The 114,644-nt window shown below is 73.3% G+C and carries 100 protein-coding genes and 1 tRNA gene (1 of these 101 running past the window's edge); 56 read left to right on the plus strand and 45 right to left on the minus strand.

Features of this window, described 5'->3' with window-relative positions; genetic code table 11:
* From K1J57_RS08940 to K1J57_RS08955, 4 genes are all read right to left on the minus strand, one after another.
* Positions 1–404 carry the 5' portion of a single-stranded DNA-binding protein gene (locus tag K1J57_RS08940; RefSeq protein ID WP_220563977.1) on the minus strand. It extends 190 nt beyond the left edge of the window, so the window shows 404 of its 594 coding nt (coding positions 1–404); the start codon lies at positions 402–404; its stop codon lies beyond the left edge, outside the window.
* Between the two features lie 126 nt (positions 405–530).
* Positions 531–821, minus strand: a complete 291-nt coding sequence (gene rpsF / locus K1J57_RS08945) for a 30S ribosomal protein S6 (RefSeq protein WP_220563978.1) — start codon at positions 819–821, stop codon at positions 531–533.
* A 241-nt stretch (positions 822–1,062) separates the two neighbouring features.
* The gene (locus K1J57_RS08950; protein WP_255646922.1) at positions 1,063–3,324 is read right to left on the minus strand and encodes a transglycosylase domain-containing protein; all 2,262 of its coding nucleotides are present in this window, start codon (positions 3,322–3,324) and stop codon (positions 1,063–1,065) included.
* Positions 3,306–3,788, minus strand: a complete 483-nt coding sequence (locus K1J57_RS08955) for a hypothetical protein (protein ID WP_220563979.1) — start codon at positions 3,786–3,788, stop codon at positions 3,306–3,308. The genes K1J57_RS08950 and K1J57_RS08955 overlap by 19 nt, the downstream gene beginning before the upstream one ends.
* A gap of 1,043 nt (positions 3,789–4,831) precedes the next feature.
* On the opposite strand from K1J57_RS08955, the gene K1J57_RS08960 reads away from it, so the two are divergent.
* Both K1J57_RS08960 and K1J57_RS08965 read left to right on the plus strand, forming a co-directional pair.
* Entirely contained in the window at positions 4,832–5,902 is a 1,071-nt protein-coding gene (locus K1J57_RS08960) for an inositol-3-phosphate synthase (protein ID WP_220563980.1), read from the plus strand.
* Positions 5,903–5,960: 58 nt separating this feature from the next.
* Entirely contained in the window at positions 5,961–7,247 is a 1,287-nt protein-coding gene (locus K1J57_RS08965; protein WP_220563981.1) for an MFS transporter, read from the plus strand.
* Here K1J57_RS08965 and K1J57_RS08970 read toward each other — a convergent pair.
* Together K1J57_RS08970 and K1J57_RS08975 are read right to left on the minus strand one after the other, a co-directional pair.
* Positions 7,244–7,798 carry a GNAT family N-acetyltransferase gene (locus K1J57_RS08970; RefSeq protein WP_220563982.1) on the minus strand — a complete coding sequence of 185 codons (555 nt, stop codon included), beginning with the start codon at positions 7,796–7,798 and terminating at the stop codon, positions 7,244–7,246. The two genes, K1J57_RS08965 and K1J57_RS08970, sit on opposite strands and share 4 nt — an antisense overlap.
* A gap of 10 nt (positions 7,799–7,808) precedes the next feature.
* A complete protein-coding gene (locus K1J57_RS08975; RefSeq protein WP_220563983.1) occupies positions 7,809–8,300 on the minus strand; it encodes an Lrp/AsnC family transcriptional regulator in 492 nt (163 codons plus the stop codon).
* 93 nt (positions 8,301–8,393) lie between these two features.
* On the opposite strand from K1J57_RS08975, the gene K1J57_RS08980 reads away from it, so the two are divergent.
* Positions 8,394–8,843: a rhodanese-like domain-containing protein gene (locus K1J57_RS08980; RefSeq protein WP_220563984.1), complete on the plus strand. Its 450-nt coding sequence runs from the start codon at positions 8,394–8,396 to the stop codon at positions 8,841–8,843.
* A gap of 159 nt (positions 8,844–9,002) precedes the next feature.
* Positions 9,003–9,728 carry a bifunctional 2-polyprenyl-6-hydroxyphenol methylase/3-demethylubiquinol 3-O-methyltransferase UbiG gene (locus K1J57_RS08985; RefSeq protein ID WP_220563985.1) on the plus strand — a complete coding sequence of 242 codons (726 nt, stop codon included), beginning with the start codon at positions 9,003–9,005 and terminating at the stop codon, positions 9,726–9,728.
* A gap of 18 nt (positions 9,729–9,746) precedes the next feature.
* Here K1J57_RS08985 and K1J57_RS08990 read toward each other — a convergent pair whose 3' ends face one another.
* On the minus strand, positions 9,747–11,231 hold the full coding sequence (locus K1J57_RS08990; RefSeq protein WP_370634633.1) for a CCA tRNA nucleotidyltransferase: 1,485 nt from the start codon (positions 11,229–11,231) through the stop codon (positions 9,747–9,749).
* A gap of 367 nt (positions 11,232–11,598) precedes the next feature.
* Between K1J57_RS08990 and K1J57_RS08995 the strand changes: the two genes are divergently transcribed.
* From K1J57_RS08995 to trxA, 8 genes are all read left to right on the plus strand, one after another.
* Complete coding sequence (locus K1J57_RS08995) at positions 11,599–14,130, plus strand: DUF6049 family protein (protein WP_220565422.1); 2,532 nt, start codon at positions 11,599–11,601, stop codon at positions 14,128–14,130.
* A gap of 168 nt (positions 14,131–14,298) precedes the next feature.
* Positions 14,299–16,137 carry a murein biosynthesis integral membrane protein MurJ gene (murJ, locus tag K1J57_RS09000; RefSeq protein ID WP_220563986.1) on the plus strand — a complete coding sequence of 613 codons (1,839 nt, stop codon included), beginning with the start codon at positions 14,299–14,301 and terminating at the stop codon, positions 16,135–16,137.
* 156 nt (positions 16,138–16,293) lie between these two features.
* Positions 16,294–18,084, plus strand: a complete 1,791-nt coding sequence (murJ, locus tag K1J57_RS09005; RefSeq protein WP_220565423.1) for a murein biosynthesis integral membrane protein MurJ — start codon at positions 16,294–16,296, stop codon at positions 18,082–18,084.
* A 275-nt stretch (positions 18,085–18,359) separates the two neighbouring features.
* The gene (locus tag K1J57_RS09010) at positions 18,360–19,952 is read left to right on the plus strand and encodes a protein kinase family protein (RefSeq protein ID WP_220563987.1); all 1,593 of its coding nucleotides are present in this window, start codon (positions 18,360–18,362) and stop codon (positions 19,950–19,952) included.
* A gap of 25 nt (positions 19,953–19,977) precedes the next feature.
* The gene (sigM, locus tag K1J57_RS09015; RefSeq protein ID WP_220563988.1) at positions 19,978–20,604 is read left to right on the plus strand and encodes an RNA polymerase sigma factor SigM; all 627 of its coding nucleotides are present in this window, start codon (positions 19,978–19,980) and stop codon (positions 20,602–20,604) included.
* Positions 20,601–21,452 (plus strand): anti-sigma factor, encoded by an 852-nt coding sequence (locus tag K1J57_RS09020; protein ID WP_255646923.1) that lies wholly within the window; start codon positions 20,601–20,603, stop codon positions 21,450–21,452. Before sigM ends, K1J57_RS09020 begins: the two co-directional genes overlap by 4 nt.
* 187 nt (positions 21,453–21,639) lie before the next feature.
* On the plus strand, positions 21,640–22,572 hold the full coding sequence (gene trxB / locus K1J57_RS09025; protein WP_220563989.1) for a thioredoxin-disulfide reductase: 933 nt from the start codon (positions 21,640–21,642) through the stop codon (positions 22,570–22,572).
* Between the two features lie 74 nt (positions 22,573–22,646).
* Positions 22,647–22,970: a thioredoxin gene (gene trxA, locus K1J57_RS09030; protein ID WP_220563990.1), complete on the plus strand. Its 324-nt coding sequence runs from the start codon at positions 22,647–22,649 to the stop codon at positions 22,968–22,970.
* 280 nt (positions 22,971–23,250) lie between these two features.
* On the opposite strand, the gene K1J57_RS09035 is transcribed toward trxA, so the two are convergent.
* From K1J57_RS09035 to rpmH, 8 genes are all read right to left on the minus strand, one after another.
* Entirely contained in the window at positions 23,251–24,216 is a 966-nt protein-coding gene (locus K1J57_RS09035) for a ParB/RepB/Spo0J family partition protein (protein WP_220563991.1), read from the minus strand.
* Positions 24,217–24,276: 60 nt separating this feature from the next.
* Positions 24,277–25,092, minus strand: a complete 816-nt coding sequence (locus K1J57_RS09040; protein ID WP_220563992.1) for a ParA family protein — start codon at positions 25,090–25,092, stop codon at positions 24,277–24,279.
* 128 nt (positions 25,093–25,220) lie between these two features.
* Positions 25,221–25,937, minus strand: coding sequence for a 16S rRNA (guanine(527)-N(7))-methyltransferase RsmG (rsmG, locus tag K1J57_RS09045; RefSeq protein ID WP_220563993.1), 717 nt, complete (start codon positions 25,935–25,937; stop codon positions 25,221–25,223).
* Positions 25,938–27,047: 1,110 nt separating this feature from the next.
* Positions 27,048–27,527: a R3H domain-containing nucleic acid-binding protein gene (locus K1J57_RS09050; protein ID WP_220563994.1), complete on the minus strand. Its 480-nt coding sequence runs from the start codon at positions 27,525–27,527 to the stop codon at positions 27,048–27,050.
* Between the two features lie 77 nt (positions 27,528–27,604).
* Positions 27,605–28,546: a membrane protein insertase YidC gene (gene yidC / locus K1J57_RS09055; protein WP_220563995.1), complete on the minus strand. Its 942-nt coding sequence runs from the start codon at positions 28,544–28,546 to the stop codon at positions 27,605–27,607.
* 28 nt (positions 28,547–28,574) lie between these two features.
* Positions 28,575–28,886 carry a membrane protein insertion efficiency factor YidD gene (gene yidD, locus K1J57_RS09060; protein WP_220563996.1) on the minus strand — a complete coding sequence of 104 codons (312 nt, stop codon included), beginning with the start codon at positions 28,884–28,886 and terminating at the stop codon, positions 28,575–28,577.
* Positions 28,883–29,383, minus strand: coding sequence for a ribonuclease P protein component (gene rnpA / locus K1J57_RS09065; RefSeq protein ID WP_220563997.1), 501 nt, complete (start codon positions 29,381–29,383; stop codon positions 28,883–28,885). Before rnpA ends, yidD begins: the two co-directional genes overlap by 4 nt.
* Before the next feature lie 74 nt (positions 29,384–29,457).
* Positions 29,458–29,601 (minus strand): 50S ribosomal protein L34, encoded by a 144-nt coding sequence (gene rpmH / locus K1J57_RS09070; protein WP_014909187.1) that lies wholly within the window; start codon positions 29,599–29,601, stop codon positions 29,458–29,460.
* 728 nt (positions 29,602–30,329) lie between these two features.
* On the opposite strand from rpmH, the gene dnaA reads away from it, so the two are divergent.
* The 9 genes from dnaA (at position 30,330) to K1J57_RS09115 (ending at position 43,756) form a co-directional block, all read left to right on the plus strand.
* Positions 30,330–32,366 (plus strand): chromosomal replication initiator protein DnaA, encoded by a 2,037-nt coding sequence (gene dnaA, locus K1J57_RS09075; RefSeq protein ID WP_220563998.1) that lies wholly within the window; start codon positions 30,330–30,332, stop codon positions 32,364–32,366.
* Between the two features lie 1,389 nt (positions 32,367–33,755).
* Positions 33,756–34,895 (plus strand): DNA polymerase III subunit beta, encoded by a 1,140-nt coding sequence (gene dnaN, locus K1J57_RS09080; RefSeq protein WP_220563999.1) that lies wholly within the window; start codon positions 33,756–33,758, stop codon positions 34,893–34,895.
* Positions 34,896–35,013: 118 nt separating this feature from the next.
* Entirely contained in the window at positions 35,014–35,913 is a 900-nt protein-coding gene (gnd, locus tag K1J57_RS09085; protein ID WP_220564000.1) for a phosphogluconate dehydrogenase (NAD(+)-dependent, decarboxylating), read from the plus strand.
* Positions 35,914–36,036: 123 nt separating this feature from the next.
* Positions 36,037–37,185, plus strand: a complete 1,149-nt coding sequence (gene recF / locus K1J57_RS09090; RefSeq protein WP_220564001.1) for a DNA replication/repair protein RecF — start codon at positions 36,037–36,039, stop codon at positions 37,183–37,185.
* Positions 37,186–37,264: 79 nt separating this feature from the next.
* Entirely contained in the window at positions 37,265–37,756 is a 492-nt protein-coding gene (locus tag K1J57_RS09095) for a DUF721 domain-containing protein (protein ID WP_370634675.1), read from the plus strand.
* A gap of 507 nt (positions 37,757–38,263) precedes the next feature.
* Entirely contained in the window at positions 38,264–40,171 is a 1,908-nt protein-coding gene (gene gyrB, locus K1J57_RS09100; RefSeq protein WP_370634676.1) for a DNA topoisomerase (ATP-hydrolyzing) subunit B, read from the plus strand.
* A gap of 71 nt (positions 40,172–40,242) precedes the next feature.
* The gene (gene gyrA / locus K1J57_RS09105; protein ID WP_220564003.1) at positions 40,243–42,837 is read left to right on the plus strand and encodes a DNA gyrase subunit A; all 2,595 of its coding nucleotides are present in this window, start codon (positions 40,243–40,245) and stop codon (positions 42,835–42,837) included.
* A 105-nt stretch (positions 42,838–42,942) separates the two neighbouring features.
* Positions 42,943–43,488, plus strand: coding sequence for a DUF3566 domain-containing protein (locus K1J57_RS09110; RefSeq protein ID WP_220564004.1), 546 nt, complete (start codon positions 42,943–42,945; stop codon positions 43,486–43,488).
* A gap of 194 nt (positions 43,489–43,682) precedes the next feature.
* Positions 43,683–43,756, plus strand: a tRNA-Ile gene (locus K1J57_RS09115).
* 207 nt (positions 43,757–43,963) lie between these two features.
* Here the strand turns inward: K1J57_RS09115 and K1J57_RS09120 are convergent.
* The 4 genes from K1J57_RS09120 to K1J57_RS09135 form a co-directional block, all read right to left on the minus strand.
* On the minus strand, positions 43,964–44,296 hold the full coding sequence (locus K1J57_RS09120; RefSeq protein WP_220564005.1) for a hypothetical protein: 333 nt from the start codon (positions 44,294–44,296) through the stop codon (positions 43,964–43,966).
* A gap of 126 nt (positions 44,297–44,422) precedes the next feature.
* On the minus strand, positions 44,423–44,890 hold the full coding sequence (locus tag K1J57_RS09125; RefSeq protein ID WP_220564006.1) for a S26 family signal peptidase: 468 nt from the start codon (positions 44,888–44,890) through the stop codon (positions 44,423–44,425).
* Between the two features lie 72 nt (positions 44,891–44,962).
* Complete coding sequence (locus K1J57_RS09130; RefSeq protein WP_220564007.1) at positions 44,963–45,139, minus strand: hypothetical protein; 177 nt, start codon at positions 45,137–45,139, stop codon at positions 44,963–44,965.
* 31 nt (positions 45,140–45,170) lie between these two features.
* Complete coding sequence (locus tag K1J57_RS09135) at positions 45,171–45,353, minus strand: hypothetical protein (RefSeq protein WP_220564008.1); 183 nt, start codon at positions 45,351–45,353, stop codon at positions 45,171–45,173.
* Between the two features lie 172 nt (positions 45,354–45,525).
* Here K1J57_RS09135 and K1J57_RS09140 point away from each other — a divergent pair, with 172 nt between their 5' ends.
* A complete protein-coding gene (locus K1J57_RS09140; RefSeq protein ID WP_220564009.1) occupies positions 45,526–47,253 on the plus strand; it encodes a tetratricopeptide repeat protein in 1,728 nt (575 codons plus the stop codon).
* A 258-nt stretch (positions 47,254–47,511) separates the two neighbouring features.
* Positions 47,512–48,090, plus strand: a complete 579-nt coding sequence (locus K1J57_RS09145; protein WP_220564010.1) for a hypothetical protein — start codon at positions 47,512–47,514, stop codon at positions 48,088–48,090.
* Positions 48,091–48,192: 102 nt separating this feature from the next.
* On the opposite strand, the gene K1J57_RS09150 is transcribed toward K1J57_RS09145, so the two are convergent.
* Positions 48,193–48,849: an HD domain-containing protein gene (locus K1J57_RS09150; RefSeq protein ID WP_220564011.1), complete on the minus strand. Its 657-nt coding sequence runs from the start codon at positions 48,847–48,849 to the stop codon at positions 48,193–48,195.
* Positions 48,850–49,013: 164 nt separating this feature from the next.
* Here K1J57_RS09150 and K1J57_RS09155 point away from each other — a divergent pair, with 164 nt between their 5' ends.
* Positions 49,014–50,987, plus strand: a complete 1,974-nt coding sequence (locus K1J57_RS09155) for a M3 family metallopeptidase (protein WP_220564012.1) — start codon at positions 49,014–49,016, stop codon at positions 50,985–50,987.
* A gap of 156 nt (positions 50,988–51,143) precedes the next feature.
* Here K1J57_RS09155 and K1J57_RS09160 read toward each other — a convergent pair whose 3' ends face one another.
* Positions 51,144–53,330 (minus strand): ATP-binding protein, encoded by a 2,187-nt coding sequence (locus K1J57_RS09160; RefSeq protein WP_370634636.1) that lies wholly within the window; start codon positions 53,328–53,330, stop codon positions 51,144–51,146.
* On the minus strand, positions 53,320–54,018 hold the full coding sequence (locus K1J57_RS09165; RefSeq protein WP_220564013.1) for a response regulator transcription factor: 699 nt from the start codon (positions 54,016–54,018) through the stop codon (positions 53,320–53,322). The genes K1J57_RS09160 and K1J57_RS09165 overlap by 11 nt, the downstream gene beginning before the upstream one ends.
* A 205-nt stretch (positions 54,019–54,223) precedes the next feature.
* Here K1J57_RS09165 and K1J57_RS09170 point away from each other — a divergent pair, with 205 nt between their 5' ends.
* The 6 genes from K1J57_RS09170 to K1J57_RS09195 all read left to right on the plus strand — a co-directional run bounded on the left by K1J57_RS09170 (position 54,224) and on the right by K1J57_RS09195 (position 62,052).
* Positions 54,224–54,988: a L,D-transpeptidase family protein gene (locus K1J57_RS09170; RefSeq protein WP_220565427.1), complete on the plus strand. Its 765-nt coding sequence runs from the start codon at positions 54,224–54,226 to the stop codon at positions 54,986–54,988.
* A 56-nt stretch (positions 54,989–55,044) separates the two neighbouring features.
* Positions 55,045–55,356, plus strand: coding sequence for a hypothetical protein (locus K1J57_RS09175; protein ID WP_220564014.1), 312 nt, complete (start codon positions 55,045–55,047; stop codon positions 55,354–55,356).
* Between the two features lie 69 nt (positions 55,357–55,425).
* Entirely contained in the window at positions 55,426–57,759 is a 2,334-nt protein-coding gene (locus K1J57_RS09180) for an excinuclease ABC subunit UvrA (protein WP_220564015.1), read from the plus strand.
* A 237-nt stretch (positions 57,760–57,996) separates the two neighbouring features.
* The gene (locus K1J57_RS09185; protein WP_255646925.1) at positions 57,997–59,994 is read left to right on the plus strand and encodes a serine hydrolase; all 1,998 of its coding nucleotides are present in this window, start codon (positions 57,997–57,999) and stop codon (positions 59,992–59,994) included.
* Between the two features lie 52 nt (positions 59,995–60,046).
* On the plus strand, positions 60,047–61,387 hold the full coding sequence (locus K1J57_RS09190) for a sensor histidine kinase (RefSeq protein WP_220564016.1): 1,341 nt from the start codon (positions 60,047–60,049) through the stop codon (positions 61,385–61,387).
* Positions 61,384–62,052, plus strand: coding sequence for a response regulator transcription factor (locus tag K1J57_RS09195; RefSeq protein ID WP_220564017.1), 669 nt, complete (start codon positions 61,384–61,386; stop codon positions 62,050–62,052). Before K1J57_RS09190 ends, K1J57_RS09195 begins: the two co-directional genes overlap by 4 nt.
* Positions 62,053–62,093: 41 nt before the next feature.
* On the opposite strand, the gene K1J57_RS09200 is transcribed toward K1J57_RS09195, so the two are convergent.
* Complete coding sequence (locus K1J57_RS09200) at positions 62,094–62,696, minus strand: NADPH-dependent FMN reductase (protein ID WP_220564018.1); 603 nt, start codon at positions 62,694–62,696, stop codon at positions 62,094–62,096.
* Positions 62,697–62,809: 113 nt separating this feature from the next.
* On the opposite strand from K1J57_RS09200, the gene K1J57_RS09205 reads away from it, so the two are divergent.
* On the plus strand, positions 62,810–63,661 hold the full coding sequence (locus K1J57_RS09205) for a helix-turn-helix transcriptional regulator (RefSeq protein WP_220564019.1): 852 nt from the start codon (positions 62,810–62,812) through the stop codon (positions 63,659–63,661).
* 16 nt (positions 63,662–63,677) lie between these two features.
* Here the strand turns inward: K1J57_RS09205 and K1J57_RS09210 are convergent, their stop codons facing one another.
* Complete coding sequence (locus K1J57_RS09210) at positions 63,678–64,433, minus strand: hypothetical protein (protein WP_220564020.1); 756 nt, start codon at positions 64,431–64,433, stop codon at positions 63,678–63,680.
* A gap of 62 nt (positions 64,434–64,495) precedes the next feature.
* Positions 64,496–65,434, minus strand: coding sequence for an ABC transporter ATP-binding protein (locus tag K1J57_RS09215; protein ID WP_220564021.1), 939 nt, complete (start codon positions 65,432–65,434; stop codon positions 64,496–64,498).
* 154 nt (positions 65,435–65,588) lie between these two features.
* Here K1J57_RS09215 and K1J57_RS33955 point away from each other — a divergent pair, with 154 nt between their 5' ends.
* Both K1J57_RS33955 and K1J57_RS09225 read left to right on the plus strand, forming a co-directional pair.
* The gene (locus tag K1J57_RS33955; protein ID WP_220564022.1) at positions 65,589–66,827 is read left to right on the plus strand and encodes a sensor histidine kinase; all 1,239 of its coding nucleotides are present in this window, start codon (positions 65,589–65,591) and stop codon (positions 66,825–66,827) included.
* Positions 66,824–67,477, plus strand: coding sequence for a response regulator transcription factor (locus K1J57_RS09225; protein ID WP_220564023.1), 654 nt, complete (start codon positions 66,824–66,826; stop codon positions 67,475–67,477). The genes K1J57_RS33955 and K1J57_RS09225 overlap by 4 nt, the downstream gene beginning before the upstream one ends.
* Positions 67,478–67,481: 4 nt before the next feature.
* On the opposite strand, the gene K1J57_RS09230 is transcribed toward K1J57_RS09225, so the two are convergent.
* Together K1J57_RS09230 and K1J57_RS09235 are read right to left on the minus strand one after the other, a co-directional pair.
* Entirely contained in the window at positions 67,482–68,333 is an 852-nt protein-coding gene (locus K1J57_RS09230) for a MerR family transcriptional regulator (protein ID WP_220564024.1), read from the minus strand.
* 69 nt (positions 68,334–68,402) lie between these two features.
* A complete protein-coding gene (locus K1J57_RS09235; RefSeq protein WP_220564025.1) occupies positions 68,403–69,152 on the minus strand; it encodes a helix-turn-helix domain-containing protein in 750 nt (249 codons plus the stop codon).
* Positions 69,153–69,375: 223 nt separating this feature from the next.
* Between K1J57_RS09235 and K1J57_RS09240 the strand changes: the two genes are divergently transcribed.
* Together K1J57_RS09240 and K1J57_RS09245 are read left to right on the plus strand one after the other, a co-directional pair.
* Positions 69,376–70,041, plus strand: a complete 666-nt coding sequence (locus K1J57_RS09240) for a DUF4097 family beta strand repeat-containing protein (RefSeq protein WP_220564026.1) — start codon at positions 69,376–69,378, stop codon at positions 70,039–70,041.
* A gap of 92 nt (positions 70,042–70,133) precedes the next feature.
* Complete coding sequence (locus tag K1J57_RS09245; protein ID WP_220564027.1) at positions 70,134–70,952, plus strand: alpha/beta fold hydrolase; 819 nt, start codon at positions 70,134–70,136, stop codon at positions 70,950–70,952.
* A 74-nt stretch (positions 70,953–71,026) separates the two neighbouring features.
* On the opposite strand, the gene K1J57_RS09250 is transcribed toward K1J57_RS09245, so the two are convergent.
* Genes K1J57_RS09250 through K1J57_RS09260 form a run of 3 tightly spaced genes read right to left on the minus strand, consistent with a single transcriptional unit; the run spans position 71,027 to position 75,589 of the window.
* Entirely contained in the window at positions 71,027–72,847 is a 1,821-nt protein-coding gene (locus tag K1J57_RS09250; protein WP_220564028.1) for an alkyl/aryl-sulfatase, read from the minus strand.
* Positions 72,844–74,034, minus strand: coding sequence for an acyl-CoA dehydrogenase family protein (locus K1J57_RS09255; protein WP_220564029.1), 1,191 nt, complete (start codon positions 74,032–74,034; stop codon positions 72,844–72,846). The genes K1J57_RS09250 and K1J57_RS09255 overlap by 4 nt, the downstream gene beginning before the upstream one ends.
* Positions 74,035–74,041: 7 nt before the next feature.
* Positions 74,042–75,589 carry an AMP-binding protein gene (locus K1J57_RS09260; protein WP_220564030.1) on the minus strand — a complete coding sequence of 516 codons (1,548 nt, stop codon included), beginning with the start codon at positions 75,587–75,589 and terminating at the stop codon, positions 74,042–74,044.
* A 91-nt stretch (positions 75,590–75,680) separates the two neighbouring features.
* Between K1J57_RS09260 and K1J57_RS09265 the strand changes: the two genes are divergently transcribed.
* Both K1J57_RS09265 and K1J57_RS09270 read left to right on the plus strand, forming a co-directional pair.
* A complete protein-coding gene (locus tag K1J57_RS09265; protein ID WP_220564031.1) occupies positions 75,681–76,280 on the plus strand; it encodes a TetR/AcrR family transcriptional regulator in 600 nt (199 codons plus the stop codon).
* Between the two features lie 103 nt (positions 76,281–76,383).
* Positions 76,384–77,718, plus strand: a complete 1,335-nt coding sequence (locus K1J57_RS09270; RefSeq protein WP_220564032.1) for an MFS transporter — start codon at positions 76,384–76,386, stop codon at positions 77,716–77,718.
* Between the two features lie 99 nt (positions 77,719–77,817).
* Here K1J57_RS09270 and K1J57_RS09275 read toward each other — a convergent pair whose 3' ends face one another.
* From K1J57_RS09275 to K1J57_RS09285, 3 genes are all read right to left on the minus strand, one after another.
* The gene (locus K1J57_RS09275) at positions 77,818–78,312 is read right to left on the minus strand and encodes an FBP domain-containing protein (protein WP_220564033.1); all 495 of its coding nucleotides are present in this window, start codon (positions 78,310–78,312) and stop codon (positions 77,818–77,820) included.
* Positions 78,313–78,552: 240 nt separating this feature from the next.
* Positions 78,553–79,020, minus strand: a complete 468-nt coding sequence (locus K1J57_RS09280; protein ID WP_220564034.1) for a hypothetical protein — start codon at positions 79,018–79,020, stop codon at positions 78,553–78,555.
* 80 nt (positions 79,021–79,100) lie between these two features.
* Positions 79,101–79,547 carry a MarR family winged helix-turn-helix transcriptional regulator gene (locus K1J57_RS09285; protein ID WP_220564035.1) on the minus strand — a complete coding sequence of 149 codons (447 nt, stop codon included), beginning with the start codon at positions 79,545–79,547 and terminating at the stop codon, positions 79,101–79,103.
* A gap of 194 nt (positions 79,548–79,741) precedes the next feature.
* On the opposite strand from K1J57_RS09285, the gene K1J57_RS09290 reads away from it, so the two are divergent.
* The 4 genes from K1J57_RS09290 to K1J57_RS09305 all read left to right on the plus strand — a co-directional run bounded on the left by K1J57_RS09290 (position 79,742) and on the right by K1J57_RS09305 (position 84,160).
* Positions 79,742–79,882: a hypothetical protein gene (locus K1J57_RS09290; protein ID WP_220564036.1), complete on the plus strand. Its 141-nt coding sequence runs from the start codon at positions 79,742–79,744 to the stop codon at positions 79,880–79,882.
* Positions 79,883–80,141: 259 nt separating this feature from the next.
* Entirely contained in the window at positions 80,142–81,500 is a 1,359-nt protein-coding gene (locus K1J57_RS09295) for an MFS transporter (RefSeq protein ID WP_220564037.1), read from the plus strand.
* Between the two features lie 143 nt (positions 81,501–81,643).
* Positions 81,644–82,222 (plus strand): DUF1349 domain-containing protein, encoded by a 579-nt coding sequence (locus K1J57_RS09300; RefSeq protein ID WP_220564038.1) that lies wholly within the window; start codon positions 81,644–81,646, stop codon positions 82,220–82,222.
* 228 nt (positions 82,223–82,450) lie between these two features.
* Complete coding sequence (locus tag K1J57_RS09305) at positions 82,451–84,160, plus strand: hypothetical protein (protein ID WP_220564039.1); 1,710 nt, start codon at positions 82,451–82,453, stop codon at positions 84,158–84,160.
* 155 nt (positions 84,161–84,315) lie between these two features.
* Here K1J57_RS09305 and K1J57_RS09310 read toward each other — a convergent pair whose 3' ends face one another.
* Positions 84,316–84,813: a phosphoribosyltransferase gene (locus tag K1J57_RS09310; RefSeq protein ID WP_220564040.1), complete on the minus strand. Its 498-nt coding sequence runs from the start codon at positions 84,811–84,813 to the stop codon at positions 84,316–84,318.
* A gap of 310 nt (positions 84,814–85,123) precedes the next feature.
* On the opposite strand from K1J57_RS09310, the gene pdhA reads away from it, so the two are divergent.
* The 3 genes from pdhA to K1J57_RS09325 are packed head-to-tail and all read left to right on the plus strand — an operon-like array spanning position 85,124 to position 88,614.
* The gene (pdhA, locus tag K1J57_RS09315) at positions 85,124–86,209 is read left to right on the plus strand and encodes a pyruvate dehydrogenase (acetyl-transferring) E1 component subunit alpha (RefSeq protein WP_220564041.1); all 1,086 of its coding nucleotides are present in this window, start codon (positions 85,124–85,126) and stop codon (positions 86,207–86,209) included.
* 3 nt (positions 86,210–86,212) lie between these two features.
* Positions 86,213–87,211: an alpha-ketoacid dehydrogenase subunit beta gene (locus tag K1J57_RS09320; protein WP_220564042.1), complete on the plus strand. Its 999-nt coding sequence runs from the start codon at positions 86,213–86,215 to the stop codon at positions 87,209–87,211.
* On the plus strand, positions 87,208–88,614 hold the full coding sequence (locus tag K1J57_RS09325) for a dihydrolipoamide acetyltransferase family protein (protein WP_220564043.1): 1,407 nt from the start codon (positions 87,208–87,210) through the stop codon (positions 88,612–88,614). Before K1J57_RS09320 ends, K1J57_RS09325 begins: the two co-directional genes overlap by 4 nt.
* A 223-nt stretch (positions 88,615–88,837) precedes the next feature.
* On the opposite strand, the gene paaZ is transcribed toward K1J57_RS09325, so the two are convergent.
* Positions 88,838–90,877: a phenylacetic acid degradation bifunctional protein PaaZ gene (paaZ, locus tag K1J57_RS09330; RefSeq protein WP_220564044.1), complete on the minus strand. Its 2,040-nt coding sequence runs from the start codon at positions 90,875–90,877 to the stop codon at positions 88,838–88,840.
* Positions 90,878–91,092: 215 nt separating this feature from the next.
* Between paaZ and K1J57_RS09335 the strand changes: the two genes are divergently transcribed.
* The gene (locus K1J57_RS09335) at positions 91,093–91,677 is read left to right on the plus strand and encodes an RNA polymerase sigma factor (protein WP_220564045.1); all 585 of its coding nucleotides are present in this window, start codon (positions 91,093–91,095) and stop codon (positions 91,675–91,677) included.
* Positions 91,674–92,750, plus strand: a complete 1,077-nt coding sequence (locus K1J57_RS09340; protein WP_220564046.1) for a CU044_5270 family protein — start codon at positions 91,674–91,676, stop codon at positions 92,748–92,750. Before K1J57_RS09335 ends, K1J57_RS09340 begins: the two co-directional genes overlap by 4 nt.
* Positions 92,751–93,220: 470 nt before the next feature.
* On the opposite strand, the gene K1J57_RS09345 is transcribed toward K1J57_RS09340, so the two are convergent.
* Together K1J57_RS09345 and K1J57_RS09350 are read right to left on the minus strand one after the other, a co-directional pair.
* Positions 93,221–93,742, minus strand: a complete 522-nt coding sequence (locus K1J57_RS09345; protein ID WP_220564047.1) for a YbaK/EbsC family protein — start codon at positions 93,740–93,742, stop codon at positions 93,221–93,223.
* Positions 93,743–93,788: 46 nt separating this feature from the next.
* Positions 93,789–94,760, minus strand: a complete 972-nt coding sequence (locus K1J57_RS09350; protein ID WP_255646928.1) for an ADP-ribosylglycohydrolase family protein — start codon at positions 94,758–94,760, stop codon at positions 93,789–93,791.
* Between the two features lie 142 nt (positions 94,761–94,902).
* On the opposite strand from K1J57_RS09350, the gene K1J57_RS09355 reads away from it, so the two are divergent.
* The gene (locus K1J57_RS09355) at positions 94,903–96,732 is read left to right on the plus strand and encodes a PASTA domain-containing protein (RefSeq protein ID WP_220564049.1); all 1,830 of its coding nucleotides are present in this window, start codon (positions 94,903–94,905) and stop codon (positions 96,730–96,732) included.
* A 72-nt stretch (positions 96,733–96,804) separates the two neighbouring features.
* On the opposite strand, the gene K1J57_RS09360 is transcribed toward K1J57_RS09355, so the two are convergent.
* Positions 96,805–97,641 (minus strand): SDR family oxidoreductase, encoded by an 837-nt coding sequence (locus K1J57_RS09360; RefSeq protein WP_220564050.1) that lies wholly within the window; start codon positions 97,639–97,641, stop codon positions 96,805–96,807.
* 248 nt (positions 97,642–97,889) lie between these two features.
* Between K1J57_RS09360 and K1J57_RS09365 the strand changes: the two genes are divergently transcribed.
* The 6 genes from K1J57_RS09365 to K1J57_RS09390 are packed head-to-tail and all read left to right on the plus strand — an operon-like array spanning position 97,890 to position 103,559.
* A complete protein-coding gene (locus K1J57_RS09365) occupies positions 97,890–99,068 on the plus strand; it encodes a substrate-binding domain-containing protein (protein WP_220564051.1) in 1,179 nt (392 codons plus the stop codon).
* The gene (locus K1J57_RS09370) at positions 99,068–99,865 is read left to right on the plus strand and encodes an ABC transporter ATP-binding protein (protein ID WP_220564052.1); all 798 of its coding nucleotides are present in this window, start codon (positions 99,068–99,070) and stop codon (positions 99,863–99,865) included. Before K1J57_RS09365 ends, K1J57_RS09370 begins: the two co-directional genes overlap by 1 nt.
* Positions 99,862–100,638: an ABC transporter ATP-binding protein gene (locus K1J57_RS09375; protein ID WP_220564053.1), complete on the plus strand. Its 777-nt coding sequence runs from the start codon at positions 99,862–99,864 to the stop codon at positions 100,636–100,638. The genes K1J57_RS09370 and K1J57_RS09375 overlap by 4 nt, the downstream gene beginning before the upstream one ends.
* Entirely contained in the window at positions 100,635–101,534 is a 900-nt protein-coding gene (locus K1J57_RS09380; protein WP_220564054.1) for a branched-chain amino acid ABC transporter permease, read from the plus strand. The genes K1J57_RS09375 and K1J57_RS09380 overlap by 4 nt, the downstream gene beginning before the upstream one ends.
* Entirely contained in the window at positions 101,531–102,643 is a 1,113-nt protein-coding gene (locus K1J57_RS09385; RefSeq protein WP_220564055.1) for a branched-chain amino acid ABC transporter permease, read from the plus strand. The genes K1J57_RS09380 and K1J57_RS09385 overlap by 4 nt, the downstream gene beginning before the upstream one ends.
* Positions 102,644–102,656: 13 nt before the next feature.
* Positions 102,657–103,559 (plus strand): alpha/beta hydrolase, encoded by a 903-nt coding sequence (locus K1J57_RS09390; RefSeq protein WP_220564056.1) that lies wholly within the window; start codon positions 102,657–102,659, stop codon positions 103,557–103,559.
* Here K1J57_RS09390 and K1J57_RS09395 read toward each other — a convergent pair.
* Together K1J57_RS09395 and K1J57_RS09400 are read right to left on the minus strand one after the other, a co-directional pair.
* The gene (locus K1J57_RS09395) at positions 103,485–105,470 is read right to left on the minus strand and encodes a helix-turn-helix domain-containing protein (protein ID WP_220564057.1); all 1,986 of its coding nucleotides are present in this window, start codon (positions 105,468–105,470) and stop codon (positions 103,485–103,487) included. The genes K1J57_RS09390 and K1J57_RS09395 overlap by 75 nt on opposite strands.
* Positions 105,455–106,282, minus strand: a complete 828-nt coding sequence (locus tag K1J57_RS09400; protein WP_220564058.1) for a 3-hydroxybutyrate dehydrogenase — start codon at positions 106,280–106,282, stop codon at positions 105,455–105,457. Before K1J57_RS09400 ends, K1J57_RS09395 begins: the two co-directional genes overlap by 16 nt.
* 234 nt (positions 106,283–106,516) lie before the next feature.
* Between K1J57_RS09400 and K1J57_RS09405 the strand changes: the two genes are divergently transcribed.
* Positions 106,517–107,743 (plus strand): PHB depolymerase family esterase, encoded by a 1,227-nt coding sequence (locus K1J57_RS09405; RefSeq protein WP_220564059.1) that lies wholly within the window; start codon positions 106,517–106,519, stop codon positions 107,741–107,743.
* Between the two features lie 154 nt (positions 107,744–107,897).
* Here K1J57_RS09405 and K1J57_RS09410 read toward each other — a convergent pair whose 3' ends face one another.
* The 4 genes from K1J57_RS09410 to sigK form a co-directional block, all read right to left on the minus strand.
* Positions 107,898–108,446, minus strand: coding sequence for a MarR family winged helix-turn-helix transcriptional regulator (locus K1J57_RS09410; RefSeq protein ID WP_370634637.1), 549 nt, complete (start codon positions 108,444–108,446; stop codon positions 107,898–107,900).
* Between the two features lie 168 nt (positions 108,447–108,614).
* Positions 108,615–110,234, minus strand: a complete 1,620-nt coding sequence (locus K1J57_RS09415) for an AMP-binding protein (protein WP_220564061.1) — start codon at positions 110,232–110,234, stop codon at positions 108,615–108,617.
* 221 nt (positions 110,235–110,455) lie between these two features.
* A complete protein-coding gene (locus K1J57_RS09420; RefSeq protein ID WP_220564062.1) occupies positions 110,456–111,178 on the minus strand; it encodes an anti-sigma factor domain-containing protein in 723 nt (240 codons plus the stop codon).
* Positions 111,175–111,774 carry an ECF RNA polymerase sigma factor SigK gene (sigK, locus tag K1J57_RS09425; protein WP_220564063.1) on the minus strand — a complete coding sequence of 200 codons (600 nt, stop codon included), beginning with the start codon at positions 111,772–111,774 and terminating at the stop codon, positions 111,175–111,177. The genes K1J57_RS09420 and sigK overlap by 4 nt, the downstream gene beginning before the upstream one ends.
* A 137-nt stretch (positions 111,775–111,911) precedes the next feature.
* On the opposite strand from sigK, the gene K1J57_RS09430 reads away from it, so the two are divergent.
* Both K1J57_RS09430 and K1J57_RS09435 read left to right on the plus strand, forming a co-directional pair.
* On the plus strand, positions 111,912–113,465 hold the full coding sequence (locus tag K1J57_RS09430; RefSeq protein WP_220564064.1) for a molybdopterin-dependent oxidoreductase: 1,554 nt from the start codon (positions 111,912–111,914) through the stop codon (positions 113,463–113,465).
* A 75-nt stretch (positions 113,466–113,540) separates the two neighbouring features.
* The gene (locus K1J57_RS09435) at positions 113,541–113,828 is read left to right on the plus strand and encodes a hypothetical protein (RefSeq protein WP_220564065.1); all 288 of its coding nucleotides are present in this window, start codon (positions 113,541–113,543) and stop codon (positions 113,826–113,828) included.
* A gap of 68 nt (positions 113,829–113,896) precedes the next feature.
* On the opposite strand, the gene K1J57_RS09440 is transcribed toward K1J57_RS09435, so the two are convergent.
* Positions 113,897–114,565, minus strand: a complete 669-nt coding sequence (locus K1J57_RS09440; protein WP_220564066.1) for a hypothetical protein — start codon at positions 114,563–114,565, stop codon at positions 113,897–113,899.
* Positions 114,566–114,644: the final 79 nt, after the last annotated feature.

A 114,644-nucleotide genomic window follows, 5' to 3' on the forward strand; every position in this document is an offset into this window, starting at 1 on the left:
CCGCCGCCCCCACCGAAGCCGCCGCCCCCGCCGCCCTGGCGCTGCGTCTTGGTCACCTTGGCGGTGGCGCTGCGCAGGGCCGGGCCGACCTCGTCGACGTCGACCTCGAAGACGGTGCGCTTCTCACCCTGCTGGGTGTCGTAGGAGCGCTGCTTGAGGCGCCCCTGGACGATCACGCGCATACCGCGCTGGAGGCTCTCCGCGACGTTCTCCGCGTACTGCCGCCACACGGTGCAGGTGAGGAACATGGACTCGCCGTCCTTCCACTCCCCCGACGCGCGGTCGAAGGTGCGCGGCGTCGAGGCCACGCGGAAGTTGGCGACAGCGGCTCCACTCGCCGTGAAGCGCATCTCAGGATCGTCGACCAGGTTGCCGACGAGCGTGATCTGGGTTTCGCCTGCCATGAGGGCTCCGGTTCGGGGTAGATCGGGTCAGGCGGTTTCGCCTGCTCCCCTGATCATCCGTCCTTCCACCGACAGAAATCAGCGGAATCGGGCGATCCGGGGAAGGGGGCCGCGGCCGGGAGGCCGCTAGTGGACCTCGGGCCGGATGACCTTGGTGCGGAGCACGGCCTCGGCGATGCCGAGCTGGCGGTCGAGCTCCTTGACCGTGGCGGGCGTGGCCGTCAGGTCGATCACGGCGTAGATGCCCTCGGGGTTCTTCTCGATGTCGTAGGCGAGCCGACGCTTGCCCCAGATGTCGACCTTCTCGACCGAGCCGCCGTCGTTGCGCACGACGGACAGGAAGTTCTCCAGCGACGGGGCGACGGTGCGCTCGTCGAGGTTGGGGTCGAGGATGACCATGATTTCGTAACGACGCATCGGCGTACGTTCCTCCTCTGGACTGTCGCGGCCATGGAATCTCCATGGCAGGAGGGCAGGAGCCCGCGGTGTCCCGCTCGTGGTGGCGGGGGCGCGGGCTCAGAGCCATACGGGAACCAAGGCTACCAGCAGCACGGGACCGGAATCGGCGGCCGAACCCCCGGCCGCGGACCCCGCCGGACGCGCGGAGGGGCCGGTGCGCGACGCGCACCGGCCCCTCACCTCCGGGTCTCCGGAAGGGTCAGTCGTCGCGGGTGCCCAGGATGGTCACCCGGCCGTTGTTGCCCTGGCCCTGTCCGGGACGCCAGCCGCCGTCGTCCTCTTCCCCATCCGTGTGGCAGGGGTCGGTGATCGGACGGCTCGCGCAGTCGTCCGGCGGAGTCGGTTCGCCCGTCTCGTCGTCACAGTCCCAGGGGAAGGTGCAGTCGGGGGGCGGCTCGATGCCCTCGCAGTTGGGGTTGTTCTGATCGATGTTGTTCGGGTCGCACGGGACGTCGCTGGGCTCCTCGCTCGGTTCCTCGCTGGGCTCCTCGCTGGGCTCCTCCGAGGGCGAGGGGTCCGGGCTGGGCGTGGGCGCGAAGTTCTGGTCCGTGCCCACGTTCGCGGCCGGCGGGAAGTTCTGCGGCTCCAGCTCCATGATGTCCACTGCCTGGACCATGAACTCGCGCCACACGGTGGCCGAGGTGCTGCCACCGAAGACCTCGTTGTTGGAGATGCCCTCGAACTCCAGTCCCGTGTTGGCGTCGGCCCGGCTGAGGCCGACCGCCACCGACAGCTGGGGCACGTAGCCGACGAACCAGGCCGAGATGGCCCCCGAGGAGGTACCGGTCTTGCCCGCGACCGGGCGGCCGTCGGGCAGCGCGGCGTTGGTGCCACCGCCGTTGGTGACGACCTCGGTCAGGGCGAAGGTGACGTCGGCCGCGACCTGGTCGCTCATCGCGCGGGTCCCGGTCTCGAGCAGGTCCGCGTCGTTGGGCTGGAGCTCGGTGCCGTCGCTGGTGGTCACCTTGGTGACCATGTGCGCCGGGCGGTGCACGCCGCCGGCGGCGAAGGTCGCGTAACCGCTGGCCTGGTCCATGGCGCTGACCTGGTGGGTGCCCAGGGCGATCAGCGGCCCCTGGGTAGAGGTCGTGGTCTGCTCCTCGTCCACACCGGCGGCGACGGCCATCTGGTCCACGGCGGCCGGGCCCACCTCGACGGCGAGCTGCACGTACGGGGTGTTGTAGGAGTGCGCGGTGGACTCGACGAGGTCGACCGCGCCGTGATCCTGCAGGTCGGCGTTCTGGACCGGGCTGGCCAGCCCTTCGAACTCCTGCGGCGAGTCGCCGTTCATCAGCGTGCGGAGGCTGATGTTCTGGCTGAGCGCGGTGGCGAGCACGTAGGGCTTGTACGACGAACCCGCCTGGGTGCGCTCCACCAGGGACTGGTTGAGCTGGACGCCCACGTCCTCACCGCCGCGGAAGGCGACGATCTCGCCGGTGGCGGGGTCGATCGCGGTCAGGCCCTTGCGGGTGTCCTCCGGGTGCCCGGGCAGGGCGTCGAACGCGTTGTAGGCCGCGTCCATGAGCTCGGGGTTGAGGGAGGTCTCGACCTTGTAGCCCTGGGTGGCGATGTTCTCGGCGGTGAGGTCGTAGCGCTCGACGAGCTCGGTGACGACGGCGTCGCGGACGTAGCCGGGCTTGGGGTCGAACTCCTCCTCGGCCTCTTCCTCCTCGGCCTCGGCCTCTTCCTCCTCGCCTTCGCTGGGCCCCCACTGGGTCGTCTCGGGGATCTCCAGGGCGTCGGCCTCGCTCTTGGGCAGGCCGCGTTCGGGGTTCTCCTCGTGCATGGCCGCCAGCTGGGTCTGGACGTAGGGCCAGCGCTCCTCGTGGAGGTACGTGTGGGTCCAGGGCCCCAGCTCGGAGTTCTCGAAGTTGGACGGCATCTGGATGATGATCCCCAGGTAGGCGCCCTCGGCCGAGTCGAGCTCCGTCACGCTCTTGTCGAAGTACTGGCGGGCCGCCATCTCGATCCCCATGGCCTGGCGGCCGAAGTAGATCGTGTTGACGTAGCGCTCGAGGATCTCCTCCTTCTCCATCTGCTGGCCGAGCTTGATGGAGATGAAGATCTCGCGGATCTTGCGCTCGATGGTGCCGTAGCCCTCGAGGTTGCTGTAGTAGTTGCGGGCCATCTGCTGGGTGATGGTGGAACCGCCGCCGGCCTCGCCGCGGGAGAGCAGGGCGCGGCCGATACCCGTGATGCTGATGCCCGGGTCCTCGAAGAACGTGTGCTGCTCGGCGGCGAGGATGCCGTCGATGACCTCCGGCGGGATGTCCTCGTACGCGACCTCGATGCGGCGGACCTCGCCCGTGGTGACCGCGACGTCGCCGGTCTCCCAGAAGATCTGGGTGGCCGACATCTCCGCGTCGGACTTGGCCTCGAGGTCGTCCTTGTTGGGCGCCTGCGCGTACAGGAACGCGAACACCGCCACACCGCCGATGACCATCAGGCCGAACGCGGCCAACGCGGGCTTCCACGCCTTGGCGAGGAACCGCTTCCACCAGGGGCGGTCGTCCGGCTCGTCCTCGCCGCTGCGGCGCCGGCGTCCTCCGCCGGATCCGCCGCGGCCGCCACCGCCGGCATGGCCGCACGCCGGCGGCCGCCCTCGGAGCGGGCGCCGTGCTCGCGCTCGCGCGGGTCGCGCGGGCCGTCGGGACGGCGCCGGCCGCCGGGGCGGGACGCGTCCTCGGGCGGACGGCGCCGCCGCTGGCCCTCGGCCCGGGCGCCGTGCTCGGCGTCCTCGGGACGGCGGCGGGGGCGCTCGCCGTCGGCGGGCGGGCGGCGCCGCTGCCCCTCCGGAGCGCCGCGCCGGCCGCCCTCGCGGCCGCGCGGGTCGTCCTCCGGGGGCCTGCGGCGCTGGCCGCCCTCGGGGCGCCGGGGGCGCTCGCCCTCGGCCCTCCGGCGGCCGCCGCGGCCTTCGGATCCCATGTCATCGGCCGGGGGGCGGCGCCTGGGGCGCTCCTCCTCCCCCCAGAAACCGTTGTCCGCTTCCGGGGATCGGCGCCCTCCGGCACGTTGTTCCCTGGGCGGCGGGCCGTCGGCCCTCCGCCTCCCGCCGTTGCCCCCGGCGCCGCTCGCCGGGCCCTCGGCCCGGCGACGGCCGCCGCCGGCATCCCGTCGTCGTTCGGTACTCACGTGGTCCTCGATTGCCTTTCACGGCCGGTCGGCCTGACGATTCCTTGCTGGAACGGGGGGCGGTCCCCCTGGGGGATCGGTGGTCCGCGACCTGTTCCGCGGTGACCGGCGCGGGGTCGGGCCGGTGGCCCGGCCCCGCCACTGTCGCCTGTGCTTCAAGGCTTGATAAAGGGACGCCCCGCCGGGGGCGAAGGTTTTCAACAGGTCGCGAAGACGTTGGCCGCTGCATCCTCCTGGTCGTTGGCCCGTAGGGACTCCGGTCCCTTCGGAGGCGACCGGCGTGGACGCCCGTCCCTGGCCGGGTCGGGGGCTCTACCGGCTTTCACGCGCAAATCACAGGTCACGTTAAAGCGATGGGACGGTATAGCACAACCCACGCGCGAGGGTACCCCGTGCGACAGAACACTCCGTCACCGGCGGCGGATCGCCCTCCGTCGTGACTGCTCAACGCGCGGAAACCGAACACCGGTGGCCGTTCTGCGCGCAGGGGCGGGGTGTGACGGCGCAGGCAGGGCGGATGTGTGACATTTCGCGCGCGGTGCGCAGGTGGGGCCGACGGCACGGAGGGTCACGGGCGAATCCGGAACGACCGTGTCACCTTGGGTGACATGCGGTTCTCCAGATGACCGAAGATAGAGTCATACACGAACAAAACAGTCGGAGCCACACGTTCCATCGCCCGTCCGGCGTCCGGGCGGGAACAGAAACACCGTGCGAGCCGCTGAGCACTTACGGAGAACGAACGCGGAACGCCGCCACCCCCGCCGGCCACGGAACCGGGGGTGCCGTCGTGCGCCGTGGCATCCATGTTCGCGAGCAAGAAGGAGCAAGGACCAATGGGTTCGGTACGTGTAGCCGTCGTGGGCGTCGGCAATTGCGCGGCGTCGCTCGTCCAGGGCGTGCACTACTACAAGGACGCCGACCCCGGCTCTCGGGTACCTGGCCTGATGCACGTCCAGTTCGGCCCGTACCACGTGCGCGACATCGAGTTCGTCGCCGCCTTCGACGTGGACGCCAAGAAGGTCGGCCACGACCTGGCCGACGCCATCGTCGCCAGCGAGAACAACACGGTCAAGATCTGCGACGTGCCGCCCACCGGCGTCACCGTCATGCGCGGCCCCACCTACGACGGGCTGGGCAAGTACTACCGCGAGATGATCCAGGAGTCCCCTGAGGACGCCGTCGACGTCGTCGCCGCCCTCAAGCACAGCAAGGCCGACGTCCTCGTCTCCTACCTCCCCGTGGGGTCGGAGGAGGCCGACAAGTTCTACGCCCAGTGCGCGATCGACGCCGGCGTGGCCTTCGTCAACGCCCTGCCCGTGTTCATCGCCTCCGACCCCGAGTGGGCGGCCAAGTTCGCCGAGGCCGGGGTGCCGATCATCGGCGACGACATCAAGTCGCAGGTGGGCGCCACCATCACCCACCGGGTGCTGTCCAAGCTGTTCGAGGACCGCGGCGTCATCGTCGACCGCACCTACCAGCTGAACTTCGGCGGCAACATGGACTTCAAGAACATGCTCGAGCGCGAGCGCCTGGAGTCCAAGAAGATCTCCAAGACCCAGTCGGTCACCTCCCAGATCCCGCACGAGCTCAACGCGGGCGCCGTGCACATCGGCCCCTCGGACCACGTGCCGTGGCTGGACGACCGCAAGTGGGCGTACGTGCGCCTGGAGGGCCGCGCCTTCGGCGACGTGCCGCTGAACCTGGAGTACAAGCTGGAGGTCTGGGACTCCCCCAACTCCGCCGGGATCATCATCGACGCGGTGCGCGCGGCCAAGATCGCCAAGGACCGCGGCATCGGCGGCCCGATCGACGCCCCCTCCTCCTACTTCATGAAGTCGCCGCCCGTGCAGTACAGCGACTCCGAGGCGCACGACGCGGTCGAGCGCTTCATCGCGGGCGAGTAGCCCCGGCCGGGGTCCGCCCGGGGCCGGCCCGGCCCCGGGCACGCCCTACCCTGGTGGCGTGTCCTTCTTCGGCGATCTGCGCACCGTGCTGCGGGGCTCCCGGTTCCGACGGCTCTTCGGCACGCGACTGGTCTCGCAGTTCTCCGACGGGGTCTACCAGGCGGGCCTGGCCGGCTTCGTCTTCTTCAACCCCGAGCAGCACACGGGGGCGGCCGCCGTGGCGGCGGCCTTCGCGGTGCTGCTCCTGCCGTTCTCGGTGGTGGCGCCGTTCGCCGGGGTGCTCATCGACCGGTGGCCCAGGCGCCAGGTCCTGCTGCTGTCCGCCCTGGCCAAGGCCGCGCTGGCGGTGGTCAGCGCGGTGGTCGTGGCCGGGGGCGAGAGCCCGGCCTTCTTCGTCGCGGCGCTGCTGGTGCTGAGCGTCAACCGCTTCTTCCTGTCCGGGCTGTCCGCGGGCCTGCCGTACGTGGTGCCGCGCGAGCAGCTCATGATGGCCAACGCCGTCACCCCCACCTGCGGGACCGTGGCCAGTTCGCTGGGCACCGGGGTCGGGCTGGGCCTGGGGGTGCTGGGCGGCACCGGCTCGGCGGGGGCCGCCGCGATCCTGGTGGCGGCCGCGGCGGGGTTCGCCGCCGCCGGGCTGGTCTCCCTGTCCCTGGGCCGCCGGGAGCTGGGCCCGCACCTGGAGCGCGAGCCCGAGGAGGTGCGCGCCGCGGTGGGGAGCGTGGTGTGCGGGATGGTCGCCGGGGTGCGGCACATCTGGTCGCGGCCGCCCGCCCGGGACGCGCTGGGCACCATCGGTCTGCACCGGGTGCTGTTCGGGATCTCCTCGCTGATGACGCTGCTGCTGTACAACAACACGTTCACCGGCGGCGGGGTGGCGGGCCTGGCCGGGTTCTCGGTGTCCGCCGGGGTGCTGGCGGTCGGGTTCTTCCTGGGCGCGGTGGCCACGCCGTGGGCGGCGGAGCGGATGTCGCCGGGGGCGTGGATCGGGCTCCAGCTGCTGGTGGCGGCGGTGGTGCTGGCGGTGTTCGCGCTGCCGTTCTCGTCCGCGCTGTTCCCGGTGGCGGCGTTCGTGCTGGGATTCGTGTCCCAGGGCGTGAAGGTCACCGTCGACACGCAGGTACAGCGATATGTCGACGACGCCTTCCGCGGGCGCGTGTTCTCCGTGTACGACGTGCTGTTCAACGCGACGTTCGTCCTGGGCGCGGGGCTGGCCGCCGCCCTGGTGCCGCCCTCGGGCCTGGGGACCGCGGTGGTGGTCGGCATGGTCGCCGTCTACCTGGCCGCCGGGCTGGCCTGGGTGCTCCGGGAGCGCCGGGCCGCCGCCCCCGAGCCCGCCTCCTAGGGGACCGCGGGGCGGCGTCCCTTGGTCGACGTGTCGACCTGTTCCCGTGTCGTCCTGTAGACGGACAGCCCGCGGGAGCGGTAGTTGGCGAGCGCGTGCTCGCCGTCCAGAGAGCAGGTGTGCAGCCACACCCGGCGGGTGGGCTCGCGGCCGGGCAGCCGGTCGGCCAGGTCCCAGGCGCGGCGCAGGGCGAGCGTGAGCATGTGGCCGCCCAGGCCGCGGCCGAGGAACCCGGGCAGCAGGCCGAAGTACACGACCTCGACCGCGCCGTCGGGCTGGGCCTCCAGCTCCGTGTACCCGGCGGGGGCGCCGTCGAGGTAGAGCACCCAGGTCTCCAGGCCGGGGCGGTCCACCCAGAGTCGCCACTGCCGGTCGGTCCAGGGCAGGCGGTCGGTCCACTGCCAGTCGCCGCCGACCCGCTCGTACAGGAAGCGGTTGAACGCGGGGCTGGGGATCCCGACCCGGTCGAACCGAACGTCGCCGCCGGGGTCGCGCGCGGGGCGCAGCCCGCCGGGGTCGGTCGTCTCCAGGTACCAGGTGGTCAGGCTCATCGGGCCAGTGTCAGGCCCGGTCCTGCGCCCCCGCAATGACGGGCGTCACCCCCAGGGCGTCCGTGGCCGGCCGGCCCCTGAGCGGGCTGGAGTAGACGACGTTGGTGGTGACCGACCCCATCACCGCGACGCGGGCGACGACCTCCTCCAGGTGGCGCATCGACCGGGCCACGGTCTTGAGCAGGAAGCAGTCCTCCCCGGTGATGTGGTGGGCCTCCAGGATCTCGGGGGTGGTGGCCAGCAGGTCGTGGAAGGGCCGGTAGTTGCCGTTGGGGTAGGCCAGCCGGATGAAGGCGGTCACCGCGAACCCCAGCCGTTCGGGGTCGACGACCGCGGAGTAGCCGGAGACCACCCCGGCGGCCTCCAGTCGGCGCACCCGCTCGGCGACGGCGCTGGCGGACATGGACACCGCCCGGGCCAGCTCGGCGTACCCGGCCCGGCCGTCGGCCTGGAGGGCGGCGAGCAGGCGCAGGTCGGTCTCGTCCAGTGATACGTCGGTCATGGGAGGGATATACCGCGCGATCCATGGTGAGAACAAGATGGGGCCGTGGATCGCGCCTGTCCGGGCGGGGCGCCCGGATCTAGCCTTGTCGACATGACGACTTCACGCTTCGCCGACCCCGAACTGGCCGTGGCCCACTTCTCCGCCCGCCTGGGCCTGTACACCGACGTGTCCGACGTACGGGCGGCGCTGGCCTCGGGCGAGCCCGGCTTCACCCTCGTCGACACCCGCGCCCGCGTCGCCTGGGACCAGGGGCACGTCCCGGGCGCGGTGCACCTGCCCCGCACGGAGATCGCCGCGCGGGCAGCGGCGCTGGTCGACCCGGACCTGCCGGTGGTCGTGTACTGCTGGGGGCCGGGCTGCGACGGCGCCGCCAAGGGCGCGCTGGAGTTCGCCCGCCTGGGCCGCCGGGTCAAGGAGATGGTGGGCGGCATCGAGTACTGGATCCGCGAGGGGTTCGAGGTCGAGACCGCGTCCGGTGTCGAGCGCTCCCCGGTCGACCCGCTCACCGCCCCGGTCCACTCCCCCGTCTGCGCCTGCTGACCCGCGACCCGCCGCGGGGCCGCGGGGCCGCGGCACAGCGGGGCTCCGAGCGGGAGGCTTGTCGACATGTCCCCACAGAGGCTGATCGAGCAGTGACCATCTCACTACTTGCTGTAGTGTCCGGGCCAAGGATGTCTAGTCACGGAGAGATGGTGTGCCATGAACGGTGCTCTGGGGATCGGAGCCCCCTCCAGCGCCTTCGGCCGGCGCGGAGTGGCCAAGCGGATCGGGGCCGTCTCGCGGCACCTGCCCGTCCGCGGGGACCGGCTGCTCGACGTGGGCTGCGGTGACGGGACCTACACCGTCGAACTGGCCGAGGGGTACGTGCGGGTCGACGCGATCGACCTGGAGCCGCAGCGGCTGGACATGTTCGCCGAGCGGATCGCCGGGAGCCCGCTGGAGGACCGGATCGGCGTCCACAAGATGTCGGCGGACTCGCTGGCGTTCGACCCCAACACCTTCGACCGCGTCACCGCGTTCGAGGTGGTCGAGCACATCGAGGACCTGGAGGGGGCGCTGACGGAGATCCACCGGGTCCTCAAGCCGGGCGGGGCGTTCTCGCTCACCACCCCCAACCGGTGGTTCCCCTTCGAGACCCACGGGGTGCTGTGGGGCGGGCACCGCCGGTCGGCGCTGACCGCGCCGTTCCTGCCCTGGGTGCGCCCGCTGCACGAGCGGATGTCCGACGCGCGCGCGTTCACCACCCAGGAGATGGGGCGGCTGCTGCGCGGCGCCGGCCTGCGGGTGCGGGCGATCGACTACCTGATGCCGCCCTTCGACCGCCGCCCGCGCCCCCTCCAGTCCGTCTCGGACGGGCTGGAGGGAACGCCGCTGCGCGTGTTCGGGATGGCCATGGCCGTCACCGCGGTCAAACCCGGCCGCTGACCCCGGCGCCGGTCCCCCTCAGGACGACAGGTGCTCGGCGGCCCAGGCGCGCAGCGCCTCGGTCGCGGCCTCCTTCTCCATCGGGCCGTTCTCCAGGCGCAGTTCCAGGAGGTAGCGGTAGGCCTTGCCGATCTCCGGCCCCGGCTTGAGGCCGAGGATCTCCTGGATCTCGTTGCCGTCCAGGTCGGGCCGGATGCGGTCCAGTTCCTCCTGTTCGGCGAGGGCGGCGATGCGCCGCTCGATGTCGTCGTAGGAGCGGGCCAGCGCCGCCGCCTTGCGCCGGTTGCGGGTGGTGCAGTCGGCCCGGGTGAGGATGTGCAGCCGCTCCAGCAGCGGCCCGGCGTCGCGGGCGTAGCGGCGCACCGCGGAGTCGGTCCACTCGCCCTTGCCGTACCCGTGGAAGCGCAGGTGCAGGGCGACCAGGGACGACACGTCGGACACGACGTCCTTGGGGAAGCGCAGCGCGGTGAGGCGCTTGCGGCTCATGGACGCCCCCACCACCTCGTGGTGGTGGAAGGTCACCCGGCCGGCCCCCTCGAAGGCCCGCGTCTTGGGCTTGCCGATGTCGTGCAGCAGCGCCGCAAGGCGCAGCACCAGGTCGGGCTCGTGCCCGCGGGCGTGCTCCAGCTCGATGGCCTGGTCCAGCACGGTGAGCGAGTGCTCGTAGACGTCCTTGTGCCGGTGGTGCTCGTCGATCTCCAGCCGCAGCTTGGGCAGCTCGGGCAGTACGTAGGGCGCGATGCCCAGGTCGACCATCAGCCCCAGGCCCCGGCGCGGGTCCGGGCTGAGCATCAGCTTGGTCAGCTCGTCGCGGACGCGCTCGGCGGAGACGATGGTCAGCCGCTCGGCCATGTCCCGGGCCGCGTCGGCGACCTCCGGGGCGAGGTCGAAGCCGAGCTGGGCGGCGAACCGCACCGCGCGCATGATGCGCAGCGGGTCGTCGCTGAAGGAGTCCTCCGGCTTGCCCGGGGTGCGCAGCACCCCGGCCCGCAGGTCGGCGAGGCCGCCGAAGGGGTCGACGAACTCCCCGGCGGGCAGGCGCACCGCCATGGCGTTGACCGTGAAGTCGCGGCGCAGCAGGTCGCCCTCGATGTCCGTGCCGTAGGCCACGTCGGGCTTGCGGGACTTGGGGGAGTACGACTCGCTGCGGTAGGTGGTGATCTCCAGCTGGAGGTTCTTCTTGCGCACGCCGACGGTGCCGAAGTCGATGCCGACGGTCCACACGGAGTCGGCCCAGCCGTCGACCAGCTCCAGCACCCGCTGGGGCACCGCGTCGGTGGTGAGGTCGATGTCATGGGAGGGTCTGCCGAGGAGCGCGTCCCGGACCGGGCCGCCGACCAGGGCCAGCTCCCGCCCGTGCTCGGCGAACCGCCCGCCGAGTTCGTCGGAGACGGGCCGGGCCGACTCGACCAGCGCGGCTATGGCGGACAGCTGCGCAGGGGTCGGCGCACCCGCCGCGGTCGGCATGGCGTCGTTCTCACTCGAAGACTCTGTGTTCGGCACACAACGCAGGTTAGGCGGCCCCGCGGGCAAACCGCGAATCGTTTGCGGGCGTGCCGGGAGAGGCCGCGCGGGGTGCGGAACGGCCGCCGAACGCGGTGTACGCGCCCGTTCGGCGGGCTCCGTCCCCGCCGCGACACGTCGCGCGGAGGTCCTCGCCAGAGCCGGGGTGTGAGGGAGACGGTATCTTCAGGTGCAGTGGTGGGACGCCCTTGCCTTCTCCGCGTCCGCCCGACCCGCGAACGCCGTGCGCGCCGTGCGGGCACCCCGACCGTTCCCGCCCCTTGTCGATCCCCGGCGGAACGGCCACCTGGACCCGAATCAGGAAACCGGTCAAGCGTTGCGTCGAATCACCTCCGTGCCGGTGGTCATGGCCCTGGCCACCGCGCTGCTTCCGTTCCCGGCCATGTCCGCGCAGGCCTCGGCCCCGGCCGAACCGGCCGACGACACCGAGCCGCTCGTCGTCGAGCGGATCACGCCGGACGCCCTCGACGAGGACGCCACCCTCCGCGTCTCGGGCGAGGTGGTCAACACCACGTCGGACAGCCTGCACGACGTCACCGTCCGCATGCGCTACTCGAGCCACCCGTTCGCGGACCGCGAGGCCATGGACGCGTTCGGCCCCGACGGCGACTGGCGGCCCGACGCGCCCGGTCCCGACGACGAGATCACCGCGGAGCTGCCGCCCGGCACCAGCCAGACCTACACGCTGAGCGTGCCGGCGGAGGACCTGAACCTGGGCTCGTACGGTGTCTACCCGCTGGTGATCGAGGCGGTCGACGGCGACGGCACCGTGATCGGCACCCAGTACACCTTCCTCCCCTACGTCGGCGACGGGGAGGACGTCCCCTCCGTCGACATCGCCTGGGTGTGGCCGCTGATGGCCCCGCCCCAGCGGGCGGACGACGACACCTTCCTCGGCGACGGGCTGGCGGCGACCGTCACCGAGAACGGCCGGCTGGGCCGGCTGCTGGCGGCCGGCGCCCAGGCCCCCCTGTCCTTCGAGCCGGGCGACGAGGACCTCGTCGAGCTGCTCGGCCTGGACCCCGACACCCCGACCCCGGAGACCCCGCCGGAGGCGACCGCCGAGGAGACCGCCGAGACCGTGCCCGAGGCCTCCGCCTCGGAGGAGGACGAGGCCGGAACGGGCGAGAACGAGGAGGAGCCGGAGGAGGCCGAGGCCGAGGAGCCGGCCCCGACCCGCACCGAGGGGGTCCCCGTCACCTGGGCCGTCGACCCCGGCACCCTCGACGACATCCTGCGCCTGGCCGCCGAGGAGCACGAGGTCGTCACCGACCCGCTGGCGGTGCCCGCCGAGTCCGGGCCCGCGCGGGAGACCGCCCAGGCGAACGTGGCCGCGCAGGTGTGGCTGCGCGAGGCCCGCGCGGCGCTGGCCCTGGACACCGTGGTGGCCACCCCCTACGCCTCCCCCGACCTGGCCGCCCTGCTCCGCAACGAGATGGACGGCGACGCCGAGGCGTCGGTCGGGATCGGCCGCGAGGCGGTGGAGACGGCGCTGGGGCTGTCCGCGGACGAGCGCTTCGCCCTGCCCGCCGGAGGCCTGATGGACGGCGCCGTGCGCGAGCTGCTCGCCGGGCAGGGCGCCACCCGCTTCCTCCTGTCGGAGGACGCGATGCCCCCGCAGAGCTGGCTCCAGACGACCCCCACCGCCCAGGCGCCGCTGTCCGGGGGCGGGGACTCCGACGAGGAGCCGTTCGCCCTGGTGGCCGACGAGGGCATCACCGACGTGCTGTCCATGCCCACCGACACCCCGGGCGGCACCGCCCTGGCGCTCCAGCGGTTCGCCGCCGAGACCGCGATGATCGCGGGCGAGAACGCCGGGGGCGACCGCGTCGTGGTCGCCTCCCCCGAGCCCGGCTGGGACCCGTCCCGCGAGTTCGCCGACGGCGTGCTGGCCGCCAGCGACGACCTGCCCTGGCTGTCCCCGGAGCGTCTGGAGGACGTCGAGCTGCCCGCCTCCGGCGAGCGGGAGGACACCCGCGCCCCGCTCGACTACCCGGACTCCGCCGCCGAGGCCGAGCTCGGCTCCACCTACCTCGGCCTGGTCGAGGACGTCAGCCGGGACGTGCGGATGTTCAACAGCGTCCTGGTGGAGGACTCCGATCCGTTCCGCCCGGCCCTGATCCGCCTGGAGTCCGTGTACTGGCGCGAGGAGGAGGCCCTGGCGGGCGCCACACGCGGGCTGGTCATGGACGAGGTCGACGACGGCCTATCCGCGGTGCGCATCATCCCCGGCGAGGACGTCACGCTGGCCAGCCGGACCGGGATCACCGGCATCCTCGTCGCCAACGACCTGGAGGACGAGGCCGTCTACGTGCACCTCTCGGTGTACTCCGAGAACGCCGAGCGGTTGAGCATCGGCGAGTACAACACCCACTTCGAGATCGACCCCGGCGCCAAGACGACGGTGTACGTACCGCTGTCGGCCCGGATCAACGGGCGCACGGTGGTGCACGCGAGCCTGCACAACTCCGCCGGCGAGCCGATCAACAGCCAGGACGTCCAGCTGCCGGTGAACGCCACCGGCCTGGGGACCCAGGCGCTGCTGATCAGCGGTGTGGGCGCCCTGATCCTCGTCGCCGCGCTGGCCCCGCGCGCCCTGCGCAAGTGGGTGGCCCGCCGGAGCCGGGCCGCCGCGGAGGAGGAGGACGCGGGCGGCCCCGCGGACGCCGAGGACACGGAGGACACCGGGCGGTCCGAGGGGACCGGCGGGTCCGAAGGGCCCGAGGGCCCCGAGGCACCCCAGGGATCCGAGGCACCCGCCGGGCCGGGGGACGCCGGAACCGACGGTCCCGGGGCGCCCTCTCAGAACGACGGGGAGCCCGACGACACCACGACGGCCGCCGGGGACGCACCGTCCCCGCGCGGCGAAGGGGCGTGAGCCCCGCTCCCCCGTCGACACGGCGCCCTGCCGACAAGGCGCCGTGTCGACACATCCGCACATCGCCGTGTCGGCGCGCCCCCGGCGCACGGACACGGCCCGACCCGGCCGCGGGCTCCCACCCGCGCCGGGTCCCTCCCGGTCGGACGAAAGGAAGCCTGATCCACGGTGGTCACCGACTCCCCGAACGAAGGCGGAAAGCACCGCCGTCGTTCCTCTCAGCCCGAAGGCCCCCTCCCGGGTGAGAGCCCGCTGCGCCCCTCCGGCGGCCCCGTCCCCTCCTTCGAGGAGGGCGAACTGCCCGAGCCCGCCGTTCCCGGGACCCACCGGGCGGCCGAAGGGGCCGAGGAGCCCGCGGCTCCCGGCGGTTCCGGCGACGCCCCGGCGGGCGGCGGCATGATGCGCTCCAGCGCCATCATGGCGGTCGGCACCATGGCCTCCCGGATCACCGGCTTCGTCCGCACCATCGTGCTGGGCGCCGCCATCGGCACCCACCTGCTCGGTGACGCCTACCACACGGCCCACACGATCCCGTTCATCCTCAACGACCTGCTCATCGGCGGCCTGATGGCCAGTGTCGTCGTGCCGTTCCTGGTCAAGCGGCGCAAGCGCGACGCCGACGGCGGCAAGGCCACCGAGGACCGCCTGTTCACCACGACGTTCGTGGCGCTGTTCCTGCTCACCGCCGTGGCGATCGCGGCCGCCGAGTTCCTGATCTGGCTGTACGGGTCCCGGTTCACCGACGCGCAGTTCGATGCCTCGGTGCACCTGGCCCGCTACCTGCTGTCCCAGATCTTCTTCGTGGGGCTGAGCGGCCTGCTCACCGCCATGCTCAACACCCGCGGGTACTTCGGCGCCGGCGTGTGGGCGCCGGTGCTCAACAACCTGGTGATCATGACCGTGGCGGGCATGTTCCTGTGGGTCGCGGGCCCCGGGCGGACGCCGGACACCGTCACCGAGGGGCAGCTGACCCTGCTGGGCGCGGGCACCGCCGCCGGCATGGCGCTACAGGCCCTGGTGCTGTTCGTCGCGCTGGCCCGGACCGGCTACCGCTGGCGCCCGCGCCTGGACCTGCGCGGTTCCGGGCTGGGCGAGGCCGTCAAGACGGCCGGCTGGATGATGATGTACACCCTGCTCACCCAGGCGGGCCTGTGGATCACCACCAACATCGCCAACGCCGCCAACGTCGCCGCCATCGAGGAGGGCCGCTCCGTCGGCGCGGGCATCACCGCCTACAACCTCGCCTACCAGCTGTTCCAGCTGCCGTACGCGATCATCGCGGTCTCCCTCATCACGGTGCTGCTGCCCCGGATGAGCGCGCACGCCGACGACCACGACTGGGACGCGGTCCGGTCGGACTTCTCCCGCACCCTGCGGATCTCCGCGTTCGTGCTCGTCCCCATGGCGTTCGCGATCGCCCTGTTCGCCGAGCCGCTGTCGATCCTGGCGTTCGCCCGCGGGTCGATCTCCCCGGCCGACGCGGCCAACATCGGCCAGATCCTGGCCGTGATGTCGCTCGGGCTGGTGCCGTTCACCGTGTTCCAGCTCATGCTGCGCGTGTTCTTCGCCATGGGCGACACCCGCACCCCGGCGCTGATCGCCATCGCCAACCTGGCTGTTCACAGCGCTCTGGCGCTGGTGTCCTACCTGCTCCTGCCGCCGGAGACGGTCGTCGTGGGCGTGGCCGCGGGCTTCATGTTCTCGTTCCTCAGCGGACTCGTCATCGCAGGTCTGGTGCTCAGCCGGCGGATCGGGGGGCTTGACGGAAAGCACATCATTGGCACATTGTTGCGCCTGCACCTGGCCGTCGTCCCGAGCGTCGCGGCCGGTTTCGGTGTGCTCTGGGCCTTCGAGACCTTCGTCGGCCCGGGTCTGCTCACCTACATCGGCGCACCCGTGGCCGGGTGCCTTCTCGGCGCGTTGTTCTTCCTCGCGGCCGCACGGCTGCTGCGGGTCCCCGAATTGAGCGCCGCGGTGGAACTGATCCGCGGCCGCCTGCGTCGTTGATGCCGCACCGACGCTTCCGGCCCTGGCCCCGGCCGGAGGAACGACCGCTCGACGAGTACAAGGACTGAGGACACGGTGTCCAGCGAAGACCCCCGCGAGCAGGATTCCGGAGCAGGAGCGCACGGGCCCGCCACGGCAGGCCGGCAGCGCCGCCCCATGGTGATGCCCGAGGACGTCCTGGACGCCTACGAGCGCGAGGAGCCGGCGACCGAGCCCGAGACCGGGCTCACCACCCGCCGCGATCCGAGCGACATCGGCGACCTGGGCACCGCCGACCGCGCCGGCATGGAGGACGGCGACGAGATCGGCGGCTCCTCCCACACCGCCCCGGGCAACCTCGCCAAGTCCAGCGCGATCATGGCGCTGGGCACCGTGTTCTCCCGCGTCACCGGCTTCGTCCGCACGATCGTGCTGGCGGCGGCGATCGGCACCCAGATGCTGGGCGACGCCTACCAGGTGGCGGGCATGGTCCCGTACATGGTCTACGACCTGCTCATCGGCGGTCTGCTGGCCAGTGTGTTCGTGCCGTTCCTGGTCAAGCGGCGCAGGCTGGACTCCGACGGCGGCGACAGGACCGAGCAGCGGCTCGTCACGCTGATGCTGTCGGCGCTGCTGGTGATCACCGCGCTCTCGATGCTGCTGTCGGAGTGGTTCATCCGCATCTACGCGGGCGAGTTCACCGGCGCGCAGTTCGAGGTGTCGGTGGTCCTGGCGCGCTACCTGACCACCCAGATCTTCTTCATCGGGGCCAGCGGCCTGGCCAGCGCGATGCTGAACGCGCGCGGGAGGTTCGGGGCGCCGATGTGGGCGCCGGTGCTGAACAACCTGGTGATCATCGGCATCGGCCTGTGGTTCCTGAACATCGCCGGGACCGGGCGCACCCCCGACACGGTGACCTCCGGCGAGCTGATGCTGCTGGGCCTGGGCACCGCCGCCGGGCAGATCGTCCAGGCCTTGGTGCTGGTGTGGGCGCTGGCCGCGGCGGGCTTCCGCTGGCGGCCCCGGCTGGACCTGCGGGGCGCGGGGCTGGGAGAGGCTGCCCAGGCGGCCTCGTGGATGATGCTCTACATCGTGGTGGCCCAGCTGGGCGCCCTCGTCTCCACCAACGTCGCCTCCCGCGCCGGCACGCGCGCGGCCGAGCTGGGCTTCGAGTCGGGCTCGGGCATCGCGGCCTACAAGTTCGCGTCGATGCTCTTCCAGCTGCCGTACGCGATCATCGCGGTCTCGGTGATCACCGCGCTGCTGCCGCGCATGAGCGAGCACGTGGCGGCCGGGCGCAAGGACCAGGTGCGCAGCGACTTCTCGCGGGGCTTCCGGCTCTCGTCGGTGCTGATCGTGCCGATCTCGGTGGCGATGATCGTGTTCGCGGTCCCGTTCTGCGTGATGATCTACGCGCAGGGCAGCACGAGCCCCGAGGACGCCGCCGCCATCGGCCGCATCCTCATGGTGTTCTGCGTGATGCTGATCCCGTTCACGCTGTTCCAGCTCCAGATGCGCGTGTTCTACGCGCTCGGCGACACCCGCACCCCGGCGCTGGTCGCCATCCCGTCGGAGGCCGCGCACGCCGTCACGGCGATCGCGCTGCTGTTCGTGGTGCCGCCCCAGCACGTCGTGGTGTGGCTCCCGGTCCCCTACGGGCTGTACTACGTCGTGGGTTCGGTCATCATGTGGTACATGCTGCACAGGCGGCTGAACGGCCTGGACGGGCGGCACACCGCGGCCACCCTGTTCAAGCTGCACCTGGCGACGCTGCCGGCGGCCGTGTTCGGCCTCGCGATGATCCACGTGTTCCGCGGACTGCCGGGTGAGTTCTGGCCCGGATTCGCGGCGATGGTCGTCGGAGGGGTCGTGGGTGGCGTACTGTTCGTGATCAGCGCCAAGTTCCTCAATGTGACTGAAGTCACATCCTTCCTCGAATTGCTCAGAACCCGACTGCGACGTCGCTGATCACCATGAATGGACGAGTTGGGCGGTCCCGAACCGCTACGTCCCGGAAGGTGAACGGATACCCGATGTCCTCCGAAGATGCTGTTCAGGCGTCCTAGCATGGACAGGCACCGCTTGACCGCCACCACATTGTTCATCCGAGCTGCCCGAAGGGAGGCTGGGGACAGCAGCAGAGCCCGAACCCCCTGCGCACACCCCGCGACGCACCGGTCCGCCCAGGACCGCGCCGCCGCGGCCCGTGCGGGGCGACGGCACTGGCACCCGTCACTCCCATCATGAGCACCTTCCTGATCGAGCCCGGGGCGAAGCTGGCCAACCGGTACCGCCTTGACCAGGTGGTGAGCGAGACCGGCGGGGCGACCCGCTGGAAGGCCACCGACGAGACCCTCGCACGGCCCGTCGCCGTGTGGACCTTCGCCGAGGGCTTCCCCCGCACATCCGATGTGGTCCGCGCGGCCCGCGCCACCAGCCGTATCCCCGACGCGCGCGTCACCCAGGTCTTCGACGCCGACGACACCACCCCCGTGCCCTACGTGGTCGAGGAGTGGGTGGTCGGCCACTCGCTGGCCGACCTGCTGGCCCAGGGCCCCCTGGAGCCCGAGCGCGCCGCGGGCCTGGTCGCCGAGGCGGCCGAGGCCATCGCGGCCGCGCACAACGGCGGCCTGTACCACCTGTGCCTCACCCCGAGCAAGCTCATGTGGAGCAGCGGCGGAGCGGTCAAGGTCACCGGTATCGGTGTGGACGCCGCCCTGCTGGGCGTCAACGTCGCCGACCCGGGCGCCGCCGACGCCCAGGGCCTGGGCAACCTGCTGTACGCGGCCCTCACCGGCACCTGGCCGAGCGGCCCGCAGAGCGGCCTGCCCCCGGCCCCGCAGGGCCCCGCCGGGCCCTACCCCGCCGACCAGATCCGCCAGGGCGTCGGCGAGCCCCTGGCCTCCATCACCACCCGCGCCGCCCTGCCCCACCTGGTGGGCCAGGTCGTGCCCGGCCCGGTGATCGGCTCGCCGGGCGAGTTCTGCGCCGCCATGGCCGACGTGCCGCGGCTCATCCCGCTGCCCGTCGCCCCGGCCGAGACCACCCCGCCGCCCGAGCCCGGGACCTCCCGGCGCACCGGCGAGTTCGGGTCCACCGGCCCGCGCCGCTCCCCCCGCAGCACGAACGGCGGCGGAACCGGCCCGCGCACCTCCGCCCGCGGCGAGCGCCCGCCCTCGCGGATGGACCGCCGGGCCGCCGAACGCAGGACCTCCCCGCAGCGCATCCTCGTCGGCGTGCTGGCCGTGGTGCTCTTCGCCGCGGTGGTCACCGGCGCCTGGATCTTCGGTGCGTCGATGCGCGCCGACGAGGCGGACCCCGGCACCGCCGGCGGCGGGGAGCCGGACGGCGGCGCGGAGGTCGTCGAGACCGAGGTCCTGCCGATCCAGTCCGCCCAGGGGTACGACCCCCTGCCCGACGGCGACGGCGACGAGCACTCCGACCACGCGTCGCGGGCCCACGACGGCGACACCGGCGGGGACCCGTGGAACACCGAGGGCTACAACGACCCCATGGGCACGACCAAGGAGGGCGTGGGGCTCCTGGTCGACCTGGGCTCCGCCCGCGAGGTCCACTCCCTGGAGCTGTACGTGCCCGAGGCCCAGTACGGCATCGAGGTGCGGATCGGCGACAGCCCGGCGTCGCACCCCAGCGAGATGTCCGCCGTGGACGCCGCCCTGCCCGTCGCCTGGCAGGGCTCCGCGAGCGGCCACCAGACCATCGAGCTGGACGAGCCCACCACCGGCAGGTACGTCCTCGTCTGGTTCACCGATCTGCCCACCGACGGCGGCAAGTACCGTGGGAGCATCTACGAGGTAGAGGTACACGGTGTCTAGCTGCGGGGATATGTGATCGGCACTGATGGACGCGGTCCAAGAGCTTCCTGACCGGGAACTGCTCACCAGGCACACCCAGGGGGACGATCAGGCGTTCGCGGTGCTCGTGCGCCGCCACCGCGATCGCCTCTGGGCCGTCGCCGTGCGCATGATGGGCGACCCCGAGGAGGCCTCCGACGCCCTCCAGGACGCGTTCCTGTCCGCGTTCCGCTCCGCCGACCGCTTCCGCGGCGAGTCCCAGGTCACCACCTGGCTGCACCGCATCGTCGTCAACGCCTGCCACGACCGGCTGCGCCGGCGCAAGGTCCGCCCGGCCACCCCCACCGAGGTCGACACCCTCGACGTGCTCTCCAACGAGCGGCTGGGCCGCACCGGCGGCGCCCCCGACCACGCCTCCCAGACCGAGTCGCGGCTGGACGTCCACGCGGCCCTGGACACCCTCCCCCTGGACCAGCGCATGGCCCTCACCCTGGTCGACATGCTCGGCTACCGGGTTGAGGAGGCCGCGCAGATCCTCGACGTCGCCACCGGGACGGTCAAGAGCCGGTGTGCGCGAGGTCGCGCCAAACTTCTTCCGTCTCTCGCCCACCTGAGGAACCCTCGTCCCCCCCGAGACGTCACAACTGGGAGAGGAGGTGCCGACCCATCGTGACGTCCCACCCTGACGTGGAGGCACTCGCCTTCTTCGCCGAGGAGCTGTTGGAGCCCGACGAGGAGCGCACCGTTGCCCACCACCTAGAGACCTGCGCGACCTGCGCGGCGACCCTGGACGAGCTCACCGCCGTCGGCGGCGCGCTCGCCGGCGTGCCGCCGGTCCCGCCCATGCCGCAGGACGTCGCCGCCCTCCTCGACCGGCGCATCGACGAGGCGGTGCGCGAGCGCGCCGCCCGGCCCGCGGCGCTCTCCGACACCTCCGGCGACGCCGGCACCGGCACCGCGGACGCGGCGGCCCCCGTGGTCCCGATCACGCGTGCGCGCGGCGGCTCCCGGCGCGGGTTCAACGGCATGAACCTGCCCCGGCTCATGATGGTGGCCGCCGCGGGCGCCGTCGTCCTGGGCGGCGGCGGGGCCGTGCTCAACACGGTGCTCTCCCCGCAGCAGGACGCGAGCGGCGGCGCCGCCGCCCAGCAGCCGATGATGCAGGACGAGGGCACCGAGTTCGAGCCGGAGGCCGTGCAGCCGTACAAGCCCGGGATCGTGGCCTCCGGGACCGAGTACACCGCCGACGGGCTGGCCGGGCAGGCCGCCGAGGTGCTCTCCGGGTCCCAGGCCCCGCCGGCCGCCGCCGAGGAGGGCTCCACGGTCGCCGCGGAGGAGTGCGCGACGGTGTTCTCCGAGCGGACCGGCCTCCGGATCACCCTGGTGGACGAGGCCGTGTTCGACGGCGACCCCGCCATGGTGCTGTTCGCCCCCTCCGAGGACGACACCACCGAGGTGTACGTGGTCGACCCGGCGGACTGCGGCGGGGTCCTCGCCCAGGAGACCGTCGACACCCCCTGAGGATGTCGCCGAAGCGCCGTGCCGACATGTCGGCGAAGACCCTTTCGCGGCATACCCCACCCCGGTAACCGGGGCGGATGTCCCCTTGGGAATCAGGTGCGCCTACCATCGGTTGTGCTATACCGACTCTCCCCCGAGGTCACCATCCCGTGGCGGGGGCATCTGATCGTGTGAAGGGCCTACGAGCGTGAGTGACGTCCGCAATGTCATCATCATCGGTTCCGGACCGGCGGGGTACACCGCCGCCGTCTACGCGGCCCGCGCCGAGCTGAAGCCCCTGGTGTTCGAGGGCTCCATCACCGCCGGCGGCGCCCTCATGAACACCACCGACGTCGAGAACTTCCCCGGCTTCCCCGACGGCATCATGGGCCCGGACCTGATGGACAACCTGCGCAAGCAGGCCGAGCGGTTCGGCGCCGAGCTGGTGCCCGAGGACGTCACCTCCGTGGACCTGGCCAAGCCCGTCAAGGAGGTCACCGCCGGCGGCGAGACCTTCCTGGCGCACACGGTCATCCTCGCCACCGGCTCCGGCTACCGCGAGCTCGGCGTCCCGGGCGAGAAGGAGCTGTCCGGCCGCGGCACCTCCTGGTGCGCCACCTGCGACGGCTTCTTCTTCCGCGACCAGGACATCGCGGTCATCGGCGGCGGCGACACCGCCATGGAGGAGGCCCTCTTCCTCACCCGCTTCGCCAAGTCCGTCACCGTGGTCCACCGCAGGGACGAGCTGCGCGCCAGCCGCATCATGGCCGAGCGCGCCTTCGCCAACGAGAAGATCTCGTTCGTGTGGGACACCGAGGTGGTCGAGGTCCTGGGCGAGGACCGGGTGAGCGGCCTCAAGGTCCGCAACAACAAGACCGGCGAGGAGAGCACCCTCGACGTCACCGGCGTGTTCGTCGCCATCGGCCACGACCCGCGGGTCGACCTGTTCCGCGGCCAGGTCGACCTCGACGAGGAGGGCTACGTCCAGGTGGACTCCCCCTCGACCCGGACCAACCTGGAGGGCGTGTTCGCCGCGGGCGACGTCGTCGACCACAGCTACCGCCAGGCCATCACCGCAGCCGGAACCGGCTGCTCCGCCGCCCTGGACGCCGAGCGCTTCCTCGCCGAGCGCGGCAACTAGCCGCGGCCGGCGGCCAACCGGGGCCGACCGCCCGAGACGGTCGGCCCGCAGTACCCGTCCGAACAAGGAGAACCATGTCCGCCGTCAAGAACGTCACCGACGACACCTTCGAGGCCGAGGTCCTCAAGAGCGAGCAGCCCGTCCTGGTGGACTTCTGGGCCGACTGGTGCGGCCCCTGCAAGCAGATGGCCCCGGTCCTGGACAAGTTCGCCGCGGAGCACGGCGAGAAGATCACGGTCGCCAAGATCAACACCGACCAGAACCCCGAGACCCCGCGGGCCTACGACGTGCTGGCCCTGCCGACCTTCAAGGTGTTCAAGGGCGGCGAGGTCGTCAAGGAGATCCGCGGCGCGCTCCCCAAGCGCAAGCTGGAGGAGCAGCTGGCCGAGTTCCTGTAACCCGGACTCACGGCCGCCGACGGCAGCGAGCACGGAAGGCCCCCAGATCACCTCTGGGGGCCTTCCGCCGCCTCAGGGGAGTCCGCTGTGGCCCCTCCCCCGCCGGGCCGCCCAGGAGCACCTGGGCGACCCGCGATGTTCCACGTGAAACATCCGGTCCGCGGGAGCGCCGGAGCACGGCGTCCCGCACGGAGAAACCGGGGCGCGTCCGGTGGTCGCCTTCGTGCGGCCCGGCGCTCGCGCCGGGTGCCGCGACCCGGGACGGCCCGCCGGACACGCCCTAGGCGCGGGACCCGCCCATCTGCGCGATGATGCGCTCCAGGTCCTCGACCGATGCGAACTCCACCACGATCTTGCCCTTGCGCTTGCCCACGTCCACCTTGACCGTGGTGTCCAGCCGGTCGGCCAGCGCGGTCGCCCACTCCTCGACGTGCGGCGGGGTGACCGCCTTGAGCGAGGCGCGGCGGGCCTTCGCCGCCTTCTCGACGTCGTGGCCGTTCTTCCGCAGCGCGACGATCTCCTCCAGGGAGCGGACCGAAAGGCCCTCCTGGACGACGCGCTCGGCGAAGCGCTCCATCTCCTCCGGCCCCTCCAGGCCCAGCAGCGCGCGGGCGTGCCCGGCGCTGATCACCCCGGAGGCCACCTTGGCGTGGAGCGTCGCGGGAAGTTGGAGCAGCCGCAGCGTGTTGGTGACGTGCGCCCGCGACTTGCCCACCCGCTGGGCCAGCTCCTCCTGGGTGGTGTCGAAGTCCTCCAGCATCTGCCGGTAGGCCGCCGCCTCCTCCAGGGGGTTCAGCTGCTGCCGCTGGAGGTTCTCCAGCAGCGCCTCGCGCAGCAGCTCCTCGTCCTTGGTCTTGCGGACCAGGGCCGGGATGACCTTCCGCTCCGCCAGCCCGCTGGCCCGGAAGCGGCGCTCCCCCATGATCAGCTCGTAGGGGTGGGACTCCCCCGGCGGCAGCTCGCGCACCACCACCGGCTGCAGCACGCCCACCTCGACGATGGAGTCGCGCAGCTCCTCCAGCGCCTCGTCGTCGAAGTGCTTGCGCGGCTGCTTGGGGTTGGGCCGGATGTCGGTGAGCGCGATCTCCTTCAGGTACGTGCCGTCCGGAATGGCCACCGGCACCACGGGGGCGGACCCGCCGTTCACCGATTCGGGAACGCTCTCGGACACCGTGGGAGCCGCCGGCGGCCCCGACGGGATGAGCGCCCCCAATCCCTTGCCCAGTCCGCGCGGTCGCTGACTCACCGGTACTTCCCTCCACACTTCTCGGTTCACGCCCGGCGGGGGCCGGGTCCACGTTCGCGGCTAGCGCTTCGCCCGGTGGGCGATCTCCCGGGCCGCGTCCAGGTAGGCGACGGCACCGCTCGAGGACGGGTCGTACGTCATCACCGACTGGCCATAGCTCGGCGCCTCGGAGACGCGGACGCTCCGCGGGATGACGGTGTCCAGGACGGTGTCCTGGAAGTGCGAGCGCACCTCGTCGGCCACCTGCTGGGAGAGGCGGGTACGGCCGTCGTACATCGTCAGCAGGATGGTGCTGACCGCCAGGCCGGGGTTGAGGTGCGACTTCACCAGGTCCACGTTCCGGAGCAGCTGGCCCAGGCCCTCCAGGGCGTAGTACTCGCACTGGATGGGGATCATGACCTCGTCGCAGGCCACCATCGCGTTGACCGTGAGCAGGCCGAGCGAGGGCGGGCAGTCGATGAGGATGTAGTCGAGGTCCGAGGTGTCGTACGCCGCGAACGCGCGCTTGAGGCGCGCCTCGCGGGCCACCAGGGAGACGAGCTCGATCTCCGCGCCCGCGAGGTCGATGGTGGCCGGGGCGCACAGCAGGCCGGGGATGTCCGGGACCGGCTGGGCCAGCTTGCGGATCTCCTCGTCCTCGACCAGGCAGTGGTAGATCGAGCGGGTCTGGTTGTCGCGCTCCATGCTCAGGGCGGTGGAGGCGTTGCCCTGCGGGTCGAGGTCGACGACCAGGACGCGCTGCCCGTGCATCGCCAGGGCCGCGGCGATGTTGACCGTCGTGGTGGTCTTGCCGACGCCGCCCTTCTGGTTGGCGACGCTGATCACCCGACAGGACGCCGGGCGGGGCCAGATCTCCTCCTGGCCCCGCGTGGCCATGGCGGCCTGGGCGGCACGGGCGAGAGGGGTCGTGTGGGTGTCCGACGTTTCACGTGAAACATCGAGCAGGTCGCCGTAGAGGGATGTTTCACGTGAAACATCGGGGTCATTGTGGGGCACGAATGAGTTCACCTCTTCCGTCCGCGCTTCTTCTTGCCGCCCCGCGTCTTCGACGGGGGCGAACCACCGTCGGATGTCACCGTGACGCGAACGACCGTGGTAGCGGGATCGACTTTACCCCGGCCCACCCGGATCACATCGCTAACACTGGGCCGCAGTTTTGAAACGTCTTGTTCGGCGGCGGCCAGCTCGGCCTCCGCCTGCTCGCCCTTGAGCGCCAGCAGGCTGCCGCCCTTGCGCAGCAGCGGCAGCGACCAGTCGGCCAGCCGCGGCAGCGGGGCGACCGCCCGCGCGGTGACGAAGTCGGTGAGGAGTTCGCCGTGCGCCTCCTCCGCCCTCCCCCGCCGCACCTCGACGTTGGGCAGGTCCAGGATCTCCACGGCCTCGTTCAGGAAGACCGTCCGGCGCAGCAGCGGCTCCAGCAGGGTCATGCGGATGTCCGGACGGACCAGGGCCAGCACCAGTCCGGGCAGGCCCGCGCCGGAACCGATGTCCACGACCTCCGCCCCCTCGGGGAGGAGCTCCTCGACCACCGCGCAGTTGATGACGTGCCGCTCCCACAGGCGGGGCACCTCGCGCGGGCCGATCAGTCCGCGCCGCACACCGTCGTCGGCGAGCAGCTCGGCATAACGGCGGGCCTTCGGCAGGGCGTCGCCGAAGATCTCCGCCGCCCCGGCCGGGGGTTCCGGCAACACGGCACCGGACTCCTCAGCGCCCGCGGTCATCGGTCACCACCGCCCATCTTTCATCGTCCATCGTCATCGCCACTTCCAAGAGACCGCAAGAGACCGCAAGAGGTCGTAGCCGCACCCGACGGATGCAGACAGCGGAGGGAAAGACCCCCACCGATCCTACGCGTCCACCGCCCCGGAGTTTCACGTGAAACATCGCGGCGGCGCCGTTTCACGTGAAACATGACGCCTCTCCGGGGGCGTGGGCGGCGGGCGCCTCCGCCGGGGGATTCGGTGTTTCACGTGAAACACCGAATCCCCAAGGGGACTTGTCGACACCTCGACCCGCAGGTGGCCCCGCCGCCGGAAGGCGGCCCTTTCTTCCTCTGGAGCACCCGCCCCTGGGATCCGGGACGCGGGGTCGCCCTCCTTCTCTCCTGAGGCCGGAGGGCACGGTTCTCCGACCATCGGCGACGGGACCCCGTGCACGCACACCCCGCCGCCCACCGCGTTGGAGTCGGGGGGACATGCGCGCGCCCTCACGGGAGCGCCCCTCCCCTCGCCCCGGATCGCGGACGCCCTGCGGCGGGCAGCCGCGGCCGGGTGGGAACCGCGGGGTGCCCCACGGCGGGCTCCCCGGCGCGGGCGTGCGCGCGCCCTCACGGGAGGCCCCTCCCCCGGATCGCGGACGCCCCGTGGCGGGCATCCTCGGACGGACAGGAGCCCCGGGCCGGTGGTCTACGGGCCACAGGCACCGGGCCCGGGGGGCGCCTCCGCGGGCGTGCGCGGCCGGAACTGCGGACCCGGGGGCGACGAGCACCGGGTGCCCGCGGCCACCCCTCGCCCCGGGCGGGCGGGAACAGGATCCGCGGCCCACGGGCCACTGCCGCCCGGGGCCTCGGGAAGCATCTCTCCCCGGCTCCGCCGGCGCCCTGCGGCAGGAACTCAGGGGTGTCTCACGGCGGGCTTCCCTGGGCGGGGGTGTACAGCCGGAAGTACGGTCCCAGGGGCTAGGCGAGCGCCGGCACCGCAGGGGGCCCAAGCTGAGGGGGCGGGGACTTGTCGACATGCGGGTTAGGGGATTCGTGGTTTCACGTGAAACGCGGGCATGCGAAAGGGGCGGTGTTTCACGTGAAACACCGCCCCTGCTTCGGCTTGCGCGGTCTACGGGACCGGGTGGACCACCACGTAGCGGTTGGGCTCCTCGCCCTCGGACTCGCTGCGCAGGCCCGCGGCCGCGACCGCGTCGTGGACGACCTTGCGCTCGAACGGGGTCATCGGCTCCAGCTCGTACGCGTCGCCGGTCTCCTTGACCTTCTGCGCGGCGTCGGCGCCGACCTGGAAGAGCTCCTTGCGGCGCCCCTCCCGGTACCCGCCGATGTCCAGCATCAGACGGCTGCGCTCACCGGTCGCCCGGTGCACCGCCAGCCGGGTCAGCTCCTGGAGGGCCTCCAGGACCTCGCCGTCCTCGCCGATCAGCTCGTCGAGGGTGGCCCCGACCACGGAGACCATCGCACGGTCGCCCTCGACGTCCATGTCGATGTCGCCGTCGAAGTCCGCGATGTCGAGAAGTCCCTCGATGTAGTCCGCGGCGATGTCGCCCTCGTTCTCCAGGGCCTCGATGTCGATAGGCGCCTCAGCCACCGCTACTCCACCGCTTCCTTCCTGGCTCGCTGTCACGGCGTTCCCGTCTCCTGTTCCCGCGTTCGGTACGCAGCTCGCTAGCGGGGCCCGCCACCGGTGCGCTTGGAGCGAGACTGCTTCTTGGGCTGCTTGCGTTCGATCTTAGGCTGTTCCACGGGCTGCGGCGCGGATTCGGGCTGCTTCTTCTTGCGCCCCAGCATCCCCTTGGCCGAGCCGTTCGTGTTGGCGGCCTTGGCGTCCACGGCCTCGCCCGGCGCGGGCTGGTTGCGGTACAGGAAGTGCTGCTGCACCATCGTCCACACGTTGGAGGTGACCCAGTAGATCAGCACGCCCACGGGCATCATGAGGCCGAAGAGCCCGAAGAGGGGCGCCATGTACATCATGATCTTCTGGGTCTGCATCATCGGGTTGTCGGGCATCTGCGCGACGCTGCGCTTCATGCTCTGGCGCATGGTGAGGAACGTCGTGGTGCCCATGACGACACAGGAGATCGCGATGACGACCTTCGCCATGATGGCGTTGGTGGCCCCCAGGGCCAGCAGCTCCTCCGAGGAGCTGTTGAAGTGGGCGGCGATGGGGGTCCCGAAGACCAGGGCCTGGCGGGCGCTCTCCACCAGCTCTTCGGTGAAGTTGTAGCGGACGTTGCCCTCGGCCACGCTGCGGAGCACGTTGAACAGGGCGAAGAAGACCGGCATCTGCAGCAGCAGGGGCAGACAGCCCATGAGCGGGTTGGTGCCGCTCTCCCGGTACAGCTCCATCGACTCCCGCTGGAGCCGCTCCTTGTCGTGCTTGTAGCGCTCCTGGAGCTTGCGCAGCTTGGGCTGGATCTCCTGCATCTTGCGCTGCGTGTTCATCTGCTTGACGAACAGCGGCACCATGAGCAGGCGCATCAGCATGGTGAGCAGCACGATGGACAGGCCCCACGCCCACCCGCTGTCGGGGTTCAGGCCGATCAGGCCCAGACCCGCGTGGATCTGGACCAGAATCCAGCCGACGATGTTGTAAAGCCAGTCCAGCACCGGCCAACTCCTATGTGCTTCGGTTCAGCTACTGGTCCCCGGGAGCGTGGCCGGTGGACCCGGCGCCGCCCGCAGACTCCTCGGACTCCTGGACCCGTCCCCGCGGTGGGGGGACCGGGTCGTAGCCACCCCTGGTGAAGGGGTGGCAGCGGGCGATGCGCCGGATGCCCAGCCACAGCCCGTACAAGGCACCGTGCGTGCGCAGGGCCTCGACGGCGTACGCGCTGCACGAAGGGTAGAAGCGGCAGACGGGCGGCAGGAGCGGGCTGATGAAGCGCTGGTATCCCCGGATGGGGAGGATCAGCGCACGCGCGAACACCGTCGGTTCGTGCTGGGTCATCGGTCCGTCCACCGTTCTCCGCCCTCTGTGGCCGGGCGGCCGCCTTCCGTGTCGCTCTTCGCCGGTTCCGGCGCCGAGGGGCCACCGCGTCCTCGTCGACGGCGCGCCGGCCCCTTGGGCCGGGGCCGCATCGCCGAGGCGATGGCGCCGTCCAGCTGCGCGCCCAGGTCCTCGTACCGCGCGGTGGCAGCGGAGGGTTTGGCACGCACTACCAGCAGGCTACCGTTTGGCAGTTCGGACAGCCGTGGCCGCATCAGGTGCCGCAGCCGTCGCTGGACGCGCTTGCGCACCACGGCCCCGCCGACCGCCTTGCTCACGATGAATCCGACGCGCGGGGGTTCCCCTACCGGCAACGCCTCCGGTCCGGCGGTGGTTCCCCCGGCCCTCGGCGGTGGGAGGTAGACCACGGCGAGGTCGTCGCGGGACGAACGGCGTCCGGAGCGCATGGCGGAGCCGAACTCGGTGCTGTGGCGCATCCGGTTCTCCGGCGACAACATCGGTGCCTCCCATGACAAAGGGACCGGCCGGCGCAAGGCCGGACGGTCCCGAAGAACGTGGGGCTGTGCGTGGCCTAGTGGCTCACGGTCAGCGCGGCGCGTCCCTTGCGGCGACGCGAGGCGATGATGGCGCGACCGGCGCGCGTACGCATGCGCAGCCGGAAGCCGTGGACCTTCGCGCGACGCCGGTTGTTCGGCTGAAACGTACGCTTGCTCACTACTGGCTCCAGGGGCGTGTCAGGAAAGTACTACGACAGGACCCCCAGGATATGCGGGGCCGCAGAGTGCCATGGCCGCGTGCACGCCGTCACCGGGACAGGCGTGGGCAGAATCGTCGGCATAAGCATAAAGAAGATACGACCCGGTCCGGGCGCGGTCAAATCAGGCGGGGTCGCGGGGGGTGTGTCCTCGCTCTCGCCCTCTTCACGGAGGGCCCGGGGGGCGGGGGACAAGTCGACAGGGAGACCTGTGGACAGATCGTCGTCCACAGGCGTGTGAGACTTCCACAACCCCCCACCCCTGTGGATAACCTCAGCCTGTGGATAACTCTCCCCACGACCGGCGCCACCACCCCGGCGCCCTGCACGGCATCGCCTTGCACACAGCCTGACCTGCATATTGTGGATAACTCTGCGAGGAGCCCACAGATCTGCCATCCTGTGGATAACCCTGTGGACAACCTGTGGACAACCGGCGCGGGCTGTGGATACCGGGAGGCGGCCGACACCCCGCCGACCGGCGGGCCCCGAAGTTTTCCACAGGCCCGTGCCGACCTTCACACCGGACATTCCGCCCACCCTGCCCCGGCAGTACCACGGGGGGAGGACAATGGAGAGCCGCCCTGCGCCGCCCCCGAGCCGACGGGGGCATCCGCGTACGCCCCCGTCCCCTCCTCCACCCGCACGAACAGACCCGTACCGAAGGGACAGCAACATGGCAGGTCGCCTTGGCTGACGCACAGGTCAACCTCGCAGCTGTCTGGTCCAGCGTGCTGGACGGGATCGACAACGACTCCCTGCCCGCGCACCAGCGCGCCTGGCTGCCCCAGACCCGGCCCCTGGGTCTGATCGAGGACACGGCGCTGATCGCGGCGCCCAACGAGTTCACCAAGAAGGTGCTGGAGAGCCGCCTCTACCCGGCCATCAGCAAGGCGCTCTCCGCCCACCTGGGACGGGACATCCGGGTCGCGGTGACGGTCGACCCCACCGCGGTGCCCACCCCGCCGCCCCCGCCCGCGGCGGCGCACCCCTACCCCCCTTCCCCGCGCGACACCGACGGGGCGGCCGGCACCCGCCCCGAGCCCCCGGCACAGCACGGCGGCGCCCCCGCGCTGTTCGACCAGGGCTCCGTGCCCGAACCCCCGCGGGAGCCGCGGGGCGGACACCACCGCCCCACCGCGCCCGAGCGCGCCTACGGCCGGCACGCCGCCCTGCCCCCCGAGGCCGACCTGCTCGGCTCGGGCCCCGACGCCTACTCGCACCCGGGCGCGCCCGGGCACCCCGCCGACACCGCTCCCCCGCGGAGCGACTCCTTCACCCAGGAGGAGCTCCAGTACGGCGATCCGGCCCCCTGGGCCGCCGCGGCCGCTCCGCCCCGGCGGCAGCCGCAGCAGCCCCGGCAGACCACCACTCCCCCGCTGTGGGAGCAGCCCGTCCACTCCGCCCCCGTCCCGGAGGACTCCTCCTGGGGGCGCTCGGCCTGGCCCGCCGAGGACCCGGGCTGGGAGCGCCCCAACCGCTGGGAGACGCCCGAGCCGCAGGCGCCCGCAGCCCCGGCCGCGGAGGAGCCGGAGCCCGCCCCTGCCCCCGACCTGCCGCCGCCCCCCGAGGCCGACGCCGCCGGCGCGCCCGAGCCGCAGGACATCCCGGCACCGGCTCCGAAACCGGAGGCCGCGAAACCCGCCCCGGCCGCCCCGCCCGGGCGCTCCCCCGAGGTGCCGCCGGGCGAGCACGCGCGCCTCAACCCCAAATACACCTTCGACACCTTCGTCATCGGCTCCAGCAACCGGTTCGCCCACGCGGCGTCGGTGGCCGCCGCCGAGGCTCCGGCCAAGGCGTACAACCCGCTGTTCATCCACGGCGGCTCCGGCCTGGGCAAGACCCACCTGCTGCACGCCATCGGGCACTACACGCACCGGCTCTACGAGGGCTCCCGGGTGCGGTACGTCAGCTCGGAGGAGTTCACCAACGAGTTCATCAACTCGATCCGCGACGGCAAGGCCGACGGCTTCCGGCGCCGGTACCGGGACATCGACGTGCTCCTGGTGGACGACATCCAGTTCCTGGAGAACAAGGAGCAGACGCAGGAGGAGTTCTTCCACACCTTCAACACGCTCCACAACTCCGACAAGCAGATCGTCATCTCCAGCGACCGGCCGCCCAAGCAGCTGACCACGCTGGAGGACCGGATGCGCAGCCGGTTCGAGTGGGGCCTGCTCACCGACGTCCAGCCGCCCGAGCTGGAGACCCGCATCGCGATCCTGCGCAAGAAGGCGGTGCAGGAGGGCCTGGCCGCCCCGCCGGAGGTGCTGGAGTTCATAGCCAGCAAGATCTCCACCAACATCCGGGAGCTGGAGGGCGCGCTGATCCGGGTGACCGCGTTCGCCAGCCTGAACCGGCAGTCGGTGGACCTGGACCTCACCAGCCAGGTGCTGCGCGACCTGGTGCCCGGCGCCGACGTCCCCGAGGTGACGGCGGGCGCCATCATGTCCCAGACGGCGGCGTACTTCGGGCTGACGGTGGAGGACCTGTGCGGGACCTCCCGCTCCCGGGTGCTGGTGACGGCCCGGCAGATCGCCATGTACCTGTGCCGGGAGCTGACGGACCTGTCGCTGCCCAAGATCGGCCAGCAGTTCGGCCGCGACCACACCACGGTCATGCACGCCGACCGCAAGGTCCGGGCGCTGATGGCCGAGCGCCGCTCCATCTACAACCAGGTGCACGAGCTGACGAGCCGGATCAAGGACCAGTCCTCGCTGAACTGATCCCGGCCGCGCGCCCCGGGGCGGCATGTCGACACGTCCACAGGGACACGTCGACATGTCGCCCCTCCGTCGTTCTCCCCTTCGCCGCTCCCCGCCCCGGGTCTCCGATCCCAGGGCCGTGGAGGGGGGAGGAAGGCGGGGCGGGCGGGGGCGCGGGGGCCGCGGACCCCGGGTGGGCCCCGCCCGGTCGACGTGTCGACGTGTCGCTCCGTCCACCCGTCCCCTTCTCGCCCCGTTCCGCCCCCGGCGCGCCCGCCCGCCGGCCACTCGCCCGGGGGCCGCTCCTCCCCGCGCCCCTCGGAGGCCGGGGCGCACCCCTTCCTCCACAGACCCGCCCCGCCTGTGCACAACCCGCCCGGATCAGGGCCGGGAACGTTGTCCACAGGAAGTTATCCACAGGCCGCGGCTCTCCACAGGCGGTTATCCACAGGCTTATGCCCATCCTCGCCCGGGTTCGGGAGCCTGGCGAGGTGTGCGGCCGAACGTCCCCGTCCCTGCCCGGAGCTGCGTTGTCGTCCCGGTTTCCCGGCCCGGAGGAGGGCTGTTGCCCTGCCCACACCTGCGGGGACGGCCGATCTCGCCAACGAACGATGGCCTCTTTCCTGTGGACAACCCTGTGCACAGCCTTTTTGCCGGGCTTCGCCGGGAATGCGCAGGGGGTCGAAAAAAATTTTTCGCCGAGTCGGGCCGAGTTATCCACAGGAGGGGGCTCAAATCTGTGGACAACCCTGTGGATAACCTGTGGACAACTACGCCGGGGCTGTGGGTAACCCGGGGTCGCCCTGTGGACAGGGATGGGGGTCATCGGGTCACCGGACCACCGGCTGCTGTGGACAACCTGAGGAAAACCTGTGGACGGGCCTGTGGACGGACTGTGGAAAACTTGGGGACGACCCGATTCATCCACAGGACCCCGAAGTTGTGCACAGGGTTCTCCACAAGCCCTGTGGATAAAAATTCCGGTGCTGACCTGGTAAAACGAGGGTTATCCACAGTATCCACAGGCCCTACTACTACTGCGCACCTTCATTAGCCCAAGGGTGGCTTCGAAACGGCAACGCGGAAAATCTGTGGACAACTCGCCGTGACCGCCGAGACGGCCGAGGCGTCAGCGGCAGCGGGTGAATCCGGGTAACGTGGGATCTCGCCCCTGTCCTCCGCCGCCCGGCTCCGAGCGGTGACCCCTAGCAGGAGACCGCGGCCCGGCCAGCCTCGACGGATCCGGCGACGCAGCAGGTCGGAGCGCCCACCCGGCGCCCGCCCCGCACCCGTCGTCCACAGCCTGTCGATGAGTGTTGAGCCGGCCCGATCCCCACAGACATCCGTCAGCTGCAACGTTGAGGCCTTCGGCCGGGTGCGACCCGTCCGGGGCGGAAAGTGAGTCGGCAAGTGAAGTTCCGGGTCGAACGCGACGTACTGGCCGAAGCGGTCGCCTGGACCGCGCGCACACTCCCGACGCGCCCCTCGGTCCCCGTCCTCGTCGGCGTCCTGCTGGAGGCCGGCGAGTTCGACGGCCGTCAGCAGCTGCGCCTGTCCGGCTTCGACTACGAGGTCTCCACGCAGGCCGTCGTCGACGTCGACGTCGAGGAGCCGGGCACGGTCCTGGTCACCGGCAAGCTCCTGGCCGAGATCACCCGCAACCTCCCCGCACAGCCTGTGGAGATCTCCACCGACGGCTCGAAGGTCGTGGTGACCGGCGGCAGCGCCAAGTTCACGCTCACCACCATGCCGGTGGAGGACTACCCCACGCTCCCGGAGATGCCCGGTGTGAGCGGGACCGTCGGCAGCGACGCCTTCGCCGCCGCGGTCAGCCAGGTGGCGGTCGCCGCCGGGCGCGACGACACCCTGCCGATGCTCACCGGCGTGCGCGTCGAGATCGAGGGCGAGACCATCACCCTGGCCTCCACCGACCGCTACCGCCTCGCGGTGCGCGAGCTCACCTGGAAGCCGGAGGACCCGGGCCTGTCCGCGGTCGCCCTGGTCCCGGCCAAGACCCTGCACGACACCGCCAAGTCGCTCACCTCCGGCGCCGAGGTCTCCATCGCGCTCTCGGGCAGCGACGCCGGCGAGGGCATGATCGGTTTCGAGGGCGGCGGCCGCCGTACCACCACCCGTCTGCTCGACGGCGAGTTCCCCAAGTACCGCGCCCTGCTGCCGGACACCTTCAACTCCGTCGCCGAGGTCTCCCGCTCCGAGTTCGTCGAGGCCGTCAAGCGCGTCTCCCTGGTCGCCGAGCGCAACACGCCGCTGCGCCTGTCCTTCACCCCGGGCCGGCTGGTCCTGGAGGCCGGGACCGGCGAGGAGGCCCAGGCGGTCGAGGTCCTGGAGGCCGAGCTCGAGGGCGACGACATCCAGATCGCCTTCAACTCCGGCTACCTGCTCGACGGCCTCGGCGCCATCGGCACCGACGTGGCCCGCCTGAACTTCACGACCTCCACCCGGCCGTCGATCCTCACCGGGAAGCCGGCCGCCGAGGGGGCCGAGCCCGAGTACCGCTACCTGATCATGCCGGTACGACAGCCGAACTGATCCGGGCGTTGCGGCCCGGTCGGCGGCGTCCCCGACACGCCCGGCCGGGCCGTCCCGCGGTCACCATCCACGGTCACAAGAACCCGCCCGCAGACGGCGTACAAGGGGGAGCGAGAGCATGCAGCTCGGAATGGTCGGCCTGGGGAAGATGGGCGGCAACATGGCCGCCCGGCTCCGCGAGAAGGGGCACGAGGTGGTCGGCTTCGACGTCGCCTCCCCCGAGCGCGACGTCGACGACCTGAAGACCCTGGTGGCCCGGCTGGCCGCTCCCCGGGTCGTCTGGGTGATGGTCCCGGCCGGAGAGCCCACCGAGTCCACCGTCTCCGCGCTGGCCGACCTCCTGGAGGAGGGCGACCTCGTCATCGAGGGCGGCAACACCCACTACGTGGACGACCGCCCCCGCGCCGACCGCCTCGCCGCGAAGGGCATCGGCTACATCGACGCCGGGGTCAGCGGCGGAGTCTGGGGCCGCCAGAACGGCTACGGGATCATGGTCGGCGGCGAGGCCGCCGACGTCGAGCGGGCCCGGCCGGTCTTCGACTCCCTCACCCCCGACGAGGGCGGCGGCTTCGTGCACGCCGGCGCGGTCGGGGCGGGCCACTTCGTCAAGATGGTCCACAACGGCATCGAGTACGGCATGATGCAGGCCTTCGGCGAGGGCTTCGAGCTCATGGCCGCCTCCGGCATCGTGGACGACGTCCCGGGCACCTTCGAGAGCTGGCGCGAGGGCACCGTGGTGCGCTCCTGGCTGCTCGACCTGCTGTCGCGGGCGCTGGAGGAGGACCCGGACCTGTCGGGCCTGCGCGGCTACGCCCAGGACTCCGGCGAGGGCCGCTGGACGGTCCAGGCCGCCGTGGACCTGGCGGTCCCGGCCCCGGCCATCACCGCCTCGCTCTTCGCCCGCTTCGCCTCCCGCCAGGACGACAGCCCGGCGATGAAGGTCGTCGCCGCGCTGCGCAACCAGTTCGGCGGCCACGCGGTCACCAAGGCCGACGGCACCACCGCGGCCCGGGACTGACCCCGGCCCGTCCGTCCCGGACCCGCCGGGGTCCGGGACGCCCCCGGCGTCGCGCCGTGCTCCCCCGCCGCGCCCTCCCTTTCCCTTCCCACCGTCCGTTCCCCTGACCAGGAGGAAGGCCGGATGTACGTTTCCCATCTGCAACTGGCCGACTTCCGTTCCTACCCGGAGGCCCTCGTCGAGCTGGGCCCGGGCGTGAGCGTGTTCGTCGGGTCCAACGGCCAGGGCAAGACCAACCTGGTCGAGGCGATCGGCTACGTCGCCACCCTCGGCAGCCACCGCGTCTCCTCCGACACCCCGCTGGTCCGCCAGGGGGCGGCCCGCGCCATCGTGCGCGCCCGGGTGGTGCGCGACGAACGGGACATGCTGGTCGACCTGGAGATCAACCCGGGCCGCGCCAACCGCGCCCGGATCAACCGCGCCGCCGCCGGGCGTCCGCGCGACGTGCTGGGGATCCTGCGCACGGTGCTCTTCGCCCCCGAGGACCTGGCCCTGGTCAAGGGCGACCCCGGGGAGCGCCGCCGCTTCCTCGACGACCTGCTGGTGGCCCGCTCCCCGCGGATGGCGGGGGTGCGCTCGGACTACGACCGGGTCCTCAAGCAGCGCAACGCCCTGCTCAAGACGGCGTCGGGGAGGATGTTCCGGCAGCGCTCGGCCCCCGACCTGAGCACGCTGGAGGTCTGGGACGCCCACCTGGCGGAGGCCGGCGCTGAGCTGCTGGCCGCCCGGCTGGACCTGGTGGAGGCGCTGCGCCCGCTGGTCGGCGACTCCTACGCGGGGCTCACCGACTCCGGCGGCCCGGCGGTGCCCGCGTACCGCAGCTCCCTGGCCGAGGACGGCGGGGAGCCGCCGCGCGGGCGCGCGGACCTGGCCCGGGCCCTGCGCGAGGCGATGGCCGGGCAGCGCGACCGCGAGCTGCAGCGCGGGGTGAGCCTGGTGGGCCCGCACCGCGACGACCTGTTCCTGGAGCTGGGCGGGATGCCCGCCAAGGGTTACGCCAGCCAGGGGGAGTCGTGGTCGTACGCGCTCTCCCTGAAGCTGGCCGCGTTCGACCTGCTGCGGGCCGACGGCGACGACCCGGTGCTCATCCTCGACGACGTCTTCGCGGAGCTGGACACCGAGCGGCGGCGCCGGCTGGCCGAGCGGGTCCGCGACGCCGAGCAGGTGCTGGTGACGGCGGCCGTCCCGGACGACATCCCGGCGGAGCTGGACGGCGCCCGGTTCGGGGTGCGCGAGGGAGAGGTCCACGGCGAGGAGGTCGCCGGTGGCTGAGCACTATCCACAGCCTGTGGATCCTCGCCGCGGTCCGGCCCCGGCGGACCCGGGCGCCGCGGCCCGCCGTCCACAGCCTGTGGACGGCCGCGCCGACCTCCCCGCCGGACCCCGCTCCCCCGCCGCCCCGGAGGGGCGGCCCGCCCCGGCCGCTTCCGGGGCCGACCTCGCCCGCCAGGCGCTGGCGCGCGCCCGGGCCGAGGCCCGCGACCGCGGCGCCATCCCCCGCGGCACCGGGTCGCGCCGCCGTGGCCGGTTGCGGTCACGCAACGAGCCGCAGATGTTCGGCGACGCGGTGAGGACCTGGCTGATCGAGCACGGCTGGCAGGAACAGGTCGCCATCGGCGGCGTCTTCGGCCGCTGGTCGGAGATCGTCGGCGAGTTCAACGCCCGCAGGCTGCGGCCGGAGAGCTATTCCGAGGGCGAACTCGTCCTGGTCGCCGACTCCCCGACGATGGCGGCGCACGCGCGTTCGATGGTCCGGGACCTGATGCGCCGGCTCAACGAGGAACTGGGCGACGGCACCGTCGTCTCCATCAAGATCAAGGGCCCCGGTTCCCGTCGGCGTTGAGTCCCCCGGTGGTCCGCGCGGCGGGCCCGGCCGTCCACAGGCTGTGGATATCCGCAGGTGGAGATGGTTGTGCGGGGGCGCACGGGGTAGGTGCCCGGTGGTGTCCACCGGTGTGACGGGGCGGGCGCGGGGGAATCGGAACCGAACCCTCCCCCAAGGCATCTGAAGCGCCCCCGGAACTCCGAAGAGCCCCTCCCGTGTGTGGGGAGTCGTCTCCCTCCCCGAACGTTCGTTGTGATGCGGCACAGGGCCGCCAATGCCACTTTGTCGTACCGCGCGGGGTATCATGGAGACGGTTCTTCAGACGCCTGTAGCCGGTATCACGCCCCCAAGAGAGGGTGGGCGGACGGACCGTGCGGCGAACGGTGATCCCCCAGGTGTCGCGGTATCCCCGACCCTGCGGTCCCCGTGCCGTCGGCCCGTCGTCATCCGCTCGGCCGCGGTCGGCAGGCGTCCCCAGCAGGAGGGTGTACCCACTTGGCCTACGACGCTCGATCAATCACGGTTCTGGAGGGGCTTGAAGCGGTTCGCAAGCGCCCCGGGATGTACATCGGTTCCACCGGGGAGCGCGGCCTTCACCACCTCGTCTACGAGGTGGTCGACAACTCCGTCGACGAGGCGATGGCGGGCCACGCCGACGCGATCGAGGTGACCCTGCTGGCCGACGGCGGCGTGCGGGTGGCCGACAACGGCCGCGGCATCCCCGTCGACCTCCACCCGGTGGAGAAGCGCCCGGCGGTCGAGGTCGTCCTCACCACGCTGCACGCGGGCGGCAAGTTCGACGGCAAGTCCTACGCGGTCTCCGGCGGCCTGCACGGCGTCGGCGTGTCCGTCGTCAACGCGCTGTCCACCGCCCTGGACGTCGAGATCCGCCGCGAGGGCCACGTCTGGCGCCAGCACTACGAGATGACCGCCCCGACGGGCGAGCTCGTCAAGGGCGAGGCCACCGACGAGACCGGCACCCAGATCACCTTCTGGCCCGACGGCTCGATCTTCGAGACCACCACGTTCTCGTACGAGACCCTGTCCCGTCGCCTGCAGGAGACGGCGTTCCTCAACAAGGGGCTCGCCATCACCATCCGCGACGAGCGGCCCGACCACACCGACGGCGGGCCGACGGTCAACACGTTCCACTACGAGAACGGCCTCTCCGACTTCGTCAGCTACATCAACGCCAAGAAGGAGCCGGCGCACGCGTCGATCATCTCCTTCGAGGAAGAGGGCGAGGGGATGTCGGCGGAGATCGCCATGCAGTGGAACCACTCCTACACCTCGTCGGTGCACACCTTCGCGAACGTGATCAACACGACCGAGGGCGGCACCCACGAGGAGGGCTTCCGCTCGGCGCTCACCACCATCGTCAACCGGTACGCCCGCGACCAGAAGCTGCTGCGGGAGAAGGACGACAACCTCACCGGCGACGACATCCGCGAGGGCCTCACCGCCATCATCTCGGTCAAGCTCGCCGAACCGCAGTTCGAGGGCCAGACCAAGACCAAGCTCGGCAACACCGAGGCCAAGTCCTTCGTCCAGAAGGTCACCAACGAGCACCTGCGCGACTGGTTCGAGCGCAACCCCGGCGAGGCCAAGGACATCGTGTCCAAGGCCAGCCAGGCGGCCCGCGCCCGCATCGCCGCCCGCCAGGCCCGCGACCTCACCCGCCGCAAGACCCTCCTGGAGTCCACCTCCCTCCCCGGCAAGCTGTCCGACTGCCAGTCGACCAACCCGGAGGAGTGCGAGGTCTACATCGTGGAGGGCGACTCCGCGGGCGGTTCCGCCAAGGGCGGCCGCAACCCGAACAACCAGGCCATCCTGCCCATCCGCGGCAAGATCCTGAACGTCGAGAAGTCCCGCATCGACCGCATCCTCAAGAACAACGAGGTCCAGGCGATCATCACCGCCCTGGGCACCGGCATCCACGAGGAGTTCGATGTCGAGAAGCTGCGGTACCACAAGATCATCCTGATGGCCGACGCCGACGTCGACGGCCAGCACATCCGGACCCTGCTGCTCACCCTGCTGTTCCGCTTCATGAAGCCGCTGGTGGAGCTGGGCCACGTCTACCTGGCCCAGCCCCCGCTGTACAAGATCAAGTGGGACCAGCGCGGCACCGACGCGAGCTACGCCTTCTCCGACGCCGAGCGCGACCGGGTGATCGAGGCGGGCATCGCGGCGGGCAAGAGGGACCCGCGCCCGCGCGACATGGTGCAGCGCTTCAAGGGCCTGGGCGAGATGAACGCCAGCGAGCTGTGGGACACCACCATGGACCCCGACCGCCGCGTCCTGCTCCAGGTCAGCCTGGAGGACGCGGCCCAGGCCGACGAGATGTTCAGCGTGCTCATGGGGGAGGACGTCGAGTCCCGGCGCGCCTTCATCCAGCGCAACGCCAAGGACGTCCGCTTCCTGGACATCTAGGGACCGGGCCCGGGCCGTGTCCCGGGCAGTGAACCGAGCTCAACGAAGCTTCGTAGAAGGGATCGACATCCGTGACGGATGCGAACAACCCGGACGCCCCTGAGGGAGCGGAATCCTCCGTGGAGGAGCTGGAACGCGTCACCGACCGCATCGAGCCGGTCGACATCCAGGTCGAGATGCAGCGCAGCTACCTCGACTACGCGATGTCGGTCATCGTCGGCCGCGCCCTGCCCGACGTCCGCGACGGGCTCAAGCCCGTCCACCAGCGCGTGCTGTACGCGATGTACGACGGCGGCTACCGCCCCGACCGCGGGTTCTTCAAGTGCGCCCGCGTCGTCGGCGACGTGATGGGCAACTACCACCCGCACGGCGACAGCGCCATCTACGACACCCTGGTCCGGCTGGCCCAGTGGTGGTCCATGCGCATGCCGCTGGTCGACCCCAACGGCAACTTCGGCTCCCCGGGCAACGACCCGGCGGCCGCCATGCGGTACACCGAGTGCAAGCTCGCCCCGCTGGCCATGGAGATGCTGCGGGACATCGACAAGGAGACCGTCGACTTCCGGCCCAACTACGACGGCCGCTCCTCCGAGCCCGTCGTGCTGCCGGCCCGCTTCCCGAACCTGCTGGTCAACGGCTCCTCGGGCATCGCGGTCGGCATGGCCACCAACATCCCGCCCCACAACCTGCGCGAGGTCGCCGAGGGCGTCGACTGGTACCTCGACAACCCCGAGGCCTCGGACGAGGACCTGCTCGACGCGCTCATCGCGCGGATCAAGGGCCCCGACTTCCCGACCCGCGGCCTCATCGTGGGCAAGCGCGGCATCGAGGAGGCGTACCGGACCGGGCGCGGCTCCATCACCATGCGCGCCGTGGTCGAGGTCGAGGAGGACAAGCGGGGCCGCCAGACCCTGGTCGTCACCGAGCTGCCCTACCAGGTCAACCCGGACAACCTCGCGCTGAAGATCGCCGACCTGGTCAAGGACGGCAAGGTCAACGGCATCGCCGACGTGCGCGACGAGAGCAGCGGCCGCACCGGCCAGCGCCTGGTCATCGTGCTCAAGCGCGACGCCGTCGCCAAGGTCGTGCTCAACAACCTGTACAAGCACACCCAGCTCCAGGAGACCTTCGGCGCCAACATGCTGGCGCTGGTCGACGGGGTGCCGCGCACCCTGCGCCTGGACCAGATGATCCGGCACTGGGTCAAGCACCAGATCGAGGTCATCGTCCGGCGCACCCGGTACCTGCTCCGCAAGGCCGAGGAGCGCGCCCACATCCTGCGCGCGCTGCTCAAGGCCATGGACCGGATCGACGAGGTCATCGCCCTCATCCGCTCCAGCGCCTCCGCCGACGACGCCCGCACCGGCCTCATGGGCCTGCTGGACATCGACGACGTCCAGGCCCGCGCCATCCTCGACATGCAGCTGCGCAAGCTGGCCGCCCTGGAGCGCAACCAGCTCACCGCCGAGTACGACGAGCTCATGGCGCAGATCGCCGACTACACCGACATCCTGGAGTCGGACACCCGCCAGCGGACCATCATCCGCGAGGAGCTGGGCGAGATCGTCGACAAGTACGGCGACGAGCGGCGCACGCACATCATCCCGTTCGAGGGCGACATGCGGATGGAGGACTTCATCGCGGAGGAGGACGTGGTCGTCACGATCACCCGCGGTGGGTACGCCAAGCGCACGCGCATCGACAACTACCGGGCGCAGAAGCGCGGCGGCAAGGGCGTGCGCGGGGCGCAGCTCAAGCAGGACGACATCGTCCAGCACTTCTTCGTCACCACCACCCACCACTGGATCCTGTGCTTCACGAACCAGGGCCGGGTGTACCGGACGAAGGCGTACGAGCTGCCCGAGGCCGCCCGCGACGCGCGCGGCCAGCACGTCGCCAACCTGCTGCCGTTCCAGCCGGGCGAGGAGATCGCCCAGATCATGGCGCTGCGCGACTACGAGGCCGCGCCGTACATGGTCCTGGCCACCCGCGAGGGCCTGGTCAAGAAGTCCCGGCTGGAGGACTTCGACTCGGCGCGTTCGGCGGGCATCATCGCGATCAACCTGCGCGAGGGCGACGAGCTGATCGCCGCCCGCCTGGTCTTCGGCGACGACGACCTGCTGCTGATCTCCAGCGACGCCCAGGCGATCCGCTTCCCCGCCTCCGACGAGTCGCTGCGCCCGATGGGCCGGGCGACCAGCGGTGTGATCGGCATGCGGTTCCTGGAGGGCGACTACCTGCTGAGCATGGACGTCATCCGGCCCGGGGACGGGTCCACCGACGTCCTGGTCGCCACCGAGAACGGCTACGCCAAGCGGACCCCCTCCGACCAGTACCCGGTGCAGAACCGGGGCGGCAAGGGCGTGCTGACCGCCAAGGTGGTCGAGGCCCGCGGCAAGCTGGTGGGCGCGCTCATGGTGGACCCGGAGATCGACGAGGTCTTCGCGATCACCTCCGCCGGCGGTGTCATCCGCACCGGCGCCGCCGAGGTCAAGCAGTCCGGCCGCACCACCATGGGCGTCCGGCTGATGAACCTCGACAAGGGCAACAAGATCGTCGCCATCGCCCGCAACGCCGAGGCCGGTGACGCCGAGGAGGAGCTGGAGGCCGCCGAGGGCGACACGGTCGAGGAGACGGTCGCGGCCGAAGGCGAACCCGAGGCCTAGACTGCGCGTTAAGTCCCGATAGGACCCGTGGGGGTACGGACCATCCCCGCGGGTCCAGGTCGCTTCAACCACCCGCTCTCAAGGAAAGTCCAGCGGAACGTTTCTATGTCTGACAACCAGCGGAACACCACCACGAACGACACCGCTCCCGCAGGGGACGTGGAGACGACCGACACGGCCCTGGAGGGCGGCGGAGAGGCGGCCACCATGACGGAGACCCCGGGCGGTTCCGAGCCCCAGGAGGCTGCGGCGGGCAAGGCGACGCTCAGCAGCCGCAAGGCGCACCTGACCGTGTCCCGCGTGGAGCCGTGGTCGGTGATGAAGTTCAGCTTCGTCGTGTCGTTGGTGTGCTTCATCATCCTGTTCGTCGCGATCGCCGTGATCTACGTGACCCTGTCCATGCTGGGCGTGTTCGACGAGCTGACGAACATGATCACCGCCCTGCTGGAGGGCGACGGCGGCGGCGAGGACGAGCTGGGCCTCAACCCCGCCGCGTGGTTCTCCCCCGGCCGGGTGCTCGGCTACACGGGTGTGGTCGGGGCGCTGAACATCGTGCTCATCACCGCCCTGTCGACGGTGGGCGCCATGGTCTACAACCTGGTCGCGGACCTGGTGGGCGGGCTGGACATCACCCTCTCCGAGGCCGAGTAGCGATCCTGCCCCGGTGGGCCCGGACCCTTCGGGGGCCGGGCCCGCCGGCGTTCCGGCGGGTGTTCGGAGCACTCACCGCAGCCGGTAAAATCGAAGGTGAAGAGGGCCGCGCGTGCCGCGTCCCGGCTTCACCCCGCCCCCGGATACCGGTTCGCCCCGGTCCCCCGGATGCGGTAGAGTTCCACACGGAACAAGGGCGTATAGCTCAGTCGGTTAGAGCGCATCCCTGATAAGGATGAGGCCCCAGGTTCAAGTCCTGGTACGCCCACACTGTCTGCACAGTCGAGAGCCTTGCTCCTCCACCCGGAGGGCAGGGCTCTTTCCCTTTTCCGCGCCGCCCGGGCGCGGGGACCTTCGCGGCGCCCCGGCCTGAACCCCTGCTCCCGGCGGGTGCGGCGCCGGGTCGACAACGCGTCGAATCGCCATGTCGACCCGGATCCGGCGGTCCGCCCCGGTCCGGGCGGCCGGTGTCCGGTCACTCCCCGCCGGAGCGCAGGTCCACCACGACCCAGTCGCCGCCGTTGTTGACGACGAGGCACGTGTAGTCGGTGGGCACCTCCGAGTCGTAGAAGTCGCCCGATTCGACGCTGCCGGCGACCTCGTACTGCCACAGGTCCTCGTCGTCATCGTCGACCGCGGTGACCTCGGAGGACGCGCCGAACTCGACGGAGCCCGGCGGCTCCGCGTCCCGGCTGATGTGGTTCTCGCACTCGGCCCGGGCGTTCTCGGCGGTCGGCTCGGAGCCGCCGCAGCCGGTGAGGGCCAGGACCGCGAGGAGGGCTGCGTGGGCGAAGCGGGTGGGGCGCATGGTGTTCCGATCGGGCGAAGTGCGTTCTGGGAGGGGAGACGCCCGCTGTCACGCGGTGGTTCACCTGTTCGAAGGCGCGGTCCCCGGTCGGAGGGGGTCGTGCCGCCGCGTCCGCCGCCGCTCCGCCTATGCCGCCGGGGTGCGCGGAGAGGTCATCCGCCGCAGGACGACCCCGAGGACCCGGTCGTCCGGGACGGGTCCCCACACCCGCGAGTCCGTGCTGTGGCCGGTGTTGTCGCCCAGGACCACCAGGTGCCCCGGGGGCACCGTGCCGCCCCTGGCGGGAACGGAGGCGGGGACGGGGTCGCCGGGCAGCGCCGCGACCCGCTTGACCACCCAGGGCGGTACGGAGCCCATGATCAGGGCGAGGTCCCGGAGGTCGCCCGTGTCGGGCCGGCCCAGGACGGCCACGTCACCCACGCGCAGCCGCTTCGCGGGGACCCTGCGCACGAGCACCCGGTCGCCGTGGTGGAAGGCGGGCTCCATGCTGTGCCCGACCACGTCCACGGCGACCAGCGTGCGGTTGGCCCACAGGAGCAGGGCGAGCGGGGCCGCCGCCGCGATCCCGGCGGCGGCGAGGAGCACCGCCGTCACGGCCGTGCCGCCTTCCGGAGCGGTTCGGGCGCGGTCACGGTCATGGGCGGTGCTCCTCGGCGGCCGAGCGGGTCAGCAGGGCCTGTAGTAGGTGCAGGTGACGGGGGTGCTGCCGGGCGGGTCGCAGCAGTAGCGGCGGATGCAGGGGGAGGTCACCGGCGCGTACTGGTACCAGCAGTAGGGATTGGCCGCCGCCTTGGTCTTGGGGACGATGCGGGCGAGCAGCCGGTCGCCCAGGGAACCGATCATGGGGTCCTCTCCGGTCGTTGCGGTCGGGGGGTCAGCAGGGGCGGTAGGAGGTGCACTGGACCCCGACGTGCCCGCCGATGTTGCAGCAGGTGCGCCGGATACAGGGGGAGCTGATGGGGGCGTACTCGTACCAGCAGGAGGCGGCGCCGGCCGCGGTCCTGGGGACGACGCGGGCGAGCAGCCGGTCGCCCAGCCTTCCGATCTTCCCGAACATGACACTCCGTTTCCGGGCCACGGCTCCGCGGCCCCGTACCGGGCCTCCGGTGTGCCCCGGAGGCCGACGACCACGGTAGGGAGGCCGGATACATCCGGGATACACGTGAGATACACGCGGGGGCGGGCACCGGCCCGCCCGGCCGTCCCACCGGGCTGCGAGCATCCCGTGTATGCGACACGACGACACCCCCGCGGGCGGCGGGGGCGCGGCCGCCCTCCCGGCCGCCCCGGAAGAACTGCTGGAACTGCTCGCGGAGCGGTTCGAGGCGCTCGGCGACGAGCGCGGCGCGGAACTGGCCGAGGACCTGTACGAGCGCTCCCCCGCGGTGATGCGGGAGCTGGCCGGGCACGTCTCCGGCGCGGGCGACCCGGAGGCCGCGTCCCTGGTCGAGGCCCTGTGGACCGCCCTGGCCGACGACGGGGTCCTGGAGGCGGCCCGCTACGAGGACGGGGGGATCGCCGGGGCGGAGGCCTGGCTGCGCCGGGCCGCCGAGGCGGGGCACCCGCCCGCCATGTCCGCCCTGGCCGGCCTGCTCTTCGACCTGGGGTGGCACCCCGGAGCCGAACTCTGGTGGCGCAGGGCCGCCGCGCACGGGGACACGGGGGCCGCGGGCGGCCTGGGCTCCCTCCTGCAACGGGAGCGGCCCGCGGAGGCCGAGGAGTGGTACCGGGTCGCGGCCGACGCCGGGTCCGGGTTCCACATGTTCGTCCTGGGGAACCTCTGCCGCGGCCGGGGCCGCCTCGACGAGGCCGAGGACTGGTACGCCCGGGCCGCGGCCGCGGGCCCGCCGCGCGCCGAGGACGCCGCCTACAGCCTGGGGGTGCTGCTGGCAGTGCGCGGCCGCGCGGACGAGGCGCGGGAGTGGCTGTGCCGGGCCGTGCGGGGCGGCGTCCCCGACGCCCGGATCCACCTGGCACTGCTGGAATGCGGGAGGGGGCGGGCGGAGGAGGCCGCGGAATGGCTGCGGCGCGAGGCGGAGGAGGGCTCCTCGCGCTCGGCCGCGGCGCACCTGCTGGCCGAGTGGTCCGCCGGCGCGGGCGACACCGGCCGGGCCGACGCCTGGCGGCGGCGCGCCGACCGGGGAGGCCCCGGGGAGATGGTCCGGCTGGGGGTGCTGCTGGACGAGCACGGCCTCGCGGACGAGGCCCGGGAGTGGTGGCGGCGCGCGGGCGGGCAGGGGGACGCCCGGGTCCGGATGGACCTCGGCTCGCTCTTCCACGGCAGGGGGCTGCCGGACGAGGCGGAGCACTGGTACCGCGCCGCGGCCGAGGTGGACGACTGCGGGGCGGCGGCGATGTACCTGGGCGAGCTGCTCTGGGAGAGGGGCCGGACCGGGGAGGCGGCCGACTGGGCGCGGCGCAGCGCGGAGGAGGGGCAGCCCGGAGGGGTCCTGCTGCTCGGCCGCCTGCTGGCGGAGCTGGACCGCGCGGACGAGGCCGCGGAGTGGCTGCTCCCCGCCGCGGAGGAGGGGGTTCCGGCCGCCGGCCACCTGCTCGCCGGGCTCCTGGCCGCGCGGGGGGCGGACGCCGGGGCCGAGGAGTGGTTCCGCCGCGCGGCCGAGACGGGGACGCCGGAGTACCTGGGCGACCTCGGCGTGTTCCTGCTGGAACGGGGGCGCGCGGAGGAGGCCGAGCCATGGCTGCTCCGCGCGGTCGACGCGGCGCAGGACCCGGACCGCCTCGGTATCGGGGAACCGGGGGACCTCACCGCCCTGTACGGGCTCGGCCTGCTGTGCGCGGGGCAGGGGCGCGCCGACGAGGCGTTCACCTGGTTCGAGAGGGCCGCCGAGGCGGGCGTACCGGGGGCGGCGGACCGGTTCGCCGCCCTGCTCGACGACCGCGGGCGCACCGCGGAGGCCGCCGGGTGGCGCGACCGGGACACGGCGGCGGGGGTCTGAGGGGAGGGCCGACCGGTTCCGCCCGCCGTGTCGACAAAGCGCCGTGTCACCGTGTCGGCCTGTCCCCGTGTCGGCCCGGCGACCTGCCGATCCGGCGGCGGCCGTGCCCGCGGCCGAGAGAGAACCGCGGGGGGAGAGCACACGTCGAAAGGGCGTCGGCCTCCCGCCCCGAGCCCCTGAACCGAAAGCGAGACCCCCTTGACGCACCCGCACCCCCGACAGCGCGCGGCCGCGCCCCGTTACCGTTCACGGGTCACGGTGGCCCCGCTCGTGCGCGCCCTCGGCTTCCTCATCCCCCTCCCCCTCATGGCGGTCGCGTCGCTCGGCTACATCAATTTCGAGTTCTGGCAGGCGACCTTCTACGTGTTCCTGGCACTGGGGATCGGGCTGCTGCTCAGCGCCCTGGTCTCGCGGGTGGCCTCGGTCCGCGTGGAGGTGCGCGACGGTGTCCTGACCCTGTCCAAGGTGCCGCTCGCGGAGGTGCTGCTGCTGGGGATGGGCGAGATCCCCGAGAGCGAGCGCCTGCGGCTGCCCGTCGCGGAGATCTCCTACGCGGGTTCGGCCCGCTTCCGGCTGCGCGACATCACGCTGCGCACGGACGGGAACTTCACCAAGCGCCGCGCCGGCGGGGGCATGGAGTTCGTGACCCGGGACGGCCGGTACCTGGTCGCCCGGGTCAAGGACGCGGACGGCCTCAAGCACGCCCTGCTGGCGCACGGCATGCACCCCGCCGCCCTCCAGGCGCCCTTCCCAGCGGGGATCGGGAGCCCGGAGACGGTCCGCGAGCAGCGCGCGTACCACCCCGGCCCCCCGGTCCCGCCGCCGTACGGCCGCTGAACCCGTCCGGAGCCGGGGGCCGGCACCCGCCGGGACCGCATGTCGACAGGGGGACATGCGGTCCCGGCGACTCATCGACGGGGCCGCCCCGAAGGGCCGCTCTCAGATCCCCGCGTAGTCGCCCCAGCCCGCCTCGCCGGACATCAGCTCCCGCCAGGTGGGCCACCGCTCCCCCGTGTGCTGCCGCAGGAGCTCCCCCGGGGTGCTGAACGGCGGCGCCTTGCCCGGGTCGGCGAGGGCCTGGTCGACGATCGCGTCGTGGAGCGCGGCGGCCGCGCGCAGGCGGGGCAGCACCGCGTGGACCCGGTCGGCGTACCCCTCGGGCAGGGCGGGGCCCTCCGGTCCCAGGTCGTAACCGGCGCCCGCGGTCACCAGGGCGATCTCGGGCCGCTTGCGGATCGCCACGTCGAAGCACAGGTGCAGGGCGACGGCGTCCCAGACCACCTCGACCCGGTCGGCGGCCACGCCCCGGTCGTGGAGGAAGGCGGCGGCCGTGTCGGCGCCGTCGATGTCGAACCGCCCGCCCCGGTCCCCGTGCGGGGTGAGGCCGATGTCGTGCAGCACGCAGCCGAGGAACAGCAGCTCGTCGTCGTAGTCGTGGCCGGGGCGCAGCCCCTGCCGCTCCCCCAGGAACCGGCCGTAGAGATAGCTGCGCATGCTGTGGTTGAAGATCGCCGGGGACTCCGTGTCGCGGGCCAGGCGCAGGGCGTCGAGCGCGAGCCCGGTACGGGGGAACGGCAGGTCGCCGTAGGTGTCCATCAGGCCTCCATCCTTCAGGTTGCCTGAAGCATACGTGAACCTTCAGCTTGACTGAAGGAGGAGTGGGGTCGGGGATCAGCCCTGAACGAAAGTGGGGTGACGGGACGACTCGGGCGCGGTAGAACGGCACGGAGACCGACGCACGACCCCGAGGAGTCCTGACCTTGACCGAGACCGAGAACCCGTTCTTCGAACCCAGCGGTCTGCCCTACGGGCTCCCCGACTTCGCGAACATCCGCGAGGAGCACTTCGTCCCCGCCTTCGAGCGCGGCATGGCCGAGCAGCTCGCCGAGATCGAGGTGATCAAGAACGACCCGGCCCCCGCCACCTTCGAGAACACCCTGGTCGCCCTGGAGCGCTCCGGCGCGATCCTGCGCCGTGTCTCGAACGTCTTCTTCACCTTCACCTCCTCCGACGCCTCCGACCGCGTCCAGGAGATCGAGACGGAGATGATGCCCCGGCTGAGCGCGCACGCCGACGCCATCACCCTCGACCGCGCCCTGTGGGAGCGGATCGAGCAGGTGACCGCCGAAGGCCCCGAGGACGAGGCGCTCCTGGAGCGCTACCGCACCGACTTCGTCAAGGCCGGCGCCCGGCTCGACGGCGACGCCCAGGAGCGGCTGCGGGAGATCAACGGCGAGCTGGCCCGGCTGTCCACCGAGTTCGGCCAGAACGGCGTGACCGCCGCCACCGAGTCCGCGCTGGTCGTGACCGACGCCGCCGAGCTGGACGGCCTGGACGGCGACCGCGTCGCCGCGGCCGCCCGCGAGGACGGCACCTACGCGCTGCCGCTGCACAACACCACCCTGCACCCCCTGATGGCCCGCCTCACCGACCGGTCCGTGCGCGAGCGCCTCTTCCGGCTCAGCGTCGACCGGGCCCCGGAGAACACGGAGATCGCCGCCCGCATGGCGGTGCTGCGCGCCGAGCGCGCCGCCCTGCTCGGCTACGCCGACCACGCCTCGCACAAGGTCGCCGACCAGACCTCCAAGACCCCCGAGGCGGTCGAGGAGCGGCTGGGCGCCATGGTCGAGCCCGCTGTGCGCAACGTCCTGCGCCAGACCGAGGAGCTGGCGGAGCTGGCCGGGCACCCGATCGAGCCGTGGGACTGGCCGTTCTACGCCGAGCAGGTGCGCCGCGACCGCTACGAGGTGGACGAGGCGGCGCTGCGCCCGTACTTCGAGCTGGACCGGGTCTACACCGACGGCGTCTTCCACGCCGCCACCGCCCTGTACGGCATCACCTTCGCCGAGCGCGCCGACCTGTCCGGCTACCACCCGGACGTGCGCGTGTGGGAGGTGTTCGACACCGACGGCTCGGGGATGGGCCTGTTCCTGCTCGACCCCTACGCCCGCCCCACCAAGCAGGGCGGCGCGTGGATGCACAACCTGGTGGAGCAGTCCGAGCTGCTGGGGCAGAAGCCGGTGGTGGTCAACAACCTCAACATCACCAAGCCGGGTTCGGGGCCGACCCTGCTCACCCCGGACGAGGTCAACACCGCCTTCCACGAGTTCGGGCACGCCCTGCACGGGCTGCTGTCGGCGGTGCGGTACCCGCGCCTGGAGGGCACCGAGGTGCCGCGCGACTTCGTCGAGTTCCCCTCCCAGGTGAACGAGATGTGGGCCAACCACCCGCAGATCCTGGCGAACTACGCCCGCCACCACGAGACCGGGGAGCCGGTGCCCGCCGAGCTCATCGAGAAGCTGGCCGCGGCCGAGCGCTACGACCAGGGCTTCGCGACGGTCGAGTACCTGGCGGCGGCGCTGCTGGACTGGTCCTGGCACCGGATCGCCCCCGGGCAGGAGGTGGACCCGGGGACCTTCGAGGCGCAGGCGCTGGAGAGGTGGGGCCTGGCCCTGGACCTGGTCCGCCCCCGCTACCGGACCGCGTACCTCCAGCACTGCTTCGCGGGCGACTACCACGCGGGCTACTACTCCTACGTGTGGAGCGAGGTCCTGGACGCCGACAGCGTGGAGTGGTTCAACGAGAACGGCGGCCTCACCCGGGAGAACGGCGACCGCTTCCGCCGGTACGTGCTCTCGGTGGGCGGCAGCGTCGACCCGATGCGCGCCACCGCCGAGTTCCTGGGCCGCGAACCGCGCCTGGAGCCGCTGCTCCGCCGCCGCGGCCTGGCCTAGGCCGTGCTCCTCTGAACCTCCGCTGCGCTGCGGCCCGACCGTCGAGCGGCGGGAGGTCCTCAACGGAGGGCCTGTGGCCGCAGACCCTCCTCGAGGACGTCTCCGCCGGGCCTCCGGAACCCCCGGCGGCGCGGGAGAGCGTTCGGAGAACAGGCACTAGGGGCTTCCGCGGGCCGGTCCCCTCCCGGGGGGACCGGCCAGGGGCAGCCGGAGGGTGAAGGCCGTGCCCTCCCCGACCGTGCTGCTCACCGCCACCGTCCCGCCGTGCAGCTCCACCAGCCCGCGCACGATGGCCAGCCCCAGGCCGCTGCCGCCGGTGCGCCGGTTGCGGGACTTGTCCGCCCGCCAGAACCGGTCGAAGACGTGCGGTAGGTCCTCCCGGGCGATGCCGACCCCGGTGTCGCTCACCCGGAGCACCGCCTCGGAGCCCGCCCGGTGCGCCTGCACGGTCACGGTCCCGCCCTCGGGGGTGTGCCGCAGCGCGTTGCCGACCAGGTTCCCCAGCACCTGGAGCAGCCGGGTGCGGTCGGCCACCAGGGTCACGTCGCGGACCTCGGAGACCAGACGCACCCCGGCCTCCTCCGCGCGCAGCCCGTGGCCCGCGACCACCTGCTCGACCAGCGGGCCGGCCTCCACGGGCTCCGGGTCCAGGCGCAGCCGCCCGGCGTCGGCCAGGGCGAGGTCCTGGAGGTCGTCGATGACCGCCTGGAGCAGCAGGGTCTCCCCCAGCAGCATCCCCATGCGGTCCGGCTCGGGGTCGACCACCCCGTCCTGGACGGCCTCCAGCCAGCCGCGCAGGTTGCTCAGCGGGGTGCGCAGCTCGTGCGACACGTCGCTCACCATGGCCTTGCGCTGTTCCTCGGCCCGCTCCAGGTGCTCGGACATCTCGTTGAACGCCTCCGCCAGGCGGCCGATCTCGCCGGAGTCGCGGACCTCCACCCGGGCCGGGCCGCCGCCCTCGCGCATCCGGTTGACGGCGTCGGTGAGCGCGTGGACGGGACGGAGCAGCCGCGTCGCCAGGGTCGTGCTCACCACCACGGTCAGCACCAGCACCAGCACCACCACCCCGCCCACGCGCAGCACGCCCTCGCGGGACAGGGAGGGCCCCGCCGCGGCGTCCTCCGCGGGGTCGTCGATGAAGAGCAGCGCGGCCGGGGCCACGTAGGGGTCGAGCTGGGCGCGGCGGGCGGCGTCCAGGCAGGGCGCCGCCTCCGGCGGCACCTCGACCCGGGACCCGGTCAGGCTCCCGGCGCCGGAGGGGTCGGGGGCGCGGGACGGTGCGGGCTCCCAGGGGTCCTGCGGGTCCTGGGGGACCTCCCACGGGACCTCCTCACCCGGTGCCGGGGCCTCCGGGGCGATGGAGGGCTCCCCGCCGGGGAGCGGCTCCTCCGCCCCGGAGTCTCCCCCCGCCCCCTCCTCGGGCGGGGCGGCGCCCGGGTCCTCCGACGGCGACACGTTGGCGGGGTCCTCCGGAGCGGCCGGGGCCCGGGCATCGTCCGCCGCCTCAGGAGGGTCGGCCGACGGGGGTCCCGTGATCACGAGGCCCCCGGTGCGGCCGTCCATGGCGTACACGAGGTCCGTCCCGGAGTCGGGCGCGCAGTCGGCGGCCAGGGCGTTCAGGTCGGCCAGGGCCTCCTCCTCGCCCCCCACCGGCCGGTCCAGGGCGTCGAGGCCGCAGTCGTCCCACATGTACGCGTCGGCCTGCTCCGTCTCGACCACGGGGCGCCCCGTCGGCCCGGTCACCGCCTCCGCCGCCACTCCGTACAGCGTCCGCAGGCAGTCCGCGCCCTGCTCCGCGTCGGCGCGCAGCAGGGCGCGCTCGTGGTCGGTCAGGGCGAAGGGGCCCACCGCCCGCGGGTCGATGCGGTCTCCGCTCCCGGCGGCCAGGGTCACGTCCACCGCCAGCGCGTCCACCACCGACGACGTCCGGGGCGGCAGCGGCGGGGCGTCCCCGGCGGCCCCCTGCGGGGGTTCCGCGGCGGGGAGGGCGGAGTCGGCGATCACGGCCCGGCCCTCGGTGGTCAGGACGATCCGGCGGCCGGTCTCCCCGGCCAGGGCCCGGACGGTCTCCTCGACCCCCTCCCACCCCCGGTGGGTCGCCGCGTAGCCGACGAGGGTGTCGTGGATGTGGGTGTCCACCGCCAGGGTCTCCCCCTGCTGGACGTTGATGGACTCCGAGGTCCGCTGCACCGACAGCCAGGCCGTCGCGGTGATCGAGCAGACCGCCACCAGGACCGAGCCCGTCAACAGGCGGAACAGCAGGCCGTGCCGGAGCGAGACCCGCCGTCCGGACCGGCTCCGCCCCGAGCGGCCCCGCCGGGCCCGCCGGCGCTCAGCGGCCACGTTCGGGCCCCACCAGCTTGTAGCCGACCCCGTAGACGGTGACCAGCCGGACCGGTCGCCGCGGGTTCGGCTCGATCTTGCGGCGCAGGTTCTTCACATGGACGTCGATGGTGCGCTCGGTGATGTACCCGCTGATCCCGTGGATCAGCTCCAGCAGCTGGGCCCGGCTCAGCACCCGGCCCGGCCGGGCGGCCAGGGCCCGCAGCAGCTGGAACTCCACCGGGGTGCACTCCACCGGCTCCCCGTCCACCAGCACCGCGTGCCGGGCCGGGTCCACGGTGATCGGCCCCGCGTTCAGCACCCGCTCCTCGTCCCGGACCGGGGTGCGCGAACGCCGCAGCAGCGTGCGCACCCGCGCCATCAGCTCGCGCGGGCTGTAGGGCTTGGTGACGTAGTCGTCGGCGCCCAGGTCGAGCCCGGCCAGCAGGTCCTCCTCCGTGGAGCGCGCGGTGAGCAGCAGCACCGCCACGTCGGACTCCGCGCGCAGCACCCGGCACGCCTCCAGGCCGCTCATCACCGGCATCATCACGTCCATCACGATCAGGTCGGGGCGGTCGCGGTGGTGCTCCTCCAGCACGGCGCGACCGTTGTGGACCACGCGGACCGCGTGGCCCTCGTGCTCCAGATAGCGCCGGATCAGCTCGGCCTGGTTCACGTCGTCCTCGGCCACCAGGACATGCGCGCACACGTGGAGGACCTCCGTTCACCGATGGGGGGAGAGGGCCCCCGACACGGACGATCGTACGGGCGCCGCCCGCCGGCGCGGCGGGGCCGGAAGAGGTCTCCCCAGGTCGGAACACAGGACGCACACGGCGGCCACACGGGTTCTTCACATTCCTCGTCCACTCTTCATGGCGTCCGGCACGGAGAGCCCGGCCGGACCACCCGACCGGATGGACCCCATGCGCCGATCCCTGATGCCCCGCGGAGCCTCCGTGGCCCTGCCCGCCCTGGCCGCCGCCGCGGCCCTGGCCGCGGCCACCGCCTGCTCGTCCGCTCCGGACTCCCCGGAGGAACCCTCCGGCACGTCCGGGCGGGCGGAGGAGCCCGCGGCACCCGAGGGCTCCTACATCGCCACGGCCGTCGGCGACGAGGTCGAGGTCCGCTCCGAGCCGGACGGCGGCGAGGTGGTGCACACCCTCGCCAGCCCGAACGACTTCGGCGCGGACCGCACCTTCCTCGTCCGGCAGGTCCGGGGCGACTGGCTGGAGGTGCTGCTGCCGGTGCGGCCCAACGGCTCCACCGGCTGGATCGAGGCCGACGACGTCGAACTCACCGCCACCGAGTTCCGCGTGGAGATCGACATGTCGGAGTTCTCCTTCACCGTCGTCGAGGGCGGGGAGGAGCTCCGGACCGGACCGATCGGCATCGGGACGAGCGAGACCCCGACACCGCCCGGTGAGTACTACTTCACCGAGCTGCTCCAACCCTCGGACCCCGGGGGCGCCTACGGCGCCTATGCCTTCGGGCTCAGCGGGCACTCCGACACCCTGGAGACCTTCGCGGGCGGGCCCGGACAGCTCGCGGTGCACGGCACCGACGACGAGTCGGGCCTGGGCGGCGAGGTCAGCCACGGCTGCATCCGCGTGTCCAACGACGACATCACCTGGATGGCCGAGCGCCTGCCGCTGGGAACCCCGGTCGAGATCACCGAATGACCGCTCACCGAGCGGACCCCCGAACACCCGACAGCGAGAACGACAAGAGGTCGACCATGCGAGTGAAGTCCCGGATGCTCATCGTCGCCGCCATGGCGGCGGCCTTCTTCGGCGCCGCCCCGGCGCTCGCGTCGGACGACGCCCCGGCCGAGCCGGCCGCCGTCGCCACCCCGGCCCCGACCCCCGGCGAGGGAGGCCACCCCGGCGTTCCGACCGACCCGCCCACGGAGGAGGGGAACGCGCCCGCCGACCCGAGCGACCCGGCCCCCGCGCCCCCCGAGGCGCCGCAGGAGGACCCGTGGGACCCCGACACCCCCAGCGCCGCCCCGGCCCCGCCCATCGCGGATGACCCCAACTACACCGGCTGACCCCCGGGTCCGCGGCCCCCGGGCGGGCCGCGGACCGGGAACGGTGCCGCGTCGGGTAATCCTCTGAGCATGGAGAACACCGACGCCCACATCCGGGTCCGCGGCGCGCGGGTGCACAACCTGCGCGCCGTGGACGTTTCCCTGCCCCGCGACGCGCTCGTCGCGTTCACCGGGGTGTCCGGGTCCGGCAAGTCCTCGATCGCGTTCGGCACCCTGTACGCCGAGGCCCAGCACCGCTACCTGGAGTCGGTCGCGCCGTACGCGCGCCGCCTCCTCCAGCAGCTGCCCGCGCCGGACGTCGACGGCATCACCGGGCTGCCGCCCGCGGTGGCCCTGGCCCAGGCCCGTTCGGTCCCCTCGGGGCGGTCCACGGTGGGCACCCTGACCGCGGTCTCCAATTCACTGCGCATGCTCTTCTCCCGGGCGGGGACCTACCCGCCCGGGGCCGAACATCTGGATTCCGACTCCTTCTCCCCCAACACCGCGGTCGGCGCCTGCCCCGTCTGCCACGGGGAGGGCGTGGAGTACGAGGTCACCGAGGGGTCGCTGGTCCCCGACCCGTCCCTGAGCATCGCCGACGGCGCCATCGCGTCCTGGCCCGGCGCCTGGCAGGGCAAGAACCTGCGCGACATCCTCGACACCCTCGGGTACGACGTCCACCGCCCCTGGCGCGAGCTCCCGCGCGAGGAGCGCGAATGGATCCTGTTCACCGACGAACAGCCGGTGGTCACCGTGCACCCCGTCCGGGAGGCGGGCCGGGTGCAGCGCCCCTACCAGGGCACCTACAGCAGCGCCCGGCGGCTGGTCCTCAAGGCGTACGCGTCCTCGGCCAGCGAGGCCCGCAGGGAGCGCGCCCGGTCCTTCATGGACGAGCGGGCCTGCCGCGGGTGCGACGGGCGGCGGCTCAACGCCGCCGCGCTGCGCGTGACCTTCGCGGGCCGGAGCATCGACGAGCTGGCCCGGATGCCGCTCTCCGCGCTGGCCGACCTGCTCGCCCCCTGGCACGACGACCCCGGCCCCGCGGGCGCCCTCGTCCAGGACATCACCGCCCGCGTCGGGGTCCTGGTGGAGCTGGGCCTGGGCTACCTGGGCACCGCCCGCCCCGCCCCCACCCTCTCCACCGGGGAACTCCAGCGCATCCGGCTGGCCACGCAGGTGCGCACCGCCCTGTTCGGGGTGGTGTACGTGCTGGACGAGCCGTCGGCCGGGCTGCACCCGGCGGACTGCGAGGCCCTGTCGGGCATCCTGCGGCGGCTGCGCGACGGCGGCAACACCGTGTGCTTCGTGGAGCACGACATGGACATCGTGCGGGGAGCCGACTGGGTCGTGGACGTGGGGCCCGGGGCGGGGGCCGACGGCGGCCGGGTGCTCTACAGCGGCCCGGTGCCCGGACTGGCGGAGGTCGGGGAGTCGGTGACCCGCCGCTACCTCTTCGATCCCCCCGTCCCCGAACGGATCGGCCGCACCCCCTCCGGGACCCTGGAGCTGCGCGGGATCGACCGCAACAACCTGCGCGGGCTCGACGTCGACGTGCCGCTGGGAGTGTTCACCGCCGTCACCGGTGTGTCCGGCTCGGGCAAGTCCACCCTGCTCGGCGCGATCGGGGAGCACGCCGCCGCACGCGGACGGGCGGTGTGGGTGGACCAGAAGCCCATCGGCCGCACCCCGCGCTCCAACCCGGCCACCTACACGGGGCTGTTCGACACGGTGCGCAGGCTGTTCGCCGGTACCGACGAGGCGAAGGCGCTCGGGTACGGGCCCGGGCGGTTCTCCTTCAACGTGCCCGAGGGGCGGTGCCCCACCTGCGAGGGCGAGGGGTTCGTGTCCGTGGAGCTGCTGTTCCTGCCCAGCACCTACGCCCCCTGCCCCGACTGCGGGGGCGCCCGCTACAACCCCGACACCCTGCGGGTGGCCTACCGGGGGCTCACCGTCGCCCAGGTCCTGGACCTGTCGGTGGACGAGGCGCTGGAGTTCTTCGCCCGGGTGCCCTCCGTGGCGCGCTCGCTGGACACCCTGAGCGCGGTCGGCCTGGGCTACCTGCGGCTGGGCCAGCCCGCCACCGAGCTGTCCGGCGGGGAGGCGCAGCGGATCAAGCTCGCCGCCGAACTCCAGCGCCGCACCGTCGCCGACACCGTCTACCTGCTGGACGAGCCCACCACCGGACTGCACCCCCACGACGCCGACGTGCTCATGGAGCGGCTGCGCGACCTCATCGACGCGGGCGCGACCGTGGTGGCCGCCGAGCACGAGATGCGGATCGTCGCCACCGCCGACCACGTCGTCGACCTGGGGCCCGGCGGCGGTGACGAGGGCGGCCGGGTGGTCGCCGCGGGCACCCCCGCCGAGGTGGCCGCCGTGCCCGGGAGCCGTACCGCCGCCTACCTCAAGGACCTCGTCCGGTGAGGTGAGGCCGCTCCGCCGGCGGGGCGGCGGATCGCCGTGTCGCCGGGTCGAGGAGGCGACACGGCGACGAGTCGACAAGGGGACGCGTCGACAGAGCGGTGGGTGGACAGAGCGGCGGATCGACCCGAGGAGGCGGCGCCTCCGACGAAGGTCGCAACCACGGTGACGATCCGCGCCCGATGTGCCCGGGGCACCGGTTTCGCGACGCTGGGACCACACCACCGGAAGGAGGGGTCCGTGATCCCCGCGAAGACCACAGCACCGCCGCGCGCACGCCGCGCCCCGGTCCCCCTGGCGGCCGCGGCCGCCGCCCTCGCCGTGCTCGCCTCGGCCTGCGCCGCGCCCGCGGACGGGGACGGCGCCCCGAACGACGGCGCCCCCGCGCCCGCGGCGGCGCCGCCCACCGCCGAGCTCACCGAGCAGGACGTCAACGCCTGGCTCGACGGGGTCGTCCCCGGGGCCCTCGACGTCTCGGGCATCCCCGGCGCCGTCGTCTCCGTCGTCCACGACGGGGAGATCCTCACCGTCCGCGGCTACGGGTACGCCGACACCGGCGCGGACGGGGGCGGACCCGTCCCGGTCGACCCGGAGGAGACCCTGTTCCGGGTCGCCTCGGTGTCCAAGCTCGTCACCGCGACCGCGGTGATGGGGCTGGTCCAGGAGGGCGCCCTCGACCTCGACACCGACGTGAACGAGTACCTCGACTTCACCCTCCCCACCCGGTTCGACGAGCCGGTCACCCTGCGGCACCTGCTGACGCACACCCCGGGGTTCGAGGAGCGGATCAAGGGCATGTTCCTCAGCGGCCAGGACTCCCCCGACCTGCGCTCCTACCTGGTCGAGGACCCGCCCGAGCAGGTGTACCCGCCGGGCACCGTGCCCGCCTACTCCAACTACGGCAACGCGCTGGCCGGGTACATCGTCGAGCGCACGGCCGGCGAGCCGTTCGAGGAGTACGTCGCGGAGACCGTGTTCGAGCCGCTCGGCATGGACTCCTCCACCTTCGCCCAGCCGCTCCCCGAGGGGTTCCGGGACCGGCTGGCCTCCGGGTACACCGACGACACCGGGCCCGCAGGGGAGTTCGAGACCGTCCCCGACGCCCCCGCGGGGGCGCTGACCACCTCCGCCCCCGACATGGCCCGGTTCATGCTCGCCCACCTGGGCGACCTCGAGGGGCTGGGGCTGGACGGGGACACCCTCGACCTCATGCACTCCCCGGCCCTGGGCGAGGACTCCCTGGGCACGCTCGCCGCGGGGCCGCGCATGGCCCTGGGGTTCTACCGGGAGGACCGCAACGGGCGGCCCGCGCTGGGGCACGGAGGGGACAGCATGTACTTCCACTCCCACCTGCAGATCCACCCCGAAGACGGCACCGGCGTCTTCGTGTCCTTCAACGGCGGCGGGTACCCGGACGGGCAGGGGTACTACCTGCGGGAGGAGATCACCGGCGGTTTCATGGACCGCTACCTGCCCCGGGAGGAGGGGCCCGCGGCCGGGACCGACACCGCCGCCGAACACGCCGCGATGGCGGACGGGAGCTACATCGGCACCCGCGCCGTCCAGAGCAACTTCCTGTCGGTGCTCGACCTCGTCGGCGGGCTGGAGGTCCGGGACCGCGGGGACGGCACCATCCTGGTCACCCCCGGCACCGCGAGCGGCCACCCCCAGGTGTACGAGGAGGTCGAGCCGTGGCTGTGGAGGGAGGTCGGCGGGCACCGGACGCTGTCCATGCGCGCCGAGGACGGCCGGGTGGAGGCGCTCGGGACCGACCCGGCGTCCGCGTTCCTGCGCGCCGGCCCCGGACACGTCGCGGCACCGGCGGTCCTGGCCTTCTCGCTGGCGGTCCTGCTCGTGGCCGTGCTCTCCTGGCCGGTCGGCGCGGTGGTGCGCCGGAGCCTGTCCCTGCCCGCGCGCGACCGGGCGGGGCGCACCGCCCGGGTCCTCACCCGGGCCGGCACGGCCTCGGCCCTGGCCGCCGCGGTCGGGTGGGTGCTGGTCCTGTCGTTCCTGATGGGGATGAACGAGGTGCCCGCGGCCGTGCTGCTGGGCCTCCACGGCCTGCAACTGCTCGGCGCGCTGGGGGTCGTCCCCGCCGCGTGGTCGCTGGCCGGTGACGTCCGGCGCCGCGCCGGGTGGAAGCGGTACGCGGCCGGGGCGCTGGTACTGGCGGCACTGGCGGGCACGGCGTGGTTCGCGCTGTCCTTCGGGCTGCTCTCCTTCGACCCGACGTACTGAGGTCCCGGGGGCGGGCGGGGATCATGTCCACGGACGAGTGAAGGGGGACCCGATGGGCGAGCAGGACCACGGCCCCGCCGCGCGAACGGCGGTGCCGGTTCCGGCACCGCCGTTCTCCGGGGCGGGCGAACTGGCGGACGCGCTGCTGGACCGGGTGGGGCTGCGCGGGCGGGCCCGCAGGGACGCGGCCCTGGCGGCGGCCGTCGCGGCGGCCTCGGTCGGGATGCTCTGGCTGCTGCTGTTCTCGTTGGTCCACGTGGACGCGGTGGCGCTCTCCGCGGCCGCGGGGGCCGTCCTCACCGCCGCCATGGCCGCGCAGTCGCTGCTGCTGGCCGTGCGCCGCCGGTACCCGGTCGTGTGCCTGGTCGGCGGGACGGCGCTCCAACTGCCGGTCATGGCGCTGCTGCCGCCGGAGGTCGGGGTCCAGGGGCTCGCGCTGTTCATCGCCGCGTACACCTGCGGGACCCTGCTGCCCGTGCCCCGGCTCCTCGGGGCGGTCGCGGGCGCCGTCGTCCTCTACTGGCTGGTCGGCGGACCGGTGCAAGGGCTGCTGGCGCCGCCCGCGGACCTGCCGCCGGTCCCCGAGGGGTCGGCGGTGCCGTGGCTGGGGCTGCTGGCCTCGGGTGTCCCCACGTTCGTGCTCCCCGCCCTGGTCGGCGCCTACGTGGGCACCCGGCGCCGCTACCTCGGCCTGCTGCGGACGCGCGCCGCGGAGGAGGCCCGCGCCCAGCGGGAACGCGCCGAGTCGGCCATCCGGGCCGAGCGCGCCCGGATGGCCCGCGAACTGCACGACATCGCCGCCCACCACCTGTCCGGCATGGTCGTGCAGGCCGGGGCTGCGGAGCGGCTGATCGGCCGGGACGACGAGGCCGCCCGGGAGGCGATGGCCTGGGTGCGGTCCCAGGGCAGGGAGACCCTGGCCGGCCTGCGCTCGGTGGTCGGCGCGCTGCGCGACCCCGCCGAGGACGGCGGCGCCGGGGCCGAACAGGGCGCGCCCGTGCCCGGGCTGGCCGACCTGGACCGGCTGGTCGGCGCCGAGCGCGAACTCGGAACGGAGATCGAGGTGGTGCGCGAGGGCGAGCCGTACGGGCTGGCGCCGATCGCCGACGTCACCGCCTACCGGGTGGTGCAGGAGTCGCTGACCAACGCCCGCGACCATGCCGCCGGGGCACGGGTGCGGGTGCTGCTCCGGTACGGGGCGGAGGGGTTCGTCCTGGAGGTGGGGAACGGGCCGGGCGGAGCCCGCGCGACCGGGCGGGAGCACCGCGGGCTGGGCGTGCTGGGCATGCGAGAACGCGCCCAGGTGGTGGGTGCGGCGCTGGAGGCCGGGCCCACCGGTGACGGAGGATGGCGGGTGCGGTGGGAGATGCCGGTGAACGGGGGCGAGCGGTGATCAGGGTTCTGCTGGTGGACGACCAGGCCATCGTCCGGGCCGGGTTCCGGGTGATCCTCGACATGGCCGACGGCATCGAGGTGGTCGGCGAGGCGGGGGACGGCCCGTCGGCGGTGGAGCTGGCGTCCCGGCTCAGGCCCGACGTGGTCTGCATGGACGTGCGCATGCCGGGTGGCGACGGGCTGGCGGCGACCCGGGAGATCCTGGAGCGGTCGGCCCGGCGGCCCGGCGAGCGGCCGCCGGAGATCCTCGTGATCACCACCTTCGACCTCGACGAGTACGTGTTCGGGGCGCTGGAGGCGGGGGCCGCCGGGTTCGTCCTCAAGGACACCGACCCCGACGACCTGGTGGACGCGGTCCGGCGGCTCGCGAGCGGGCAGGGGCTGGTGGACCGGGCGGTGACCCGCCGGGTCATGGCCGAGTTCGCCCGGCGCAGGCCCCCGGGCGGAGCGGACCCGGACGCGCGGGGCCTGCTCACCGCCCGGGAGGCGGACATCGTGCGGCTGCTGGCACAGGGGATGTCGAACGCGGAGATCGCCGGGGCGCTGTTCATCGAGACCAGCACGGTGAAGTCGCACCTGACCCGGGCGATGGCCAAGATCGGCACCCGGGACCGGCTGCAGACGGTGGTCTGGGCCTACCGGACGGGGATCGCCCGGCCCTGACCCGGGAAGGGGGGCGGGGCCGCGGCCCCGCCCGGCGCCCCTCACCCCGGGTAGGGGGCCGCCGCACGGGCGGCCCGCAGCGCACCGGCCCACCAGGCCAGCTGCTCCAGCATCGCCTTGGCGTACCCCTCGGCCTCGGGGTCCCGCGGGAGGCCGTCCTCCCAGGTGAAGAAGTAGTTGGGGAAGCTCAGGCCGTCGCGGACGGTCACCGCGTGCAGCTCCGTCAGCACGTTCTCCAGGTGCAGCACCGCGTGGCGGCCGCCCGCCGCTCCCCCGTAGCTGACGAAGCCGACCGGCTTGGCCGCCCACTGGGTGAAGTGCCAGTCGATGGCGGCCTTCAGCGAGGCCGGGTAGCTGTGGTTGTACTCGGGGGTGACCAGGATGAACGCGTCCGCCCCCGACAGCGCCTCCGTCAACGGGGCCAGGGAGTCCGGGAAGGGGTAGGCGTCGCCCGCCATCTTCGGCGGAACGGCGGGCAGGGCCAGGGGGAGGTCGAAGTCCGCGAGGTCGACGACCTCCACCTCGAAGGCCCCGTGGGCGTCCGCCCTGTCGGCGACCCAGGAGGCGACCGTGGGGCCGAACCGGCCCTCCCGGACGCTGCCGACGACGATCACGAGCTTGAAAGCGTGTGCTGTGTTGTCCATGCCGACCACGATCCGCCCCGGCGGCGGACGTGAACAGGCCGTGGTCAGGCTGGCCCCCACAGGGCCACGCTGAGGCCGTGACCCGCCGGGCGGGCCCGCCCTAGGATCGCGGCATGGGTACTCCTCTGGGCGATTTCATCCGGGCCAGGCGCGACGCCATCCAGCCGGAGGCGCTGGGCCTGCCGGCCCGCCACCGCCGCCGCTCCCCCGGGCTGCGCCGGGTGGACCTCGCCTCGCTGGCGGGGATCAGCGTCGAATACCTCACCCGGATCGAGCAGGGGCGCGACGGCAACCCGTCGCCCGCCGTCGTGAACGCGCTGGGCGACGCGCTCGGACTCGACGGCTCGGAGCGCGGGCACCTGCTCTACCTGGCCAAGATCACCGGCGGCGGGTGCCCCTCCCACAACCGCCCCGCGCCGCCGGACCGGGAGGTCGCGCCGACCGTCCTGCGGACGCTGGGGCTGCTGGAGCCGGGAGTGGCGGCCGTGACCAACCGGCTGGGCGACCTGCTGGCCCGCACGCGCGGGTTCGACGCGGTGTTCGCGGAGACCGGCCTGTTGGAGGGGGCGGGGGCGGACGGCGGGTTCCCCAACCTGACCCGGTACGTGTTCACCGACCCCCGGGCGCGGGAGCTGTTCCCCGACTGGGGCGCCGTCGCCGACGAGCAGGCGTTCGACCTGTGGACGGCGCCGTCCCGGGAGTCCGCGGAATGGATGGGCGCCGAGCTCGCCCCGGTGGCGGGCCCGGAGTTCACCGACCGCCTCCAGAGCCACAGGCTCCCCGAACGCGGGGTGCTGACCCTGGCGCACCCCTCGGCCGGGGTCCTCCGCCTGCACCGGGAGGTCCTGGAGGCGTCCCCGCGGGACCAGCAGGTGCTGGTCATGCTGCCCGCCGACGAGGCGACGGAGGCGGCCGTCGCGCGCCTGCGCGACCGGGCGGCCGCGGGCGCCCCCGCGGCCGGCTGACCCCCGTCCTCCCCGGTCACACGTCCCGGCGCTCGAACACCGCCACCGCGACCGCCACGAAGACCGCCACCCACGCCACCAGCACGAGCACGGCGGCCGCGGTGGGCAGGTACCCCTCGCTTCCCGGGACCGCGATGCCCGCGACGCTCTCCGTCGCCGCGCCGTAGGTGAACCGGGGCACGCTCTCCATCCACCACTCCCCCAGGAAGGGGGCCGTGACCACCGGCAGCAGGTTGACCAGGAACACCGCCGTGAACGCCCCGGCCGCGCTGCGCAGCACCGCGGCCGCGCACGCCGTGAGCACCGCCTGTACCGCCATCCCCAGCGGGATGTAGACCAGCGTCGCCCGGAGCATCCCCGGCGCGCCCAGGCTCAGCGTCGGCTCCCCCGCCGCGCGCAGGGCGGCCTGGCTGACGTGGAAGTTCACCTGGGCCACGGCCAGCCCCACCACCAGCGCCAGCGCCGCCACGATGACCAGCTTGGCCAGCAGCGGGCGCCACCGGCGGGGGGACGCGGCCAGCGTCCACACCGCGGGACCGCGGAACTCCGACGCCACCATGCCACCCGCCAGGCCGGCGAAGGCCAACGTGCCGAACCCTCCCGCGAAGAAGATGACGGCGTACTCGCCCTCCGCCTGCTCGCGGGCGATCGCGGCGCTGTCGCCGAACACCACCATGAGCACGGTGACGCCCACCGTCAGCACGAACGCCAGCACCAGCACGAGCCGGTTGGCGGGCGTCGCCAGGAACTTGCGCCACTCCGACCGCAGCACCGGCCCGAACCCCGGGCCCGGTCGCGTCCGCGTCCCCCGTGCGTTCTCCCCTACCCCGGCGGTCATCGCTTCCCTCCCGTCCGGGCCACCGGCGCGGACACGTGGTCCGCGTCGGCGCCCGTGAGCTCCATGAACACGTCCTCCAGGCTGGGCCGCTCCGTCGTCAGCCCGTGCAGCACCAGCCCGTACCTCGCGGCCAGCTCTCCGACGCCGGCGGCCTCGGCCCCGGTGACCAGCAGGTCGGCGGTCCCGTCCCCGGCATCGGTCTCGACCGTGCAGCCGTGGTCGCGCAGGACGGCGGCGAGCGGCCCGGGCCGCGGCCCGCTGACCCGGACCCGGCCGCCCGCACCCTTGCGGACCAGGTCCGCCACGGTGGTGTCGGCGATCAGCCGCCCCAGGCCGATGACGACCACACGGTCCGCGGTCTCGGCCATCTCCCCCATGAGGTGGCTGGAGACCAGTACGGTGCGCCCCTCCGCGGCCAGCGACCGCATCAGCGTGCGCACCCACCGGACCCCCTCCGGGTCGAGCCCGTTGACCGGCTCGTCGAGCACCAGGGTCCCGGGATCGCCCAGCAGGGCGGTGGCGATGCCCAGCCGCTGGCGCATGCCGAGCGAGAAGCCGCCCACCCGTTTCCCGGCGACCCCGGACAGCCCGACCGCGCCCAACACCTCGTCCACCCGCCGGTCGGGCAGGCGCGCGGCCGCCGCCACCCAGCGCAGGTGCCCCGCGGCGGTCATGCCGGGCGGTATCCCGTCGGTGTCGAGCAGGGCGCCCACCGCCCGGAGCGGGTCGGGCAGGTCCCGGTAGCGGAGCCCGTCGATCGCGGCCCGGCCGCCGGTGGGCCGGTCCAGCCCGAGGATCATCCGCATGGTCGTGCTCTTGCCCGCGCCGTTGGGGCCCAGGAACCCGGTGACCCGGCCGGAGGGCGCGGTGAACGTCAGACCGTCCACCGCCCGGGTCCGGCCGTAGTGCTTGCTCAGGTCCTCGACTTCGATCACGTCGTCCGCCCTCCGTCGTCCTTCGTCCGTCACCACCAGGCAACCGTCCGGGGACGTGGCGGCGGCAGCGCCGAATGCGGGGAGGGAGACGACGAATGTCGTCGATCCCCTCCCGGGCGGGTCCGGGCGGGGGCCCGCCGCCTACGGTGGGGGCATGGACGACCACGCGGTTCCCCCGGCCCCGCCGCCCGGAAGGGGGCGGCCCGCGCGGCGCGGGGCGGTCCTGCTCGCCTGCGCCTTCGGGCTCCTCGCCGTCGCCAACGGCGTGTTCTGCCTGGCGGTCATCGACGGGGCCGGGCCGCTCCCGGTCCTCGCCGGCGCCGCGGCCATGGCCGGCGCGTCGGCGGTGCTGGTGCCCCTGGGCCCCCGGTTCCCGGGCGCCGTCGCCGCGGCGGCGGTGGTCCTGGCGGTGCTCCCGTACCTGGCCGGCGGGGCCTGGCGGGAGCTGGCCCTGGTGGGCGGCCTGGTGTGGCCGGTCCTCGTCCTGGCGTGGGCCGCCGCGAACCTGGTGAGGTGGGCGCGCGGTCCGCGCGGGGCGGCGGTGGGGGCGGCCGCCTTCGTCGGCTACGCGGTGTTCATCGCCGTCGTGCGCGGGACGGAGGGGTTCGCGTTCCTGGAGGCGCTCAACGCCTCCTCGCCGGTGCTGGGCGGCGCGGCCCTGGCCCTGTACGGGCGCCTGGCGCAGGCGCGGAGGGAACGGGCCCGGCAGGAGGAGCGCGAACGGGCGCTGCTGGCCGAGCGGGCCCGCGTCGACGAGCGCAGGCGGCTGGCCCGGGAGATGCACGACGTGGTGTCACACCAGGTCAGCCTGATCGTTCTCCAGGCGGGGGCGCTGGCCGCCGTGTCCGCCGACCCCGGGGTGCGCGAGGTCGCCGACCGCATCCGGGCCGCGGGCGGGCGGGCCGTCGACGAGCTGCGCGAGATCGTCGGTGTGCTGAACGACCCGGCCTCGGTGCGGCCGGACCCGCCGGTGTCCTTCGGACCGGCGGCCGGCGTCCCCGACCCGTTGGAGCCGGTGCACGAGGCCCGGGAGGCGGGGCAGGCGGTGGAGCAGGACGTTCCGGACGACCTCGCCGGCCTGCCGCCCCATGTGGCGCGGGCCCTGCACCGGGTGGTCCAGGAGTGCCTGACCAACGCGCGCAAGCACGCCCCCGGCGCGGCGGTCCGGCTCAGGGTGGTCCGCGAGCGCGGCGCGGTGCTGGTGGAGGCGGCCAACCCGGTGGAGGACGATCGGACCGGCCCCCTCATCGAGGGGACCGGGACCGGCCTGGAGGGGCTGCGGCACCGGGTGGAGATGCTGGGCGGGTCCCTGCGCGCCGGGCGGGACGGCGACGGATTCCTGGTGGCGGCCGTGGTGCCCCTGCCCGGGGAGGGAACGGAGGAGGAACGGTGATCGACGTGGTGCTCGTGGACGACGAGCCGATGGTCCGCGAGCACCTGCGGGTCATCCTCGGCGCGGCCGAGGACCTGCGCGTGGTGGGCGAGGCGGCCGACGGGGCGGAGGCGGTGGAGGCCGTGCTCCGGCACCGGCCGCGCGTCGTACTGATGGACCTGCGGATGCCGGGGGTGGACGGGATCGCCGCCACCGAGCGCATCGCCGCCCTGCCCGATCCCCCGGCGGTGGTCGCGCTGACCACGTTCGCCGACGACTCCCACGTGGCACGCGCCCTGGAGGCCGGCGCGGCCGGGTTCCTGGTGAAGTCCACCCCCATGGAGGACCTGGTGGGGCTGGTGCGGGTGGCGGCCGGCGGGCACGCGGTGCTGTCCCGGGAGGTCGCGGGCGGGTTCACGGGCCGGTCCGGGGTGTCGGCGCGCGCCCGCGAGCTGGTCGCGGGGCTGGGCCCGCGGGACCGCGACCTCCTGGGGTGCCTGGCGGAGGGGATGACCAACGCGGAGATCGGGGCGCGGCTGTTCCTGGCGGAGTCGACGGTACGGGGGTACGTGTCGCGCCTGCTCATCCGCCTCGACCTCGGCAACCGCACCCGGGCCGGCCTCCTGGGGAGGGAGGCGGGGCTGCGGGCGCCGGAGCGGCCGTCCGGCTGACGGCCTAGGCGGGGACCCCCTCCTCCAGGTAGTCGGCCAGGGGCGCCAGGCGGACGGCGGTCTCGACGCCGTCGTCGTGGAGGACCAGGCGGATGGCCGACATGTCGATGATCATGCCCTCGACGCGGTGCGAGGCGAGCATCGACAGGGCGGTGCCGTACTTGGCCATGGACTGCGCGCCCGGGAGGAACACGGACAGCTCCTCGCGGGACTCGAAGGCCCGGACCTCGGCGTGCTCCGCGAGCGCTGCGGTGTCCCCGGCGACGGGGACGTCGACCCGCCACACGGGGCCCTCGGCCGAGTGGTACCGGTGCAGCTGCTCCTCGGTCTCCAGGGTCATGGACGCCCACGCCGGGCCGGCGACCCGGCCGCCGTGCTCCTCCACCAGCGCGGCAAGTCCGCGAGCGGTGGCGGCGACGGAGGTCATGGTCGGCCCCCAGACGTCGTCCTCCAGTTCGGTGGGCGGGGACTCGGGGTCGGGGGCCACCGCGGTCACCACGGCGCGGCCGGGCGCGGTGCCCCGGCGCACCGTCGGCCGGGCGGTCAGCAGCTCACGCGCGGTGGCGATGGCGTCGTCCTCGGCCGCGCGCTTCAGCCGCAGCTCCTCGGTGTGCTCCCGCAGCAGGTCGGCGGCGGACGCGGGCTCGTCGAGGGCCCGCCGTACGAGCTTGACGCTCATCCCGGCCCCGCGCAGGGCCATGACCGTCATCGCTGTCTCGATCTGCGCGAACTCGTACCCGCGGTACCCGGTCCGCTCGTCGACCTCGGCGGGGACCAGGAGGCCTTCGGCGTGGTAGAAGCGGAGCGTCTGCGGCGAGAGGCGGCACATCTCGCTGAAGTCCTTGATGGAGAGCATGCGACGAGTGTGCGCCCTCCAGTAACCGCAAGGTCAACCCCGCCGCCGTCGCCCCGCTCCCCCGGGCGGTCAGTCCCGGTCCCGCTCCTCCCGGGCCGGCTCGTCCGGGGCCGCCGGGGGCTTCGTGTGGAGGACGTCGCGGACCTGTTCGGCGGCGCGCAGGATGCTCTCGCTGATGAAGTCGCTGAAGCGCGCGACGTTCTCCAGCCGGGTGGCGGCCACGCTGCCGCGTCCGACCAGGTCGACGCCCTGCCGCGCGGTCTCGGCGAGCTCGGCGGTGCCCCGGGCGCTGGCGATCACCGACTGGTACCACACGTCGTCGTCGACGAAGTAGCGGTCGCGGCGGCCCTCGTCCCGCTCCCGGCGGAGGAGGCCCTGGCCCTCCAGGAACGTGACCGCCTTGGAGACCGACGCCGGGCTGACCTGGAGCCGGTCGACGAGCTCGGCCGCGGTGAGGCTCCCGGCCTCGGCGGTGAAGAGGCAGGTCAGCACCCGGGCCGTCATCGTGGGCAGGCCCTGCTGCACGAAGATGGCCGTGAACTTCTCCTCGTACTCGGCCAGCGCGGCGTCGTCGCGGGCGCCCGGGCCGGAGGAGCGGCCCCCCGGTTCGGCCTTCCTGCGCCGGCGCCCGCGGCGCTCGGTGGCCCGCTGGGCCAGGTCGGCGTGGTAGGCGGCGGGGCCGCCGTTGCGCATCACCTCGCGCGTGACCGTCGAGGTGGGACGGTCCAGGTCGCGGGCGATCTCGGCGTAGGCGAGGCCGTCGGCCAGCCCCTGCGCGATCCGCCGGCGCTCCTGTTGGGTGAGCCTGCCTCCCGGCACCGTGGGCCCCTTTCTGTCCGCTGATGGGCCCAGCGTAGCGTTCGGCTTCAATCAATGCAACACGAGGAGGCTGTTCTGTTGCGTTAATCGACATCTCATTGCAAAGAATATGCCGTATCTACCTGCTAATACTCGATCTCTTGGCAACGAGAGTGTTGCCAGATTCGCGAATGCAACGTAGCGTTTCCATCATCGGAAACAGCGAGTGCAAGGAGAGAGCACCATGGAGAAGTTCGACACCACCACCCCGGTCTCCGTCGTCCTGGACATCCCCGCCGGGCGCGTCCAGATCATCGCCGCCGACCGCTCCGACAGCACCGTCGAGGTCCGGCCCGCCAAGGCCGGCCGCGGCCGCGACGCCAAGGCCGCCGAGCAGACCTCCGTCACCTACGACGACGGCGTGCTGCGGATCCTCACCCCGGAAACCGGGAACCGCCTGCTGGGCCCGACCGGGGCCCTGGAGGTCACCGTCCAGGTCCCCTCCGGCTCCCGGGTCGAGGGCCGCACCGGCGGCGCCGAACTGCGCGGGGTCGGCCGACTGGGCGAGGTCGTCTTCGAGGGCGCCTACCGGCAGACCAAGATCGACGAGGCCGCGGCCCTGCGCCTGGCCGTGCTCGACGGCGACGTCGAGGTCGGCCGCCTCACCGGCCCGGCCGAGATCCGGACCGACCGGGGCGACATCCGCATCGACGAGGCCGCCGCGGGCGCGGTCGTGCTGCGCACCGGCTCCGGCGACATCTCGGTGACCGCCGCCGCCGGGGTGTCCGCCTCGCTGGACGCCGGCACCGGCCTCGGCCGCATCGACAACGGGCTCCGCAACGACGGCACCACCGAGCTCGACATCCGGGCCACCACCGACATGGGCGACATCACCGCCCGCAGCCTCTGAAACGCCGACCCGGTGCGGGCGGCCCACCCGCCCGCACCCCGACCGGCACACCCCCGCACCGCACACCGCACGAAGACACAAGGAGAAGGAACATGACCGGCGACAACGGAATCCGCACCGAGACCCCCTGGACCGGCATGGTGCCGGTGGACGACACGGCCCTGGCCGTGACCGACACCGGCGGGACCGGCACCCCCGTGGTCTACCTCAACGGCCAGTTCGCCACCCAGGGCTACTGGCGGCGGACCATCGCCGAGCTCGGCCCGCAGTGGCGGCACATCACCTACGACGAGCGCGCCCGCGGCAGAAGGTCCGAGACCTCCTCGGACTACTCCTTCGAGGCCGCCGTCCGCGACGTGACCGCGGTCCTGGACGCCCGGGGCGTGGAGCGGGCGCTGGTGGTGGGCTGGTCCTACGGCGCCTACGTCGCGTCGCACTGGACCGCCCGGAACCCGGAACGCGCGATCGGGGCGGTCATGGTCGACGGCGCCCAGCCCTACGACTGGATGGACGAGGCCATGGCGCAGCGGATCCGCGTGATGTTCCGGCGGGTCGCCCTGCTCGGGCCGCTGCTGCGCCCCACCGGGCTGCTCCCCCGGATGAACGCCGAGCAGATGGCGCAGAGCAACATCGAGCTCGGCCTGCTCGGCGGGGAGAAGGAGCTGGGCGCCGTCCTGGACTCCATCACCGTGCCGACGCGGTACGTCCTCGCCTCGGGGACGTCCTTCGGGAGCAAGGGCGACGAGCAGGAGGTCATCCGGGCCGGCATGGACGCGGTGTACGAGCGCAACGAGAACATCCGGCTCTTCGCGAAGGTGCCGAGCAACCACGGCGCGATCCTCCGGAAGGACTTCCGGGCCGTCGCCGGCGCGGTGCGCGAGGTCGCCGCCCTGGACGGCCGCGGCCGCTGACCGCCCCGGCGGCGCCGACTCCCCGACATGCGGGCATGACGACCTGTCGACATGCCCGCATGTCCGCGTCCGCGTCAGGGCACCACCACTCCGAACTCCGGGTCCGGTGCCTCCAGGACGCCCAACAGCGTGCGGAGCACCCCGGGGTCGCCCTCGTACACGGCGTCCCCCCGCCCCCGGCCCGCCAGGAGGCCGACCAGCCCCCGCCTCGTCGTGGTGACCACCAGGTCGGCCCGCGGGTCGGGGGTGTCGCCGGGGTGGTGCACCAGCACGCCGTTGGCCAGGCGCACGTGCCAGACGCGGTCCTGGTCCGTCAGCCGCAGGTCCACGCGCAGGTCGAGGTCCCAGGCGGCGGGCCCGTCGACCCGCACGGCCAGGGAGTCGAGCAGCGATCCGACGTCGAGCGCGGCCAGCATGCCGCGGCCACCGCCGCCGCGGCGGGGGGCCGGGCCGCCGAGGAGCTCGCGGGCCCCGGTGAGGTAGGCGTTGCGCCAGGTGGCGTTCTCGCAGCCGTGGCCGAGCGCGGTGTAGACGTCGGCCAGGCGGCGCCGCGCCCCCTCGTGGCCGGGGTCGGCGAAGACCGCGTGGTCGAGCAGGGTGGCGGCGAAGCGGAGGTCGCCCTCCCCGACCAGGGAGTCCGCGTGCGCGAGGGCCGCGTCAACGCCGCCGAGCAGGCGCATCCAGCGTTTCGCCTCCTCGACCGGCGGGTGCTCCCACAGGTGGGCGGGGTTGCCGTCGTACCAGCCGAGGTAGCGCTGGTAGATGCCCTTGACGTTGTGGCTCAGCGATCCGTAGTACCCGCGGTTGGCCCACCGCCGTTCCAGCGCGGGCGGCAGGGTGAGCTGCTCGGCGATCTCCCGCGGGGTCAGGCCCCGGTTGATCAGCCGCACGGTCTGGTCGTGCATGTAGGCGTACAGGTCGCGCTGCCCGGTCAGGAACTCCTCGATCCGGTCGGCGCCCCAGGTGGGCCAGTGGTGGGTGGCGAAGGCGACCTCGGTGCGGTGGCCGAAGAGGTGCAGGGCCTCCGTGAGGTAGCGCGCCCACTGGCGGGCGTCGCGGACCTGGGCCCCCCGCAGGGTGAGGATGTTGTGCATCGTGTGCACGGCGTTCTCGGCCAGGCACAGCGCCCGCCGGGCGGGGAGGTACATGTTCATCTCCGCCGGGGCCTCGGTCCCCGGCGTGAGCTGGAACTCGATCTCGACGCCGTCGATCACGCGCACCTCGCCGGTGCGGGTGACCGAGTCCGTGGGCTCGACCAGGCCGATGGTGCCGGTGGACAGCCGCTGTCCCAGGCCGCAGCCCAGGTGGCCGTCGGGCGACGCCTCCAGCGCGGTGCCGTACATGAAGCCGGACCGCCGGGCCATCGCCGGGCCGGCCTGGACGTTCTCGGAGACCGCGTGCTCCATGAACCCCTCGGGCGCCAGCACGGGGACTCCGGGGGCGGCCCCGGCGAGGACTCCGGCCGAGCCCCCGAAGTGGTCCGCGTGCGGGTGGGTGAGGATCACACCGGTGACCGGGCGGTCGCCGCGGTGCGAACGGTAGAGCGCCAGGGCCGCGGCGGCGGTCTCCGCCGAGGTCAGGGTGTCGATCACGACGACCCCGGTCGCGCCCTCCACCAGGGTCATGTTGGCCAGGTCGAGCCCGCGGACCTGGTAGACGCCCTCGGTGACCTCGAACAGGCCGTGCCGCGCGGTCAGCCCGCTCTGCCGCCACAGGCCGGGATGGGCCGTGGCGGGCGCGGGCCCGTCCAGGAACGCGTACGCGTCGGCGTCGTAGACCGTGCCGCCGGCGGCGTCGGTCACCACGGCGGGTTCGAGCGTCCCCAGGAAGCCGCGTCCGGCGTCGCGCAGGTCCTGCCCGTCCTCGGCGGGGAGGGGGTCTCCGGGGCGCGTCATGCCGCACCTCCCACGGACTTCACCAGGTCGCGGACGATGCCGTTGCGCTGGATCTCCGAAGCCCCGGTCAGCACCCGGAACATGCGCAGCTGCCGCCAGATCACCTCCACCGGCGCCCCGCGCACCATCCCGGCCTTGCCGTGCATCTGCACCGCGCGGTCGGCGATCTCGAAGGCGCGCTCGGCCACGAACAGCTTGCACATGAAGGACTCGATCCGGGGCCGCTCGCCCGCGTCGAGCGCGGCGAGGGCGTCGTAGGTCATCGAACGGGCCGCGTAGTAGTCGGTGGCCATGTCGGCGAGCGTGTGCTGGATCGCCTGCTTCTCCAGCAGGAGGCCGCCCGAGACCCGGCGCGTCGCGGCGAAGTCGAGGGCCAGGCCGAGCGCGCGCCGCGCCGCTCCCAGGGCGGTGGGGCAGTGCAGCAGCCGGTTGGCGGTGACCCGGCCCAGGCTGATCCGCAGCCCCTGGCCCTCCTCGCCGAGCAGGTTCTCCGCGGGGACGAAGCAGTCCTCCAGGACGACGTCGCTCTCGATGTTCTGCCCGGACAGGGGCACCCGGCCGGGGGTGACGCGGCAGCCGGGCGAGTTGAGGTCCACGAGGAACGCGGAGTAGACCTCCTCGGCGCCGTCCATCCGGGCGACCAGGATCGAGAAGTCCGCGAAGGTACCGCCGGTGCTGAACACCTTGTGGCCGGTGATCCGGTAGCCGCCCGGAACCGGGGTCGCGGTGGTCCGCATGCGCCGCACGTCGGAGCCGGCGTCGTCCTCGGTCATGGAGAAGCAGCAGGCCCGTTCGGCGCGCACGACCGGCAGCAGGTACTTCTCGATCTGGTACTCGGTCGCGTGCTCGAAGATCGCGCCGATGCGCAGCGGACCGCCCATGTCGCCCAGCACGCTGGTGGCCAGGACGCGGCCGGAGGCGCCCACCTCCTCCTTGAGGGCTGCCAGCTCGGTGAAGGACAGCCCCTGTCCGCCCAGGTGCTCGGGCAGGTGGACGCCGTAGAAGCCGAGCTCGCGGCTGCGCCGCCACACCGGTTCCAGTACGGACCGCTCCAGCGGTGTCTCGTGCTCCAGGCCGAGGCCGGCCTCGTATTCGGCGAGTTCGCCGTCCAGGTAGTCCCGGAGCCGGGTGACCAGCCCGTCCAGGTGCGGACGGTCCCCGTAGGTCGGTCGCAGTGAGAAGGCCATGGTTCCCTCACCCCACCTTTCGTTCGGCGCCGGCCCACTCGCGCTGCCGGAGCGCGCGCCGGTCGATCTTCCCGTTGCGGTTGCGCGGCAGCTGTCGGACGAACTCAACGACCCGCGGCAGCTTGACCCTGGACAGCCGGGTGGCGCAGAACTCGCGCAGCTCGTCGCCGGAGGCCTCCCGGCCCGGGTGGAGCGCCACGAACGCCTTGACCGTCTCGCCCCACCGCTCGTCCGGCGTGCCCACCACGCAGACCTCGAAGACGGCGGGGTGCTCGTAGAGGGCGGCCTCCACCTCGGTGCAGTAGACGTTGTAGCCGCCGGAGATGATCATGTCCTTCTGGCGGTCCACGATGAACAGGTAGCCGTCGTGCCGCAGGTAGCCGAGGTCCCCGGTGTGCACCCAGCCGTCGCGGAACGTCTCCGCGGTGGCCTCGGGGGCGTGGAAGTACTCCCGCACGCAGTCGGGGCCGCGCGCCACGATCTGCCCGACCTCTCCGGCCGGGAGCGGTGCGCCCGCGTCGTCCACGACGCGGACCTCGGTGTCGAAGACGGGGCGCCCGCAGGAGAGCAGGAGTTCGGGGTCGGACTCGATCCCCCGCACCACGTCCTCGGAGGTGAGGAAGGTGATGGCGCTCGTGGTCTCGCCCTGTCCGTAGCCCTGGTTGACCACGGGGCCGAAGAGGCCGACGGCGTCGCGCAGGCGGGCCGGGCTCACCGGTGCGCCGCCGATCGTGACGCTGCGCAGGCGGGAGAGGTCGCGGTCGCGCGCGGTCGGCGAGGCCAGCACCAGGTTGAGCATGACCGGCACCAGGAAGGTGTGGGTGACGCCCTCCCGTTCGAGGACGTCGAGGTAGGACTCGACCTCGAAGCTCGGCAGGACGACGACGGCGGCGCCGCGGAAGAGGCAGCCCAGGATGCCCATGCCGCTGGCGTGGGTGATCGGGCCGGGGGCGAGGTAGACCGAGTCCCGGCCCACCGACCCCTGCGGGTTCATGGCCAGCTTGCGCATGTTGGACAGCCGGTTGCCGACCGTCTGGACGGCCGCCTTGAGCGTGCCCGTGGAGCCGGAGGTGAAGTTGAGCACCGCCGGGGCGTCGAGGTCGAGGTCGACGGCCACAGGGGCCGGATCCCCCTCCGCCAGGAGGGAGGCGTAGGCGGGGTCGCCGTCGTCGAAGGAGACGACGAGGCAGTCGGGGGCGCGGGCGGCGACGATGGCGCGCACGGTGTCGAGGTTGGCCGCGTCCACGAACACCAGGCGCACCCGCGCGTCCAGCAGGACGTGTTCGATCTCGGCCGCCGCCAGCCGTGCGCTGATCGGCACGCGCAGGCACCCCGCCTTGCAGATCGCCATCTCGGCGACGACCAGTTCCCCGCGGTTGTTCGCCAGCGTGGCGACCGCCGTGCCGGGGACGCAGCCGCGCGCCAGGAGCGCGGAGGCCAGCCGGTTGGCGTCCTCCTCCAGGGCGCGGTAGCTCCAGCGCCGGTCCCCCGACACCAGGGCCTCCGCCTCGGGCCAGTGGGTCGCGCTTCGGGTGAGGTAGGTACCGAGGTTCACGGGCCCTCCAGAGGTCGATGAGCGAGCATCGAGATACTAGACACAATGTCCAGGATGTGTCCAGCGGTCGAGGGGTTGCTAGAAAGGCCCCATGACACATGAGGATCGCCGGATACTCCGGACACGCGCCGCGCTGCGGGCGGCGTTCGTCTCCCAGGTGCTCGAACGCGGGTACGCCGGCGTCAAGGTGGAGCACATCGCCGCCGCCGCGGACGTCGGGCGGGCGACGTTCTACACGCACTTCCGGGACAAGGAGGCGCTGTACGACCACGTGGTCGAGGTCGTCCTGGACGAGCTGCGCGAACGGATGGCGCCGCTGGACCGCGAGGGGGTCGGGTTCACCGGGCGGCCGGTGGCCGAGCTCTTCCGCCACGCGGCGGAGGAGCCGGACGTGTACCGCCTGATCCTGCGGGGGGAGGGCGACGGGCGGGGGCTGCGGGCGCTGACCGACGCGTGGACCGCGACGGCCTACGGCATCTTCGCCGAGCGGGTCCGGGCCCAGGGCGCCCGCCCCCGCGTCGACCTGCGCGTCATCGCCCGCGCCTGGGTCGGCGAGCAGGTCGCGGTGCTGCTGTGGTGGCTGGAGTCCCCCGCCCCCCGGCCGGACACCGAACAGGTCGTGGAGACGCTGGTCGAGCTGTCCCGGCGCGGGCGCTACTGGGCGTCGGGTTTCGACTCCTTCTCGGACTAGGGGCGGCGCAGGGGGTTGTGTGGCGCCGGTCACTGTGCTTATCTTCTGGACACCTCGACCATTCCTGGACGTGGTGTCCAGGATTTAGAGAAGGGTCGGTCCCGTGTCCTCGCACCGAAGACTCCTGCACGAGTACCCCACCGGAGCCCGCCGCCGCCTCCTGCTGGCCGTCGTCGTCCTGGCGCTGTTCATCTCCGCCTACGAGGGGCAGCTCGCCCCGGTCCTGCCCCTGCTGCTGGACGACATCGGCATGTCCCTCCAGACCTACGGGCAGATCACCGCGGCGTCGCTGCTCTTCGGGGCGGTGTCCGGGTACCTGGGCGGAGAGCTGGTGGACCGGTTCGGCCGGGTGCGGATCCTGGTGCCGTTCATGTTCCTGTCCGCGGCGGCGTGCCTGTTCATGGCGATGTCGCAGACGGTCGTGCACTTCACCGCCGCGCGCATCCTGCTCGCCTTCGTCGAGGGCGTGGCGATGGCGGGGACGCAGCCGCTGATCCGCGACTTCACGCCGCGGATGGGGCGGGCGCAGGCGTTCGCGTTCTGGAGCTGGGGGCCGGTCGGGGCGAACTTCTTCGCCGCGGCCGTCGCGGTGCTGACGCTCGACCTGTTCGGCCACTCCTGGCGTTCGCAGATCTTCCTGATGGCGGGCCTGGCCTGCGTCGGCGCCACGATCGTCGCCCTGACCCTGCGCGACCTGTCCCCCGAGCTGCGGCGCACCATCAGGCTCAGCGAGCGGTCCACCCGGGAGGGCGCCCCGGCACCCTCCGGGAACCGGCTGCGGATGCTGCTGGGGCACCGGGTCGTCTGGGCGCACGTGGCCGCGATGTCGCTGCTCTACGTGCTGCTCGCCACCATGAACGCCTACGGGCAGGCGATGGTGGCCGAGCACTTCGGGATCTCGGTGCGCATGGCGTCCGCGGTCGTGATGTGCTTCTGGGCGAGCAACCTGCTGGCCTCGCTGGCCTTCGCCCGGTTCTCCGACAGGCTCCAGATGCGCAAGCCGTTCCTGGTCTACGGGGCGGTGGCGGCCACGCTGCTGCTGGGGGCGCTGGTGCTGACGATGAGCGCGGGCGCGGGCGCTCCGGCATGGCTCGTCGTCGTGCTGCTGACCGGCCTGGGGGTGGCCCTCGGGACCGTCTTCGGGCCGTGGATGGCGAGTTTCTCGGAGTACGCGGAGGAGTCGGTGCACCCGGACGTGCAGGGGGTCGCCTTCGGCCTCAACCACTTCGTGAGCCGCATCTTCATCCTCGGCGCGGTCCTGATGGCGCCGGTCGTGTCGGCGGCGGGCGGCTGGCAGGTGTGGGCGACCGTCACGCTGGTGACGACCGCGGCCTTCGCGGTCGCCGCCACCCGGGTCCAGGGCGGTATGCGCCGGCCGCGCGGCGGCGGGGAGCCGGTCCCCGCACCGGACGCGGCCGACCGCACCGGGGGTGCGTGAGCCGCCGCCCCGGGAACGGGGCGGCACAGGGGCACCCCCGGCCCTTCCCGAAGGCGGACGGGCGTGTCGGTGAGTCGACATGCCCGTTCGCCGACACGTCTACCCCCGGGTCAGCCGGTCCAGGAACCCGTGCAGGTTCTCCTCCAGCCGCTTCACCTTCTCCTCCACGGTGAGCGTCTCCGCGAAGCGCCCGCCCGGCTCGGGCTGCTTGAGCCCGCGCACGTACAGCGAGCAGGCGAAGTCGGTGCACATGTGCAGCCCCACCGTGTTCCCCTCGCGGCCCGCCTTGCCCACACGCGGTGCCACCATGAGCGCCACGCCGGGCCCCTGGCGGCTGGTCACGCACACCGAGCACAGCGCCCGCCGGGCCCCGGTCTCCGAGCCGGTCAGCCGGAAGGCCACGCCCACCGGACCGTCACCGCGCTCGACGACCAGGTACGCGCGCTCGTGCGCCATCGGATCGCGCCAGCCGAGGAAGTCCAGGTCCTCCCACGGCCGGGAGTCCAGGTCCCGCGGGAGGGAGAGGCGCTTGGCCTCGCCCTTGGAGCAGTTGATGAACGAGCCGCGGATCTCGTTCTCCGTCACGGGGATCATTCCTGCGACGCTAACAGCGACCCTCGCGACCGGGCAACGGTATTGTTCCCGCTGGTCCCGGGGTCGCGCGGTGAGCGTACCGCCTCCTCCCCTCCCGCGGCGCGCGGCCGCGCGCCCGCCCCAGGTCCCCCGCGGGCCGAGCGACCTTGAGGACGCGCCCCGGAGGGTTCCGTCGGCCGGATCGAGTTCGCCCGGGGCCGTCTCCGCGGTGCCCGGAGGTGTCCGCCGCCGGACACCGGGTCAGGCAGCGGAGCCCGGCCGGACGATCATGAGCACGACCACCACCGCCCACAGCAGGTTGTAGATCCCGCTCCACATGGACAGCCGCCCCAGCTCCGACCTCTCCCCCGGCTCGCGCAGCGCCTCGCGCTGGCGGGGGTGGATCTGCCAGGCCAGCAGCACACCCGCGGCCGCGGTGAGGACCATCGCGACGTTGACCCAGAGCTCGGCCATCCGCCCCTGGAGCAGGGCCAGGGCGATGCCGACCACCGGAACGACGATGCCGATGAGCGCGTAGACGCGGGTGATGCGGTGCAGGGCGAGGGCCGTGTTGCGGCTGCGCCCGCCGCCGTCCCCCGGGGCCTCGACGGGGGCGCCCGCCGGGACGGCGACCGGGACGTAGCGGGGGAACAGGCTGGTGGCGACCGCCGATCCGCCGACGAACACGATGCCCGCCAGGACGTGGATCGAGAGCAGGAGGTCTTCCATGGGTGAGCTCCTCGGTGACAAAACCTTCAGATTGCCTGAAGCCTAGAGCATGCTTCAGCCACCCTGAAGGTGGGGGAGGTTCAGTCCCGGGGCAGGGAGGAGAACGCCTCGCGGAACGCCGCGCCGACCTGCTGCTGGATCGGGTCCGCGTCCGGCCCGAACAGCTCCTCGTCCACCCGTGCGATCTCCCGGCCCGCGCGCTCCAGCAGCTCGCGCCCCCGCCGGGTCACCTCGATGCTGGACGCCGCCCCCGGTCGGGCGGTGAGGTCGTGTACCAGGCCCGCCGCGACCAGGGCCTTCACCCCCGAGTGCGCGCTCTGCACGGTGATCCCCGACATCCGGGCCAGGTCGCTGAACGAGACGCCGGGCACCCCGGCGATGTGGCCGAGCAGGCCCAGGCGGGCGACGGTGAGGTCGAGCGGGGCCAGCGCGGCGCCGAGTTCGCCCTCCACCCGGCGGGCCAGCGTCAACACGAGGACGGAGACGCTCAGCGCGGGCGGTCCGGGGCGGGTGTTCTCGGTGCTCACCGTTCCAGTGTCCCCCATCGGAGGGTCGGGCCGTCCCCGTGTCTCCTCGTCCACGTGTCCCCTCGTCCCCTTGTCGGCGTGTCGACAAGGGGGCGTGCCGCCGTGCGCCCGGGCCCGGGGTCGGGGCCGTCGAGCCCTCTCGTCCGTGCGTCCCCTCGCGTTCCCTTCATACCCCCAGGGGGTACAGTCCGACCATGAGCGATTCCCCGTGCAGTGCCCACTGCCCCCTTCCGTCCGGCCTCGGCCCGCTGGAGCTCTCCCTGCCGTTCCGCCTGCTCGGCCTCTGCCTGCGTTTGCGCGTCGTGCTCTCCGGGTCCTGTCCCGGGGGGCGGTGACGCGGGCCCGCGGCCTGCGGCGATGGCCGGACGGTGTTCGCACACTCACCGACCGTTCGGTCAGTACACATGCCCTGATCAGGGAAGATTCCGCCCTGCTGTTCATAATGCCGTGGGTCACATGGCATAGTGTCCTAGGGCTCGTGACCTATGTCTCGGCACAACCGTCCTGTGCCGATTCGGTACCCCCCGTCCCCGGGTGCCGGGCACGGGCCCCGGCAGTGACCGACCCCCGGTCGGCAGACATTACGGAGCAGCAATGGCAACATCCGACGCCACGGCCTCGGCACCCGCCCCGCTGGATGGCAGGGAAAGGCGCAAGGTCCTCGCCGGGACCATGGTCGGCACCACCATCGAGTGGTACGACTTCTTCATCTACGCCCAGGCCGCCGGCCTCGTCCTGGCGCCCCTGTTCCTCGGACCGCTGGAGCAGTCCAACCCCGGCCTCGCCCAGATCCTGTCGTTCGCGACCATCGGCATCTCCTTCCTGTTCCGCCCCCTGGGCGCCATCGTGGCGGGCCACCTGGGCGACAGGTTCGGCCGCAAGAAGGTCCTCGTCGCGACGCTGGTCATGATGGGCATCGCCACCTGCCTCATCGGCCTGCTGCCGACCTACGCCCAGATCGGTATCGCCGCCCCGATCCTGCTCATCGCCCTGCGCATCCTCCAGGGCTTCTCCGCCGGCGGCGAATGGGGCGGCGCGGCCCTGATGTCCGTGGAGCACGCGCCGGTGAACAAGCGCGGCTTCTTCGGCGCCTACCCGCAGATCGGCGTCCCCTGCGGCATGATCCTGGCGACCTTCGTCGTCTGGCTCATCACCGTGATCATCGGCCAGGACGCCTTCCTCGCCTGGGGCTGGCGCATCCCGTTCCTGCTGTCCTTCCTGCTGATCATCATCGGCCACCTCATCCGCAAGTCCGTGGAGGAGTCCCCGGTCTTCGAGCTGATGCAGAAGCGCCGCGCCAAGTCCTCCGCCCCGCTGGGCACCCTGTTCCGCAAGAACACCCGCGAGGTCGTGCTCTCCGCGCTGATCTTCCTCGCCAACAACGCCGCCGGCTACCTGGTCATCGCCTTCCTGGCCACCTACGCCTCCACCGCCCTGGGCATGGAGCGCGGGCCGGTCCTGCTGGCCACCACCCTGGCCTCCTTCGGCTGGCTCATCTCCACCCTGTACGGCGGCTGGGTCAGCGACCGCTGGGGCCGGGTGCGCACCTTCCAGATCGGCTACGTCCTGCTCGCCGCCTGGGCGGTGCCGATGTGGTTCCTGGTCGACACCGGCGACGTCCTCATGTACTTCGTGGGCGTCTTCGTCTTCTGCCTCACCCTGGGCCTGAGCTACGGGCCCCAGTCCGCGCTGTACGCCGAGATGTTCCCGGCCGAGATCCGGTACTCCGGCGTCTCCATCGGCTACGCCCTGGGCGCGATCCTGGGCGGCGCCTTCGCGCCGATGATCGCCCAGATGCTGCTGGAGAACACCGGTGTCTCCTGGAGCATCGGCGTCTACATGGTCGTCGCCGCCGCGATCTCCTTCCTGGGGGTCTCGCTGGTCAAGGAGAAGATGGGCGTCGACCTGCACGTCGACGACGACGGGGCCGACACGGCCGAGAAGGCCGCCTGACCCGTTCCCTGGGGGGAGGCACGGCGATAGGTCGCCGTGCCTCCCCCTCGCCTTGTCCCCCTCTCGCCACGGCGCCTTGTCGACATAGGGTCGTACCGACGTTCACAGGAGCGCTCCCACACCCCTGAACGAAAGGCGCCACCGTGTTCACCGACATGGCCTGGATGAACGAGCCCCCGTCCTGGACGGTCGAGGACGGCGTCCTCACCGTGACCACCGGGGACCGCAAGGACTTCTGGCGGCACACCCACTACGGGTTCGTGCACGACGACGGCCACTTCCTGTCCGCCGAGGCCACCGGGGACTTCACCGTCCAGGTCACGTTCGACGGCGACTACCTGGAGCAGTACGACCAGGCCGGCCTGATGCTCCGCGCCGACGAGGAGAACTGGATCAAGACCGGCACCGAGTTCGTCGGCGGCGGGCTCAACGTCAGTGCCGTGGTCACCCGCGGCCACTCCGACTGGTCGGTGGTCTCCCTGCCCCGGACCGGGGGCTCCTTCCCCCCGGTGACCATCCGGGCGATCCGCACCGGCGAGACCGTCAACGTCCAGTACCTCGACGGCTGGGGCGCGTGGCGGCTGCTGCGGTTGGCCCACCTGCCGCTGGGCGGGACCTGCCGGGTGGGGGTCATGTGCTGCTCGCCGCAGCGGGAGGGGTTCCGCGCGGTGTTCCGGGACTACTCGATCACCCCGGAGATCCCCGAGGACACCCACGCCTGACCCGAGGATGGGGGCGGACCGGTGCGTGAGGGCGCCGGTTCGCCCCGCCCGGCGCCCGCTCCCGCCCGGCGCCCGCTCCCGGCCGGGGCCGCGTCCGTCCCGGCATACCGCTCGGGCGGACGGTGTTTCACGTGAAACACCGGCCGTGACACGGCGGCACAATACGGGGTCGCCCCGTACCCGGTGGGGAACAATGTGCGGGACGGCTCCCCCAGGAAAGGCGCCACGGTGTTCCACCAGCCAGGACTGCCCTCCGACCTGCCCCATCCCGAGGTCCTGTGGGCCCGGGTCGGGGCCTACGCGTCCGTCTGCGCCGGGCTCGGGCTGACCGAGTGCGTCCCCGGACCCGCCGCCGTCCACTTCCGGCTGGTCCTGGGATCCCGCTTCTGTCTGGCCCGGGTGGCCGGCGGCGGGTTCCTGCTCGTCGGGCAGGACCCCGAGAGCGCCGGGGAGCGGGCCCGGACCCGGCCCATCGATCCCTTCCAGGGCGCACCCGAGACGCTGCCCTGGGACTGGCTGGCCGAGCGGCCCCGCCCCGACTTCGCCTACTGGTGGGACGGGGAGTGGGCGCGCGCCGCCTACCCCGACGACTGGGCGGACGACGGCCTGGCCGCCACCGTCGGCTGGTGCGCCGACCTGGACGACTTCACCGAGTGGGTGGTCCGCGCCGCCCTGGACACCGCCGACCCCGCGGACACCGTGTCCGCCCGCAAGGCCGTGGCCGACCTGGCGGCCCGGGCCCGGGAGCGCACCCTGGACGCCGACGCGCTCACCGGGGTCCTGGACCACGCCGCCCGCGACGACGCCGACCCGGCCGCGGGGCTCGCGCTGGCCCGCCGACTCGGGCTCACCGGCGAGCGGGAGCCCGAGGAGATGGAGCCGGGCGGCTCCCGGCCCACAGCCGCGCACCCCGCCATCGGCGGGCGCTCCCTGATGCTGCTGCTCGGAGACGCCATGCGCGCGGCCCGCGAACTGCCCGGCCGCGGCGACCCCGTCACCGCCCTGGCGGCGGACGCCGAGCCGGACGGCCGTGCCGAGGAGGCTCTGGCCCGGGCCGCGGCCCTGGTCCGCGGCCACCTGCTCGGCGACACCGACCGCAGGGTCCTCCTCTACCGTGCCCCCCACCCGCACGGCCTCCTCCACGACGACCCGGTCCCCGTCGCCGCCGATCCCGGGATGCACGCGGTCCTGGAGCGCCTGCGCCTGGACGAGGGCGGCGCGGACGGGCGGTGGCTCTTCGCCCGCCTGACCGTCACCCGCGAGGGCGTCACCCTGGAACGCGCCTACGACCACTGGCCGGAGTGGATGCCCGGGCCGGTGGACGAGGACGTCCGCGAGTTGGGATTCGCGCACCCCACCGGCGAGCCCGCCGACGTGGACGGACTGCGCGCCGAGATGGCCCGCCGGGCCCCCTCCCGCCGCCCCTCCTGGGCGGACCTGCTGTCCGACCGCGCCGCCGACGACCCGCCCTGGCCGGGCCCGCCCGACCGCCCCAGCGTTCCGCCGCTGCGGCTCCCCCTCGCGCGCCGGGTCGCCCTGCTCGACGACATCGCCGACCGGATGCGCTGCCTGGCCCGGGGCCTGGAGTGGTCCCGGCTGCGCCTGACCTACCGCGCCCTGGCCGGGTACGCGGGCGGCACCCTGACCGCTGCCCGGCCCGACGGCGACCGCGATCTGCCCGTGGACCGGGACCTGCGCGCCGCGCTGGAGGTGCTGCGCTCGGCCACCTACGTCGAGGAGCGGGGCGCCTGGTTCACGGTCGACATCGTCGTGGGTCCGTCCTCCGGGTGGCGGGTCTCCTACGACCGGGACGGCGAACCCGCCTTCTCCCTGCCGCCGACCGCCTTCGACCACGCCCTCGACCTGCGGTACTTCCCCCGGTCCTCGGTGAACGTCCCGCTGTGGCTGGCCGAGCGGCTGCGCATCGCCGCGTCCTGACCGGCCGGGGCTGACCCGTATCGGAGGCCTGCCGCGTCCTCCTCCCCCTGCCCGGGGCCCGTGCCCGCCTCCGTACCGGTGCCCGTCCTCCGGGTCCCGGACCTTCCGGGCGCGGGGGCACGACGGGCCCGCCGCGCACCCGCGCCGCCCCGGAGCTAGGAGTCGAGGACCTGGCCCTCGCGGGAGACCACCGGGGGCAGCACCGACCACGGGAAGTCGATCCACTGGTCGGTGCGCTTCCACACGTACTCGCAGTCGATCAGCGAGTGGGACTTCTGGTAGATGACCGCGCTGCGCACCTCGGCGACGTGCTCGGCGCAGAAGTCGTGGACGAGCTTGAGGGTCTTGCCGGTGTCGGCGACGTCGTCGGCGACCAGGACCCTCTTGTCGCTCAGGTCCACCACGTTGGGGACGGGCGGCAGCATGACCGGCATGTCCAGGGTCGTGCCCACGCCCGTGTAGAACTCCACGTTCATGACGTGGAGGTTCTTGACGCCGAGGGCGTAGCCGAGGCCGCCCGCCACGAACAGTCCGCCGCGCGCGATGGACAGGATGATGTCGGGCTCGAAGCCGTCGTCGGCGATCTCCTGCGCCAGCTCCCGCATCGCGGTGCCGAACAGCTCGTACGTGAGTGTCTCGCGGTCGTCGCTCACCGGTACCTCGTTCCTCTCGTGTCACACCCTGCCACGCATGCTAGGACCCCGTCCCGGCCCGGGGCCCCGGGGGCGCGGCGTTCCGGCAGGTGGGCGGGCGCGCGGGGGTGACCGGGAGTGTCGGCCACATGTCCATCCGGGGGCGTGTCCCGGGTCACATATCTGGACGAATGGTTACAAAATCCAGTGTCATCTACGACGTTTTCTCGACTTCGGCACGCCTATGGCGAACAGATGGCAAGAAACCTCACCATATGTCTGTACACGTCACCTTCGACACATCCGACTCTCGACATATGGAGGCAGAGGCATGGCCGACGACCGGGACCTGCTCCCCTCCGAGCAGCCGGTGCAGCTGCTCGACGAGTCGGGGAGGCCGGTCGAGAACCCGACCCTCCCCTTCCCCGACAACGGACGTCTCCTCGCCGCGTACACCGCCCTGGTGGTCGGCCGTCGCGTCAACGACCAGGCCGGCGCCCTGGTCCGCCAGGGCCGCCTGGCGGTCTACCCCTCCTCGCACGGCCAGGAGGCCTGCCAGGTCGGCGCCTCCCTCGTGCTGGGCGAGAACGACTGGCTCTTCCCCACCTACCGGGACACCGTCGCCGTCGTCACCCGGGGTGTCGACCCCGTCGAGGTGCTCACCCTCCTCAAGGGCGACTGGCACGCCGGGTACGACCCCTACGAGCACCGGGTCGCCCCGCAGGCCACCCCGCTCGCCACCCAGCTGCTGCACGCCGTCGGCGTCGCCCACGCCGCCCGCCTGCGCGGTGAGGACACCGTCGTGATGGCCCTGTGCGGCGACGGCGCCACCAGCGAGGGCGACTTCCACGAGGCGCTGAACTTCGCCGCCGTGCTCAAGGCCCCCGTCGTGTTCTTCGTCCAGAACAACGAGTACGCCATCTCCGTCCCCCTCGCCCGGCAGACCGCCGCGCCCTCCCTCGCCCACAAGGGCATCGGCTACGGAGTCAACGGCGAGCGCGTCGACGGCAACGACACCGCCGCCGTGCTGGCCGTGCTGGACGCCGCCGTCGCGGCCGCCCGCTCCGGCGCGGGCCCGCAGCTGGTCGAGGCGCACACCTACCGCATGCAGGCGCACACCAACGCCGACGACGACACCCGCTACCGCGACAGCGACGAGGTCGGCCCGTGGGTCGCCCGCGACCCGCTGACGCGGCTGGAGGCGCTGCTCAAGCGCAAGCGCGTGCTCACCAAGGCGCGCCGGGACGAGATCACCGAGCGGGCCGAGGCCGTCGCCGCCGCCATGCGCGAGGGCATCTCCCGGGACGAGGACCCCCACCCCTCCGAACTGTTCGCCCACGTGTACGCCGAGCCCACCCCGCAGCTGAGGGAGCAGGCCGCCGTCCTGGCCGACGAACTGAGCAGAGAGAGCGACTGACCCATGGCGACCGATCCCACCAAGCTCACCATGGCCCAGGCCCTCAACCGGGCGCTGCGCGACGCCATGGCCGAGGACGAGACCGTGTACGTCTTCGGCGAGGACGTCGGCCCCCTCGGCGGCGTCTTCCGCATCACCGACGGCCTCACCGCCGAGTTCGGCGAGGACCGCTGCTTCGACACCCCGCTCGCCGAGTCCGGCATCGCGGGCCTGGCCGTGGGCATGGCGATGAACGGGATGCGCCCCGTCATCGAGATGCAGTTCGACGCGTTCGCCTACCCGGCGTTCGAGCAGATCGTCAGCCACATCGCCAAGCTGCGCAACCGCACCCGCGGCCGGGTCTCCCTGCCCATCGTCATCCGGGTGCCCTACGCGGGCGGCATCGGCGGCGTGGAGCACCACTGCGACTCCTCCGAGGCGTACTACGCCCACACCCCCGGCCTGAAGGTGGTCACCCCGGCCACCCCCGCGGACGCCTACCACCTGCTGCGCGAGGCCATCGCCTCCGACGACCCCGTCGTGTTCATGGAGCCCAAGAAGCTCTACTGGGCCAAGGAGGAGTTCGACCCCGGGGACGGCTCGCGCCCGGGCATCGGCACCGCGGTGGTGTGCCGCCCCGGCACCGACGCCACCCTCATCGCCTACGGGCCCTCGGTGCCCACCGCGCTGGAGGCCGCCGAGGCCGCCGCCCAGGAGGGCCGCAGCCTCCAGGTGGTGGACCTGCGCTCGATCGTCCCCTTCGACGACGAGACCGTGTGCGCCGCGGTGCGCTCCACGGGCCGGGCCGTCGTGATCGCCGAGGCCAGCGGGTTCGCCAGCGTCGCCTCGGAGATCGTGGCCCGGGTGACCGAGCGCTGCTTCCACTCCCTGGCCGCCCCGGTGCGCCGGGTCACCGGGTTCGACATCCCGTTCCCGCCGCCCAAGCTGGAGCGCCACCAGCTGCCGAGCGTCGACCGCATCCTCGACGCGGTGGACGACCTTCAGTGGGAGGACGACCAGTGACGATCCGCACCTTCGAACTGCCCGACCTGGGCGAGGGCCTCACCGAGGCCGAGGTGGTCAAGTGGCTGGTCGCGGTGGGCGACACCGTCGCCATCGACCAGCCGATCGCCGAGGTGGAGACCGCGAAGTCGATCGTGGAGGTGCCCACCCCCTACGGCGGGGTGGTGCACGCGCTGCACGGCGCCGAGGGCGAGGTGCTGGCGGTGGGCTCCGTGCTGATCAGCGTCGCCGACGAGGCGGAGGCCCCGGCGGCCCCCTCCGAGCCCGCCGCCCCCGCGCCCGCCGTGCCGGAGCCGGCCGCGGTGTCCGCGGCCGGTGAGCGGTACCGCGAGGAGGAGCGCGCCGGGAGCGGCTCGGGCAACGTCCTCATCGGCTACGGCACCCCGGAGGCGGGGGCACGGGGGCGCCGCCGTCGGCCCCGCGGGGCCGTTGCGGCGCCCGCCGCCGCGCCCGCGGCCCCGGTCGCGCCCGAATCCCCGGCCGCGCGCCGCGTCCCGCTGGTGACCTCGCCGCTGGTGAGACGGCTCGCCCGCGAGGCCGGCCTGCGCGTCGCCGACATCGAGGGCAGCGGCCAGGACGGGCTCATCACCCGCCGCGACGTGCTCGCCGCCATCGAGGCCGCCCGGGCCCCGGTCGCCGCGCCCGCCGCCGCGCCCGCCGCCGAGGCGGTCCCGGCACCGGCCCCGGTCCCGGCGGGCGCCGTGGACCCGCGCACCGGGCTGGCCGAGTCCGCCAGGATGCCCATGAGCGGGTTCCGCAAGAGCGTCGCCGCCGCCCTCTCGCGCAGCCGGAGCGAGATCCCCGAGGCCACCGTGTGGGTGGACGTCGACGCCACCGAGCTGGTCCGCCTGCGCGCCGCCCACCCGGACGGCCCGGGGCTGCTGTCCTACGTCGCCCGGTTCACTGTGGCCGGACTGCGCGCCCACCCCGAGCTCAACGGGCTGGTGGACACCGAGCGCGGCGAGCTGGTCCAGTACGACGGGATCAACCTGGGCCTGGCCGTGCAGACCGACCGCGGCCTGGTCGCGCCGGCCGTGCTCGGCGCGCACCGGCTCACCACCGCCGAGCTGGACACCGAGATCAAGCGGCTCACCGCCGCCGCCCGCGCGGGCCGGGCCACCCCGGCCGAGATGACCGGCGGCACCTTCACCCTCAACAACTACGGTTCGCTGCGGGTCGACGGAAGCGCCGCCATCATCAACCACCCGCAGGTGGCCATCCTCGGCATCGGCCGGATCATCGACCGCCCGTGGGTGGTGGACGGCGAGCTGACCGTCCGCAAGGTCACCCAGCTGTCGTTCGCGTTCGACCACCGGGTGTGCGACGGCGGCGCGGCGGCCGGGTTCATGCGGGTCGTCGCCGACGCCATCGAGGACCCCGCCGCGGCCATCGCCCGCCTGTAGCGGGTCCCACGACAGCGCCCCGGGAGGAGTCGGCACCCCCCGGGGCGCTCTTCCGTGCGGCGGGGGTGCCGCCTCCGGACGGTCGGCCCCGCGGCCGCGGGGCCACCGGTGCCCGCAGGCCGCGCGCCGCCCGGTGCGGCCCCGGACGCGGCGGTGCCCCCGGCCGGTCGGCCGGGGGCACCGCCATGTCGACACGGCGATACACCGCCATGCCTCTTCGCCGTTACGCCTCCTCGTCGCCCTTGGCGACCAGGGTGAGCACGTCGTAGGTGGCGACGGCCTCGCCGTCCTGGTCGGTGACCACGGCGTCCCAGCGGACCTCGCCGTACTCCGCGTTGGTGCGCGGGGTGATCTGCTTGGCGGTCAGCGTCACCCTGATGACCGCGTCCTCCTTCACGGGGGTGAGGAACCGCAGGTTGTCCACACCGAAGTTGGCCAGCACCGGGCCCGGGGCCGGGTCCACGAACAGGCCCGCGGCCAGCGACACCACCAGGTAGCCGTGCGCCACGATCCCGCCGAACAGCGGGTTGGCGGCGGCGGCCTCCTCGTCGGTGTGGGCGTAGAACGTGTCCCCGGTGAACTCGGCGAAGTGGTCGATGTCGGCGCGGGTCACCCTGCGCTCCGCCGACTCGATGGTGTCGCCGATCCGCAGCTCGGCCAGGTTCTTGCGGAAGGGGTGGACGTCGCCCGTGTTCCTCTTGGACCCCGTGGTCCAGTGTCCGGTGATCGCGGTGAGCATGTCCGGCGAGGCCTGGATCGCGGTGCGCTGCATGTGGTGCTTGACGCCGCGCACGCCGCCCAGCTCCTCACCGCCGCCGGCGCGGCCCGGGCCGCCGTGCACCAGCACGGGCAGCGGGGAGCCGTGGCCGGTGGACTCCTTGGCGTCGTCCCGGTCCAGCACCAGGATGCGGCCGTGCCAGGGGGCGACGCCCAGGACGACCTCGCGGGCGACGTCGGGGTCGTGGGTGACCAGCGAGCCCACCAGGGAGCCCTTGCCCAGGGCGGCCAGCTCGACGGCCTCGGCCACCGAACCGTAGGTGATGACGGTGCTGACCGGGCCGAACGCCTCCACCTCGTGCGGCTCCCGGGCGCCCGGCTCGGCGCGCAGGAGGATCGGAGACATGAACGCGCCGGACTCGGCGTCGGCGCCCACGACCTCGACCAGCTCGGGGTCGCCGTACACCAGCTCGCAGGAGGTGCGCAGGGCCTTGACCGCCTTGCGGACCTCGTCGCGCTGGGCCAGGGAGACCAGGGCGCCCATGCGGGTGTCCGGGTGGTCGGCGGCGCCCACCACGACCTTGGCCAGGCGCTCCTTCAGGGCCTCGACGACGGTGTCGGCCATCGCCTCGGGGACGATGACACGGCGGATGGCGGTGCACTTCTGGCCCGCCTTGACGGTCATCTCGGTGACGACCTGCTTGATGTACAGGTCGAACTCGGGGTCCTCGGCGGTGACGTCCGGGCCCAGGATGGAGCAGTTGAGGGAGTCGGCCTCGACGTTCAGCTGCGTGCCGCCGCTGACCACGTTCGGGTGGTTGCGCAGGATGGCGCCGGTGGCGGCCGAGCCGGTGAAGCCGACGATGTCCTGCGGGCCCAGGCCGTCGAGCAGCCCCCGGTGCCCGGCGACGAGCAGCTGGAGCGAGCCCTCGGGGAGGATCCCCGACTCGACGGCCCTGCGGACCACGGCCTCGGTCAGGTAGGCGGTCTGGGCGGCGGGCTTGACGATGCTGGGCAGCCCGGCCAGGAACGCCGGGGCGAGCTTCTCGAGCATGCCCCACACGGGGAAGTTGAACGCGTTGATCTGCACCGCGACGCCGGGCCGGGAGGTGTAGACGTGCTGTCCCGCGAAGGTGCCCTCGCGGCTCAGCCGCTCCAGGGGGCCGTCGAGGATGACCGTGGAGTTGGGCAGCTCGCGGCGGCCCTTGCTGGAGAAGCTGAAGAGGGTGCCGAAGCCGCCGTCGATGTCCACGGCGCTGTCGCGCTTGGTGGCGCCGGTCCGGTGGGAGAGCGCGTAGAACTCGTCCTTGTACTGCATCAGGTGCTGGGCGAGGGCCTTGAGCAGGTTCGCGCGCTGGTGGAAGGTGAGGGCGCGCAGCGCCGGGCCGCCGACGGTGCGGGCGTAGTCGACCATGGCGGAGACGTCGGGGCCGTTCTGCGACATGCGGGCGACGGTCTCACCGGTGTTCGCGTCGGCGAGGGGCTCGCCCCCGTCGGCGGGGGTGAACCACGATCCCAGCGCGTAGCTCTGCAGTACTTCGGACACCTGACGGTCCTCTCCTCGGGCTGAGTGTCTTCCGGCACAGTATTACAGACCGATCGTTCAGTAAATAGTGCCGGGCCGGTCGCGTCCGCCACCACCTGCGTTTTCCCACCATGTGGACGTGCGGACAGGTGGTTCTGTCGACATCTCGAAAATGGCGTGTAATGAACGGCCCGCCGCCGACAGAAGAGGGGTGAAGGCACACCGAGAGGAGAGGGATGAGCGGCGATGACACGGAGGAGGGAGCGGGTGGACTGTTCACCCGCTTCTTCGCCGGCCACTACGACGACGTCCGGCGCTACGCCCTGCGGAGGCTGGGCCCGGACGCGGCCGACGACGTCGCGGCGGAGACCTTCTCCGTCGCCTGGCGCCGGTTCGACCGGATGCCCCGGGACGAGCCGCTGCCGTGGCTGTACGGGGTGGCCCGCAACATCGTGCGGGCCCGGTTCCGGGAGCTGAGGCGACAAGGAGAGATGTCGACCCCCTTCCCCGAGGGCGACCACCGGGAGCCGGGCGCGCCGGACCCGACCGGGGCGGTGGCCGAACGCGACAGCGCGCTGCGGGCGCTGGGGCGGCTCGGCGAGACCGACCGGGAGCTGATCATGCTCCTGGCCTGGGAGGGACTGGAGGTGCGCGACGCCGCCAGAGTGCTGGGCTGCACCACCGCCACGGCCCGTGTGCGGCTGTACCGGGCGCGGCGGCGGATCGAGCGCTTCCTGGACCATCCGCCCCCCGACGGGGCGCGCCGCCCCGTGGCCGCCCCCCGGACCCCCGCCCGCACCGCCCTGAAGGAGAACCCATGAAGGACACCGCGTTCAACGACGACGTCGCCGCCGTCCGGCGCCTGTTCGCCGGGCACGACCCGGCCGCCGGGTATCCGGAGGACGCGGCCGCGCGCGAGCTGTCCCGGATCGAGGTCATCGCCGCCGGGCACCGGCCGGGGGGCACCTCCCCGGCGCGGTCCCGCCGCCTCCTGCGCCCGGCGCTCATCGGGGTGGCCGCCGCGCTGACGGCCGTCGCGGTCGTCGTCCCGGTGTCGCTCCAGAGCGGGCGGCCCGCGCACGCGGAGCCGCCGCCCGCCCCGCTGGACGTGCCCGCCTCCGAACGCACCGGGGGGCGGGAGTACCTGCTCGACCTGGCCCGCGCCGCCGCGGCGGCGGAGCCGCCCGCACGCGACGGGGACGTGGCGTACGTGCGGACCTCGGAGTGGACGTTCACGTACTCGCAGGACGTCGACAGCGGACGGGCCGGCTGGGGGATCCTGCCGGAGGAGCGCAGCGTGTGGCGGGCCCCCGACGAGTCCGGGGTGGAGCTGTCCGTGCCCCGCGAGCCGGAGCACGTCGGCGGCGACGAGGGCCCGCTGGGCTTCCTGTTCGGCGACGGCACCGAGCGCTTCGAATGGGGGGACGGCGAGGGCGGAGACGGGATGTTCTTCACCTGGGAGCCGGACACGCTGTCCACCGACCCGAAGGAATTGGAGGAGCAGCTGGTCGACGGGGCCGGGTTCGACGCCGACACGCCGGAGGCGACCCTGTTCTACGCGCTCCAGAGCCTGTACACCGAGGCCCCCGTCGACCCGCGGGTCCAGTCGGCCGTGCTGCGGGTGCTGGCCGGGCACGAGGGGGTGCTCTACGCGGGCCCGTCCGAGGACCGGTACGGGCGCGAGGGCGAGCTCTTCCTGGTGGAGGAGGAGGGCGAGGAGACCCTGGAGCGCCGGATCATGTTCGACGCCGACACCGGGATGCCGCTCTACTTCGAGGTCGTCGCGGTGGAGTCGGAGTACGAGCAGCCCGAGGGGGTGGAGCTGCCCCTGGTCAACCACTACTCGGTGATCGTGGAGACGGCCTGGGTCGCGGAGGTCGAGGACCGGCCCTGAGTCGCCCGGCCGGGTCCGTCCACAGCCTGTGGACAGCGCCAAGGGCTCCCCGCCGTGGCGGGGAGCCCTTGGCGCTCGGCGCCGTGACCGTCCCCGGCTTGCGGGTCCCGGGGCGGGTCGTCCGGCGGGGCCCGTCCACAGCCTGTGGACGGGCCCGAGGGCTCCCCCGCCGTGGTGGGGAGCCCTTGGCGCTCGGCGCCGTGACCGTCCCCGGCTTGCGGGTCCCGGGCCGGGTCGTCCGGCGGGGTCCGTCCACAGCCTGTGGACGGGCCCGGGGACTCCCCTGCCGCGGCGGGGCCCTCGTGCTGCTCGGCGTCGTGTCCGCTCCCGGTCCGCGGGACCCGGGGCCGGGCCGCCCGGCCGGAACCGGGCGCACCGCCGGGTCCGCGGGACCCGGGCCGGGCGGGTTCATCGGGGGTGAGGTCCACGACGTGTCCGCCGGGTCCGCGGGACCCGGGCCGGGCCGCGGGTCAGTGCTGGGCGAGCGGGACGACCTCGGCGCCCGGGAGGGCGGCCACGAGCTTGCCCGGCACCCACAGCTTGGACCGGCGCAGCCCGCTGCCCACCACCACGTACGGGGTGGCCGCCACGGCCTCGTCCACCAGGATCGGCCACTCCTGCGGCAGCCCGAACGGGGTGATCCCGCCGTACTCCATCCCGGTCAGCCCTGTGGCCTCCGCCATCGGCGCGAACGACGCCTTGCGCGCGCCCAGGTGGCGGCGGACCACGCCGTTGACGTCGGCCCGGTCGGTGGCCAGCACCATGCACGCCGCGTAGGTGGTCTCGCCGCCGCGCTTGGCCGCCACCACCACGCAGTTCGCGCTGGTCTCCAGTGTCATCCCGTAGTGGGTGCAGAAGGCCGCGGTGTCCGCCAGGTTCGGGTCGATCGGCGCGACCCGCACCTCGGCGCGGCCCCGGACGGCCTCCCGGACGGGGGCGGCCATCAGGTGCTCCTGCTCGCCGGCGTCCACCCAGTTCAACGACACGGACATGGGCATGCTCCTCGTTTCGTGTTCCGGACGGCCCCAGCCTAGGGACCTACGACGCGGAATGCCGCCGCAGGATCTCCAGGGCGAGTCCGGCCAGGTCGTCGGACCGGTACCCGGGCCACCCGTGCACCGCCGACACGTACCCCGCCGGGATCCCCGACAGGCCCCACCGGGCCCCGGCCAGCGCACCGGCGATCGCCGCGACGGTGTCGGTGTCGTTGCCCGCCCGCACCGCCGCGTGCACGGCCGCCACGTACCCCTCCGGGTTGCGGGTGAGGGCCGACCACGCCGCCTGGAGCGCGCTCACCACGAACCCGTTGTTCGCGAACGTGTGCGGCGCCGCCGACTCCGCCTCGTCCAGCCAGGACTTCCAGCGGCCGCGCGCGTCCTCCGGCAGCAGTTCCACCCCGTCGCGGACGCCGTCCAGGGTGCCCTCCAGCACGGCCCGGCGGATCCCCTCGCACCACAGCACGCAGGCCTGCGAGGCCAGCGGGTCCCCGTGGGTCAGGAGGCTGTAGGCGTCGGCGGCCCGGGCCAGCCCCTCCGGGTCGCGCAGGTAGGCCAGGGCCAGCGGCCCGGTGCGCATCAGCGACCCGTTGCCCGCGCTCGCCACCCCCTCCTCGAACATGGACGCGGCGTACGCCGCCATCACCTCGGCGACCTCGGGGCGGCGGAAGGCGCCCCCGGCGCCGTCCATCACCCGGCGGGTCTGGTTGCCGATGTCGGTGGCCCCGCCGTTCGCCCACTCCAGGAAGGCGTCGGCGGTCGCGCGCAGCGCCCCGGCGGACAGCGGGTCGTCGTGGTCGCGCAGCGCACGGGCGATGCACACCGTCATCTGGGTGTCGTCGGAGTACTCCCCGGGCGCGTAGGGGCCCAGGCCGCCGCCGATCATCTCCGGCACCCGGCGCTCGGACAGCGTGGGGCCGAACTCGTAGGGCACGCCCAGCGCGTCGCCGCAGGCGGCGCCCAGCAGGACGCCCAGGGCGCGGTCCTCGATGCTTCCGGTGGGCGGGGTCTGCACGGTCGCCTCGCAACGGTTCGGGGGAAGGGCGGACAGCGCCGACATTACCGTTCCGGCCTTCGCCGGGGGGTCGGGTGAGCGAACCGGTACGGGGTGAAATCAGAGCCGAATTCCGGAATTCCGGCCCGTACAATTCCGATTCATGGAGACCCCCACCCCCGATCCCCACTCCGGCGCGGTCCTGGACGGACGCTACGTCCTCGGGGAGCGCCTTCGCAGTGATGCCTCGGGGAGCGCCTACGCGGCCCACGACCGCGCCACCGGGACGACCGTCGTCGTCACCGTCCTGCACCCGTGGCTGGTCGGCGACGCGCCGGCCGTGCACGCCTTCCGCGGCAGGGCGCAGCACCTGGAGGCCGTCTCCCACCCGGGCCTGGCCCGGTTCCTCGACCACGGCCGCGACGGGGACCGCGTCTACGCCGTCAACGAGTACCTCCGCGGCGAACCCCTCGCCGAGGTCCTGGACGGCGCCTTCCCCGTCCACGAGCCGCACCGGGCGCTCACCGTCATCGCCTCCGTCCTGGAGGCGCTCGACGCCGCCCACGCCCAGGGGATCGTGCACGGCGCCCTGACCCCCGACCGGGTCGTCGTCGGCGACGACGGGAGGGCGGGCATCACCGGCTTCCCGCTCCTCTTCGACGCCGCCGAGGACGAGGCCCCCGACACCCGGACCGACGTGCGCGCGGTGGGCCTGCTCCTGCACGCGCTCATCACCGGCGAGCCGGCCGACCCCGGCGAGGCGCGCCCGCTGCGCCCCTCGGCGCTGGTGGACTCCCTGCCGCCGGACCTGGACATGCTGGTCGCCAACGCGACCGACCCCAACCCGCGTTACCGGCCCCGCGACGCGGGCCAGTACCTCACCCTGGTCGAGCAGGTGATGCGGTCGCTGTCCCGGCCGTTGGAGGAGGGCGGCGCCGACACCACCCGTCCCATCCCGATCGCCGCCGCCGAACTCCCCGCACCCCGCCGCAGGCCGCTGCGGCGCCGCGTCCCCGTGCTGGCGGCCGCCGTGCTGCTGGTCGCCGCCCTGTTCGCGACCGGGTGGGCGCTGTTCCCCCGCGAGCCCGAGGCCACCCTCCCCGACCTGGCGGGGGTCGCCGCGGAGGAGGCGGAGGCGCGGCTGGAATCGCTCGGCCTGGGGCTGGTGGTCCGCTTCCGTGACACCTACCACGACACCGTCGAGCCGGGCGGGGTGGCGGGCAGCGAGCCGGGTCCGGGCGCCGTCCTGGCCGAGGGCGACGCGGTCATGCTGGCGCTGTCCGTCGGACCCCGCCACGCGGACGTCCCGGACGTGGTCGGCGACACCGAGAACGAGGCCCGTGACCTGCTGCGCGAGGCGGGGTTCACCCGCATCGACGTCGTCCAGGAGCACTCGGCCGAGCAGCTGCCGGGGACCGTCCTGGCCACCGAGCCCGCCGCGGGCCGGGAGGGCGACCGCGAGGACCCGGTGGTCATCCGGGTCAGCGAGGGCGTCATCGTCCCCTCGCTGGACGGGATGACACAGGAGGAGGCCGTGGACGCCCTCACCCGGGTCGGCCTGACAGCGGTGGTCGTGGAGCAGCACCACGAGACCGTCGAACCGGGCGGGGTCAGCGCCCAGAACCCCGAGCCGGGGTCGATCCTGCCCGAGGAGGGCGAGGTCTCGGTGACCGTCTCGACCGGCCCGGAGCCCGAGGAGGAGCCCTCGGAGTCCCCGTCGGAGACCCCCTCGGAGGAGTCCGGCGGCGACCGCGACGAGGAGTCCGAGGACGGGGACGGCGACGGGCACAACGACGGGCACGGCGGAGGCCAGGGCGGAGGCTGGGACGACCACTCCTGCTCCGCGCCCGCCTGGAGCCCCGGCACCACCTACGAGGAGGGGGAGCGGGTCAGCCACAACGGCCGCGAGTACGAGTCCCGCTGGTGGAACCAGGACAACGAGCCCGACTCCGGCACGCTCTGGGGCCCCTGGTCCGACCGCGGCCGCTGCTGAGCCCGCCGCCGGGCCCGCGCCGCGCCCGAGGCGGGCGCGGCGCGGGCCCGGGGCGGACGCCGCGCGGCGCGGTCAGCGGAAGTCGTCGGCGCGGTCGCGCGCCCACTGGGAGAAGGGCAGCGCCGGGCGGCCGAGCACCTTCTCGACGTCCCCCGACACCTCCTCGGGGCGCTCGGCCAGCGAGGCCCAGTACTCCAGCGCCGCCTCCGCGTACCCGGTGTCCCCGAACAGGGCGGTGAGCTCCGCCGCCGCCTCCTCCCGGGGCTGCTCCTCCCACCGCGCCGCCACGCCGACGGCCTCGCCGAGCAGCCGCACCTGGTCCCGCTGGGACACCGCCTCCGGGCCGGTCGTCAGGTAGGCCCTGCCCGCGTGCCCCTCGTCGACCAGGGCCCGCACCGCCATTTCGGCGACGTCGCGCTCGTGCACCAGGGACCGCCGCGCGTCCCCGTACGGGGCCCGCACCGTGCCGGTGCGGACCCGCCCGGACCACTGGAGCGCGTTGGCGGACAGCCCGGTCACCCGCAGGAAGACCCACTCCGCCCCGGAGTCCCGGACCGCGTCCTCCACCGCGCCCCACGACCCCCGCTCGCCGGGGTCCCCGCCACCGGCCTGCGCCGCCGAAAGGTAGACGACGCGGTCCGCGTGCCGGGCCAGCGCCGCCGCCACCGGCCCCACCCCCTCCGCCGTCATGAGCGGCCACACCAGGTAGGCGGCCCGGACGCCCTCCGCCGCCCGGGCCACCGCCTCCGGGTCGGTGACGTCGCCGGTCACGGCCTCCACCCCGGCCGGCAGGCCGTGGTCCTCCCGGCGGACCAGGGCACGCACGGGCACGCCCTCGGCGAGCAGGCCGGCCACCACGTGCCGGCCGGTGTTGCCCGTCGCCCCGGTCACCAGTACGGGTCGCTCCATGGTCGTTCCCCTCGGTTCCGCGGCCGGATCGCCCGGCCGTCGGAGGACAGCCTGGTTCCTCAACAAATGTTGAGGTCAAGGCCCGCGGTCCCCGAAAGGGCCCTATGGCGCCCCTCTACACCGGTTCGCGCCCGAATGTATGTCACATGTACATGTGAAACGGATCACCGTAGCTCTACCTTCGGGTTGGCACCCCATCCCCCAGCGCGGGCGATCGTGACGAGGCGGTGCCGACTGGAGGAAGAGAAATGCGCAAGACCCCCCTGACCGCCGCCTCCTGCGCGGTCGTCCTCGCCCTCACCGCCTGCGGCAGCCCCGGCGAGGCCGCGGGAGGGGGCGGGGACGGGCCCGTCAGGATCGGCATCGTCTACTCGGCCACCGGCCCGCTGGCCACCTACGGCGAGCAGTACAGGCAGGGCCTGGAGGCCGGACTCGACTACGCCACCGGCGGCACCATGGAGATCGACGGCCGCGCCGTCGAGGTCGAGTACATGGACGACGGCGGCGACCCCACCGCCGCGGTCTCCGCCGCCCGCGAGCTCATCGGCACCGGCCACGACATCATCGCCGGGTCCACCGCCTCGGGCATCGCCGTCCAGGTCGCCCCGCTGGCCGAACAGGACGACATCCTCTTCATCTCCGGCCCGGCCGCCACCGACGCCGTCACCGGCATCAACGCCAACACCTTCCGCTCCGGCCGCCAGACCTACCAGGACATCCTCGCCGCGGGCAGCTTCATGGACGACGCCGAGGGCTCCAAGGTCGTCGTGTTCGCCCAGCAGGGCACCTTCGGCCAGGCCAACGTCGACGCCGTCACCGCCGTCCTGGGCGGGGAGGGCGCCGAGGTCGACAGCATCCTGGCCCCGGCGGACACCACCGACCTCACCCCCTTCGCCGAGCAGGTCGGCAAGGCCGACGCCGACCTGGTGTTCGTCGCCTGGGCCGGGGAGACCGCCGCCGCCATGTGGCAGGCCCTGGACCAGCAGGGCGTCCTCGCCGACACCGAGGTCGTCACCGGCCTGGACATCAGGGCGTCCTACCCGGTCTTCGGCGAGGCCGGCGGCGACATCTCGTTCCTGTCCCACTACTTCGACGGCGCCTCCGACACCGAGGCCGCCCTGGCCATGCGCGAACGCGTCGAGGAGGCGGGCGGCACCGTCGACCTGTTCACCCCCGACGGCTTCACCGCCGCCCAGATGATCGTCCACGCCGCCACCGAGGGCGATACCACCGCCGACCGCGTCGCCGCCCTGGAGGGCTGGACCTTCGACGGCGTCAAGGGCGAGCTGACCATCCGCGCCGAGGACCACGCCCTGCTCCAGCCCATGTACCAGGTCGAGCTGGTCGGGTCCGGCGACTCCGCCGAGCCCGAGCTGGTCGCGGAGATCCCCGCCGCCGACGTCGAGCCCGTCGTCGCGGAGGGGTGATGGCCACCGACACCCCCGCGGGCGCGGCCACCGCCGCCGCGCCCGGCGCGGCCGCGGCCACCTCCCTGGCCCTGGACCACCTGAGCTGGTCGGTCGGCGGCGCCGTCATCGTCGACGACATCACCATGCACGTCGCCGAGGGCGAGTTCGTCGCCCTCATCGGACCCAACGGCGCCGGCAAGACCTCCCTGTTCAACCTCGTGTCCGGCCTCACCAGGCCCACCGCGGGCACGGTCTCCCTGGGCGGCGCCGACATCACCCGGTACGCCCCGTACAAGCGGGCCCGCCTGGGCATGGGCCGTACCTTCCAGACCTCCAGCGTCTTCGCCGACCTCACCGTCGGCGCCAACGTCGGCCTGGCCGTCCAGGCCCGCACCGGCGACTCCCGCAGGTTCTGGAAGCGCGCCGGGGACGGCGGCCCCGAGGCGGCCGCCGCCCTGGACCTGGTCCGCCTCTCCCACCGCGCCGCCGCGCCGGCCGGAGACCTCTCCCACGGCGACAAGCGCAAGCTCGAACTCGCCCTGCTGCTGGCCCGACGCCCCCGGCTCATCCTCCTGGACGAGCCCATGGCCGGGGTCAGCGCCGGGGAGGTCGGCGAACTCACCACCGTCATCCGGGACGTGCACCGCGAACAGGGATGCACGGTCCTCATGGTCGAACACCACATGGAGGTGCTCCTCGACATGGCCGACCGGCTGGCCGTGATGCACCACGGCGCACTGCTCGCCTTCACCGACCCCGACTCCGCCATGGCCGACCCCGACGTCCAGGCCGCCTACCTCGGGGACGGGGCGTGACCGCCGCCGGACCGCTGCTGGAGGCGGTCGACCTCAACGTGTGGATCGAGGGCTCCCACATCCTCCAGGGCGTCTCCTTCGCCATGCCCGAGCGCGGCGTCACCTCCCTGCTCGGCCGCAACGGCGTCGGCAAGACCACCACCGTCAAGGCCGTCCTGGGCCTGGTGCCCCGCACCGGCCGGGTGGTCTTCGACGGCGCCGACACCACCGCCGAGCCCACCCACGCCATCGTCTCCCGGGGCATCGGCTACGTCCCCGAGGAACGCGGGATCTTCGCCGCCCTCACCGTCGCCGAGAACCTACGCATCGCCGAGCGACGCCCCGGCCCTCACCGCTACGGCCTCGTCCACGAACTGTTCCCCGAGCTCGCCGCGCGCAGGGACCAGCCCGCGGGCACCCTCTCCGGCGGCCAGCAGCAGATGCTCGCCATCGGCCGCGCCCTGCTCAACGACAACCGCCTCCTCATCGTCGACGAGCCCACCAAGGGCCTGGCCCCCCGGATCGTCCGCGAGGTCGCCGACGCGGTGGCCCGCGCCGCCGAGGAGGTGCCGGTGCTGCTGGTCGAACAGAACCTGTCCCTGGTCCGCCGGGTCGGGGGCGACGCCGTCGTCCTGGACGCCGGCCGGGTCGTCCACACCGGCCCCGTCCCGGACCTCCTGGACGACGCCGACCGCGTCCGCGAACTCCTGGGCGTGTCCCGCGCGGCGGCCGCCCCCGCCGCCGCGCCCGCCACGGGCACGGCCGCCGACACCGAAGGGAGGCCGACCGCGTGAGCACCGTGGTCCTCCTCATCGTCACCGGGCTCGGCCTGGGCGCCCTCTACTTCCTCATCGCCTCCGGCCTGTCGCTGATCTTCGGCCTCATGGACGTGCTCAACTTCGCGCACGGGGCGTTCCTCGCCCTGGGCGCCTACGGCACGTGGTGGGCGGCGAACTTCCTGCCCGGGGCCGGCCCCGACGGGCCCGGGTTCCTGCTGGCCCTGGTGTTCGGCGTCGCCGCCGGAACCCTGGCCGCCACCCTCGTCGAACTGTGCGTCATCCGCCCGCTCTACGGCAGGCACCGCGAGCAGATCCTCGCCACGGTCGGCCTCAGCCTGGCCACCCCGGCGCTCCTCCAGGCCGTCTGGGGCGCCGACCCGCTGACCTTCCCCAAGCCGGACCTGGTCCGGGGCACCGTCGAGGTGCTGGGCGCCAGCATCCCCAGGGACCGGCTGCTGCTCATCCTCGCCGCGGCCGCCCTGTTCACCGCCCTGTGGCTGTTCAACTCCCGCACCCGCTACGGGCTCATCGTCCGCGCCGGGGTCCAGGACCGGGCCATGGTCACCGCCCTGGGCATCGACGTGCGCAGGTCGTTCACCCTGGTGTTCGCCATCGGCGGCGCCGCGGCCGCGCTGGCCGGGGCGCTGGGCGGCCTCTACTACGGCGTGGTCACCCCCACCCAGGGGATGTCGCTGCTGATCTTCGCGTTCATCGTCGTGGTCATCGGCGGCACCACCTCACTGACCGGCTGCGCGATCGCCTCCGTGACCGTCGCCCTGGTCCAGCAGTTCGCCAACTACTACACCGTCGCCGGACTCGGCGACATCGCCGTGGTCATCGTCCTCGCCCTGGTGCTGCTCACCCGGCAGGGCGGACTGGCCGCCAAGAAGTCCGCGGAGAGGGTGGCATGATCACCGAGACCGAACCCCGGGCGGCCGCCCGGGCCGACGACACCGCGGCCCCGGCCGCGAGCGGGCGGCGCCGACTCCCCCGCTGGGCCGGCCCGGCCGCCGTGCTGGTGGTCCTGGCCACCCTGCCCTTCTCCACCCTGACGGTCCCCGGCCTGTTCGAGGGCGCCCTCAACAGCCCGGCCACCCTGCACCTGCTCGCGTTCTGCCTCGTGTTCGGCGGCCTGGCCACCAGCTACGACCTGCTGTACGGGAGGGTGGGGCTGCTGTCCTTCGGGCACGCCCTGTACTTCGCCTGCGGCGCCTACACGGCCGCCCTCCTGATGCGGATCCTGGAGCTGCCCCTGCTGTGGGCGGCGCTGGTCTCCGTCCTGGCCGGAACCCTGCTGTCCCTGCTGCTGGGAGCGGTGGCACTGCGGGTCAACGGCATCGCGATGGCCATGGTCACCCTGGCGTTCGCCCAGGCCGGGTCCATCCTGGTGGCCCGCGACCCGGGCCGGGTGACCGGCGGCGAGGAGGGCCTGTCGCTCAACACCGCCGTGGTCCCCGACGCGTTCGTGGGCGTCATGAACACCGCCAACCTGTACTGGGCGGCGCTCGCCTACGCCGCGCTCGCGACCGTCGTGGTGTGGTGGCTGTCGGCCTCCCCGGTGGGCCGGGTCTGGCAGGGCATCCGCGCCAACGAGCAGCGCGTCGCGGTGCTGGGCGTCGACCCCTACCCGTACAAGCTGGCGGCGTTCACCGTCGGCGGCGGCCTGGCCTCCCTGGGCGGCGTGGTCTACCTGCTGGTCACCGGCGGGGTCACGCCCACCATCACCACCGCCGAGTTCACGCTCACCCTGCTGGTGATGGTGGCCCTGGGCGGGGCGGGCAGCCGCTGGGGCGCGGTACTGGGCGCCGGGCTGTACACCTACGCCGAGCACCGGCTGCGCCAGGCGGGCGGGGAGGCCTTCTCGGCCCTGCCCGACTGGATCGCCGCCCCGCTGTCCCAGCCCCTGTTCATCCTCGGAACGCTCTTCGTCCTGATGGTCTTCTTCTTCCCCGGCGGCCTGACCGCGCTGCCCGGGCGGGTCCGGTCCGCGCTGCGCGCCCGCCGGACCGCACACGAATGAGAGGGAAAACCGCATGAGCGACACCACCCCGGTCGGCGGGGACGAGTACACCGTCCCCGTCCCCGGGGGCGACCTGGCCGTCACCCGGTGGGGTGACGGCCCCGGCGTCCCCGTCCTGGCCGTCCACGGCATCACCGCCAACGGCCACTCCTTCGCCCGCACCGCGGCCGAGCTGGCCGCCCGCGGCGGCCCCCCGCTGCACGCGCCCGACCTGCGCGGGCGCGGGGCCAGCGGCACCCTGCCCGGCCCGCACGGCCTGGCCGCCCACACGGACGACCTCGTCGCCGTCCTGGACCACCTGGGCGTGGAGCGGACCGTCTGGGTCGGCCACTCCATGGGCGCGTTCGTGGCCTGCCTGGCCGCCGTGCGCCACCCCGACCGGGTGGCCGGGCTGCTGCTCGTCGACGGCGGCCACGGGCTCCCCGTCCCCGCCGGGACCGACATCGACGCCGTCCTGGGCCCGGCCATGGCCCGGCTGCGCATGACCTTCGGCTCCCCCGACGACTACCGGGCGTTCTGGCAGAGGCACCCGGCTTTCGCCGGCCGGTGGAACCCCTGGGCCGATGACTACGTCCTGCGCGACCTCACCGGGACCGCCCCCGACCTGCGCTCCACCTGCGACGAGGCGGCCGTGCGGGTCGACGGCGGGCAGGTCCTGTCCGACACGGAGGCCCTCGGCGCGATCCACCGGCTCACCGTCCCCGCCCGCCTGCTGTGGACGGCGCGCGGGCTCATGGACGAAACGCCCGGGCTGTACACGCCCGAGCGCCTCGCCGGCCTGCCCGACACTCTGGCCACCGTCGAACTCCCCGACGACAACCACTACACGCCGCTGTTCTCCTCAACCGCCCGGCTGCTCGCCGAGCAGGTCCACACCCTTGTCCAGGAGACCGTGCAGGTGCAGGGCCAGCTGTAGCTCCAGCGCGCGGTCGGGGTGCTGCCAGTCCTCCCCGAGGAGCTGGCCGATCCGCTCCAGGCGCTGCGACACCGTGTTCACGTGGATGTGCAGCGCCGTGCGGGCCCTGGACAGGTTGCCCCCGGCCGCGAAATACGCCTTCAGCGTCTCCACCAGCACGGTCCCGCGCCGCTCGTCGTACTCCAGCAGCGGACCCAGCGCGGACCGCACGAACCCCGGCACGTCCCGGTCCCGGCCCAGCAGCAGCCCCGAGAACCCCAGGTCCTCGGCGGTCGCCAGGTCGCCCTCCCGGCCCAGCGCCCGCAGCGTCTGCACGCACCGCGCCGCCTCGGCGAACGCCGGCCGGAACCGCTCCGGGCCGTCCGTCGGCCCGGCCAGCCCCACCGTCACCGGGGCACCCCCGGCCGCCAGGGCCAGCTCCTCGGCCGCACGCCGCCCCGCGGCCCTGGGGTCGGTCCCCGGCAACGCCAGCACCAGCTGCCCCGCCCGGCTCCCGGCCAGCCCGCCGGTGGTCTCGGCCACGTGCGTGGCCGCCGACCGCAGCCGCCCCGGGTCGGCGCCCGGGGCCTCGGCCACCACCAGCACGTGCGGCGCGTCCAGGTCCGCGTGCAGCAGGGCCGCGCGCTCCCGCAGCGAACCCGGGTCGCGCGCCGGGGTCTCCAGCAGCTCGTTGAGCAGGTCGCCGCGCACCCGGTGCTCGGTCTCGCTCACCGAACGGCGGATCAGCAGCAGCAGGGCCGTCACCATCGCCGCCCGCTCCAGCACCCGCTGGTCGGTCTCGTCCAGCTCCACCCCGCGCAGCACCAGCGTGCCCAGCGGTTCGCTGCCCGCCGCGGCCGACGCCACCCAGGCGTTCCCGGCGCGCACCGCGCGGCCGCTCGCCAGCGCCGCCCTCACCGCCTCCTCCACGGCCCCGTCCGGCTCCGGCTGGTGCGGGCGCTCGGTCACCGACCCCTGCGGGGTCGCCGTCACCGTCACGTCCGTGGTCACGTCCCGGACCGTCACCGACCCGCCCAGCACCTCGGCGATCGCCGCCGCCACCTCCCGCACCCCGCCGCCGCGCAGCACCAGGTCGGTGAGGCGGTCGTGGGCGGCCGCCGACCGCTCCACCGACGCCGTGTGCCGCTGCAACCGCTCGTTGACGGTGTGCAGCTCGTCCAGCGCCCGCCGGGTGTCGTCGATGAGGTTGGCGCTGTCGATCGCGATCGCCGCGTGCGTGGCCAGCGACGACAGCAGCGCCACCTCCGAGTGCGCGAACGGCCGCTCCCGCCGGTTCGCCGCGAACAGGACCCCTACATCCCGGCCGTTCATCTTCAACGGGACGCCCAGGATGGCCACCAGGCCCTCCTCGCGCACCGCGTGGTCGATGTTCTCCGCGTGGGCGAACCGCGGGTCGGCGAAGTAGTTCGCCGTCACGTACGGCAGCGCCGTCTTGGCCACCAGGCCGCCCAGCCCCTTGCCCGCGCCCAGCCGCAGCTGCTGGAACGACGCCGACACCGACCCCGACGTCACCCGCATCACGGTGCCGCCCGCCTCCGGGTCGCTCAGCGTCAGGTACGCGATGTCGGTGCCCAGCAGGTTGCGCGCCCGCTCCACGATCGCCCGCAGCACCTGGTCGAGGCTGCGCATCCCCGCCAGGTCGTTGGCGGTCTCGAACAGGGCGCTCAGCTCCGACTCGCGGCGCTGCCGGTCCCGCATCACCGACCGCACGCGCAGCGCGGTCAGCTTGGCCGCCTCCAGGGCCGCCACCACCTCCGGGTCCGCGCCCTGGGCGCGGGCCCGCAGCACCGGGCGCTCGTACTCCACCGCCGGCGCGTCGCGCAGCAGCAGGTCCAGGAAGGGGGCCTGGCCGGCGACGCCCGCCGGATCGTCGCCGGGCCGGGAAGGGGTCGTGTTCAGCTCGCGCTCCATGCTCCGTCCACCGGCAGCGACGCCCCGTTGATGTACGACGCGTCGTCACCGCACAGGTAGGCGACCAGCTCGGCCACCTCCTCCGGTTCGATCAACCTCTTCAGCGGGGTCCGTGCCAGCAGCACCTCCGACACCACCCGCTCCTCGGGGATGCCGTGCGCCGCCGCCTGGTCCGCGATCTGCTTCTCCACCAGCGCCGTGCGCACGTATCCCGGGTTCACACAGTTGGAGGTCACCCCGTGTGGGGCCCCCTCCAGCGCCACCACCTTGGAGAACCCCTCCAGCCCGTGCTTGGCCGTCACGTACGCCGACTTGTAGGCCGAGGCGCGCAGCCCGTGCACCGAGGAGATGTTGACGATCCTTCCCCAGCCCCGCCCGTACATGTGCGGCAGGGCGCCGCGCACCAGCCGGAAGGGCGACTCGACCATGAGACGAAGGATGAACGAGAACCGCTCGGGAGGGAAGTCCTGCACCGGCGAGACCGTCTGCACGCCGGCGTTGTTCACGACGATGTCGCAGCCCCGGGCGGCCTCCTCGGCGGCGTCGAGGTCGGTCAGGTCCAGTACGACCGGCTCGCCCACACCCCGGTCGGCCAGGGCGCCGAGGGCGTCGGCGTCCACGTCGGCCAGACGCACGGAGGCGCCCGCGTCGGCCAGGCGCAGGGCGCAGGCCCGGCCGATGCCGCCGGCGGCACCCGAGACGAAGGCGGTCTTGCCGGTCAGGTCGACCCGGGCGGTGCGCTCCGCGGGCCGGGGGGAGGGGGTCCGGGGGGCGCGCCGCGCCGTATCCGCCGGGAACTCGTGCGTCGTCATGGCAGCAAGGTAGGCCCGAGCGCGCGGCCGGGGGATAGGAGGCGGGGACACACCACCGGACCCGGACATGTGGACATCGGCCATGCCGCCGGAGTCCCCTGTGGGGTTCGCACTGGACAGCGACATGTGATCGGGGTCTCTGCTACATGTCGCATGGATCACACGCGCGTTAGGGTCCGGTCAACGGTTCGGCCGAACCCCCCGCTCACGCCGTATCCCAGGAGGCAACCCCCCATGGACTCCGCCGCCCGCCGGGCGCGGGTGCCCCTCGCCCTCGCCGTGGCCACCGTCCTCGTCACGACCGCCGCACTGCTGGCCGCCCTGGCGCCCCGCGCGCACGCCGCCGCCCTCACCCCCGTCACCTCGTTCGGCACCAATCCCGGCAACCTCTCCCTGTACACGTACGTGCCCGACGGGCTGCCCGCCGACGCGCCCCTGGTGCTCCTCTTCCACGGCTGCGCCCAGGACGCGGCCGCCTACCACCGGCACTCCGGCTGGGCACAGGCCGCCGACACGGGCGGGTTCGCCCTCGCCTACGCCGAGCAGAAGACCGCCAACAACGCCAACCGCTGCTTCAACTGGTTCGAGCCCGGCGACGTCGCCCGCGACTCCGGGGAGGCCCGCTCGGTCCGGTCCATGGTGGAGCACACCGTGTCCGCCCACGGCCTGGACGCCGACCGCGTGTACGCCTCCGGCCTGTCCGCCGGCGGCGCCATGGTGAGCGAGGTGCTGTCGGCCTACCCCGACCTCTTCGCCGGGGGCTCCATCGTCGCCGGGATCCCCACCGGCTGCGCCTCGAGCATGATCGACGCCTTCACCTGCATGAACCCCGGCCGGAACTGGACGCCGCAGCAGTGGGGCGACAGGGTCCGCGCCAAGAACCCCGGGTGGACCGGTCCCTGGCCGCGCGTGGCCGTCTGGCACGGCACCTCCGACACCACCGTCGCCCCCGCCAACGGCACCGGCAGCGTGCGGCAGTGGACCGACGTCCACGGCATCTCCGGCTCCCCCACCGCCACCGAGTCGCTGCCGGGGTCCACCACCGCGTCCTACTACGGCGGGGCCGACGCCGCCTCGGCGCGGGTCGCGCACTACTCGGTCTCCGGGCTGGGGCACGGCACCCCCGTCGACCCGGCCTCGGGCTGCGGCACCGCGGGCGCGTACTTCCTCGCCTCGGTCTGCTCCACGGGGTACACCGCGGGGTTCTGGGGGCTGGCCGACGGCCCCGGCCCCGATCCCACCGACCCGCCCACGGAGGAGCCCACCGAGGGGCCCGGGTCCGGGGAGTGCGTGCGCGCCACCAACTACGACCACGTCCGGGCGGGCCGCGCCGTCCAACGGCTCGGCCTGGCCTACGCCGCCGGCTCCGACGACCCGCTCGGCCTGTGGAACGTGTTCGTGACGACCTCCCTCACCGAGACCTCGGCCGGGTACTGGGAGAACACCCCCGGCGCCTGCTGAGCCCCCGGGAAACGGGAGCGGGCGGGCCGGGGACCCCTCCCCGGCCCGCCCGCCGGTCCCGGGCCGGGCACGACCCCCGCGGCGCCCGGACCGCCCGTCGCCGCGTTCATCCCCGAACGGGCGCGGTGACGGAGACAGGCACCTCTCGGGCCTGTCAGTCCTGTGTGCCGGGGTCCGGCGCCCCGCGGGCACCCTCCCCGGCGAGCGCGGCGAGCCGCGCGGGCATCCGGGCGCGGCCGCCCAGCACGTTCCCGGTCAGCCGCCGCAGGGCCAGCCGGGTGGACTCGAACTCCTCCTCGGGGAGGTCGATGGCCTCCCCGACCGCCTCCGGGATCCCCTCGGCCAGCTCCCGCATCCGAGCGCCGGACGGGGTGAGCGCGACCAGCACCGAGCGCTCGTCGCGCGGATCCCGGCCGCGGTCCAGCAGCCCGCGCGCCTCCAGCCGCTTCAGCAGCGGGGTGAGCGTGCCGTAGTCCAGCTGGAGCGCCGAGCACACGTCCTTGACCGAGCACTCCCCCCGCTCCCACAGCAGCATCATCACGAGGTACTGGGGATAGGTGAGGTTCAAAGGCTCCAGGAGCGGCCGGTAGAGGTTGGTGACCGCACGCGAAGCGGCGTAGAGAGCGAAACACATCTGCTCATCGACGCGGGGGAGGGGGAAATCGTCCTCGGACGTTTCAGGTCGGTCGGGCATCGGCAACATGGTAGTAACCCCGTACCCGATGTCAAAGCACACAAATGTCTTGCACGCAAGGAAAAAAGGAACCCAATTCCCCAAGGATTCGGATTCCTTTCATGGTCCGGCATTTCCGCACGCCCGGGCCCGGACGCCGCCCCCGCCCGGGGAGGGGACGGCACCCGGACGCCGCCGTCACTGGCGCGGAACGTCGAACGGAAGCCTGCGCTTGACCACCTTTCCGGCGGCGTTGCGCGGCAGCTCCTCCAGGAACACCACGTCCCGGGGAACCGAGAACCGGCCCAGCACCCCGCGCACCCGCATCCGGATCTCGTTCGGGTCCAGTACCGCGCCTTCGTGCGGCACCACGAACGCCGCGAATCGCTGACCGAACTCCTCGTCCGGCACCCCCGCCACCACGACCTCGCGCACGCCCGGGAGGGCGACGATCGCCTCCTCCACCGGCCGAGGGAACACGTTCTCCCCACCGGAGACGATCATGTCGTCGTCCCGGCCGGCCACGTGCAGCAGCCCGTCCGCGTCGATGTACCCCCGGTCCCCGGTCTCCATGAGACCGTCGGCCACCCGCTTGCTCCTGCCGTTGGTGTACCCGTCGAACAGCATCGCGTTGCCGACGAAGATCGACCCCTCCCGCTCCGGCGGCAGCTCCGCCCCGTCGGCGTCCACCACCGCCAGCCGGGTCCCCAGCGGCGCCCGCCCCGCCGTCGTCGGCGAGGTGCGCATGTCCTGCGGCGTCGCGATCGTCGCCCACGACACCTCGGTGGACCCGTACAGGTTGTAGAGCACGTCCCCGAACTCGTCCATGAAGCCCGTGATCAGCTTGGGGCTCATCGCCGACCCGCTCACCGCCACGATCCGCAGCGACGACGTGTCGTAGGCGGCCCGCGTCGACCTGGGCAGGTCGAGGATCCTCTGCAGCATCACCGGCACCGCGAACAGCGCCGTGCACCGCTGCTCCTGGACCGTCCGCAGCACGTCCTCCGGCTCGAACACCCGCCGCATCACCAGGGTCGCCCGCATCGTCATCCCCAGCTGCACCCCCGCCAGCCCCCAGGCGTGGAAGGCGGGCGCCGACACCAGGATCCGGTCCGAGGACCGCAGCGGGATCCGCGACAGGATCGACGCGGCGTCCTGCGGGCCCCGCGGGGTGGGCCGCCGCGCACCCTTGGGCGTACCCGTCGTCCCCGACGTCAGCACGATCAGCCGCCCCGGGCTCCCGGGCGGCTCCTGGTCGTCGCCGTCCAGGGGGACGCTCCCCCACGCCAGGTCCGAGGCGCCGGAGTCGCTCCACGCCGTCAGCCGCGGGACCTGCGCCGGGATGAGCGCGCACAGCTCCGCGAACTCCTCGTCGGCCACCAGCACGGTGATCCCGTTGGCCTGCGCCACGTCCGCCAGCTGCGGTGCCGAAAGGCCCGTGTTCAGCAGCACCGTGTCCGCGCCCAGGCGGCCGCAGGCGATCATCGTCTGCACGAAACCGCTGTGATTGCGGCACAGCAGCCCCACCCGGCTCCGGGGGCCCGCGCCCGCCTCCCGCAACGAGCGGGCCAGCGCACGCCCGCGCAGGTTCATCACCGCGAAGGTGCTCTCGCCGCGCTCGTCGACGACCGCGGCGTGGTCGGGGGCGCGCTCCCCGGCGGCCGCGTATCCGCCCGCGATCGTCGCCCCCCAGGTTTTGAGGGCGCGCAGCTGTCGGGCGATCCTGTCCGGCCGGCCCGGCGAGAGGACGCCCGCGCGCACCAGGACCCGGGCCACCTCGAAGGTGTGTCGTACACGGGACGGACCATCGGTAGCCATGCTGTCTCCGGGGGGTACGGGGACGGGCGAAGCCTTCCGCGCCTCACCGGGCGGCCTTCGCCGCGTGGACCACCCGGAAATACTGCGACCGTAGGCGACGGGGCGGAGCGTTTCTCCGTACGCGGATGAGCGGTCACCCGCCGTTCCTTGTCACTTCGGGACACGGTCGCCCCGTCGACATGTCGACACCGCGTGTCGACATGCGGTGTCGACACGTCGCCTCACATGTCGATGGTGAGCTCCTCCCCGCTCGGCTCCGCCCTCTCCCCCTCCGGCTCCAGTGACACCCACAGCTGGTCCGGCGAGCCCATCCCTCCGGCCAGCCCCGCGTGGTGCCCGCCGTCCGAGGCCTCCAGCACACCGGCCGGACGCACCTCGCCGCCCGAGAACCACCACATCCGGTAGTCCATCCCCTCCGGCGCCCGCGGCAGCCCCTCCACCACCAGGACAGCGGCGTCCCGGTCGTACGAGGCGAACAGCGTCGCGCGGGCGTCCCCCAGCGGGGCCTCCATCATGTTCGTGTCGGACGCGGCCAGCAGCGCCTCCATCTCCGCGGCCCGGGCCTCCTGCGCGGCCAGCCGCTCGTTGGCCGACACCAGGGCCCCGGCCAGCACCGTGCAGAACAGGGCCAGCGCCGCGGCCAGCCCCCACGGGGCCCACCGCGCCGGGTTCCGGACCCGGGCGCGCCCGCCGGCCCGCCCGGTACGGCGCGGCGGCTCCTGCCGGGTCCGCTCCGCCTCGGCGCGCAGGGCCCGCCACACCCGCTCCCCGGGCCGGACCGCCTCGGCGCGCGCCAGCCTGGCCGTGGTCTCGCGGAACTCGGCGAGGTCCCGGCGGCAGTCCTCGCACTCCGCGAGGTGCCGCTCCGCCCGGCGGGCCTCCTCCGGCTCCAACGCGTGGACGGCGTACCCCGCCGTCAGCCCGTGCTCCCCGGTCCGTCTCACACCGTCACCCCCAGGCAGTCCCTCAACTTGATCAACCCGTCGCGGAGCCTGCCCTTGACGGTGGTCAGCGGTACCCGCAGCAGGTCGGCGGCCTGCCGCTGCGTGTACCCGGTGTAGTACGTGAGGCGGACCGCCTCACGCTGCCCCTCGGTCAGCCGCCGCAGGCAGCGGCGCACCTTCTCCTGTTCCAGGCGGTTCTCCACCTGCTCGGGCACCGCGTCGTGCGGGGTCGCCCCCGGCTCCAGCCGACCCGCCGCCGACAGCCTGTCCGACGCCGCCTGCTCCGACCGGACCCGGTCCACCGCCCTGCGGTGGGCGATGGTGCACACCCACGCCGCCACGCTCCCCAGCTCCGGATCGTGCCGCGAACCCGTCCGCCACACCTCCAGGAAGACCTCCTGGCACACCTCCTCCGCCTGCGCCGTGTCCACCAGCACCCGCCTGGCCACCCCGAAGACCGGCCCCGACAGCTCCCGGTACACCTCTTCGAACGCCTCCAGGTCGCCCAGGGCGACCCGGCCCAGCGGCTCCGCCAGAGGGTCGCCCCGCCATGTCCCCGCCCCCTCCGGAGCCGGGTGCGATCCCGCCCGTATCACCGGACCACCAGCCTTCCCTGTTCGTTCACCACGGGGTTCGGACCAGAGGGGCGCCGGGAGACCCCGGCCGCGGATCCGTGATCCTTCTGTTACCCGAAGACGTGTCGCCCTCCCGGGACCGGCTCCGAACGAGGGGCATGACCGACACACCGAGCAGCCTCCCCGCGGTCCCGGCCGCCGTCGCGGGACTCGTGTCCGCGGGCGCCGCCCTGGCCGCGGCCGAGGCCGTCGGAGCCCTCGTGTCCCGCCCCGCGGCGACACCGCTCCAGGCGGTCGGCGCCGGCGTCATCGACCTGGTGCCCCTCCCCCTCAAGCAGTTCGCCGTGGACACGTTCGGTACAGCGGACAAACCCGTCCTGCTCGGCGGCATCGCCGTCCTCCTGGCCTGCGCGGCCGTGCTCATCGGCATCGCCTCCGTCCGCAGGCGCGCCGCCGCGATCGCGGGGACGGCCCTGTTCACCGCCGCCGGCCTCACCGCCGCGCTCACCCGGCCCGACGCCGGACCGCTCGACGCCCTGCCCACCCTGGCGGGCGCCGCCGCCTTCGCCGCGGTCCTCGCCCTCCTCACCCGGACCCCCGCCCCGACCGGCGGGGACGGCCGGGGCGGCTTCGACCGGCGCAGGTTCGTCCTCCTGGCAGGAACCGCCGCGGCGGCCTCCGCCGCGGTCGCCGCCGGAGCCCGGCTGGTCCCCGCCGGCCGGGGCGGCCTCGCCCCCGCCGACGTCACCCTGCCCGTCCCCGGCGACCGCGCCGCGCCCCTGCCGGACGGCATCGACCTGGAGATCGACGGGCTCGCCCCGCACTTCACCCCCGCCGCCGACTTCTACCGCATCGACACGGCCCTGTCCGTGCCCCGCATCGACGCCACCGCCTGGTCACTGCGCATCCACGGCCTCGGGGTCCGCGACGAACTCGTGCTCACCTACGACGACCTGCTCGGCCACCCCGACCTCCGCGAACGCGACATCACCCTCGCCTGCGTGTCCAACCCCGTCGGCGGTGGGTACATCGGCAACGCCCGGTGGACCGGCGTCCCCCTCGCCTCCCTGCTGGCCCAGGCCGGGGTGCGCTCCCCCGCCGACGGAGGCCCCGCCGACCAGCTGGTCTCCCGATCCGAGGACGGGATGACCCTCGGCACCCCGGTCGCCGACGCCATGGACGGGCGCGACGCCATGCTCGCGGTCGGCATGAACGGCCGCCCCCTCCCCCGCGAGCACGGCTTCCCCGTCCGCATGGTCGTCCCCGGGCTCTACGGCTACGTGTCGGCCTGCAAGTGGATCGTCGACATCGAGCTGACCACGTTCGACTCCTTCGACGCCTACTGGGTCCCCCGCGGCTGGGCGGCCCGGGGACCGGTCAAGACGCAGTCCCGCATCGACACCCCCCGCGAGGGGGCGGACCTCCCGCCGGGCCCCACCACCGTGGCCGGGGTCGCCTGGGCCCAGCACACCGGCATCGACAGGGTCGAGGTCAGCATCGACGGCGGCCCCTGGACCGAGGCCGGCCTCGCGCCGGAGGGGACCGCCGACACCTGGCGCCAGTGGGTCCTGGAATGGGACGCCGAACCGGGCGGGCACCGCATCGCCGTCCGCGCCACCGACCGCGCCGGCCGGACCCAGACCCCCGACCAGGCGCCTCCCGCGCCGGACGGGGCCACCGGCCACCACACCGTCACCGTGACCGTGGCCTGAGACCCCGCCCCCGCACGGGGGCGGCCCCGGCCCGGACCGAGGGCCGGGAGGGAACCGAGAGAAGAGGAACCGGAGATGCCCACCACCTTCCACAGGGCCCGCCGCCTGCTCGCCGCCGGAGCCATCGCCGGTGTCGCCGTGTTCGGCGTCGCCGCATGCGAGAACACCGGAGAGGGCGGCCCGGTCGACACCGAGGAGACGTCCGAGGAGCCGATGGAGGACGGGACGGAGGAGTCCGGCGGGATGACGGACGACATGTCCGAGGATGACTCCATGTCCGAGGAGCCCATGGAGGACGACATGTCCGAAGAGGACCCCATGGACGGCGAGATGTCGGAGGAGCCCATGGACGACGAGGGCTGACGCCCCGCGCCCGGGCGACGGCCCCCGACCGCTCCCCGGAGCGGAACGGGGGCCGCCGGCCGCGTGCGTCAGCCGGTCACGGTGATCGGCGAGGACGGGTCATCGGCGTTCGTCACCAGGTAGGTCGCGGTGAAGCCCGACTCCGTGGCCTCCACCGGGCAGCCGAAGCCGCCCTCCACCACCACCGGGGCGGAGGTGTCGAAGGCCAGCGTCGAAGCGGGCGAGCCGTTCGTCCAGGTGCCCGACACCCCGACCGGGGCGTCGGGGCTCACCGTCGCGGTGCACGAGGCCAGGCCGCTGGTGGTCACCACGATCCCGCCCGCGGGGACGGTCATGGTGCCCACCGACGGGGAGCCGTTCTGCATGGACATCTCCCACACCGGGTCCGCCACCGTGACGGTCGCGTCCACGAACAGCACGTTCGTCGAGCAGTCCTCGAACGTGGGCGCGTTGATCGGCCCGGACACGGCGCCGTCCGGGTTGTGGTTGCCCGGGGCGGCGGGCACGAGGTTGTTCCCGCCACCGGGGTCGGTGGCCGAGACGTCGCAGGTGATCACGACGCTCCCGGCGGTGAAGGTGGCGCTGCCGGACAGGGACGCGGAGAACGCGGCCCCGGCCGGCTCGACCGTCGTCGGACCGGCCTGGGCGGCCAGCGCGGTGCCGCCGGGCAGCAGCAGGGCGGCGCCGGTCAGGGCGAGCAAGGAGTAGGTGCGGGATCTCGGTCGCGGAACCGACATGAACACTCCTAAGAGAGGACTTGTGCCAGGGATGCGCGCCATTCGGTAGCCGTGGTTTTCCGGACGGACCGGGGCGGGC

Origin of the sequence: Nocardiopsis sp. MT53, assembly GCF_019598965.1 — a bacterium.
GTDB classification, from domain to species: Bacteria; Actinomycetota; Actinomycetes; order Streptosporangiales; family Streptosporangiaceae; genus Nocardiopsis; species Nocardiopsis changdeensis.

What these genes read in the sequence shown, in the direction of transcription:
- rpsF (WP_220563978.1), bottom strand. Translation starts at nt 821, where the DNA reads ATGCGTCGTTACGAAATCATGGTCATCCTCGACCCCAACCTCGACGAG.
- K1J57_RS08955 (WP_220563979.1), bottom strand. Translation starts at nt 3,788, where the DNA reads ATGGGATCCGAAGGCCGCGGCGGCCGCCGGAGGGCCGAGGGCGAGCGC.
- K1J57_RS08960 (WP_220563980.1), top strand. Translation starts at nt 4,832, where the DNA reads ATGGGTTCGGTACGTGTAGCCGTCGTGGGCGTCGGCAATTGCGCGGCG.
- K1J57_RS08970 (WP_220563982.1), bottom strand. Translation starts at nt 7,798, where the DNA reads ATGAGCCTGACCACCTGGTACCTGGAGACGACCGACCCCGGCGGGCTG.
- K1J57_RS08975 (WP_220563983.1), bottom strand. Translation starts at nt 8,300, where the DNA reads ATGACCGACGTATCACTGGACGAGACCGACCTGCGCCTGCTCGCCGCC.
- K1J57_RS08980 (WP_220563984.1), top strand. Translation starts at nt 8,394, where the DNA reads ATGACGACTTCACGCTTCGCCGACCCCGAACTGGCCGTGGCCCACTTC.
- K1J57_RS08985 (WP_220563985.1), top strand. Translation starts at nt 9,003, where the DNA reads ATGAACGGTGCTCTGGGGATCGGAGCCCCCTCCAGCGCCTTCGGCCGG.
- K1J57_RS08995 (WP_220565422.1), top strand. Translation starts at nt 11,599, where the DNA reads ATGGCCCTGGCCACCGCGCTGCTTCCGTTCCCGGCCATGTCCGCGCAG.
- murJ (WP_220565423.1), top strand. Translation starts at nt 16,294, where the DNA reads ATGGTGATGCCCGAGGACGTCCTGGACGCCTACGAGCGCGAGGAGCCG.
- K1J57_RS09010 (WP_220563987.1), top strand. Translation starts at nt 18,360, where the DNA reads ATGAGCACCTTCCTGATCGAGCCCGGGGCGAAGCTGGCCAACCGGTAC.
- sigM (WP_220563988.1), top strand. Translation starts at nt 19,978, where the DNA reads ATGGACGCGGTCCAAGAGCTTCCTGACCGGGAACTGCTCACCAGGCAC.
- trxA (WP_220563990.1), top strand. Translation starts at nt 22,647, where the DNA reads ATGTCCGCCGTCAAGAACGTCACCGACGACACCTTCGAGGCCGAGGTC.
- K1J57_RS09040 (WP_220563992.1), bottom strand. Translation starts at nt 25,092, where the DNA reads ATGGCCACGCGGGGCCAGGAGGAGATCTGGCCCCGCCCGGCGTCCTGT.
- rsmG (WP_220563993.1), bottom strand. Translation starts at nt 25,937, where the DNA reads ATGACCGCGGGCGCTGAGGAGTCCGGTGCCGTGTTGCCGGAACCCCCG.
- yidD (WP_220563996.1), bottom strand. Translation starts at nt 28,886, where the DNA reads ATGACCCAGCACGAACCGACGGTGTTCGCGCGTGCGCTGATCCTCCCC.
- rnpA (WP_220563997.1), bottom strand. Translation starts at nt 29,383, where the DNA reads ATGTTGTCGCCGGAGAACCGGATGCGCCACAGCACCGAGTTCGGCTCC.
- gnd (WP_220564000.1), top strand. Translation starts at nt 35,014, where the DNA reads ATGCAGCTCGGAATGGTCGGCCTGGGGAAGATGGGCGGCAACATGGCC.
- recF (WP_220564001.1), top strand. Translation starts at nt 36,037, where the DNA reads ATGTACGTTTCCCATCTGCAACTGGCCGACTTCCGTTCCTACCCGGAG.
- K1J57_RS09110 (WP_220564004.1), top strand. Translation starts at nt 42,943, where the DNA reads ATGTCTGACAACCAGCGGAACACCACCACGAACGACACCGCTCCCGCA.
- K1J57_RS09120 (WP_220564005.1), bottom strand. Translation starts at nt 44,296, where the DNA reads ATGCGCCCCACCCGCTTCGCCCACGCAGCCCTCCTCGCGGTCCTGGCC.
- K1J57_RS09130 (WP_220564007.1), bottom strand. Translation starts at nt 45,139, where the DNA reads ATGATCGGTTCCCTGGGCGACCGGCTGCTCGCCCGCATCGTCCCCAAG.
- K1J57_RS09135 (WP_220564008.1), bottom strand. Translation starts at nt 45,353, where the DNA reads ATGTTCGGGAAGATCGGAAGGCTGGGCGACCGGCTGCTCGCCCGCGTC.
- K1J57_RS09140 (WP_220564009.1), top strand. Translation starts at nt 45,526, where the DNA reads ATGCGACACGACGACACCCCCGCGGGCGGCGGGGGCGCGGCCGCCCTC.
- K1J57_RS09150 (WP_220564011.1), bottom strand. Translation starts at nt 48,849, where the DNA reads ATGGACACCTACGGCGACCTGCCGTTCCCCCGTACCGGGCTCGCGCTC.
- K1J57_RS09170 (WP_220565427.1), top strand. Translation starts at nt 54,224, where the DNA reads ATGGACCCCATGCGCCGATCCCTGATGCCCCGCGGAGCCTCCGTGGCC.
- K1J57_RS09175 (WP_220564014.1), top strand. Translation starts at nt 55,045, where the DNA reads ATGCGAGTGAAGTCCCGGATGCTCATCGTCGCCGCCATGGCGGCGGCC.
- K1J57_RS09180 (WP_220564015.1), top strand. Translation starts at nt 55,426, where the DNA reads ATGGAGAACACCGACGCCCACATCCGGGTCCGCGGCGCGCGGGTGCAC.
- K1J57_RS09190 (WP_220564016.1), top strand. Translation starts at nt 60,047, where the DNA reads ATGGGCGAGCAGGACCACGGCCCCGCCGCGCGAACGGCGGTGCCGGTT.
- K1J57_RS09200 (WP_220564018.1), bottom strand. Translation starts at nt 62,696, where the DNA reads ATGGACAACACAGCACACGCTTTCAAGCTCGTGATCGTCGTCGGCAGC.
- K1J57_RS09205 (WP_220564019.1), top strand. Translation starts at nt 62,810, where the DNA reads ATGGGTACTCCTCTGGGCGATTTCATCCGGGCCAGGCGCGACGCCATC.
- K1J57_RS33955 (WP_220564022.1), top strand. Translation starts at nt 65,589, where the DNA reads ATGGACGACCACGCGGTTCCCCCGGCCCCGCCGCCCGGAAGGGGGCGG.
- K1J57_RS09230 (WP_220564024.1), bottom strand. Translation starts at nt 68,333, where the DNA reads ATGCTCTCCATCAAGGACTTCAGCGAGATGTGCCGCCTCTCGCCGCAG.
- K1J57_RS09240 (WP_220564026.1), top strand. Translation starts at nt 69,376, where the DNA reads ATGGAGAAGTTCGACACCACCACCCCGGTCTCCGTCGTCCTGGACATC.
- K1J57_RS09245 (WP_220564027.1), top strand. Translation starts at nt 70,134, where the DNA reads ATGACCGGCGACAACGGAATCCGCACCGAGACCCCCTGGACCGGCATG.
- K1J57_RS09250 (WP_220564028.1), bottom strand. Translation starts at nt 72,847, where the DNA reads ATGACGCGCCCCGGAGACCCCCTCCCCGCCGAGGACGGGCAGGACCTG.
- K1J57_RS09255 (WP_220564029.1), bottom strand. Translation starts at nt 74,034, where the DNA reads ATGGCCTTCTCACTGCGACCGACCTACGGGGACCGTCCGCACCTGGAC.
- K1J57_RS09265 (WP_220564031.1), top strand. Translation starts at nt 75,681, where the DNA reads ATGACACATGAGGATCGCCGGATACTCCGGACACGCGCCGCGCTGCGG.
- K1J57_RS09275 (WP_220564033.1), bottom strand. Translation starts at nt 78,312, where the DNA reads ATGATCCCCGTGACGGAGAACGAGATCCGCGGCTCGTTCATCAACTGC.
- K1J57_RS09280 (WP_220564034.1), bottom strand. Translation starts at nt 79,020, where the DNA reads ATGGAAGACCTCCTGCTCTCGATCCACGTCCTGGCGGGCATCGTGTTC.
- K1J57_RS09290 (WP_220564036.1), top strand. Translation starts at nt 79,742, where the DNA reads ATGAGCGATTCCCCGTGCAGTGCCCACTGCCCCCTTCCGTCCGGCCTC.
- K1J57_RS09295 (WP_220564037.1), top strand. Translation starts at nt 80,142, where the DNA reads ATGGCAACATCCGACGCCACGGCCTCGGCACCCGCCCCGCTGGATGGC.
- pdhA (WP_220564041.1), top strand. Translation starts at nt 85,124, where the DNA reads ATGGCCGACGACCGGGACCTGCTCCCCTCCGAGCAGCCGGTGCAGCTG.
- K1J57_RS09320 (WP_220564042.1), top strand. Translation starts at nt 86,213, where the DNA reads ATGGCGACCGATCCCACCAAGCTCACCATGGCCCAGGCCCTCAACCGG.
- K1J57_RS09335 (WP_220564045.1), top strand. Translation starts at nt 91,093, where the DNA reads ATGAGCGGCGATGACACGGAGGAGGGAGCGGGTGGACTGTTCACCCGC.
- K1J57_RS09340 (WP_220564046.1), top strand. Translation starts at nt 91,674, where the DNA reads ATGAAGGACACCGCGTTCAACGACGACGTCGCCGCCGTCCGGCGCCTG.
- K1J57_RS09345 (WP_220564047.1), bottom strand. Translation starts at nt 93,742, where the DNA reads ATGTCCGTGTCGTTGAACTGGGTGGACGCCGGCGAGCAGGAGCACCTG.
- K1J57_RS09355 (WP_220564049.1), top strand. Translation starts at nt 94,903, where the DNA reads ATGGAGACCCCCACCCCCGATCCCCACTCCGGCGCGGTCCTGGACGGA.
- K1J57_RS09360 (WP_220564050.1), bottom strand. Translation starts at nt 97,641, where the DNA reads ATGGAGCGACCCGTACTGGTGACCGGGGCGACGGGCAACACCGGCCGG.
- K1J57_RS09365 (WP_220564051.1), top strand. Translation starts at nt 97,890, where the DNA reads ATGCGCAAGACCCCCCTGACCGCCGCCTCCTGCGCGGTCGTCCTCGCC.
- K1J57_RS09370 (WP_220564052.1), top strand. Translation starts at nt 99,068, where the DNA reads ATGGCCACCGACACCCCCGCGGGCGCGGCCACCGCCGCCGCGCCCGGC.
- K1J57_RS09385 (WP_220564055.1), top strand. Translation starts at nt 101,531, where the DNA reads ATGATCACCGAGACCGAACCCCGGGCGGCCGCCCGGGCCGACGACACC.
- K1J57_RS09390 (WP_220564056.1), top strand. Translation starts at nt 102,657, where the DNA reads ATGAGCGACACCACCCCGGTCGGCGGGGACGAGTACACCGTCCCCGTC.
- K1J57_RS09395 (WP_220564057.1), bottom strand. Translation starts at nt 105,470, where the DNA reads ATGGAGCGCGAGCTGAACACGACCCCTTCCCGGCCCGGCGACGATCCG.
- K1J57_RS09400 (WP_220564058.1), bottom strand. Translation starts at nt 106,282, where the DNA reads ATGACGACGCACGAGTTCCCGGCGGATACGGCGCGGCGCGCCCCCCGG.
- K1J57_RS09405 (WP_220564059.1), top strand. Translation starts at nt 106,517, where the DNA reads ATGGACTCCGCCGCCCGCCGGGCGCGGGTGCCCCTCGCCCTCGCCGTG.
- K1J57_RS09410 (WP_370634637.1), bottom strand. Translation starts at nt 108,446, where the DNA reads ATGTTGCCGATGCCCGACCGACCTGAAACGTCCGAGGACGATTTCCCC.
- K1J57_RS09415 (WP_220564061.1), bottom strand. Translation starts at nt 110,234, where the DNA reads ATGGCTACCGATGGTCCGTCCCGTGTACGACACACCTTCGAGGTGGCC.
- K1J57_RS09430 (WP_220564064.1), top strand. Translation starts at nt 111,912, where the DNA reads ATGACCGACACACCGAGCAGCCTCCCCGCGGTCCCGGCCGCCGTCGCG.
- K1J57_RS09435 (WP_220564065.1), top strand. Translation starts at nt 113,541, where the DNA reads ATGCCCACCACCTTCCACAGGGCCCGCCGCCTGCTCGCCGCCGGAGCC.
- K1J57_RS09440 (WP_220564066.1), bottom strand. Translation starts at nt 114,565, where the DNA reads ATGTCGGTTCCGCGACCGAGATCCCGCACCTACTCCTTGCTCGCCCTG.